This window comes from Granulicella mallensis (assembly GCF_014203225.1).
In the GTDB taxonomy this organism is placed as follows: Bacteria; Acidobacteriota; Terriglobia; order Terriglobales; family Acidobacteriaceae; genus Granulicella; species Granulicella mallensis_A.
On sequence record NZ_JACHIO010000023.1, the window covers coordinates 1 to 101,602 of the forward strand.

Annotated in this window: 67 protein-coding genes and 1 tRNA gene; 31 read left to right on the plus strand and 37 right to left on the minus strand. The window is 57.2% G+C overall.

The features are described from left to right. Positions 1 to 157: 157 nt before the first annotated feature. From HDF15_RS21285 to HDF15_RS21295, 3 genes are all read right to left on the minus strand, one after another. Complete coding sequence (locus HDF15_RS21285) at positions 158 to 1,858, minus strand: 30S ribosomal protein S1 (RefSeq protein ID WP_184259260.1); 1,701 nt, start codon at positions 1,856 to 1,858, stop codon at positions 158 to 160. A 381-nt stretch (positions 1,859 to 2,239) separates the two neighbouring features. Then, positions 2,240 to 6,025 (minus strand): Ig-like domain repeat protein, encoded by a 3,786-nt coding sequence (locus tag HDF15_RS21290; RefSeq protein WP_184259262.1) that lies wholly within the window; start codon positions 6,023 to 6,025, stop codon positions 2,240 to 2,242. A 216-nt stretch (positions 6,026 to 6,241) separates the two neighbouring features. Next, on the minus strand, positions 6,242 to 6,595 hold the full coding sequence (locus tag HDF15_RS21295; protein ID WP_184259264.1) for a hypothetical protein: 354 nt from the start codon (positions 6,593 to 6,595) through the stop codon (positions 6,242 to 6,244). Between the two features lie 129 nt (positions 6,596 to 6,724). On the opposite strand from HDF15_RS21295, the gene HDF15_RS21300 reads away from it, so the two are divergent. Both HDF15_RS21300 and HDF15_RS21305 read left to right on the plus strand, forming a co-directional pair. After that, complete coding sequence (locus HDF15_RS21300; protein WP_184259265.1) at positions 6,725 to 9,841, plus strand: sensor histidine kinase; 3,117 nt, start codon at positions 6,725 to 6,727, stop codon at positions 9,839 to 9,841. Continuing rightward, entirely contained in the window at positions 9,838 to 10,458 is a 621-nt protein-coding gene (locus HDF15_RS21305; RefSeq protein WP_184259267.1) for a response regulator transcription factor, read from the plus strand. The genes HDF15_RS21300 and HDF15_RS21305 overlap by 4 nt, the downstream gene beginning before the upstream one ends. A gap of 114 nt (positions 10,459 to 10,572) precedes the next feature. On the opposite strand, the gene HDF15_RS21310 is transcribed toward HDF15_RS21305, so the two are convergent. Beyond that, a complete protein-coding gene (locus tag HDF15_RS21310) occupies positions 10,573 to 12,960 on the minus strand; it encodes a tetratricopeptide repeat protein (protein WP_184259269.1) in 2,388 nt (795 codons plus the stop codon). A 344-nt stretch (positions 12,961 to 13,304) separates the two neighbouring features. On the opposite strand from HDF15_RS21310, the gene HDF15_RS21315 reads away from it, so the two are divergent. From HDF15_RS21315 to HDF15_RS21330, 4 genes are all read left to right on the plus strand, one after another. Then, positions 13,305 to 16,934, plus strand: coding sequence for a TonB-dependent receptor domain-containing protein (locus HDF15_RS21315; protein WP_184259271.1), 3,630 nt, complete (start codon positions 13,305 to 13,307; stop codon positions 16,932 to 16,934). Between the two features lie 219 nt (positions 16,935 to 17,153). Further along, positions 17,154 to 20,375 (plus strand): glycoside hydrolase family 38 C-terminal domain-containing protein, encoded by a 3,222-nt coding sequence (locus HDF15_RS21320; protein WP_184259273.1) that lies wholly within the window; start codon positions 17,154 to 17,156, stop codon positions 20,373 to 20,375. Positions 20,376 to 20,435: 60 nt separating this feature from the next. Next, a complete protein-coding gene (locus tag HDF15_RS21325; RefSeq protein WP_184259275.1) occupies positions 20,436 to 23,894 on the plus strand; it encodes a S53 family peptidase in 3,459 nt (1,152 codons plus the stop codon). Between the two features lie 136 nt (positions 23,895 to 24,030). After that, positions 24,031 to 26,442, plus strand: coding sequence for a GH92 family glycosyl hydrolase (locus tag HDF15_RS21330; protein ID WP_184259277.1), 2,412 nt, complete (start codon positions 24,031 to 24,033; stop codon positions 26,440 to 26,442). A gap of 104 nt (positions 26,443 to 26,546) precedes the next feature. Here HDF15_RS21330 and HDF15_RS26490 read toward each other — a convergent pair whose 3' ends face one another. From HDF15_RS26490 to HDF15_RS21360, 6 genes are all read right to left on the minus strand, one after another. Next, the gene (locus HDF15_RS26490) at positions 26,547 to 27,032 is read right to left on the minus strand and encodes a superinfection immunity protein (RefSeq protein WP_184259279.1); all 486 of its coding nucleotides are present in this window, start codon (positions 27,030 to 27,032) and stop codon (positions 26,547 to 26,549) included. A 130-nt stretch (positions 27,033 to 27,162) separates the two neighbouring features. Next, positions 27,163 to 27,972, minus strand: a complete 810-nt coding sequence (locus HDF15_RS21340; protein WP_184259281.1) for a prolyl oligopeptidase family serine peptidase — start codon at positions 27,970 to 27,972, stop codon at positions 27,163 to 27,165. Beyond that, a complete protein-coding gene (locus HDF15_RS21345) occupies positions 27,972 to 30,161 on the minus strand; it encodes an SUMF1/EgtB/PvdO family nonheme iron enzyme (RefSeq protein WP_184259288.1) in 2,190 nt (729 codons plus the stop codon). The genes HDF15_RS21340 and HDF15_RS21345 overlap by 1 nt, the downstream gene beginning before the upstream one ends. Then, entirely contained in the window at positions 30,136 to 31,125 is a 990-nt protein-coding gene (rbsK, locus tag HDF15_RS21350) for a ribokinase (protein WP_184259291.1), read from the minus strand. Before rbsK ends, HDF15_RS21345 begins: the two co-directional genes overlap by 26 nt. 16 nt (positions 31,126 to 31,141) lie before the next feature. Continuing rightward, positions 31,142 to 32,140 (minus strand): GRP family sugar transporter, encoded by a 999-nt coding sequence (locus tag HDF15_RS21355; RefSeq protein ID WP_184259293.1) that lies wholly within the window; start codon positions 32,138 to 32,140, stop codon positions 31,142 to 31,144. Between the two features lie 59 nt (positions 32,141 to 32,199). Next, entirely contained in the window at positions 32,200 to 35,652 is a 3,453-nt protein-coding gene (locus tag HDF15_RS21360; RefSeq protein ID WP_184259295.1) for a carboxypeptidase regulatory-like domain-containing protein, read from the minus strand. A gap of 246 nt (positions 35,653 to 35,898) precedes the next feature. On the opposite strand from HDF15_RS21360, the gene HDF15_RS21365 reads away from it, so the two are divergent. Further along, entirely contained in the window at positions 35,899 to 36,960 is a 1,062-nt protein-coding gene (locus tag HDF15_RS21365) for a LacI family DNA-binding transcriptional regulator (RefSeq protein WP_014266298.1), read from the plus strand. 8 nt (positions 36,961 to 36,968) lie between these two features. On the opposite strand, the gene HDF15_RS21370 is transcribed toward HDF15_RS21365, so the two are convergent. After that, complete coding sequence (locus HDF15_RS21370; protein WP_184259297.1) at positions 36,969 to 37,691, minus strand: IclR family transcriptional regulator; 723 nt, start codon at positions 37,689 to 37,691, stop codon at positions 36,969 to 36,971. A 91-nt stretch (positions 37,692 to 37,782) separates the two neighbouring features. Here HDF15_RS21370 and HDF15_RS21375 point away from each other — a divergent pair, with 91 nt between their 5' ends. The 3 genes from HDF15_RS21375 to HDF15_RS21385 are packed head-to-tail and all read left to right on the plus strand — an operon-like array spanning position 37,783 to position 41,209. Further along, on the plus strand, positions 37,783 to 39,114 hold the full coding sequence (locus tag HDF15_RS21375) for a 2-hydroxycarboxylate transporter family protein (RefSeq protein WP_184259299.1): 1,332 nt from the start codon (positions 37,783 to 37,785) through the stop codon (positions 39,112 to 39,114). A gap of 2 nt (positions 39,115 to 39,116) precedes the next feature. Continuing rightward, positions 39,117 to 40,349 (plus strand): CaiB/BaiF CoA-transferase family protein, encoded by a 1,233-nt coding sequence (locus HDF15_RS21380; RefSeq protein ID WP_184259301.1) that lies wholly within the window; start codon positions 39,117 to 39,119, stop codon positions 40,347 to 40,349. 8 nt (positions 40,350 to 40,357) lie between these two features. Continuing rightward, on the plus strand, positions 40,358 to 41,209 hold the full coding sequence (locus HDF15_RS21385) for a CoA ester lyase (protein ID WP_184259303.1): 852 nt from the start codon (positions 40,358 to 40,360) through the stop codon (positions 41,207 to 41,209). A 56-nt stretch (positions 41,210 to 41,265) separates the two neighbouring features. On the opposite strand, the gene HDF15_RS21390 is transcribed toward HDF15_RS21385, so the two are convergent. Then, complete coding sequence (locus tag HDF15_RS21390) at positions 41,266 to 41,649, minus strand: DUF1801 domain-containing protein (RefSeq protein ID WP_184259305.1); 384 nt, start codon at positions 41,647 to 41,649, stop codon at positions 41,266 to 41,268. Between the two features lie 290 nt (positions 41,650 to 41,939). Here HDF15_RS21390 and HDF15_RS21395 point away from each other — a divergent pair, with 290 nt between their 5' ends. The 4 genes from HDF15_RS21395 (at position 41,940) to HDF15_RS21405 (ending at position 45,146) form a co-directional block, all read left to right on the plus strand. Then, complete coding sequence (locus HDF15_RS21395) at positions 41,940 to 42,974, plus strand: zinc-binding dehydrogenase (RefSeq protein WP_184259307.1); 1,035 nt, start codon at positions 41,940 to 41,942, stop codon at positions 42,972 to 42,974. A 9-nt stretch (positions 42,975 to 42,983) separates the two neighbouring features. Then, positions 42,984 to 43,508, plus strand: coding sequence for an alpha/beta fold hydrolase (locus tag HDF15_RS25580; RefSeq protein WP_221314554.1), 525 nt, complete (start codon positions 42,984 to 42,986; stop codon positions 43,506 to 43,508). Between the two features lie 96 nt (positions 43,509 to 43,604). Beyond that, positions 43,605 to 43,868: an alpha/beta fold hydrolase gene (locus HDF15_RS25585; protein ID WP_221314555.1), complete on the plus strand. Its 264-nt coding sequence runs from the start codon at positions 43,605 to 43,607 to the stop codon at positions 43,866 to 43,868. A 117-nt stretch (positions 43,869 to 43,985) separates the two neighbouring features. Beyond that, positions 43,986 to 45,146 carry a hypothetical protein gene (locus HDF15_RS21405; protein ID WP_184259309.1) on the plus strand — a complete coding sequence of 387 codons (1,161 nt, stop codon included), beginning with the start codon at positions 43,986 to 43,988 and terminating at the stop codon, positions 45,144 to 45,146. Positions 45,147 to 45,171: 25 nt separating this feature from the next. Here the strand turns inward: HDF15_RS21405 and HDF15_RS21410 are convergent, their stop codons facing one another. The 9 genes from HDF15_RS21410 to HDF15_RS21450 all read right to left on the minus strand — a co-directional run bounded on the left by HDF15_RS21410 (position 45,172) and on the right by HDF15_RS21450 (position 64,859). After that, positions 45,172 to 45,900, minus strand: coding sequence for a hypothetical protein (locus HDF15_RS21410; protein WP_184259311.1), 729 nt, complete (start codon positions 45,898 to 45,900; stop codon positions 45,172 to 45,174). A 173-nt stretch (positions 45,901 to 46,073) separates the two neighbouring features. Next, entirely contained in the window at positions 46,074 to 47,597 is a 1,524-nt protein-coding gene (locus HDF15_RS21415) for a hypothetical protein (RefSeq protein ID WP_184259313.1), read from the minus strand. A 16-nt stretch (positions 47,598 to 47,613) separates the two neighbouring features. After that, the gene (locus HDF15_RS21420) at positions 47,614 to 51,813 is read right to left on the minus strand and encodes a carboxypeptidase-like regulatory domain-containing protein (protein WP_260331242.1); all 4,200 of its coding nucleotides are present in this window, start codon (positions 51,811 to 51,813) and stop codon (positions 47,614 to 47,616) included. A 57-nt stretch (positions 51,814 to 51,870) separates the two neighbouring features. Further along, positions 51,871 to 53,763: a hypothetical protein gene (locus HDF15_RS21425; RefSeq protein ID WP_184259317.1), complete on the minus strand. Its 1,893-nt coding sequence runs from the start codon at positions 53,761 to 53,763 to the stop codon at positions 51,871 to 51,873. A 46-nt stretch (positions 53,764 to 53,809) separates the two neighbouring features. Next, positions 53,810 to 54,553, minus strand: coding sequence for a hypothetical protein (locus HDF15_RS21430; RefSeq protein ID WP_221314556.1), 744 nt, complete (start codon positions 54,551 to 54,553; stop codon positions 53,810 to 53,812). Between the two features lie 128 nt (positions 54,554 to 54,681). Then, a complete protein-coding gene (locus HDF15_RS21435; protein WP_260331244.1) occupies positions 54,682 to 58,596 on the minus strand; it encodes a hypothetical protein in 3,915 nt (1,304 codons plus the stop codon). Between the two features lie 93 nt (positions 58,597 to 58,689). After that, the gene (locus HDF15_RS21440) at positions 58,690 to 60,480 is read right to left on the minus strand and encodes a hypothetical protein (protein ID WP_184259324.1); all 1,791 of its coding nucleotides are present in this window, start codon (positions 60,478 to 60,480) and stop codon (positions 58,690 to 58,692) included. Further along, entirely contained in the window at positions 60,470 to 61,168 is a 699-nt protein-coding gene (locus HDF15_RS21445) for an RNA polymerase sigma factor (protein ID WP_184259326.1), read from the minus strand. Before HDF15_RS21445 ends, HDF15_RS21440 begins: the two co-directional genes overlap by 11 nt. Positions 61,169 to 61,382: 214 nt before the next feature. Further along, complete coding sequence (locus HDF15_RS21450; RefSeq protein ID WP_184259328.1) at positions 61,383 to 64,859, minus strand: chitobiase/beta-hexosaminidase C-terminal domain-containing protein; 3,477 nt, start codon at positions 64,857 to 64,859, stop codon at positions 61,383 to 61,385. Between the two features lie 1,200 nt (positions 64,860 to 66,059). Between HDF15_RS21450 and HDF15_RS21455 the strand changes: the two genes are divergently transcribed. Continuing rightward, a complete protein-coding gene (locus tag HDF15_RS21455) occupies positions 66,060 to 67,796 on the plus strand; it encodes a hypothetical protein (RefSeq protein WP_184259330.1) in 1,737 nt (578 codons plus the stop codon). 207 nt (positions 67,797 to 68,003) lie between these two features. Continuing rightward, positions 68,004 to 69,047 (plus strand): S9 family peptidase, encoded by a 1,044-nt coding sequence (locus HDF15_RS21460; RefSeq protein WP_184259332.1) that lies wholly within the window; start codon positions 68,004 to 68,006, stop codon positions 69,045 to 69,047. A gap of 250 nt (positions 69,048 to 69,297) precedes the next feature. On the opposite strand, the gene HDF15_RS21465 is transcribed toward HDF15_RS21460, so the two are convergent. From HDF15_RS21465 to HDF15_RS21485, 6 genes are all read right to left on the minus strand, one after another. Further along, positions 69,298 to 70,290: a YncE family protein gene (locus tag HDF15_RS21465; protein WP_184259334.1), complete on the minus strand. Its 993-nt coding sequence runs from the start codon at positions 70,288 to 70,290 to the stop codon at positions 69,298 to 69,300. A 447-nt stretch (positions 70,291 to 70,737) separates the two neighbouring features. Then, positions 70,738 to 71,208 carry a cupin domain-containing protein gene (locus HDF15_RS21470; protein WP_184259336.1) on the minus strand — a complete coding sequence of 157 codons (471 nt, stop codon included), beginning with the start codon at positions 71,206 to 71,208 and terminating at the stop codon, positions 70,738 to 70,740. Positions 71,209 to 72,018: 810 nt separating this feature from the next. Beyond that, positions 72,019 to 72,831 carry a hypothetical protein gene (locus HDF15_RS26030; RefSeq protein ID WP_260331245.1) on the minus strand — a complete coding sequence of 271 codons (813 nt, stop codon included), beginning with the start codon at positions 72,829 to 72,831 and terminating at the stop codon, positions 72,019 to 72,021. A gap of 17 nt (positions 72,832 to 72,848) precedes the next feature. After that, the gene (locus HDF15_RS26035) at positions 72,849 to 74,231 is read right to left on the minus strand and encodes a hypothetical protein (RefSeq protein ID WP_260331246.1); all 1,383 of its coding nucleotides are present in this window, start codon (positions 74,229 to 74,231) and stop codon (positions 72,849 to 72,851) included. A gap of 28 nt (positions 74,232 to 74,259) precedes the next feature. After that, the gene (locus HDF15_RS21480) at positions 74,260 to 76,587 is read right to left on the minus strand and encodes a GH92 family glycosyl hydrolase (protein WP_184259338.1); all 2,328 of its coding nucleotides are present in this window, start codon (positions 76,585 to 76,587) and stop codon (positions 74,260 to 74,262) included. 55 nt (positions 76,588 to 76,642) lie between these two features. After that, positions 76,643 to 80,296: a TonB-dependent receptor gene (locus tag HDF15_RS21485; RefSeq protein WP_184259340.1), complete on the minus strand. Its 3,654-nt coding sequence runs from the start codon at positions 80,294 to 80,296 to the stop codon at positions 76,643 to 76,645. Between the two features lie 714 nt (positions 80,297 to 81,010). Between HDF15_RS21485 and HDF15_RS21490 the strand changes: the two genes are divergently transcribed. From HDF15_RS21490 to HDF15_RS21510, 5 genes are all read left to right on the plus strand, one after another. Further along, complete coding sequence (locus HDF15_RS21490) at positions 81,011 to 82,177, plus strand: alpha/beta fold hydrolase (RefSeq protein ID WP_184259342.1); 1,167 nt, start codon at positions 81,011 to 81,013, stop codon at positions 82,175 to 82,177. 117 nt (positions 82,178 to 82,294) lie between these two features. Continuing rightward, a complete protein-coding gene (locus HDF15_RS21495; protein WP_184259344.1) occupies positions 82,295 to 83,380 on the plus strand; it encodes a glycoside hydrolase family 76 protein in 1,086 nt (361 codons plus the stop codon). Positions 83,381 to 83,425: 45 nt separating this feature from the next. Then, on the plus strand, positions 83,426 to 83,809 hold the full coding sequence (locus tag HDF15_RS21500; protein WP_221314558.1) for a type II toxin-antitoxin system RelE/ParE family toxin: 384 nt from the start codon (positions 83,426 to 83,428) through the stop codon (positions 83,807 to 83,809). Next, positions 83,793 to 84,116: a DNA-binding transcriptional regulator gene (locus HDF15_RS21505; RefSeq protein WP_184259346.1), complete on the plus strand. Its 324-nt coding sequence runs from the start codon at positions 83,793 to 83,795 to the stop codon at positions 84,114 to 84,116. The genes HDF15_RS21500 and HDF15_RS21505 overlap by 17 nt, the downstream gene beginning before the upstream one ends. A 233-nt stretch (positions 84,117 to 84,349) precedes the next feature. Continuing rightward, positions 84,350 to 84,952: a hypothetical protein gene (locus HDF15_RS21510; RefSeq protein ID WP_184259348.1), complete on the plus strand. Its 603-nt coding sequence runs from the start codon at positions 84,350 to 84,352 to the stop codon at positions 84,950 to 84,952. 843 nt (positions 84,953 to 85,795) lie between these two features. Here the strand turns inward: HDF15_RS21510 and HDF15_RS21515 are convergent. Both HDF15_RS21515 and HDF15_RS21520 read right to left on the minus strand, forming a co-directional pair. Continuing rightward, on the minus strand, positions 85,796 to 86,086 hold the full coding sequence (locus HDF15_RS21515) for a hypothetical protein (protein ID WP_184259350.1): 291 nt from the start codon (positions 86,084 to 86,086) through the stop codon (positions 85,796 to 85,798). A gap of 36 nt (positions 86,087 to 86,122) precedes the next feature. Further along, positions 86,123 to 86,338: a helix-turn-helix domain-containing protein gene (locus HDF15_RS21520; protein WP_184259352.1), complete on the minus strand. Its 216-nt coding sequence runs from the start codon at positions 86,336 to 86,338 to the stop codon at positions 86,123 to 86,125. Positions 86,339 to 86,614: 276 nt separating this feature from the next. Between HDF15_RS21520 and HDF15_RS21525 the strand changes: the two genes are divergently transcribed. The 6 genes from HDF15_RS21525 (at position 86,615) to HDF15_RS21550 (ending at position 91,586) form a co-directional block, all read left to right on the plus strand. Then, a complete protein-coding gene (locus tag HDF15_RS21525) occupies positions 86,615 to 87,256 on the plus strand; it encodes a hypothetical protein (protein ID WP_184259354.1) in 642 nt (213 codons plus the stop codon). A gap of 142 nt (positions 87,257 to 87,398) precedes the next feature. After that, a complete protein-coding gene (locus tag HDF15_RS21530) occupies positions 87,399 to 88,469 on the plus strand; it encodes a hypothetical protein (RefSeq protein WP_184259356.1) in 1,071 nt (356 codons plus the stop codon). A gap of 142 nt (positions 88,470 to 88,611) precedes the next feature. Beyond that, on the plus strand, positions 88,612 to 88,833 hold the full coding sequence (locus HDF15_RS21535) for a hypothetical protein (RefSeq protein ID WP_184259358.1): 222 nt from the start codon (positions 88,612 to 88,614) through the stop codon (positions 88,831 to 88,833). Further along, positions 88,830 to 89,138 carry a helix-turn-helix domain-containing protein gene (locus HDF15_RS21540; protein ID WP_184259360.1) on the plus strand — a complete coding sequence of 103 codons (309 nt, stop codon included), beginning with the start codon at positions 88,830 to 88,832 and terminating at the stop codon, positions 89,136 to 89,138. The genes HDF15_RS21535 and HDF15_RS21540 overlap by 4 nt, the downstream gene beginning before the upstream one ends. 83 nt (positions 89,139 to 89,221) lie before the next feature. Next, a complete protein-coding gene (locus HDF15_RS21545) occupies positions 89,222 to 89,590 on the plus strand; it encodes a hypothetical protein (protein WP_184259362.1) in 369 nt (122 codons plus the stop codon). A 793-nt stretch (positions 89,591 to 90,383) separates the two neighbouring features. Then, the gene (locus tag HDF15_RS21550; protein ID WP_184259364.1) at positions 90,384 to 91,586 is read left to right on the plus strand and encodes a tyrosine-type recombinase/integrase; all 1,203 of its coding nucleotides are present in this window, start codon (positions 90,384 to 90,386) and stop codon (positions 91,584 to 91,586) included. A 20-nt stretch (positions 91,587 to 91,606) separates the two neighbouring features. Here HDF15_RS21550 and HDF15_RS21555 read toward each other — a convergent pair. Further along, positions 91,607 to 91,695 (minus strand) — tRNA-Leu (locus HDF15_RS21555). 45 nt (positions 91,696 to 91,740) lie between these two features. Continuing rightward, positions 91,741 to 93,855, minus strand: a complete 2,115-nt coding sequence (locus tag HDF15_RS21560; RefSeq protein ID WP_311733171.1) for a transglycosylase SLT domain-containing protein — start codon at positions 93,853 to 93,855, stop codon at positions 91,741 to 91,743. 399 nt (positions 93,856 to 94,254) lie between these two features. Between HDF15_RS21560 and HDF15_RS21565 the strand changes: the two genes are divergently transcribed. Then, a complete protein-coding gene (locus tag HDF15_RS21565; protein ID WP_260331247.1) occupies positions 94,255 to 94,926 on the plus strand; it encodes a sigma-70 family RNA polymerase sigma factor in 672 nt (223 codons plus the stop codon). After that, complete coding sequence (locus HDF15_RS21570) at positions 94,923 to 95,168, plus strand: anti-sigma factor (protein WP_014266357.1); 246 nt, start codon at positions 94,923 to 94,925, stop codon at positions 95,166 to 95,168. Before HDF15_RS21565 ends, HDF15_RS21570 begins: the two co-directional genes overlap by 4 nt. A gap of 227 nt (positions 95,169 to 95,395) precedes the next feature. Here the strand turns inward: HDF15_RS21570 and HDF15_RS21575 are convergent, their stop codons facing one another. From HDF15_RS21575 to HDF15_RS21590, 4 genes are all read right to left on the minus strand, one after another. Then, on the minus strand, positions 95,396 to 96,316 hold the full coding sequence (locus HDF15_RS21575; protein WP_260331250.1) for a hypothetical protein: 921 nt from the start codon (positions 96,314 to 96,316) through the stop codon (positions 95,396 to 95,398). A gap of 142 nt (positions 96,317 to 96,458) precedes the next feature. After that, on the minus strand, positions 96,459 to 97,433 hold the full coding sequence (gene ftcD / locus HDF15_RS21580) for a glutamate formimidoyltransferase (protein ID WP_260331248.1): 975 nt from the start codon (positions 97,431 to 97,433) through the stop codon (positions 96,459 to 96,461). A 35-nt stretch (positions 97,434 to 97,468) separates the two neighbouring features. Then, positions 97,469 to 98,200 (minus strand): acyloxyacyl hydrolase, encoded by a 732-nt coding sequence (locus HDF15_RS21585; RefSeq protein ID WP_184259371.1) that lies wholly within the window; start codon positions 98,198 to 98,200, stop codon positions 97,469 to 97,471. 70 nt (positions 98,201 to 98,270) lie between these two features. Further along, positions 98,271 to 99,011: a YebC/PmpR family DNA-binding transcriptional regulator gene (locus HDF15_RS21590; protein ID WP_184259383.1), complete on the minus strand. Its 741-nt coding sequence runs from the start codon at positions 99,009 to 99,011 to the stop codon at positions 98,271 to 98,273. Positions 99,012 to 99,226: 215 nt separating this feature from the next. Here HDF15_RS21590 and HDF15_RS21595 point away from each other — a divergent pair, with 215 nt between their 5' ends. After that, entirely contained in the window at positions 99,227 to 99,511 is a 285-nt protein-coding gene (locus HDF15_RS21595) for a CopG family ribbon-helix-helix protein (protein WP_014266362.1), read from the plus strand. Continuing rightward, the gene (locus HDF15_RS21600; RefSeq protein WP_184259373.1) at positions 99,499 to 99,792 is read left to right on the plus strand and encodes a type II toxin-antitoxin system RelE/ParE family toxin; all 294 of its coding nucleotides are present in this window, start codon (positions 99,499 to 99,501) and stop codon (positions 99,790 to 99,792) included. Before HDF15_RS21595 ends, HDF15_RS21600 begins: the two co-directional genes overlap by 13 nt. Positions 99,793 to 99,822: 30 nt before the next feature. On the opposite strand, the gene lysA is transcribed toward HDF15_RS21600, so the two are convergent. Continuing rightward, a complete protein-coding gene (gene lysA / locus HDF15_RS21605; RefSeq protein WP_184259375.1) occupies positions 99,823 to 101,094 on the minus strand; it encodes a diaminopimelate decarboxylase in 1,272 nt (423 codons plus the stop codon). Then, positions 101,091 to 101,411: a PspC domain-containing protein gene (locus HDF15_RS21610; RefSeq protein ID WP_014266365.1), complete on the minus strand. Its 321-nt coding sequence runs from the start codon at positions 101,409 to 101,411 to the stop codon at positions 101,091 to 101,093. Before HDF15_RS21610 ends, lysA begins: the two co-directional genes overlap by 4 nt. Between the last annotated feature and the right edge of the window lie 191 nt (positions 101,412 to 101,602).

Genomic DNA, 101,602 nt, shown 5'->3' on the forward strand with positions numbered 1-101,602 from the left:
ACAATGGAGACAAACTCTTCCCCAATCTCCTTACCTCTTAGAAAATCTTCACCCTAACTAGGAAAAGTCCTTGCTTCTCAAGAGAGAATCTTCCGGTTCGCGACTCAGCAGAACTACGCAGACGGAGCTACCTCGAATGAGAGATTCGAGGTAGCGCTTAAGCCAGCTCTACTTCGATCTGCTGCGCCTCTGGATCGAGCTTTACCAGCCGGAAGCTGCGAACCTGGCCGACACCAAGCGGCTCCGGTTGACTGCCTGCGGCAGGCGCACCCGTCTTCCAGCGAGCATTCAGCATGGAGGTCAGCGATGAGAGGTCCAGGGCAGCGCCGCTGTCGCTCTTGGCCTCAACTGCCGCCTTGGCAGACTTCAGGCAGGTGACGCGAATTCCGTCGCCAAGCTCGACAATAGCCGAATCCGCCGACTGCTCAACGACGCGGCCGGAGACCACATCGCCCACCTTGTGCTCTTCCATATACTCTGCAAAGCCCGTGGGGATCAACTGCTTCATGCTGAGCCGGAGCTGCCGCTTCTCGGGGTCGAGGCCAATCACCTGGGCCTTGACGACCTCTCCGACCCGCAGCACATCCTGCGGATGGTTAATACGTTTGTCCGCGGTGATCTCACTGATATGAACCAGACCCTCGACGCCTTCCGACAACGCCACGAAGGCGCCGAACTTCATCAGGCGCGTGACAGGACCTTCGATGGCTGCGCCCACAGGAAACTTCTTCGGAACCTCTGCCCAGGGATCTCCGAGTGCCTGCTTCAGGCCAAGAGAGATGCGACGCTCGCCCTGGCTCACCGACAACACCATCGCATCGACCGAGTCCCCGGCCTTGAGCAGATCGCTGGGCTTCCGCACCTTCTGGACCCACGACATCTCCGAGACATGGATGAGGCCTTCGATCCCCGGCTCCAGCTCAACGAATGCGCCGAAGTCCATCAACCGCGTGACCGTGCCGGTGATGCGCTGGCCTTCCTTGTACTTCTCTCCCGCAGCCTCCCAGGGCTCCGCCTCGAGCTGTTTGAGTCCGAGGGAAATCCGTTTGCTCTCCGGTTCGACTTTGAGGACCTTGAGCTGAAGCTGTTGGCCGACGGTCAGAACATCCTCCGGCGTGCCTACGCGGCTCCAGGAGATATCGCTGATATGCAGCAGGCCATCGATACCGCCGAGATCGACAAACGCGCCGTAGCTCGCGAGGCTGCGAACCTGACCGCTGATGATATCGCCTTCCTTGAGCTCGGCGTAGCGGCTCTGTTCGAGCACGCGAGCCTGTTCCTCCACGAGGACGCGCCGGTCGACGACGACATCTTCCTCCTCCGTATCCAGCTTGATGATGCGGCAGGTGATCTCCTGGCCGACGAGCTTCTCCATCTCGGCGGCATCGCGCACGCCGCTGCGAGAGGCCGGCATAAACGCACGCATGCCGACATCGACCGTAAGGCCGCCCTTCACGACTGCCGTCACAACCCCAGAGACCGCGGCCTTCTGCGCAAAGGCCTCCTCCAGAGAGGTCCAGTCCTTGGGCTGCGCCACGTGAATGCGGGAGAGCTCGTAGTAGCCCTCGGGATTGCGGCCCTTTACCGAGACCGGAAACTTGCTTCCTGCAGCCAGGCCTTCGGCGTTGTTCTCAAAGGCGGTTCGCGGCAGAACTCCCTCGGTCTTGAAGCCGATGTCCAGATACACGGACTCCGCATCGACCGTAACCACGATGCCTTCCAGCTGCTTTGCGCCGTCTTCTGTTTTATGGGAATGGCTGTGCTCGAACTGCGCGAGCAAATCGCCAAACGACTCAGTGGACGATTCGGTTGTGTTTTCGACGGGAGGCAAGGAGGTAGGGATCATTTCGTTAGGCATGATGGTCTGCCTATTATTTTGTCACGAACCACGAATGGGTCGTCGGACCCTTGCTGTTGAGACCTTTCCCCCACGAACATTCAGGCTCGAGCGCTTGGGGTAGAAAGGTCCGAAGGGCATAGGGAAGACTGTACCCCCCGGGGTCCTTCGACTGCGCGTCCCCTGAAGCCGGGACGCTTCGCTCAGGATGACGATTCTGTGGGGAGACCTAAAACAAAAGCTATGTGTGCAGCGGGACGCGTCAGACTCGATGCGTCCCGCCCACACGCTTAGAGCAGTATTGCTGATACTATCCCCCGGAAGACGGAGAGGAGTGTCGTTTTTGTTGAGAAAAACGACCCTGAGATTCATGCCCTCGGGTATACCTTCAGCAATACGGCTCTACCGCCGGGAGGAATCTCCCTGTACGACGATCGGTACTGAGACGTCATGCGTTGCCGCGCCTGTCGTTCCGGTAATGACCGCCGTATAGGTTCCAGCGGGAATGGCGGAAGAGCGCCGACCGAACACTTCCGTGTTGAGCAGCACAATCGAAGTGGAAGGGCGAAGGGTCTGGACGATCGCTGTAGGAGGAACCAGGCAGCTCGGCAACTCCTTGTTCCCACTTGGACCGCCGGTCACCTTGCAACTGAGATTGACTCCACCGCTGAAGTTATTGAGCCCCTGCAGTTCCAGGAACGCTACTCCAGACTCGCCGGAACGGATGTTGACGTTCTGCGTGGTTGCGATCAGCGTAAAGTCATTTCCGTTTTCAGTGTAGGTAGTCAAAGGGGAGAAGGCATCCTGATAGTTGGCATCTCCTATGTACAGCACCCACAGCTCATTGACACCGCCATAAAGAGAAGCCCCGCGGAAGCTGATCTGCCCCGTGGCCGTGGCACCGCTCGAGGAAGGCACGAGAACCCCCTCCCCGATCAGAGTTCCCTCATCTACAAGAGCGAACTCCCCCGTCGGTGCGATGGTAGCTCCCGAGCCGCCGGAGACAGTGATCGTCGCAGTCAAAGGCGTTGTGGGTTGAATCGGACCAGTGCCCGCAGACGAAACTGTAATCCTGGGGAAGGATGGCAGCAGCGGACTGACACCCGCGACCGTCAGATCTTCCCCTGCAGAGACAGAAGGTCCCCAGTTCTGGTCGCCAGGATAAGAGGCTTTGATCGTATAGCTGCCGGCGGGAATATTCGCGAAGTAGGCTGCGGCGTAAGAGACTCCGCTGCCCTGCTCGAAGCCGCCGCCGATCTGGGGCCTCAAAGTCACAACCTGCGGAGGCAGATTGCCCGCGGTGAAGGTCACCTGTCCGGTGGGCGGTACTCCCCCGCCGGTTCCGCTGACCAGAACCTCAAACACAATATTGCCGCCAACCATGATAGAGACTGGAGCCGTCAGGTTAGGTGTAATGAGGCTGGGAGCCCTGACGACGGTGAAGTTGAGCGGCCCCGCCGAACTCTGCGCGGTGGGCAGATAGCTCGAATCGCCGCTGTAGACGTATTGAAGGCTATGCTGGCCAATCGGGAGTGCGAGGTTCGAGTACGAGCTGGAACCGGTCACATCGATGGGGTTGGTCGAGATTGGAATCCCGCGATCGAGAAGCGTAGTTGAGCCGGTGGCCGGTGTACCGACCGTGCTGGCCGATTCTCTTGCCCCCGCGACCTGCAGGTCGACGAAGAAGACAGTGCCATAGGGGTAGGTCGCTCCATTCTTGATCGGGCCAAGATCGGTCACTGTTGCCACGCCATTCGGGTAAGTGAGAGTCTCGGCATCGGTCGTGGGACGCAGGACACTCCTTTCCGGACTGATGGAGAACGAGACGGGCTCCGACTGGCTGCCGCTGTATCTCGCATCCCCGCCATACTGTGCGGTGAGCGAATACGTGCCGCCAGGAAGCTGGTTCGTGGTGAGAGCTCCATGACCCTCTGTATTGAGAGCGATGGTGCCAAGCCCCGTGGAGGCATACTGAGGGAGGGTTGTGACCAGCGCGACGTTTCCGGTCGGGATGCCGTTACTGCCAAGCACACTCGCGTTCAGATTGACGGACTGGCCATGAACGAAGTTCCTGGACGAGGCGCTGAGGGTAGTGCGAGTGCCCTGGAAGCTGACCGTGCCCCAATTGGAGATCAGCTTGCTAACGTCGACCGAACCAAGACCGCTGGCCAGATCGTAGCCGGGTGTAGCACTCCAACCACCAATCGAGGAGGTCCCACCAGTGGCGTCAGGAACGCATTCAATGGACAGGGCCGTCGTGGAGCTGCAAGGCACGTTGTTGCTGCCCACCGTAATGTCGTGGAAGACAGCCGGCACGCGCTGAGCCAGGGGATAGAGCACCGTGTTGGCCTGCCCCTGCGGTCCATACTTCTGGTTCACCAGGGCCATAACACCGGCAAACACCGGAGTAGAGGCAGAGGTTCCGCCGATCTGGGTGACCTGAAGCTGAGTGGTGCCAGGGACATCCCCGGAGCAATCTCCAGGCTCTTCGCAGGTGACATAGGAACTCCCGTTATCGCCATTGGCAGCGAACAGCGAGATATCCGGCAGATCGCGAACGCCATCGGCAGGAACGCCGGGGCCGGTCTGCCAGGCTGGCTTGGGATAACCCGTATATTGAGCGCAATCCAGAGTCGTATCAACACCCGAGAGCACCACTACGATGCCGTTCAGTGGGTCCTTGCCGGCACCGGGGATCGCACAGGCGCTCTGGCCACCACCGCCGCCTCCAACCTCATCGAGGTTTCCAAGATTCTTGCCGTAGATGCTGTTGTCCCAGGGCTGCTCCGGAAGTGATTGCAACAGAGAACCATTCTTGTTGTCGTTGGTCTGGCTCCAGAAGTTGAAGACGGTATTCAAGCCACCGGGATAGTAGAAGTCGGTACCGCCAACCGAGATGTTCCAGGGCGTGGAGCCGAGTCCATTGACCTGTCTGCCGAACTCGGCAAACTCAGAGCCTGCAAGGTCGCAACCTGCGGAACCCGCGTCACCGCTGGATACCATCACGGTCTGGCCCTGGGCCGCAGCCTGTTCCCACTCATTGTTGTAGAAGACGTTGCCGAAGGGAACGTTGAAGGCCTCGCAACCACCGAAGCTGAGACTGAGCACGCTGGCAGCATCGTCCTCCACCGCGCGGGTAACGGCGAGGCTGAGTCCATCGCTGTAGTCGTTACCGGCTGCGGTGTAGAGGCGAACCGTAGCCTGGGGAGCGATAGCTCCTGAAAGCTCTACGTCGAGATAGGCCTCGATCGAGTCTCCGTTGACGCCGGGATCGTTGCCGTCGATGACGACCTGCGGCAGGTTCGGATTGGAGGGATTGGCATCGAGCTTGAAGAGCTTGCGATACGCGGCGACCAGACTGAGGTCGATGTTGGTGTCGTTGATGATTCCGATGGTCTGACCGGCACCCGTGATGCCCTGGGAGTAAGCAGGCTGAATATCGTATTGCGTGGCGAGGTCTTCCGGTGCGAGACCGAGGTCAAAGTCTGCCACGGAAAGGGTGAACTGGGGCTTGAGCTTATGGTTCTGTGGATTGAACTCGGCCGAGCCCAGCAGATGAGAGAGCGGCTTGGGATGGAAGTCGTTCAATGGGCCGACAGCCGCGATCACCGAACTCAGGGCCGTGGGGATCTGCAGCTCCGACGAGTTCGAATGATGGATCTCCCCGTTGAGAGAGTACTTATGGAGCGAGGTCTTCAGTGCCGCGCCTACCTGACCGGCCGTGCCGGAGAACTGGATGGCGCTCTTTCCCGCGCTCACCTTCTCCACCTTCAATCCCTGCGACTCCAGCCAGGAGGTGACGGCGGTCATATCGGAGTCGGCCAGGCCGAACTGCTGGCCGAACTGAGCCGGGGTCAGCCACTTGTGATAGCTGGGCGAGCCCTGGCTGTGCACGTCGCTCAGGAACTGCTGCAGGGCCTGCTCCTGCGCCTGGGGACGCTTGAGCAGCAGCGTGATGCGACCGGTCGGGGTGCTGTCGGGAACAGCGCCAAGGTCAGCGGCAGCGCCTTTGCGCACCAGGGGATGCACGGAGCCCTTCAGGGGAGTGACAGCTCCAACATCCACCTGGCGCGTGACCTGGGGAGCGGCTTGGCCCTGCGCGGAATGCGCAGCGACCGTTACGAGGAGAGCGAGCGAGAGGAGGCGTAACAACGATTGAGAGAATCGACGTGCATCAAACAGGGGCATGGTTTCTTTCTCCGGCCTTGCAGGCATGGAATACGAAAGCTGGACGAACCTGATGAAAAACTGGACGAATTGAATGGAAGTGAACTGCGAATTGCTGATAAGTCTCCATCAACTTTTGCAGAGACGAAAGCCCCATTGGGATTGAATTCCTATGGCCCTTTGGTATATCCACACCCCACCGGGACAAACATCCGGAAGGTATGCGCTTCGCCAAATTTACTTGCGGGATGGAATGCTCAGGAGCTGACGTCCGAACAGCCGCGCATCTACTGAGTAAGCACCCGGCCCCAGCAAAGCGACCGCGCCGCTGTTCAGGATAGACATGGCAAGATGGAAGCTGTTATTGCCCCCGGTCTTGAGAAGAACCACAAATTGGATGAGGCAGCAGAGCATCGAGCCGTAAGGCGTGAACAGCCCGACAACCAGGGAAAACGCGGGCAAGAGAAAGACAATCAGAATCCAGAGCGAAGTCACCGATGCCCAGTTCGCCGTTCCATCTACGATCAGGGTCGTAGCGGCCGCAACCCGCAGAAGGAGGAGCGCAACGCCTGCCCTTCCAGCCGGAAACATGGAGAACAGTCTCTGCACGACTCCGAGACTAGCTGCCCCTCCACGACTCAACAACCCCCAACAGGAGGGTCCGGCATCTATCCTTCTGGAAACCGGCTCTTCCTGCTCTGGAATAAGATACGGATTATCATGCCTGTACCAGCTGACACCCTGAGCGATGCACGGAAGGCATTCGTGCATCGCCTCGCGCTGTTGGCTTATCGGCTTACAGTCATCCTCCTGCCCGCGCTCCTGTGCCTGCCCGGCTTTGCGCTGAATCCTAATCGAAGCATCTCGCAGTATTCGCACGCCACCTGGCGCATGCAGGAAGGGTTCTTCAACGGCCGGGCAACCGTGGTTGCACAGACAACCGATGGCTACCTGTGGATCGGAACCCATAATGGGTTGCTGCGCTTCGACGGCGTTCGATTCAGGCCCTGGACCCCGCCTCTCGGAACAAGGCTGCCGCAAGATGATATCCGGGCACTTCGGGGAGCGCACGACGGAAGTCTCTGGATTGGCACCAGGGACGGCTTGTTTCACTGGAAGGGCCAGAAGTTGGTACATATCTCCGGCATTTCCGGATCGGTGATCGCAATCGTCGAGGACCGGCAGGGAGATATCTGGGTAGCGCGCGGAGGACCGGGCGATCCCCAGGGAGTTCTCTGCCAGATCGTTGACGACAAGGCACAATGCTTCAACCAGAACAACGGTCTCCCTGCCGGCATCTCGGACGGCCAATCGCTGCTTGTGGATCCAGGCGGCGACCTCTGGATGGGAGCCAACCGTCTGCTGGTTCGGTGGAGAGGAGGTTCCCCTTCGCTCTACACGCCGCCCGGACTCTCATCGAACAGCAACGTTGGAATCGACGCACTGGCCGCGTCCCCCGACGGCTCCATGTGGGTGGGACTGGACGAACCGGGCCGTGGCCTGGGGCTGGAGCGTCTGGTCGAAGGAAACTGGGCCCCGTTTCCTTCACCGGAGCTGGATGGCAGCAAGCTACAGGTGACGGACCTCTTCTCCGACCGCGACGGAGCTCTTTGGATTGGAACCGCAGACCAGGGAATCTACCACTATTACAACGGCAGGGTCGATCAATTTCGCAGGACCGATGGCCTTTCCAGCGATTTTATCTCTACCTTCTTTCAGGATAAAGAAGGCACCGTGTGGGTAGTTACACCTCAAGGCGTCGACAGCTTCCACGATATCAATGTCACCACCTGGTCAGCACGCGAAGGACTTACAACCGACAACGTTGTTTCCGTGGCAGCCTCCCATGATGGGACGGTATGGGTCGGCAACGCCGGTGGCCTGGACTCCATCAAGAGCGGAAAAATATCGTCGATTCGCGAAGGCAAAGGTCTGCCGGGGAACCAGGTACGATCAGTCTTCGAAGACCAGGAGAATCGATTATGGGTTGGAGTCGACAACGATCTCACGCTCTACCAGGGCGGCCACTTCAAAAAAATATCCAGGCTGGATGGATCCTCCATAGGGCCGGTCTCCAGCATCACGGAAGATCCCCAGAAGAATCTCTGGGTCGAGTCTGTACACAACAAGAAGCTCCTGAGAATCCGTGACCTCAAGATTCAGGAAGAGTTCCCGCTCTCGGATATTGATCCAACTCGTGCTCTGGCAGCCGACGCTCAAGGCAACCTGTGGTTAGGCCTAAGAGAAGGTGGCCTTGCACGTTTTCAGAACGGACACGTGGAGAAGATCCATTTCCCGCACTCCATGAACTCTCGCGTGCGCCAGATGATTGTCAATCCAGATGGATCCATCTTTGCAGCAAGCAGCTCGGGGATTCTTGCCTGGAAAGAAGGACGGACGTTCGTTCTGGGAACCCGTAACGGTCTTCCCTGCGATGGGATCAACGGCATGATAGGCGATGAACACAGCAACCTATGGCTGCATGCCTCCTGCGGTGTGATTGAGATCGATCAATCAGAACTACAGCAATGGTGGAAACATCCGGCAAACACGGTACAGTTCAGATTCTTCGATATGCTCGATGGCACACAGCCTGGAAATGCCTTCTATGAGCCGGCGGCAAGATCGAAAGATGGACTTCTGTGGTTTGCAAATGGCAGCGTTCTACAGATGGTCGATCCATCCAATCTAATCAGGAATCCGGTCCCTCCTCCGGTACACGTGGAAGAGATCATAGCGGATCGAAAGCATTACTCCCCCCAGGGGATCATGCGTCTTCCTCGACTTACCAGGGACCTGGAGATTGACTACACAGCGTTGAGCTTTGTGGCTCCGCAGAAGATGCGTTTTCGTTATCGGCTGGATGGCCACGATAAAGATTGGCAGGAGGCAGGGACCAGGAGACAGGCCTTCTATACCGATCTCTCCCCTGGAAACTATCGCTTTCGGGTACTCGCCTGTAATAACGATGGAGTGTGGAACGAGAGTGGAGCGACCCTCTCCTTCTTCATTGTGCCCGCGTTCTATCAAACCTCGTGGTTTCATATTCTTTGCGTGATAGCCGCCGGCAGCATCTTCTGCATCTTTTACCTGGCTCATCTGAAACGAGTGACGCGCCGCCTTCAGGAACAGCTCGCGGCTCGCCTGGAGGAACGCGAACGGATCGCACGTGAACTTCACGACACCCTGCTGCAGGGGTTTCAGGGCCTGATGCTGCGCTTCCAATCGGTGCTGAAGAATATTCCCAGCGAAGGACCAGCGCAGCAGATGATGGAGAGCGCTCTGGACCGCGCGGACAAGGTGTTGTTAGAAGGACGGCAACGGGTTCATGACCTCCGCGAGGGGAGCATAAACGGCGATGGTCTGTGGAACGACCTGGCACTCTGGGGCGAAGAACTCGCAATGGACCGCAGCACTCGATTCAGCGCGACGATCATCGGCACACCCCAACCGCTTACCCCTGCCGCGTCGAATGAGGTCTACCAGATAGGCCGCGAGGCTTTGACCAATGCCTTCCGTCATGCCTTTGCTGACCGGATTGAAATAGAGATCACCTATGACCATTTAAAGGTAAGGTTGATTATTCGCGATGACGGAAAAGGCATGGACAATGAGATCCTTAAGCGTGGCCGCTTCGGCCATTGGGGATTGTCCGGCATGCGTGAGCGCGCTCAAAAAATCGGCGCGCAGTTGAACATCTGGAGCCACGGAGGAGCCGGCACCGAAATCGACCTCAGCATCCCCGCCAAGCTGGCCTACCAGCGGCCACGGAAAAAGTTTGGATGGCATGAATTCAAGCAAAGAATCATGGGACATCCGGGACAGGAATCATCATGAAAACAATAAAAGTGCTCACCGTGGACGATCATCCTCTTTTGCGCGAGGGCATCGCGGCTGTCATCCAGGGAGAACCTGACATGGCATTGGTAGGCGAAGCTACCAACGGACAGGAAGCCATCGAAAGCTTCCGGCGACACCACCCGGATGTCACACTCATGGATATTCAGATGCCCGGAATGAATGGTATCGATGCGATGATCGCTATACGCAGTGAATTTCCTAATGCTCGCTTTATTGTATTGACCACTTATCAGGGAGACGTCCAGGCCCTGCGCGCGATCAAGGCTGGAGCCGCCGGGTATCTGCTAAAAAATATGCTGCGAAAAGATCTGCTGGACACGATCCGCGCTGTCCATGCGGGAAAACGAATCATCCCACCTGTCATTGCAGCAGACCTTGTAGAACATCTGGCGGACGATGCACTCTCCGAGCGTGAGATTGAGGTGCTGCGCAGCGTAGCTTCGGGGAACTCCAACAAGCTCGTCGCGGAACAGCTTGCGGTCTCAGAAGCTACGGTAAAGGGCCATATGAAGAGCATTCTCTCTAAGCTTGGAGCACAGGACCGTACCCACGCAGTCACCATTGCACTGAAGCGAGGATTTATTCTGGATTGACCTGGCCGTTCCAATAGACCGGCCGCCCCTAACTCGGATCTGACACTCATCCCCCTCTTCGCTGGATCTCTCGTAGCTCTCTGCTGGCCCCAAACCCCGTAGACCGCAGCTGTTTTAATCCTGCAACGATGACGCCGAATCAAAGCGATCCGCCGTGGATTGGAAAGAGGGCATCGACGAGCTAAGCAGCTTGGAATCCCGTCCGCTGTCTGAAGTCCTGTTTTTTACACCGTGCTGTTTTTCCTCAACACGAGCTATATGCGTTTCAGCCTCTGCAAGATGCTCTCTCGTCTGTGGGTAATTCGGATTTAGCTTAAGGATTCTGTTGTACTCAACGGCAGCTTCTTCATATCGCCCAAGCTGCAACTCGGCATTCGCGAGACAATCCTCGTAGATATCCATACCTGAGCTGGGAGGTAGATGTTCCAGCGCCGTTTTAAAGTCGGCAAGGGCCTGCTGCGCGTTTCCCTTATGAAGATCGATATAGCCCAGGTAGTAAAACTTCGTCCGCTGATCGCCCGGCGTGCCCCGTTCCTGGGTTGGTATATTTTTAAAGAGAATCTGCTCGAGATGACTTTCAGTCTTATAGTCCGATTTCTTTAGTGCAATCACCAGAGAGGGCCAGACCGCGTTCGGATTACTTTTCAATCCAAGCGTTGCTGCCTGCTCGGCCTCAGGCATCTTTTTCATTGCGAGGTAGACCGTCGCCAGATCCTCATAACCCAGGGCCTGTGCATCTTCCGTACGAGTTACCTGAATATAGTGTTGATAGAGTTCGATGGCCTTATCGAACTGGCCGGTCTGGTAATACACATCACCCATATGGATAATAGCTGGCTCAAACTGCGGATTCAGTGAGAGGGCCTTGTTAAACTGCAAAATGGCGTTTGGGTAGTCGCCCGACTGCTGATAAGCCATTCCCAGACTGTCGTAAGGATTTGGCTCGTCTGGAGCTAGCGTCACATATTTTTTCTCCGCGGCAATCGCCTCGGAGTAACGATGCAGGCACAGCAATATAAATCCCAGGGTGTTATTCAGGTTTTTATCGTTTGGACTGTAGGCCAGACCGCGCTTGAGGATTTCAATTCCTTCAGCCGGGTGCTCGTCCGCTCGGCTTAGGCGCGCCAATCGCCAATAAGCCTCCGTCTCCTGGGGGTATAACTCGGTAATCCTGGTAAGAGTTTGCTCTGCCTCTTTGACATCGCCTTTGGAGATGGCATACCAGGAATTAACGTAGAGCCTGTCCTTTTCGGAGAGCCGAGCCGATAATTGCAGTGCTTTCTGCAAATAAGGCTGCCCCTTCTCTGGGGCAAAGTCAACCATCGCGTAGGTATAACCGATCCTTGCGTAGGCCATGGCGAAATTAGGATCCAGCTCAGTGGCTTGCTTCAGGAGATTGAGTGCCTGGGCATTTTCAAACTCCTGCGCCTTTTCCACCCCCAGGGAGTAATACTGATAGGCTTCTACATTTTTGGTAGTCTCAGCCGCAAGATCCGGTTTGACGACTGGATTCAGGGCCATCTTAGTTTCCAGATGAGCCGCAAGGACATCCACCTGGCTCAAAATATCGCTCGAATCCTGGAAGACGCTATGGTCGGCAAAGAGGATCTGGCCGGTACGGGAATCATGGAGTTGGATGTCAATGCGGAAATGCCCTGCAAGCGCGGTGAAGCTGCCGGTAAGGAAGTTCGTGGCATGCACCGTCTCCGCGATGTGCATGGGGTCCGCACGGCTTCCCCCAAAAGACTTATCCGTGGCCTCGAGAAGAGGAGCTAGCTGCTCCCGGCTCAGAACACGTAACGCCCCCGAGCGGGACATGTCCGTGATCATCATGTCTGCAAGTCCCTGACTCAGCCAGTCGAAGTCACGATTCTGAGATTCATTCTCGAAGTACATGACAGCAAGCTGCTGTCCCGCGGTGGCGGAGCTCACAGGAGATGCAGTATCCACTCTTCGATAGCCTTTTGTAATTCCCCAGACGAGCAGTGAGATTGAGATAAGAACCAGCAAGCCGAGAAGGATTCGCTTCGCCTTTTGTCTGTCGGGAAAAGGCCCAGTCTGTCCGGTCGCGGGAACGGCATCCGGTTTCAAGGCCGAGTCTTCCACCTTAGTTACCGGGAAACTTTCATCGGGTGTGATTTCCGGCTTGAAGGCGTCCGGCGCTTGACTGACTTCTATGGTTTCAATAGGAGCGACAAACTGATAGCCAACCTTTGAAATTGTCTTAATGTAGCTCGGGTGCCGTGAGTCATCCCCGAATGCCTTCCGGATCTCCGCAATACATTGCGTCAGGGCATTATCTGTAACCGCCGCGTCGGACCAGATCGCTGCTGTTAGTTCTTCCTTGGAGACAAGCTTCCCTCCCTGCTGCAAAAGATAGAGCAGGACGTGGAAGGTCTGATATCGCAGGACGTAGTCGACCCCCTCGCGGCGCACACAATTCCCGGAGACATCAACCTCTATTTGGTTAACCCGATAAATAAGTCCAACGGCGATACTCAAGCAAAGCCTCCACGGAAGCTCAGTTAAAGGTGGAGAGGTGCGCCCTGACTCTCAGGTGGCGCTTGTGGGTTTGCTGGTGGGAGCAATCTTACCAGACATCCCCCACAATCTCGAACGAGACCGGCTTCCTTACGGGCTACTCCTGGCGGGAATACAAATATCCGGTGAAAGCTCAAAACGCTACATAACTGAATAATTCGCCCTATTTATGGGTTTCAGATGGATTTCACAAAAATTTCAGAACATCTCAGGACTTTACCGCTTACGGAGCATAGGGTTTGGCAAACCAAACATCTGGGCCGAATCCTCGCTTAGGCGACCAGAAATTCATTTGGGGGCTGGCAATGCATAAACTCAAAAAGGCCGCACACATAAGTGGCATCCTCTTTCTTCTCATAGGGCTATTTACCGGAATAGGGAAGGCGCAGGAGTATCGCGGAACGATCTCCGGACAGGTTCTGGATCCATCCGGAGCTGTAATTCCTGGGGCGAAGGTGGTCGCAAAGGGTCCTCAGCAGACGTACAAGGCCGTCTCTGCGGCCAACGGTCAGTTCGTGGTCCCTTTCGTCGACCTGGGCACCTATACTGTTTCGGTCGAGGCGCCCGGCTTCGCCATTGAGTCCCAGATAAATGTCCATATCGACGTCTCCTCCAAGGTCGCCCTCACCTTCCGCCTAATGGCGGGGGGTGCGAATGAGACGGTCACCGTTACCGACACCAGCGCCGGCATCAACACCTCGGATGCCTCCCTGGGTACCGTCCTCGATCCTGAAAAGATCCAGAACCTCCCGCTCAATGGCCGCCAGCTTTACACCCTGCTCGGCCTCACCCCCGGCACTCGCTTCACCACGACCACCTTTGGTCCGGGCGGCAACTCCGGCACGCGCGCCTGGGATCAGACCAACGCGTACTCCATCAACGGACAATCCGGCACCCAGAATCAGTTCTCTCTGAACGGAGCTCCCGTCTCCGCACAAGGAGGAGGAGGCGCCGGCACCTGGAACGTCGCCCCCACCATTGACGCGGTGGAAGAGTTCAAAGTCATGACGAATACCTACGACGCGCAGTACGGCCGCGAAACCGGTGGAACCGTCAACACGGTGATGAAGAGCGGCAACGACACTTACCATGGCACGCTGTACGACTTCTGGCGCAACTCCATCCTCGACGCCAACACCTTCCAGCTCAACCAGCAGAATGCGGCCAAGCCCTTCCACAACCAGCACCAGTTCGGCGGCACTGTCGGTGGCTATGCCTGGCGCAAGCACACCTACTTCTTCTTCTCCTTCGAAGGATGGCGTGAAGTCCTTCCCGTCGGCGTCGTCACCGGCGTCGCTACTGCGGACATGCTTCCAGGAATCGATGGCAGTGTCAACCTCACCAACTACCTCGCCGCGACCAGCGGACACGACATCTACGACCCCGCCACCACACGCTGCAAGACAATCGGCCAAAACCCCTGCCAGAATTACACTCGCGACCAGTTTCCGAACAACACCATCCCCGCCAACCGCATCAGCGCTATCGGCCTCGGCTTCCTCAAGCTCCTACCCAAGCCCAACATAGTCAACGACACGTACAGCAATAATTACGTTGCTGCCGATCCCGGTCGCTACACCTACAACCAGCCAATGGTTCGTGTCGATCACGACTTCTCCGACAAGACCCGTGCTTACGGCATGTTCGTCTACTTCGGCGGACAGGAGTATCGCAACTCTTCCGGCCTCCCCGCTCCCATCTCCCAGGGCGACATCGATAATCACCGCACCACCTACACGTCCGTCTTCGACATCACCCACACCTTCTCCCCGACCCGCGTCCTTGACGTCCGCGCCGCCTGGAATCGCGCGATCAGCAAAGATCCCGACGGTGGAGCCGCAGCCGGCCTCGCCCCCGCCTCCTTCACCGCAGCCAGCATGGGTCTCAACATGCCCGTCATTCCCACTTCACCTGCTACCCTCCCACCCGAAATCAACATGTACAACTGCTGCACGGCCAACTTCATCGGCAATCACCTCTCCGCCGACTCCACCTTCGAGACCTACGACCTCGCCATCTCCCAGAACCAGACCGTCGGCCCTCACAGCCTGCACTACGGCTTCGAAGGCATGCTCTTCCACGACGTTCCCAGCGGCATCAGCGGCAACAACGGCCCGAACGGTCAGTTCACCTTTGCCCAGCAGTTCACCCAGCAGGACCCCTACCATAATGTCGGCGATGGCGATGGCATCGCTGCCATCCTCCTCGGCGATCCTGACAGCGGCGCCGTCGACTGGTACGACTCCCGCTACGAGAGCTATAACTACTACGCCGCCTACATCCAGGATGACTGGAAGGCCAGCAAGAATCTGACCTTTAACCTTGGCCTCCGCTGGGAGACCGAAACTTCCCCCATGGATCGCAACCAGGAGCTCACTGCGGGATTCTGCTCGACCTGCGTCAACCCTCTCACCTCCGTCCTCAACGGAGCAGGCGGCATTCCCAACCCGCTCCTCGGCGGCTACCAGTTTGCCTCTTCCAACTTCACCGCCTACCAGAACTTCGTTGGCGACTTCCTGCCCAAGATCGGCGTCTCCTTTGCCATTACCCCCACGTTCGTTCTTCGCGGCGGCTTTGGACTCGCCACCGGTCTCGGTATCGAACTTGGCGGCCAAAGCAGCTGGCAGCAGACGACCAACTACGCCGCCAGCCTTGACGGCGGCCGAACCCCAAGCGGCTACTTCAACACGGGCACACCCTACCCCACCGGTGCCATCGCGCCTCCGGGCAGCGCCCCTGGCCTTCTCAGCGAGGTCGGCAACTCCATCGGTTACGATCAGCGCAATCGTAAGATTCCCCTCGTCCGCCAATACTCCTTTGGCATCCAGGCGGCTGGTCCCTTCAAAACCATCTTTGACGTGTCGTATGTTGGTAACGTCACCACACGCCTCCGTGTTGGAACCCAGATGAACGGACTTACACCTACACAGTTCGCACAGGGCCACTCCGACAATGGTGCGTACCTCAACAATCAGGTCGCAAATCCCTTTTACGGCCATATCGATCCCGCATCCAATCTTGGCCAGAGCTCTACCACCAAACAGGCGCAGCTCCTCACACCGTTTCCCCAGTTCACCTCTGTCTACGACAACAACGTGCCTATCGGATACAGCGACTACAACGCACTGCAGGCTAAGCTGGAGCGCCGTGTCTCGGACCAACACTCCCTCCTTGGCGGCCTGAGTGTCCTCGTCTCTTTCACCTACTCCAAAACAATGGGTGCCACCAACCGCCTCAACAACACTAACGCCAGCCTCGTCGACCCTCTTCCCTACTATGCTGTCGACGGCGCAGACCGTCCCTACGACCTTTCCATCAGCGGCCTCTATACCCTTCCCTTCGGTCGCGGAGCCGCTTTCCTCAACCACACCAACGGCGTCGTCAGCCAACTCGTCAGCCGCTGGCAGCTCGACTGGATCTTCCAGAACTCCGGCGGTACTCCCATTGGTGGGACCCCCGGCAACAACAACCTTCAGACCAACTACACCTACGCCTGCGGTGGGCAATATGACATCCGTCCCACCGGACACCGCAGCTACAAGTCCTGGCTCAACAACTCCGACAACGTTCAGGCATTTGGCACAGGCAAGTCCGCCAACTGCCAGGTCGCCTTTGGACCCTACACCGCCACCACGATCCTTCCCATCACCAGCAAGGTTCGCGCTCCCTACGCACAGCAGACTCAGATCGGCGTCGAAAAGCGGGTCAGCCTCTACCGCGCCTCCGAACTCCAGTTCAAGGCCGAAGCCTTCAATCTGACCAACACCCCGATCTTCGGTGGTCCTACCCTCGGCAACGTCAACGATCCCCTGACTCGTAACAATCAGGTGACCAACCCCAATGATCCTGGCGCCTGGTCCGGCTACGGTACCGTCGGAGCCACCCAGCAGAACTTCCCGCGCCAGATACAGCTCTCACTCAAAGTCCTCTTCTAACCCATTGGCATATCGGAGGGAACTCTGCATGCAGTAACAACGCATGCAGAGTTCCCTCCGAACGCCTTCTCCTCAACCCAAATCAATTGTTTGAAGGGGTCCATCGTGACAGTGTCTTTGCTCTTGAAGCCCATTTCCAGATCGTTTGCATGTGTTTTGCTGAGTGCCGGAGTAGCAGGTCTTGCCCTCGCGCAATCATCCCCTAACTCCGAAAAAGCAATGAAGTCGCTCTCTGCGCACTCGCAGGAGGTTGTAACTCGTCTGGGAGGGCTGAGCCAACTTCCGCCGACTTCGTGGAAGTGTCACTCAGGAGATGTAGCTCACGGAGAAGATCAGGATCTAGACGACACCTCATGGAAGCCCCTCGAAGTGAAGACCAAGCCTTCTGAGTGGAGCGAATATCCAAAGGAGGCCCTCTGGTGCAGAAGCTGGATTGAAGTGCCAGAGACGCTGCATGGCTATAGCTTGTCCGGCACTCGCATCTGGTTTAACTTCCATGCCGCGGCAGATGATGCGATGCCAGAGATTATCTATTTCAATGGCCGCCGCGTGGCGCTGGGAGAAGACCTCGAACCCATTGTCCTCTTCGACAAGGCAAAGCCAGGAGAGAAGGCGCTGGTCGCAGTGAAACTGCTGCAGACTACCGGAACGAAATATCTGCAGCCCGCAAGCCTGAAGATTGATTTCGCCGCGAACCGCCCGAACCCGGAGGATTTTCGTTCGGAGATCCTATCTGCGGCCCTCTTGATACCAAGCCTTACATCTGATGATTCCAGCAAGGTTCCCGGCCTGGATAAGACCCTGGAACAAGTGGATCTGAAGGCCCTTGACTCCCACGATCAGCAACGTTTTGACACCTCATTGACCCAGGCACAGCAATCGATGAATAGCCTGAGCGCTTCGCTCAAACAATTCACCTTTCATCTCACCGGCAACTCTCACATCGACGCGGCCTGGCTGTGGCCCTGGACGGAGACCGTTGATGCGGTGAAGAGAACCTTCGGAACAGCATTGCAATTGATGAATGAATATCCGGAGTACACCTATACCCAATCCGCCGCGCAGTATAACGACTGGCTTGCAGAGAAGTATCCCGACATGAACGACCAGATCAAGCAGCGCATCAAGGATGGCCGCTGGGAGATTGTAGGTGGCATGTGGGTAGAACCAGACCTGAATATGCCTGACGGAGAATCGCAGGTCAGAACACTATTGATTGGAAAACGCTGGTATCAGCAGCACTACGGGGTTGACGTTCGCATCGGCTGGAACCCCGATTCGTTTGGATACAACTGGCAGCTCCCACAGATCTATAAGAAGTCGGGCATCGATTACTTTGTCACGCAGAAGATGTCATGGAACGACACCAACCATCTACCGCTCAAGCTCTTCTGGTGGGAGTCGCCGGACGGCAGCAAAGTTCTGACCTACTTTCCGCATGGATACGACGATAAAAACCTGGAGCCCGTACACCTCTCCTCCGATCTGGTGCAGGCCCGCAAAGACGCCCCCGGCATGACCGAGATGATGGACCTGTACGGCGTAGGCGATCACGGCGGAGGGCCCACTCGCGCCATGCTCGACGAAGGCACCCATTGGGCGCATGCCTCCAGCATCGTTCCGAACTTCAAGTTTGGAACCGCGACCGCGTTCTTTGGCAATGCAGAGAGCAAGCTGGCCTCCGAGTCCAAAACATGGAACTACGACTCGATCGCCAAAGGCTATACGTCCCCCGATCCCGTCGAAGGCAAGATCTCCATCCCCACCTGGAAGGACGAACTCTACCTCGAATACCACCGCGGAGTCTTCACCACCCAGGCCGACCACAAGCGCAACATGAGAGACAGCGAAGAGTGGGCATTGAATGCTGAAAAGTATGCCTCGCTCGCCTGGCTGGACGGCAAGACCTATCCCTCAACAGAGCTGACAGAGGCATGGAAGAAGATCACCTTCAATGACTTTCATGACCTGGCCGCCGGTTCAGGAGTCGGCGTTATCTACAAGGACGCTCAACGCGACTTCGATCAGGTGCACTGGGCCACCAATGAGATCTCTCAAGATGCGCTCAAGACGCTCGTCTCAAGAATCGATACCTCTGCCGCAGGAAAGGTGCCCGTCGTGGTCTTCAATCCCCTTGCCTGGGAGAGGTCGGGAGTCTTCACGGTAGACGTACAGATGCCGGAGGCCGTCAAAGGCGATATCTCGATCGTCGATAACAAAAACCATGTGATCCCTTCCGAGGTTCTTTCGCATGATGCTTCGACGGGCAGCTACAAGCTTCTGGTCAAAGCTGACCATGTTCCCTCGCTGGGATACACCGTGCTCAACGCAGTCCCCGGAAAGAGGGAGTTTGTCAGCGATCTTAAAGCCAGTGGCTTGACGCTTGAAAACACCAAGGTCCGCGTTGCAATCGATGCACACACAGGCTGCATCACCAGCCTGTACGACAAAGCCTCTAAAGCCGAGATTCTGGCACCGGGAAGTTGCGGCAATGAGTTAGAAGCCTTCAAAGACACACCGAAGAACTTCGACGCGTGGAATATCGATCCGGGAACCCTGGATCAACCGCCGACAAAGCTCAATACAGCCGACTCCGTCGAGGTAGTCGAAAAGAGCCCACTGCGCGCGGTGATTCGTGTAACTCGTACCTGGCAGAAATCAAAGTTCGTTCAAAACATCATCCTCTATACCGGAGCAGACCAGGTCGAGGTTGAGAACGACATCGATTGGCACGAGACACACGTTCTCCTGAAGAGCGCTTTTGCTCTGAAAGAGAGCAGCCCCAAGGCGACTTACGAGATTCCTTATGGAACGATCGAGCGCCCCACCACACGAGATAACAGCTGGGAGAAAGCAAGGTTTGAAGTACCGGCCTTGCGTTGGGCCGACCTCGGCTCAACAGCCGAGGGCTTGAGCCTCATCAATGAATCGAAGTACGGCTATGACGCTACCGGCAATATCCTGCGGTTGTCCCTGCTGCGTTCGCCGATCTCGCCTGATCCAGACGCAGATCGCGAACATCATCACTTCAGCTATGCTCTCTACCCTCACAGCGGCGACTGGAAGCAGGCGCTCACCGTACGCCATGGCTATGAGTTCAACTACAAACTAGCTGCCATGCAGGCGGGAATCCATGCAGGAGAGATGCCGCTTGAGCATAGCTATGTCTCTGTCAAACCAGAGAACGTCGTGCTCACAGCTCTCAAGAAAGCGGAGGATAGCGATGGACTTATCTTCCGTGTCTATGAGTGGAAGGGCAAGGAAGAAGATCTAAAGATCCAGGTGCCACCGGGTGCCACGGATGCAACCGTAGTCAATCTGCTGGAAAAGCCAGAGGGAGATCCTATCCCTGTGGCTAACGGCGAGATGCATGTTCCTATTCATCCCTACGAAATCCTCACGATTCGCGTCCACTATCCAAACCACGCCCAAGGGAAGTAAAGCTGTAACGATTTCATCTGCCTTTTGCCCGAAATAAATGAGTCAACTGGAGGCACGAAAATGTTTCTCGTCAGCCGTAAATCATTTTTCAAGTCAGTTCTCTTCTCTCTTATGGTTTGCACCACTGCCAACGCATGGTTATCTGTTCATGCTCAATCTCAGCGCCGCAATCTGCCCGCCAGTGTTGCTGCACCCTCCAACGCCAAGAGCCTGGGACAACTCCCAGGCTCGCAGCCTCTCAATCTTTCCATCACCCTGCCCCTGCGGAACGTGGCACAACTCCAGACGCTGCTCCAGCAGCTTCACGATCCGGCCAGCCCGCAGTATGGGAAGTACCTTACCGTCCAGCAGTTCACAGAACAGTTTGGCCCGACCGAGGCGGATTACAACAAAGTTGTTAGCTATGCCCAATCGAAGGGGATGACCGTAACCCGCACCCATACAAACCGGATGCTGGTGAACGTAAGCGCTCCGGTCTCTGTGGTAAATCAAACCTTCGGAGTGAAGATAGGAACATATCATCACCCCACAGAAAACCGGACCTTTTTCGCGCCGAACGTCGAACCTACCCTCGAGCCTGGATTGCCGATTCTGGATGTCCATGGTTTGAGCAACTACAACCAGCCTCGCTCGATGCTGAAGCTAGCCGATAGCCATGCGGCACAGAGCTTCACCACCGGCTCCGGGCCAAGCGGTCAGTTCCTCGGCAGCGATATGCGCGCCGCCTATGCTCCCGGAGTAACCCTGGATGGTTCCGGCCAGACGGTAGCACTTGTCGAACTGGGGCCCTATAACCTCAGCGACGTACAGGCCTACTACAGCACCATCGGCCAGCAGCTCAAGGTGCCGATCTATAACGTGTTGCTAGGGGTAGATGGCATCTGCTCTGGAACACCGGCGACAAATGGTTGTGACGATGGTGAAGAGGTGATCGACATTGAACAGGCTACCTCGATGGCGCCCAATCTTTCCGCGCTGATCATCTATGAGACCAATGGACCGAACACCGATGCCCAGACAGCTTTCACACAAGCCGCTGAAGACGACATCGCAAAACAGATCAGCCTCTCCTTCGGTTGGGGTGGAACGCCAGCTACAGAGCCGGGCTACGAACAGGTCTTCATGGAGCTTCAAGCGCAGGGACAGAACGTATTCGTGTCCTCCGGCGACGCCGGTGCCGCAGTCGGCACGGTAGGTTATCCCGGCAACAGCCCGAACATCGTAGCGGTAGGCGGTACAGATCTTGTTACTTCAGGGCCGGGCGGAGTCTGGGTCTCTGAATCAGGATGGATAGGCAGTGGCGGCGGATGGAACACGCAGTCACCCATCCCGGCCTATCAGACTCCGGTTATCACCGGGCTGAACCAGGGATCGGCGAGCTTCCGCAATATTCCCGATGTTGCGATGGAAGCGAACCAGGATAACTACTTCTGCGCGAACGGCACCTGCAGCAATGGAATCGGCGGCACAAGCCTCGCGGCACCGCGCTGGGCAGGATACCTTGCGCTGGCCAACGAACAGGCCAATGGTCATCCGATCGGCTTCCTGAATACGACGGTCTATACCCTGGGCCAGTCGTCCGCCTACACAAGGCTCTTCCATGACATCACGACAGGCAACAACTTCAACAGCAGCAGCCCCAGCCTGTTTTCCGCAACGACGGGATACGACCTGGTCACCGGATGGGGTTCTCCCAACGGGCAGACCATGCTGGATACACTCGCTCCGGTAAATGCCTCCAGCCCGAACTTCAGCCTCTCTGCTACACCTTCCAAAATCGAGTTGAAGCCAGGAGAGACAAGCCAGGCAACGATCACCGTAGTCCCCACGAATAGCTTCAACGGAGCCGTCAATCTCGCGGTAACGATTCTTGGTGCGCCTGCGGGAGTGACAGCTACTCTTAGTCCCTCTTCCATCACTGGGACCGGTTCGTCGACGCTGAACATCACAACGACAAGCGCGGCTCCAGCGGGAAATATCCTGATCGAGATCTCTGGCAGCAGTGAAGGAATCTCACAGTCGGCTTATATCTCGCTGGGCCTGCCGGACTTCGGATTAAAGGTCTCACCCACTACTCTCTACATCAACCAGGATGACTTTACGACGGCGTCGGTGACTACGGCTTCAGAAAACGGCTTTGACGGCAACGTAAAACTCTCGCTCAACGCCGCTCTTCCAACAGGAGTACAGGGCAAGATCTTCAAAAGCGGAAAGCAAGGCAATAGCACGCTGATTCTGACTGCCGACAGCAAGGCGCTGACGGGGATCGGCAACATGGTCTCTGTCGGTGCACAGTCTGGCAGTATCTCGCAGAGCTTCTCTGCCGTATCCCTTGCTGTCAATGCCGGAACAGGTAGAAGAGGAACGGGTGTTCCAGTCGATCTATCGTCGGCTTACAACGTGGATAGCTTCTATAGCGATGGCACCAACTTCACAACGCAGGGCGGGCTGGCAGGGTTTGCCTTCTCGTCGAACCTGCTCACTCCATCGCGTGTTCTGAATGGCGTTCAATTCAACTTCGGCAAAGCCAATGTAGCGAATGCCGTTGCCGGTGCAGGACAGATCATCACTCTCCCCGAAGGCCGCTTTGCCACACTGCAGTTGTTGGCATCAGGCATCAATGGCAATCAAGCGTCGCAACCCATCGTTGTCACCTACACCGATGGGACAACTTCCAAGTTCACCCAGAGCTTCAGCGATTGGTTCTCCCCTTCGAACAACCTCGGAGAGGCAGAAGCCGTAGCCATGCCCTATCGCAACATAGCGAGCGGCACACAAGACGACCGGCCCTTCAATCTGTATGGATACACCTTCCTTTTGGACAACACGAAGCACGTGAAGAGCCTAACCCTGCCTTCCGATTCGAGTGTCATCGTGTTGGCGGCAACCCTGGCTAACCCCTATCTGGGGACCCAGGTCAATCTAGCCAGTGCATTCAACGCAACTGGGCTTTATACAGACGGAACCTCCTTTGACGGCAGCGGCGGCATTGACGCTGGCGGCACGGCCTATTCAGCAAACCTGCTGGGCGTTCAAAGTGGTCCGGCGAGCGTGGCCATCAACGGAATCAAGTACAACCTCGCAGCCGCCAACCAACCGAACATTGTGTTCGGCGCTGGCACCGCAATCACTCTGCCTGCCGGACACTTCAACCAGCTCCGTCTGCTGGGAACCGGAGTCCAGGGAGCCGAGACAGATCAATCGGTCATCGTCACCTACACCGACGGATCAAGAGAGAAGAAGACACTGCAGCAGACGCTCACGCAGAGTTTCAGCGACTGGTTCTCGCCAGGCTCGTTCCCCAACGAATACAGGGTGTTCGCCATGCCCTATCGCGATCTGTCGGATGGCACGCAGGATGACCGGACCTTCAACCTCTACCAGTACATCCTGCCGCTCGATGCCGGAAAAGCCATCCAGTCCATCGAGTTGCCGAACAATCGCGATGTAATCACGCTGGCCATCACCCTGCTCTCTGACGAGGAGGCGTCGTCCTGGCCATTTCGTAACAACTATTAGTCGATTGCGATTCGTCTCTGCTCCGGACCGTCAGGGCTTATTCGTGAACCCTGAAAGTCCGGAGCAGATGTCGCGATAAGCTATGGAAGAGACCTGAGAATCCATTCTCAGGAAAGGTAGTGGAGAGCAAGATCAGATGACTTTGTTGAATGTTCGTAGTGTTGTATTGGGTGTTATAGCTATAGCTGCTGTAGCCGGTATCAGCGAAGGGCAGACGCAGGGACCGGTCTCCCTGGTAAATCCACTGATTGGAACCACTGCCGGAGGAAATGTGTTTCCCGGCGCGACCCTGCCCTTCGGCATGGTGCAGTTCAGTCCTGAGGCCAGTCCAGTTAAGCCGACTGGGATGATTGCCGCTCCCGGCGGCTATGAATACAAGGCAACACAGATAAGAGGTTTCAGCCTTACCAACGTGGAAGGATGGGGCTGCGCCGGAGGATCGGGAGATATTCCCTTGATGCCCATTACAGAAGACGTTAAGGAATCACCCTCTTCGGACTTCAGACATGCCTACGCCTCTGGCTTCAGCCACTCCAAAGAGATCGCACATCCTGGCTATTACCACGTGGACTTAGACAACGGTGTGGGCGTCGACCTTACCGCCTCCGTGCACTCCGGCTCTGCTCTCTTCCACTTCCCTCAAGGTTCAGCCGCAACCGTTTTGATTCGCACCTCGGACTCCGAGGTAGGCTCTACAGATGCCCATACCTCTGTAGACGCAAAGGCCCGCACCGTCTCAGGCTCGGTTACAAGCGGTAACTTCTGCGGGTACATCGACAAGGTAGATCAACGCAGCTACTACACGGTCTACTTCGTGGCTCAGTTCGACCAACCCATTCTTCAATCAGGCACCTGGCAGAATGCAAAGCTGACACCCGATAGCCAGGAAGCTTCAGGCGGAACTGGATATGGACAGAAAGGCTTTCCTGAAAAGGGACAAGGGTCGGGAGCCTGGATCAGCTTCGATCCTGCACAGGCAAAGCAGGTGCATGTTCGGGTTGGCATCTCTTACGTCAGCGAAGCCGATGCGCGGGAGAATTTGAAAGCGGAGAATCCTGAAGGAATGACCTTCGAGGCTTTGCGCGAGAAGGCCGAGGCTGCCTGGAATCAGAAGCTGAACCAGATTGAGATTGAGGGTGGAACGAAGGATCAGCAGACGATCTTCACCACGGCGCTCTATCACTCCTTGATGACACCAACTATCGCCAGCGACGTGAACGGAAAGTATCGCGGCATGGATGGACAGGTCCACGAGGTAGCCAAAGGACAACGCGCGCAGTACGCAAACTTCTCGGGATGGGATGTCTACCGCTCGCAGCTCCAGTTGCTGACGTGGCTCGACCCGGCTCTAGGCAGCGACATCGCACAGAGCCTCCTGAATCAGGCACAAGCGAGCGACGGAACGTGGGATCGCTGGACACACAACTCCGGCGCCACGCATGTGATGAACGGAGATCCTGCAGCTCCCGCGCTGGCCGATATCTGGGCCTTTGGCGGTCACGGGTTCGATGCTCATACCTCACTTGATCTGCTGGTCCGCGCGGCAGAGCAACCGACCAAGGCCGATCTAAGCGATGCGGGCTGCCCTGTTGAATGTGCTGGAGAACGCCCCGGCCTCGACCAGTGGCTCAAGCTGCACTACATCCCCGTGGGCGCTCCAGCATGGGGGCCGACAGCAGACACGCTGGAGGATGTTACGGCTGAGTTCGGTATCTCCTCCCTCGCTCGCCGCCTGGGCGAGAAAGAGATTGCCGATCGCTTTGCCAAGCGTGCCGAATATTGGCGCAATCTATGGAACCCCCATGCCACTCCAGAAGGAGGCTACTTCCAGAATCGGAATGCCGATGGAACATGGGCTCTGGTAAAAGACGACAACGATAAAGCCGCACATCCTTTTGTTCCCTCCACCGAAGATGGCTTCGTAGAAGGCACCGCCGCTCAATACGTCTGGATGGTGCCCTTCAATGTGCGCGGCCTGTTTGATGTGATGGGTGGCAACCAAAAAGCTACCGCTCGGCTGGATGCATTCTTCTACGACGCGAAAGGTGCCCCTGCTGTAACAAACGCTGGGCCGCTACATGCCGAGTTGAATAATGAACCTTCGATCGAAACACCCTGGCTTTATGATTTTGCCGGCCAGCCCTGGAAGACGCAGCAGCTAGTCCAAACGGTACTGGCCCATGTATGGAAGAACGCTCCCGATGGCATTCCAGGAAACGACGATCTTGGAGAGATGTCCTCCTGGGCTGTATTTGCATCCCTGGGTCTATATCCGGAGATTCCCGGCCGGGCGGAGTTGCTATTGGGTAGCCCGATCTTTACAAAAGCCGTGGTGCACCGGGCCGCTGGAGACATCATCATTCATGCGCCTGCGGCGAATCCAGAGGCACTCTACGTAACAGCCCTGAAGGTCGACGGCAAAGCCCAGACAAAGCCCTGGCTGCCTGAGACCTTTGCTCTTCATGGCGGAACGTTGGATTTCGATCTATCGGCCACACCGAACAAGAGCTGGGGTGCGAATCCAAAGGATCAGCCACCCTCCTTCTGATTTACACATCTAGATTCAGATCTGCCGATCAAGCACATGGGCCGCGTACGCAAGAAGAGTTTGCGTACGCGGCCTGTGTACTTAAAAGAATAACGAGTATCTAGTTATGAATTTGACGAAGGCATAGCCGACAAGGCCTCAGCTCGACTGGCGATCTCACGTCCGGCAGGTGTATCCAATGGAATTGGATTCGGAGCGCGGCATCGAGGACACGAAAGCACTGGGGCAACAGCACTGTAGAGCTTCGCTGTATTCCGTGCTCCTGGCCCGAAAAACCACTGTCTACCGCGAATGTAGGGCATGGAGACGGTATAGCAATTACGACAGATATACGGCTCTTTCACCTGCCGTTCAGGGTTTCGGAAGGCAAAGATCAGCGCGAGTATCCAACCGATGACCGTCCATCCCAGGAATAGATTGGCGAGAAAGATTCTCCCTGCCCCTGAACGGTGCCGAAACAAGGCCACCCAGGTAGGAAGAAAAGTTAAAACGACCACCGAGATTAAATATGGAACAAAGAGGATCTGCTTCAGCGGAGAAAGCGGATGCGAGTACGGAGGAATGTGAGTCTGTCCCGTCAGCAAGAACATGCCAGCCCCTTCTTGATGCTCCCTTCTTAAAGTATCGGAGTTTTCTTGCTAGAGGGAAGGCTGCTGCTTCTTGTGGAGTCTCCCGAATCGGCCTGCGCAGGCGATGTCTACATTCCTATCTTTACTCCAGTCAACGGGTTGGCACAGCTAACACCTGCGATAGAAGCCAGTGAAATAATTCGGGCTCTGCGTAGGCCTTGTCCCAGATCTCGTGCCCTGCCCCTGGATATTCTGTATATCGAAAATCCGAGTGAGACTCTTTGAGAGCCACGGCCATCTGCCGAGACTCTTCTACCGATACAACCGGATCGGCGCTGCCGTGGAAGAACCACACAGGGGTCTTGCCGATACGGCGAGCGGTTTCGGCATAGGGATCTGCAATGGCAGGATCAGCCGCTACTGACACGCGTGCATCGGGCACTTTAGGCGGGCCATGAATCCCTCCGCAGATAGGAACGAAGGCCGCAAATCGCCCCGGATATTGGGCCGCCATCTCCCAGACACCAAATCCTCCCATCGAAATCCCCGTGAGATAGATGCGTGTTCTATCGCCATGAAACTCATGAACAGAAGCATCCAGCTCGGCCAGAACCATCTTCTGCATAGCCGGAACTACCCACTTCTTATCCTTGCCACACTGTGGCATCACAACGATAAAAGGAAAGCGGTCCCGGTCGATGCGGATGGCATGCGCTATACCGAAGTCGCCCGGCTGTAAGCCGTCGTCGCCACGCTGACTTACCGAGTGCAAAAACAGAATCACCGGCCATGATTTCTTTTTATCGAAGTCAGCCGGAAGATAGACCTGATATCGATAGGTTTGCCCATCTATATTGATGGACCTATCCAGAAAACCGGTGTCCCCTTTCGCAAATGCGAAAGGAGACACCGCAAACAAAACGGCAGCGACAACGGCAACTCGGAGTCCAGAGAGAGTCATTACTGAGCATCCATCACACAGCGGAAGCCCACTGTGCCTGCACGATCTTCGCTGGGAGCCATGAGCAGAAACTTCCCATGAGAATCGTTTTTGTAGGCCTGCGGGAAGTACCAGATAGATCCGCCCGGCTGATAGTAGCTGCCACCGCGAAGCACTGCGGCACGCGTGTGGTCGTCCTGGTATTCATCGGTCCACTGCCAGACGTTGCCCACCATGTCCTGAATTCCGAACGGACTTGCCCCATGGGGGTGAGCACCTACAACATCCGGAGAAGTAAGAGAACGTCCCGTGTCAGGAGTCGGCACTGCTTCGGCGTTCCAGGAGTTTCCCCACGGATATCTCCTATCGTCGGTTCCCTGTGCCGCGTACTGCCACTCCCACTCATGCGGAAGCCGTTTGCCCGCCCAGGTTGCATAGGCACGCGCATCTTCGAGCGAAACCCATGTGACGGGCTTGTCCGCCCAATCCCTGGGATAGGTTCCCTTCTCCCAGTCGCGCAGGAAGTTTTTAGCATCCGCCGGCTTGTAATGGGTGGCGTCCATAAACTTTTTGAACTGCGCGTTTGTCACGAGGTTCGTGTCCATCCAGAAAGACTTCACGTTCATCACGTGATCGTGATATCTGCGCGGCGAAGGCTCCCAGGGATACTGAAAGTCCACACCCACGTCATCGCGCCCTTCGATCTCAATGCCGTCGACCCGGAATCGATAGGACACCGCGGGAATCTTGGTCATGGCCGCTGGGGCGTCCGATGCGGGCTTTGTTGCCGCAATCTCTACCAGTGTTTGCGGCAGGAAGTTCCATTCAGCGCTGTAGCTCTCAAGCGGCTTCTGCGTCATCTCCTTCATCTTCGACAGCAGGCTCTGCTCACTCGCACTCAGCACGCCATTTACCTGCAGCACAGCTCCGAAGCCATGAGGTCCAACATCGAACGACAGTACAGCATCTTTGCCTTCCATCCTCGGCGTCAGCTCCACACCCTGATACACGTCATAAAATTTGGCTCCGGAGGGCGCGTCCTTTACACGCAGCAGCTCTCCCTGCATGGCATAGTCGCTGCGATTCACCAATGTCCAGGCAGCGCTTGTCTTCAGCGGCCAGTAGCTGGCAAAGAGTCCACGGCTTTCGGTGGGGTAATAAGGCTGCCAATCCTCACTTACCAGGAACGGTGCAAGCCCCCGCTCCATCGTAGCCATACGACGAATGGCCTCACCATCATGTGGAGTAATGCCGTTCCAGATGCCCCAGACATTTTCCCAGCTCTCAAACCCAACTCCATTGAAGAAAGCAGCCTGCAGATAATCGGTCTTGTTGTGGCTCCAGCGAGCACTTACATTCACCATGGAACGCGGCTCCAGCCACTTGCTGCGGCTCACATCCGGCGCATACGGGTACAACCAGTAGCCCCAGGACATCGTGTTCCAGGCAAGCATCTCGTCGTGTCCTGGAAAGGCTTCGGGCTCTAATGCCAGAGGGTGCCCGATCTTGATAGCCGCATCATTAAAGGCCTTCGGGAGGCCGTCCATCGTATCGCCATTCACTCCGTCCGCATCGATCTCTTTCATCATCTCCGCAGTGGCGGTCCAATTGGGTTTTCCTTCATCGCGCGTGCCCTGATCCCACACCATTACGGGAAAGAACACCTTAACGCCGCGACGATGAAAATCGGCGACCATCTGCTTTACAGCGGGGATGCCACCCGGCATATCGCGGATGAGATCGTACTGATTGCGATCGTCGATGCCGATGTTCGTATAGGTATGCCAGATGAGCACGGCATCAATGCCTCCATAGCGTTTCTCGGTGTCGTCAAGGTAGCGATCGACCGTGTACTTGCCAGCCGCGACATCGTAGAAGTATCGATCTTCCATCATCATCTGCGGTTGGATAAAGCTGGACTGCGTCCACTGGAGCGCAGGCAGATCGTACATATCGCTGCTGTAGCCCATGCGGATATGCCGGTTCGTGCGCCATCCACGCAGCTCCGACAACCATGTCTGATAGCCCTGTGGAGAGCAAGTCTGCGTCCCTCCAATCAGCAGCTTTCCCACATCGTTACAGTCCGGTGCGGTAATGCCTTCGGTGGTTAGTTTGAGGTGCGGATAGTCGATCTGCGCGTGCATTCCAAGGGAGCACGCACAGCAGATTGCGGCCGCAACTGCTTTAGTTCCGAACGATAACTTTTGCATTGTTTCCCCCAGTAGGTTCCTCGTTATGTCGGCTGCTCCGACGTTTCGTTAAATCGCTCCACGACGCCATGACTTCATCCCAGGTTGCCAGCGATGGTTGCGCCCCCGCTCGTGTCACAGAGATAGCTGCTGAGACGCTTGCAAATTCGGCACTTTTGACTGGTTCATATCCCTTCATCAGGCCGACAGCAAACGCAGCATTGAAGGCATCACCGGCAGCCGTGGTATCTATGGCGCGCACGGCATGGGCTGCGATGCGATGCGTAATCCGGTCTTCGCCAGCCAGTACGGAGCCAAGTGCGCCACGCTTCAAAATGACCCCGTGAGCCCCCGCTTTGAAGAGCATGTTCACCAACTCCTCTTCCGTAGTCGCACCCTTGGCGTAGAACTGCGCCTCGGTTTCATTCGGGGTCATCCAGGTGACGCCATGAAGCGTCTCTGCCGGAAGAGTCTGCGCTGGTGCCGGGTCGAGGATGAGCGGCACATTCATCTCAGCGCACATCTCCGAAAGACACAAAACAGTCTCAACTGGAATCTCCAACTGCGTGAGAACAGCCCCTGCGGTGCGAAGAATCTCGGACTTACTCCTCAGCAGATCCGGGGTAACATGCAGGTTTGCTCCAGCCGTAACAACAATACTGTTCTCTCCGGCATCGTCGACAAAGATGCTGGCGATTCCCGTAGCATCGTCGACATCACCCACGCTCGTCATGTCGACGCCTTCCTTCGAAAGATGCTCACGCATCTCTTTTCCGAAGGCATCTCGACCAACCATGCCGATCATCTTGACTACACCTCCGAGCCGCGCGATACCCACCGCCTGGTTTGCGCCCTTTCCTCCAGGATGTGTTTGAAAGCCGTACCCAAAGATTGTTTCCCCGGCACGTGGAATGCGAGGCACTCTCGAAACCAGGTCGATGTTGATACTGCCCACGACAACAATGGGGCGCGAGTCGCTTTGCATTGATTTCTCCAGAGCGTCAATTGTGAGCGAAGAGGGGCGCTGCTGCGATTGCCCCGAGGCCGAGAAGGAAGAAAAGAAACATGAAACCCAAAAGCATCTTGATGCGAGAAGAAGTCCCCGCAAACTCACGCCAGACAAAGACGCCCCACGCTGCGGAGACCATCGTTGCCCCCTGTCCGATGGAGTACGAAACCGCCGGTCCGACAAAGTGTGTACGAGAGGCCACGAAGTTAAAGATCGCTCCTGTGCACCAGATCACACCGCCCAGGATGCCCCAGAGATGCCAGCTCTTTGGCGCGCTAAGGAAGCCGGAGAAATCAACCGCCGCCTGCCCGTCGATGGGTTTCCTCATGAGCAGGTAGTTTGTTGGAATCGCACAAAGTGCAACGCCAACAACGAAGAAAAACGCTACCGCGTAGGGTCCGGATGCGCCAGGGGTAAACATCGCCTTCGAGACAAACGGATAGAAGCTCCCCATCAATACGCCGGAGAGAAGGCTGAGAAGAATCCCCTTGGTCCCAGCGCTCTTCCTGCTCTTCTCCCGCAGCCTGTAAGCCATCGCATCCATAACAATAGCTGCAACGACAAAAGCGATTCCGCCAAAGAGTAACAGAGGATTTCCCGCCGGATTGATGACATAGTTGCTGATCGCGCCAATCACCAGGGCCAACCCAATCCCCACCGGAAAAGCCACAGCCAGCCCCGCGATATCGATAGCCGCAACGAGCAGCAGGTTCGCCAGATTGAAGATGACTCCGCCCAGCAGCGCCATGCCAAGGTGGTAAGGATGCACCTGTTTTAAATCGGCTAGAAAGGCTACGCCCACCTGACCTGTGCTTCCAAGGGTGAGCCCCCAAAGGACAGCTCCGACAAGAAGCCCGACGACATAATCCCAATAAAACAGTTGAAAGCGATAGCCGGGACAAAGCTTCATGGTGTTGGCCCACGAACCCCAGCAACTCATGCTCACCAGCATGAAGAATAAGGTGCTTGCATAGATCTCTGGTTGATACACAAGGTCTCCATTCGGTACAGCGGCACGAGCCAGTCACCTGGCCCGTGCGGTGAATTGAATTAGAAAGCCAACTTCACGGCCAACTGAACGATACGCGCCTCTCGAGCACCGGTCGCCGCACCGAAAGGAACGCCGCTACGTGTACCGGTCTTGGTCTGATACGTCTGGGCCCCGTTCCATTGCGTGTGATTCAACGCATTGAAAGCATCCGCGCGGAACTCAGCATGGAAGCGGTTGAAGATAGGAAATGTCTTTGCCAAGGATAAGTCCAGATTATTCTGCCCTGGGCCGCGAATCGTACCGAGCCCAGAGTTGCCGCGTATTCCGACTACAGGAATGGAGAAGGCTGCGATATTGAACTGATTGAAGAAGTTCTTTTGTCCATGGCCTATGTTCGGGCTTCCGGAGACGAACAATTCATCCGTACCTGCATGGTCCTGAGCACTGGTAGCGTCGTTGATGATGGTAAGAGCATCGCCGGATTCAATGGTGCCAATGGCAGACAAACGCCAGTCGCTCAGCACTTCGCGAAGCGGCGGATACCAGGTCTTTCCGTAGACGGGAGACAGAATTCCGCTATAGACGAACCTGTGGCGATGCGAGAGCGTGCTCTCACCCCGGTTGTATACCTCCGGATATTGGAAGCCGTTGAACCCTCCCTCACCATTCGCCGCCAGGGTATTGACAGTGGGATAGTCCGAGACAGTCTTGCCCCACGTGTAGTTACTCAGGATCTGGAAGCCATGCGTGAACTGGTGTTGAAATTGCACGACCGCGGCGTTGTAGAACGAATTGAGATTTGGGCGTTGAACATAGATATCGCCGAACCTTCCGGCATTATTGGGTCGCGCGGCATCGAAGGCATTCTGCGTCGGCCAGTTCAGGCGATAGGCCGGCAGATTTTCGTTTACGTAGTTCGATCCCTTGCGGCCCTGCGCTCCAAGGTAGGAGAGCGTGATGGTATCGCGCGGGGTAAGCTGATGCTGCACGTCCAGCATGAAACGCTGGTAGTACGGCAATGGGGTCGACTTCTGGTCGTAGTAGTAGACCGTCGATAGCTCTCCGTCACCGAAATAGCCCTGACCAGCGCCAGTGCTCACGGGATAGCTGCCGGGTGTAAGCGGTGGCGAAGTCTGAAAGATATTCGAGAGGTTCAGCACAGGCGTATCGCTGAGCGCTCCTTGTGTCACGTTCGTAATTTCATTGCCGCTGAAGTACCCGGGTACGCCGTTCAGCGCGTTTCCTACTTCGGTGGAGATCTGCGTCGCGCCTACGTCATAAAAGATCGCATACCCGGCGCGAACGACCGTGTCCTTATCCAGGTTGTACGCGATGCTCAGGCGTGGGGCGAAGTCCTTCTTCGGGGTAGAAAGATAGTGCTGAGGCACCCCCTGTGCAATGCCGGGCAGCTTCAATACTCCGCCGTCGACAGTCGGCTGATAGATCGCGCAGCATAGGTTATTGTTCGCGTACAACGGCACGGAGAGATCATAGCGCAGGCCTACATTCATGGTGAGCCGGGGCGACAGCGTGATCTTGTCGTTGATATAAAAACCGATATAGGGGAGCGTCACGTCGAGTTCCGGCGAGGTGGCATCCCCTCCGGTGAAGTCATAGCGCTGATGAATCAGCTCCGGCAACCCCATAGCCAGGTCGGCCATCGCATCTCCCCCCGCATACTGCTCCAAGGCTCCGCCGGTGCTGAACTTCTGCTGAAACTCCACATAGCGGGCGAAGTCCCAGTCGAACTCACCTTTGCGGAAGTAGTTTCCACCAAAGGCAAGCGCGTGGCGTCCCTTCGTCCAGCTCACATTGTCGGAGAACTGCAGCACCTTGTTCTCAGCGCGGAACACCTGGTTGAAGCCTGGGCTTGCATAGTTATCGACCTCCATTTGGAGCACGCCTCGTGTAGTCCCTGAACCGGTATTCTGGAACACCTTGTTCAAGGGATTCGCATCACTGTTCAGATAGGCGATCTGACTCGGATCGACAGTCTGCAAGGCCGAGTCACCGATACCGAAGATGAATTCGTTCACCAGAGAGGGAGTAAACGTGTGGGCATAGTTCACCGTCGTGAGATAGGCGAAATCATCAACGTCCGAGATGTAAAGCTGTGACGGCGGCAGGTTCCCCGTATTGTCGTTGGTGCCGTGCGACTTGGAGTAGGTGACAAAGACATTGTCCTTGGCCGTGAGATTGAAGTCGAAGCGGGTGTCGAAGTGGTACACCGAAAAGCCGAGCTTCTGTGTCGTGACATAGTTCGGCTGGTAAGAAGGCACACCAGCAATATTCGGCAAAGGATACAGCGCCATCAAAGCCGCCGACCCAGGATCGAAGACAGGAGCTCCATCCGGCCTCGTGGCAAGGTCGAGGCGGTTGTTAGGAATAGCAGGACGACTGCTGACACCATCACCGTTGTAGGTCGTATAGAACGGGTTATAAAGCTGCAGTGGGCTGCTTCCACCGAGAAGTTCGCTGAAATCTCCGGTGCGCTCCCCGGCCGAAGGCACATTCTGGTAAACCTGCTGGTTCCCATCGCTTTCAATAAAGTTCTCGTAGTTTGCAAAGAAGAAGATCTTCTTCTGGAACCATGGCAGGATCTTCGGGATGTAGACAGGACCGCCTACGCCTCCCCCAAACTGATTGCGCCGCAGCGTGGGTGCAATGGGATTGGAGTTACCACTGTAAGCAGCAAAGGCCTTGGTGAAGGGATTGACCGCGTTGAAAGCATCGTTCTCGATAAAGTCATACGCTTCCCCATGAAAGGTCGACGTACCGCCCTTGGTCTGCATGCTGAGCGTTGAATAATCATGTCCATTCGCGGCTGAAAAATCGGCAACCTGCAAGGTTCCCGTGCTGAGCGCTTCGACGGAAGGCTCATAGCTCAGGCTGGTTTCGTAGTTGTCCGTGATGTTTACACCGTTGACGTAGAAGCCGTTGTCGCGCGAACCCTGGACAAGACCTCCCGAGGTAAACGCCACGCCGCCCGAGGCGAACTGTGCGCCGACAGAAAAAGTCCCCCCTGGATTCAGGTTTGCCTGAGGCTGTGTCGACACACCCGGCGAGAGCGCGGCAACCGAGGTGAAGTTACGGCCGTTGAGCGGAAGCTGTTCGAACTGCTTCTCCGAAAGGTTCGTGTCGAGGCTTACCTGCCCGGTCTCCATCACTGCGGTTGAGCTATCGACCGAGACTTCTTCTGTCTGTGCGCCGATCTGGAGCTTCAAATCGAACCGCGCATTGGTTCCCAGGTTCACCGCAATCACTGTCGATTTCGCAACAGCAAACCCAGCATGCGACGCCGCAACCTGGTAGGTGCCTGCGGTGATCTCCGAAAAACTGTAGTGCCCGGCACTGTCCGAAAGAGTCTCTTTGGTCGTCTTCTGTTCGAGTGCGAACAGCGTGACCTTCGCTCCGGGGAGGGCAGCTCCTGTCGAATCGGTTACGACGCCTTCGACGCCACCACGTTGCGCAAACTGTCCCAGACACATCGCAGGCAGCATGCAAATTGTCACCACAAACATCCAAACCAACCACCGTGTGAGTTTATGCACCGGAGACCTCCAAAGTTTCTTGAAACGTTTCAAATCGGAACGTGGATGCTTATAGTCAAAATGATTCAGAGATGTCAAGGTATTTTTTTGAGGCTGAATGGGCAGCGTATCTAAAGACGATTCCTCTCTTCTCCCCAAGACGGCCACAACGGGCACTGATCTAAAATCGATTCTGGAACAAAATGAAGCTTTTCAAACAGGTGCCGCATGCCCACCATGAATGAGATCGCGCGGCTCGCCGAAGTTTCACTCGGCACCGTTTCGAACGTCCTGAACAACTCCGCCAAAGTACGCGAACCCCTGCGCCGCAGGGTGATGGACGCCGTGGCAGCGCTGGGTTATGAGCCAAGCGAACTGGCTCGCGGATTGCGCCGCGACAAGACAAACATGATCGGCATGATCATCCCGGACATCACGAACCCCTTTTTTCCGGCGGTCGTACGGGGCGCGGAAGACGCTGCCTTCGGCAGCGGCTATCGATTGGTGCTGTGCAATGCGGACAACAACCAGTCCAAAGAAATTGCCTACATGACCCAGCTGCGAACGTATCTGCCGACCGGCATCCTCGTGATTCCTTCGAACTTCAGCGAGATGACCATGCAGTTAGGCAGCTCCAAACGCAGCGGTCCCGTTATCGTTTGTCTCGATCGAATGCCCCGACACTGGAAGGGCGATACCGTTACCGTAGCGAACGAAGAGGGCGCCGTGCAGGCGACCCAACACCTGATCGATCTGGGCCATAAGCACATCGCTACCATCACAGGACCGCTGCATCTGAGCGGGGCACACGCACGGCTTATGGGATTTCGCCGCGCGCTCAAGCAGGCAGCCATCCAGGTCCCGATGGAGTATGTGCAGGAAAGCTCATTCGACAGGGCTGGCGGGTACTCCGCTGCGCTAGGCTTGCTACAGATGCAACCTCGCCCGACAGCTATCTTCGCGCAGAATGACATGATCGCAATGGGTGTAGCGATGGCCATTCGCGAACTGGGGCTCCTTTGCCCACGTGACGTCTCACTCGTCGGCTTTGACGGTCTCGATGTAACGGAGTTGATGGATCCTCCGCTGGCTTCCGTAATGCAGCCTGGCTATCAGCTTGGCGCGATGGGGATTCAACTGTTGCTGGAACGCGTCAAGGAACCAGACCGGCTGTTTAGGCACCACGTACTTCCCACAACGCTGCGGCTCGGAGCCTCCATTGGACCGCCCCCTCCGGTGCGTCCCGCCAAGAAGACCAGAAGCTCCGCCGCAACAAAATCGAAGAAATAGCCTGCGCCTTATGGAAGCACCTTCTTGCGCTTCACTCCTGCCTTGGCGCCTCCGAGTGCCTGTGTCAGTTCGGAGGCCTTTGCCACTACGAGCGATTTCCAGGACAACCTCCAGCGATGGGTCGGCATGGTCAGGGTGAGCGCACCAACGAGCTCTCCCCGTGCATTGAAGACCGGCGCGGAGATGCCCGACAGCTCCGGCAACCTTCCACCCACAGAAGTCGCATACCCCTGCCCTCGTACCTGTTCCGCGTTCTTGCCGCCGGCGCCCGAGAAGGCACGCAGAACCAGGCCGCCAGCTCCACGATCGAGCGGCAGTTCTTCCCCCAGAGTCACATGCTCGCGCAATGGCTGCGGCGAGTCGATCCAGAACTGACGCACACGATGTCCCTCTCGGCGAACATGCAGTGCGGCCGTCTCACGCGTTAGAGCTACCAGATCGCGCAGGACTGGCATCACCGCTGCCTGCAATCCGTCCGCAGCCTCATGAATCCCCTGCAAGCGAGCCACCTCAGGGCCTATCCGATAGGTAGCCTGCACCGTTCGGATCAGGAATCCCTTCCCTTCCAACGAATGCAACAGGCGCAGTGCGGTGCTCTTGTAAAGGCCCGTACGAGTAGCGAGTTCTGCGAGACTGAGCTCCGCATCCTCGGCTTGAAAGGCTGAAAGCAACGCAAGCACTCGATCGGCGGTTGAAGAGCCTCCCGTAGCTGAAACCGGAATCCGTGGCAAAGTAGCCTCCTTGACAGAGTGGCCGGAGTAAGCCGACACTCTTCGTGCATAACAGAACACCGTTCTATTTTATCAACTTTGACAGGCAGCGATGGTTCAGACGGAACGCGAAGTGGCGAAGGACACCGGGAGTTGGCGCGATGGGCTTTCCTATCGTGTCGGAGCATTACCCCTGCCTGTCTTTGTCCTGCTCTTCGCCGCCGTCGGAGCCCTGACGGCAGCCCATGCACTGACCACCGATGTCTCCATCATGATCGCCACTCTGACCGTTGGCGGCAGTCTGTGTGCCTGGCTCGGAGGGGTGATCCCTCAGGTTCGCCGCCTGGGCGGCCCGGCGATCACTGCGGCATTTCTTCCGTCTTACCTGCTCTACCGGCATTGGCTTCCGGCAAATCTGGTTGAGACCGTAACGGCGTTCACCAAGGGCACGAGCTTCATCTACCTGTACATCACAGCGATTATCGTGGGCAGTATCCTCGGCATGAACCGAAAGGTATTGCTGCAAGGCCTCGTTAAAATCCTCGTGCCCCTGCTGGCCGGATCATTGCTTGCGCTCCTGCTCGGCTCCCTTGCAGGTGCGGCACTGGGACTCCACATGTCCACAGTCATTCCCATGGTCCTCGTGCCGGTAATGGCCGGAGGAGTGGGTGAGGGCGCCATTCCACTGTCACTCGGTTATGCCGAAATCCAGCATGGCAATGCGGGTGAACTTCTTGCTCACATCCTGCCGGTAGTGCTCTTTGCAAACCTCGTAGCGATTGTTCTCGCCGGATGCCTGAACTCGCTTGGAAGCCGCTATCCCGCACTGACCGGCAATGGCGTATTGCAACCGGTCTCGAACTCCACGGCATTTCTATCGGCACCTCTCGAAGAGAAGTTCCCTTTGACGATCGGGCGCCTGTTTGCCGCCTCAGCATTCGGGATAGCCCTTTACCTGCTCGGTGTTCTCCTTCATGCGCTCATCGCCTTTCCAGCACCGGTCATGATGCTGATCCTGGCGGTTCTTCTTAAAGTTTCCAACCTGCTTCCCTCCTGGCTGGATCAAGCGGCAGCCACCGTAGGACGATTCTTCGCTGTGACCGTAACCTACCCACTCCTCTTCGCCGTTGCGGTCGCTCTGACGCCATGGTCGGCAGTGAAAGAAGCACTCCACCCCACGAACCTTCTGCTGATTACACTCATCGTGGTCACACTCACGGCAACGGGTTTCTTTGTCGGACGATGGATGCAGATGTTTCCCATCGAAACGGCACTCATCAATGCCTGCCACACCGGCTCCGGAGGTACAGGCGATGTCGCCATTCTCACCGCGGCAGAACGCCTTGAGCTAATGCCCTTTGCACAGATTGCGACGCGCATCGGCGGAGCTATTACGGTGACTCTTACCCTTCTCATCCTGCGAACACTCGCACACGGACGCTGACCATGTTTGAACGAATTGAATTTAGCGCCACTCCCAGCGGCCCCTTGAAGGGTGTTCGAATCATTGACCTGTCGCGTCTTGTGGCCGGCAATACGCTCACCATGACCCTCGGCGATCTCGGCGCCGACGTAATCAAGGTGGAACCGCTTGCTGGCGATACCCTGCGCGAATGGCGCGTCGCAAATATTGAAACAGCCTGGAAGACCTACAGCCGCAACAAGCGGAGTCTGTGCCTGGATCTGAGGCATCCAGACTCGCGCGATATTATGTTGCGCCTCATCGCGGGAGCGCACGTGATGGTGGAGAGCTTTCGCCCGGGCACCCTGGAGAGCATGGATCTTTCTCCCGAACTGCTTCTTGCGGTGAACCCTGCGCTCGTTCTGGCACGTATCTCCGGATGGGGCCAGACAGGCCCGTACGCTGACCGGCCCGGATTCGGAACGCTGGTCGAAGGGATGTCGGGATTTGCTTCGATGAATGGGTTCGCGGACCGCGAGCCTGTGCTGCCTCCCATCTATCTTGGAGACATGACGGCCGGTCTCTATGGTGCGATCGGCATTCTTGCCGCGCTACGCCACGTAGAGGTTACCGGAGGCCAGGGACAGGTAATCGATATTCCTTTGCTCGATCCGTTGTTCTCCATCCTTGGGCCGCAGGCTGCGAACTACCGTCTTACAGGCAAAGTAAAGCCACGCACAGGCAGCAGGTCTACAAACAGCGCGCCACGCGATGTCTATCGAACGGCGGACGGACATTGGATCTGCCTCTCTGCTTCAACCCAGAGCATGACAGAAAAGCTGTTCGGCGCCATTGGGCGTCCGGAACTCACTGCAGATCCGCGCTTCGCGACCAATTCACTACGGCTGAAGAATGTTGAGGCGCTGGATGAGATCGTTGCAGGTTATATAGGCAGCCTTACACAAAAAGACTGTCTTGAATTCTTTCAGCAGAATGGCATAACCGTCGGACCTGTCTACGATATGGCCGATATCGAACAGGACACCCACTTCCACGCCCGCCAGATTATCGTCGAGTTGCCCGATGCGGAGATGGGGACCATCCCCGTACACGCGATTTCTCCGCGACTCGCAAAGACGCCCGGAGGCTTTCACAGAGCCGCACCACATCTCGGGGCAGACACTCGAGATGTTCTGCGCGAGGTTGGATACGACAGGTCTGAGATCGAAGCTCTTGAGCTAAACAGCATTGTTAAACCACCGGAGAAATCCGATTAGGAGCCGGTATGATGCGCAGCAAATTATTTGTTCCTGCCGACCGTCCGGAGCTCTTCGAGAAGGCCTTGCGCTCAGGCGCCAACGCTATCTGCTTCGACCTGGAAGATGCTGTCATCGCTGGCCGAAAAGTTGAAGCCCGCGAAAATCTACGCTCGTTCTTTTATAAACATGTAGCTGATGGATATCCGCTTCTGCTCGTCCGAACAAACCCCGTTGGATCGTCCCATTTCCATCAGGATATAGAGTGCGCGCTGTGGCCCTCACTCTATGCGATTGCGCTTCCCAAGGTGGAACGGCTCGAAGATATAAGCGCTGCGGTATGCGAGATGGAACGAGTGGAACGCTTGCGCAATTTGCTCCCCCCTGTCCGAATTCTTCCCACCATCGAGTCGCCCCGAGGCCTGCGGATTGCAGCGGAGATCTCCATGAGTTCTCCGCGTGTACTGGGTCTGCAGATGGGCTTTGCCGATCTGATGGAACCACTGGGAATCGCTCCGGAGAATACGCTTGCACGTAACCAGGTCCGTCTTATGCTGCGTCTTGCGGCGGCAGAAGGCGGATTAAATTGCTACGACTCAGCCTTCCCCGATTTTAGAGATCCAGTTGGATATGTGAGCTCCCTTCAATCAGCACGGGCACTCGGATTTGCCGGAGCCAGTTGCATTCACCCTAGCCAGATCGCCGCCGCGAACCTTGCGTTTTCACCGACCGAAAAAGAACTCCTCTATGCCCAGCGCGTTGTGGATGCCGCCAGACAGGCAGCAGAGTCCGGGAATGCTGTTACATCGGTGGATGGCAAAATGATCGACGAACCATTTATCCAACGAGCGCGAGCACTTCTCAAATCTGTCGGTCGCTAAGATTAGTCATACAAAATTATTCTGCTGATTTCAAACCCGTCACAATCGTTGATATGTCAGCGCTTCGGCTTGTTCTTGCCTTTGAGATTGAGTGCCACAGCAGCGCGGATGAGATCCTTCAAGGCCGCCTCATCGATCTTGTCGCCTTCGTGAATGTCGATAGCTCGCCTGACATTTCCTTCAAGGCTGGAGTTGAACAGCCCTGAAGGGTCTTCCAACGCAGCGCCCTTGGCAAAGGTCAGTTTGACGGCGCTCTTGTACGTCTCTCCCGTGCAGATGATGCCACCGTGGGAAAAGACAGGCGTCCCCCTCCACTTCACCTCTTCGACAATCTCAGGGTCTGCCTTGTGAATGACTTCGCGCACCTTCGAGAGCGTCTTTCCGCGCCAGTCTCCGAGTTCCTTGATCTTTTCGTCGATGAATGCAGAGGCGGATTCCATCAGGACAGGCTCCTTTATGTTCAGTTCCAACTCTCGCAGCTATCTCGCTGCGCACAGCTTACGCTGCAACCGGTGGAACGTACAATCCGAAAGTCTGAGAACGTCAGTAAAAGCAGTGCGCTTCGGGTTGCCTGCACCATCCATCCCCATGGCTCGTCTGCATAACGACGAAGTGGATAAGGCGGCGCGCCTGGCTGCCCCAAAAAGTTATCGCATTTGTAGCGTGACTGGCCGGAGCTTCCGCCTAAGTCGCATCCAATGGATTGGGTCGTCAGAACTTGCAGGGCGGCATGCTGCGCCTCAAAACCATGCAGAAGGGGAATCCCTTGAAGGCAATATTTTTTGAGAAGTTCGGTACACGCGATGTCTTGCAGTTCGGCGACAGGCCAGAACCTGCACCTCAACAAAAGGAACTACTCATCGAGGTGCAACGGTCGAGCGTCAACTTCGTCGACATCCGGGAACGGCAAGGCACCTATAACCGCCCAGAGACACACGTCGGCGGCATCGAATTACCACACATCTCGGGCCTCCAGGCGGTGGGCACCGTCATTGCAGCTGGCTCTAAGGAAGACACGGCCTGGATTGGAAAGAAGGTGGTGGCGTACACGCCCAAAGGTGGTGGCTACGCTCAAAAAGTCGTCGCTGAAACCGGCTTCTGCGTTGAGATTCCTGAGTCGGCAAATGCCGATCTCTTTGCGGCTCTACCCAACCAGGGTCTTACTGCGTACCTCCTTTTGACGGCATCGACGCAGATTCAGCCCGGAGAATCGGTACTGGTTCAGGGTGCTTCAGGAGGCGTGGGGAGTCTCGCGGTTCAGATTGCGAAGATCCTTGGCGCAGGAACGGTCCTCGGAACAGCGAGTACAAGCGAAAAACTGGACTTCATCCGCAGCCTGGGCGCGGACGATGCGATCGACTACACGCGTGAGGATTGGACCAAGCGCGTCCTTGAGAACACCAGCGGGCGCGGGGTAGATGTGATTCTCGAGTCGATCGGCGGCGACATCTTCGAGCAGAACTTTGAATGCCTCGCACCCTTTGGCCGCCACATTATCTTCGGATCGACGCGCGGCCCCGGACAGCCCTTCGCGCCGCGCCGGCTCATGCAAAAGTCTCAAACGATGACGGGGTTTTATCTGCCGGTCTTCCTGGCTAAGCTTGAGTTGATCCGGGCAGGAATGGAGTTCCTGGTCAAGGCCACGCTGGAAGAGAAGCTGCGCCCTTCCATCGCTCGCATACTTCCATTGAGTCAAACAGCAGAAGCACATCGTCTCCTGGAAGACAGGGAAGTTCAAGGGACGATTCTTCTAGACACAAAATAAGGAGACAGCATGTCCCAGGATGAATCGACAGAGCTTCACGTGATACACGGAATGGCACAACTGGAGCCGGGTCTTCGTCTCCATTACGTCACAGCAGGAGAGGGAGACCGCACCATAGTTCTTCTGCACGGTTTTCCGCAGACCTGGTGGGAGTGGCGTCGCGTGATTCCGATCCTTGTAAAGGCGGGCTATCGCGTCATTGCGCCAGACTATCGAGGTGCCGGACACTCTTCACGACCCGCAGCAGGATACGACAAACGCACAATGGCAGGAGACATTCATCGCCTGTTGAGAGAGCATCTCCAGATCCAACAACCGGTGGCGATGGTAGGTCACGATATTGGACTAATGGTCGCTTATGCGTATGCGGAGAGGTTCCGCGAGGATGTCTCTCATCTTGTTGTGATGGACGCTCCGCTGCCGGGGACCGAGGTTTTTGACAGGCTTCGTGTTGACCCTCGCGTCTGGCACTTTGCCTTCCACGGTACGCGAGACGTTCCCGAGATGCTCGTCGCCGGCCGGGAGCGTCAGTAGCTGCAGCTCTTCTATAACGCGCGCATCTTCGATCCCTCTGCCATCAGCGAAGAAGATCTGGACATCTACGAGTCAGCGTATAGCGCTGCGGGAGCGATGCGTGCAGGCTTTGAACTCTACCGTGCCTTCGACCAGGATGCGCAGGAGAATCGGTCAGCGCTTGAACGAAACGGAAAGCTTAAAATTCCGATTCTCTCTATCTTCGGGGCAATCAGTAATACCGGCTCGGGCGTCGTAGAGATGATGCATGAAGTCGGCGAGGACATCACAGGTCTTGAAATCCCACGCGCTGCCCATTGGATCGCGGAAGAAAACCCGGAAAAATTCGGAGCAGCCCTACAGCAATTTCTGGATCGATAACGACCACGTCACGCGCTCCTATAAATCTGCTCTCGATTCGAGATGAGCCTACCGCTCCAGAACAATATTGACGGGAGTAAAAGAACCCAGGTATAGGCGCGGGAACTTTTACCAGGTTTGGCACGTTATCTTTCCATGAAATCCCGACTGGCCCTTGCGATCTCTCTGAGCCTTTTCCTTATTTCAGGATCACTCCTTGCTGCTCCTGTCGTTACCGAAGATGCCATTCGAGCAACGCTAGCTGCACACGCAGTACCACTACACGGTGCTGGAGAAGCTCGCTTGCTTGTTGAAGCACGCAGCCACGATTTCTTTCTGTTAGGAGAACTTCATGGCGAACATGAGATACCGGAACTCATGAAAGATCTGTGGCCTCAGCTATGGACGGCTGGATACCGTCATGTTGCAGGGGAGTTGAGTCCCTGGGCGGCAGAGCACTTGGATCAAGCCAAAGGGCTGTGGACACAAGACCAGGCCGCGTTGGTCGATCAGTTCGCGGGGCCCAACCACCATGTTGTTTGGGGGTGCGATATAGACGAAGGCCAACCTGAACGCCTTATTGCGGATATTGCCAAGCTCAATCCCGAGGATGCCACACTAAAGCAAATGGTGGCCCTCACCGCTCAGGGCTATAACCGGAAGCAAGCCCCTCAACTACTAAGCCTGTCAGAGACAGATCATCCAGCCAGGGACATAACGACTGGCGGCATCTCTCTCTGGAACAATCTTCGTCAGACTTTGCGCGTTGAAGCACTTCGCTCAAATCCCGGCACCAGGCTTGGGGCCTCCGAAGCCAGGGAGTTAGTGATGAAGGAACTTTTCCTTAGCCATTATCGGCAGGCACCCGAGGGTAAAGTCTTCCTGCGATTCGGACGTAACCATCTTCATCGCGGCTATGATGCACGCGGTGTTTCCACGCTGGGCAACTTTGTAGCGGAGTTGGCGGTCGCCGAAAATAAATCCGTTTTCAATGTGGGTGCCTTTGCAGCAGGGGGCAAAGAACATCTTGCTGGCGAAACTTTCAATGCGGATGAGAGGCAAGATGAACTTTCATTCGCTCTTCTGGCTCAACTTGCCGGAACAGATGCGACTTTATTCGACCTCCGTATGCTTCGTCCCATGCTCCACTCCATAGCGCCGGAAAAACGCACACCTCTTGAGACCAACCTGACCTACTGGGCAGATAGCTATGATTTTCTTATCTGCTATCCCGTCGTTTCGCCACTTATGAATGATTTACCGCGGGGAGTTGCAGGAGGTGAAATGGAAAGGCGTTAGGTCCCTTGCGAAGTGCCCTCAAAACTTATGAATCCATGGCCTCGCAAACAAGAAAGCTCTGCCTGCCGGGGCGGTATTCATCTTCTTCCCCTTTCCTGTTCTGAATGGGAATGACCTGTGTCTTATGTGGCCACTGGAGCGCAGGGAGTACCTGTTCGGCTGATCCGTGCAGTTCAATCAACAGATCCCACCGCCTCGTCAATTCCAGGGTCGTCGGAGTGAAGAGAGTCTCTTCAAATCCCTCGCAGTCGCACACCACAAGCACCCTTTGCAAAGAAAACTCCTTCATGTCGCTGGGTGTGAACAGGTTTCCAGCCTTCACCAGGTGGGCAACGTTGTTAAGCTTGGCCATAGAGATCGTAAAGGCCTTCTCTTTAGGCTCCGGGTCGTAGGCATGCACCGGAATGTTAAGCATCCTGGCTAGCCCGCAAGCGTAGTAGCCCTCCGCACTCCCGATGTCGATCACGCAGTCATAACCCTTCATCCCGGCTTGAAAAAGAAAGGGGTGGAGTTCCTTCTCGTAGCTGCCGACAAGTTTGGGGACACACCATCGAATAAGGGCAGAATCTGGAGGATAGGTCATACCTGCAAATGGACCGTCCAGAACCTTGAGCCCCTTGCAGGCAATATGTTTCTTCACTTGAGTGAGTAGGCCTGAATGGCGGAGGAACGATACCTGCCATTGCCGTGATCGGATGGCTCTGATGCGTTCAAAAACCCACCTGGGGAGAACCTGCTCTGCGAGTGCCCTCATCGGTCTGCTCAATGATGTGCCTCTCTAGGTGTAGCAGCTTGAAGCAGAAACACCTTGCTCAATTACTGGCCCTTGGAAGCGATTGAACTTAAGTGCAGACGGCTATACACCATCTCGCTCAAGCATGCCCACTGCTAGGAAGTTTACGCCATTGAGATGTCACGAGTCCTGTTTCAATTCGACTGCAGCAGGTAGATGGCCCAGGGCTGGGTGGAATCCAGTCCGATAAGGAAGATGGCATATTGGCTACCCAGTTGTCCGGCGATGGCCACGGCCTGGAAGGGATACGCGGCGCCGGTTGAATTGCCCGGATACATTTTGCCGACACAGACCTTGGCCTGGCGATATAAGCCGTTATTCGAAGTGTCCTGCGGGCCGAGGTCGATGACGAAGTCGTTGTTCCCATACGGATAGTTGGGGTTTTGGTGATTGTCGGAGCCGGGGTCAGGGAGCCCCGTTGTCAGGTTCACGGGGAAGTCTCCGCCATAGATCAGGGTAGAGCTGGAGGCGTCAGCGTCCACGGACGGACAACCGGTGGACCCGGTGGGCACGCTGGGGAAGCCGAACGAGGCGAGATTCGAGGACCAGGTCACACCCTGGTCGTTGTTTCCGGCTTCATAGATGAAGCCAAGATACTGCTTGCCGACGACTGTACTGGTGTCCAGCGGGCTGGACGGCTTGGGCAGACCGACTGCGCCGGTGCCCGCGCCGAGAACATTGTTGTATTGAAGGGCAGGAGCTGTATGGGGAAGAAAGCCCTGCCCAGTGTGGCCGTTATCTTCGACCAGAAGGCCGGTCGAACCGATGCCCACCACTGCCTGCGGCGGATTCGATTCGTCTTGTCCTCCGGGATCGGTGATGACCAACTGCCCAGGGACGTTGGTGATATTGCCAAAGAACGTGGGCCCACAAGCTCCCGGTACCGGTACCGAAGAGGAGGGGGATTGTGCCGGCGACGTTCCCTTTCCATCGGCAGCGACTTCAGAAGGAAGTCTGTATTGCTGGATGTTCTGAAAAGTGACGGTACTGCCGCTGGAGACGACATCTACGCTGCCATAGGCGGTATCGGTTGCTGGGTTCCAGATGTTCAGCGGCTGATAAATGGGTGGTTGGCCGGGTAGGCCGGTCAAGAGTTGCTTGCTCTCCGTAGACGGGATGGTGACGAACTGGTAGGTCTGCGCGGAGGAGAAACTCGGGCATTGCGTGGCGGCGACGAGAGGCTGGACCGGCTGCCCGACCAACTGCACCAGCCCCCCGGCCTGACCGGCGAGTTCCACCGCGAAGCTGCCAGGCTTAGATGGGTTGTAAGCCGTACCTTCATACGAAGGGGTGCCGTTGTTGATGATTTCGTTGTACGTAGCTGTAATACCCAAGGTTCGCAGACCGCGCTGGCTGATCGTAAAACTACCGGCATTGAGAACCTGAGGGCCGGGCTGGGTCTGAGGCTGGTAGGTTGTCTGCGAGAACGCCAACCCCACATCGTCAAGGGTATAAGTCAGAGGAGACTGCCCAGCGCTCGATCCAAAAACATACGGTGCAAAGTAGGTTTGCACGCTTGGTGCGGGTGCTGGTGCGGCGGCCTGCGTGGCCGGAATCGGGCTTGAGCTGCATCCGGCAAGCCAGCCGAGAAACAGAACTGTCCCCAGGCAAGCTGCCACCCGCATGAATTGTCCGGATTGAGATTCGAAACACTGCATAACGATTTCCTCTTTGCTAGAAGCTGCCCTTCAGGCCGAACTGCAGGATGCGCGGATCGTGCGCGTCCACCGGATGCAGGAAGGAGTTCCCGGCGAGGCAGCCGGAGGCGCCCGCGGAGTAGAGTTCGGTCTGGCTGCCGTAACAGTTGATGACGTTGTTGCCGGTATTGCCCGGATGGCTGGGGTCGGTGATGCGGAACTGGGTGTGATTGAAGACGTTGAAGGCTTCGGCGCGAAACTCGATATCCAGGCGCTTCGTCGGCTTGAAGTGTTTGAACAGCGAGACGTTGAAGTTGATGCGCGAAGGATTGTTCAGGGAGTTGCGTCCGGCGTCGCCGAAGGTTAGACCGCGCGGCGCGGCGAAGGCGCCCGGGTTCAGCAGCAGCGGCCCCACATTATTGGAGTTCTGCGCAACAAACGGCTTGCCTACGCGCGCTTTGCCGATCACATCCGGATAGGACCCGATCCCCAGCCCGTCGCCTACGCCGGCATTGTCCGCCGCGCCGGTGCCGTCTCCGCCACCCCCGTTGATGACGCTGAAGGGCGTTCCGGTCGAGTAGGTGGTGATGCCGCTGATCTGCCAGTCTCCCAGCACCGTCTTCATAACGGGCGAGAAGTCCGGTGCGTTGGGAGCTGCGGCGACAGGAGTAGCCTCATCGTCCGAATCGTCGCCATTGCCTACCAGGTGCGTGAAGCCGTGGAGCAGGCGCAGCAGCGGAAGATCGTAGATATAGCTGACGTTCAGCAGTTGCCGCTGGTCGAAGTCCGAGGTGGCGTGGTTGGAGTGAATGTCGAGAGAGTTGGCGAAGTTGGCCGAGGCACGGTCGGAGGAGTCGTCCAGGGAGTGGCTGTAGGTATAGGCGATACCGACAGTCAGCGGCCCGGTCGTCTGGCGGAGCGTGGCCTGAAAGGCATCGTACTCGGAGTCGGCGCTGTTCTGCACCGCGATGATATTGCTGAAGCCGAGATACGGCCGCAGGGCATCGGCGCTTACGCCAAGCTTTGTAAAGCTGTTTGTAGCACCTTTTGCGAATCCCGGATTACCGGTACAGGCAATGAACGCATTCGCGTAGCCCGGATCGTTGGGGCCGATGGCAGCAGAACTCGGAATGGTGATGCCGCCACCATTGGAAGCAGTATTCACACCCGCTGCAGAAAAGGCGCCATTCTGGGCTCCGCTGGAGCAGACACCGGCAGTGACGGGCTGCCCCGGCCCAAAGGGATTCAACCCTTTGCTGAGCGGCTGCAACTGATTGAGATCGCTCACTGCCGTCAGGTGCGTGCCCTTAGTGCCGACGTAGGCGATCTGTCCGATCATCCCCTTGTGCACTTCGCGCTGAATGCTCAGGCTCCATTGCTGGGTATAGGAGTACACGGCCTTTGTGGGGATCGAAGTTACGTTCAAGGGGAAGGTAGAACCCGTCCCTGTACTGTTCCCGCACTGTGTCGTGCCTGGCTGGCAGTAGCCCCCAATAAGGTTGTAGGCATCGGAAGGACTGGTTTGGCTCTGAATATTCGACTGGGTTTCGCTCAGAACCAGGGGCGCGCTGCCGATCAGCGAGCCGACATTGGCTTCGTAGCCGGTCCCGTGCTCCCAGAAGAGGCCATAGCCGCCGTGGATAGCGGTCTTGCCGTCACCCCAGGGATCCCAGGAAAAGCCTACGCGCGGCGAGGGATGGAACAGTTTATTGGACATGCAGCTATCAGGCACAGGGCTGGCGCCGCACCGCACCAGTCCGTTCACGATCGCAGGATCGAGCGAGCCGAGAGTGTAGGGGCCGGTTTGGCTCAGGGAAATTGCTTTGCCGCTGGTCTTGGACACCAGGTTTCCCTGGTTCGGGTCGATATAGATGGACGAACCAAGGGATTGACTGAAGGCCTCGGGCCGCCAGTTGTAGGCCGTACCGTTGGGGTTATACCAGGCGCCGAAGAGGCTGGCCCGGAAGCCGGCGTTGATTGTCAGGTGAGGGAGTATCCGCCAGTCGTCCTGCAGATAGAGATCGGCTGTCTTGTAGCGGTTGTGATACTCCCCCTGCCCGCTGTCCTGCGTGTAGCTCTTGATGGCCCCTTGGGGATTGGTTACGGCTCCGTTCGCGTTAGGATTCGGCAAGAAGCCTGAGCCGGCCAGAAAGTCCACGAAGGCATTGCCCGAGGTGTGGGTCGATTGCTGATTGCTGAAGGTGAGTAGTCCCTGCAGGTCGCCGGAGTTGGCGCCGGTAACAGCGCTCAGCTCGTTCTGCTGCACATACGAGCCCCAGAATCCCCACTGCAAGGTATGCTTTCCGACGATCATGCTGGCGTCATCGCGAATGGTAAAGGTGGGATTGTCCTGGGCCCACGGTGCGTAACCCGTATCCACGGCAAAGCCATGTCCCCCGTACGCTCCGTTGGTTCCCTGAAAGACCAGTCCCGGTAGCTTGCCCCCGCCGTACCCATTGTTGAAGATGTACCCCATGGGGCACTCGGTCACGGACGCAGGATTAAAGGCTGCATTTGGCGCTGAAAAGACAGAGCACATCGTACCCTTGATTGGCATTCCTCCCTGCGAGGCTGGATCGGTCAAAGAATCCGGCCTGCTGAGAGACGAGACACCGACTCCCGGCTGCGGAGCGAGGGAGATGTGTTCGACCTCGTAACCTGCCGACACAAGGTTGATGATTCCATGCGGCAAGGTCTGTGCCAGAAGAACAACCATGTCCAGTCCGGGACCGTTGAACCGGTTTTCGACCGTAGGAAAGCTGTTCTGGACGATTCCCCACTGCGGAGCGAGCGTCACTGTATCCCAGCTATCGTGCACGTAGCGAAACGACAGACGTTCGCGCTCCGTCAGATTGTGGTCGATGCGAAACAACTCCTCCCGCCAGTGGGTCGGCGGCGAAACAGCGGCGACGAAGCAGTGAAACAGCGGCGAGGCATTGGTCGAATTGCAGCCACTGGCCGAGTTGGGCGCGGGAATCAGCCCGGAGTTGAGAATCGCCGCACTCGTGTAATCCACCGGCACCTGCAGGCCGGCGTTATAGGTTGCGCCCGCAGTACTGTTGAAGGAGGTGGAGTTGGATACTCCTGCCTGCGGGCAATCGGGAAATTGTGACGGGCTGAACGTTCCGGACCCTCCTGGAACCGGCGTCGGGCATAGGTCGAAGAAGTTCCCGGCCCGCTCGGCCATGGTGGGCACAGCCTGGTTGTAATCGACCGGGGTCTTTTCGCGGCGAATCTCTTCGGAGAAGAAGAAGAAGGTCCTCGTCTTGCCGGTGTTGTAAACGCCAGGGATATAGATAGGGCCGCCGATGGTGCCGCCGAAGTCAAGCCTCCGATAGAGTGGCGTGCGATAGACGGACTTGCCCTGGAAACCCTGAGGTTCTGCATTCGGTTGATCGAAGTAGTTTCTGGCATTGAACATCTCATTGCGCAGGAAACCGTAGGCGACGCCGTGAAAGTTCTCCGTGCCCGATTTCGTTGTCACCAGAACGCTTCCCGAGGCGCTCTTGCCGTAGAGCGCGCTGTAGTCGGCGGTAAGGATCTTCATGTCCTGAATGGAGTCAACGCTGGGATAGACAACCAGCGGCTCACCTTGTCCGCGGCTGGTATTGATGCTGGTGTTGAGCACATCGCTGCCGTCCACCTCGAAGGTGTTGTATTCCACGCGGCCGCCATTGACGCTGAACTTCGCGCTTCCGGATACGCCGACCTTGGCTTCGTCCTGGCCCGTCTGGTTACTGACGCCGGGAGAGAGTGCACTGAGAGACAGAAAGTTGCGGCCGTTCAATCCATAGCCGGTGACCTCGCTGCTGTTCAAGGTCGTAGACATGGACGCCGTGCCTGTATCGACCGTGGTGGGCGCCCCGGCACTGACATTTACATCCTGACTGACCTCATTGACTGCAATCTGAGCATTGAAGACGATCGCCTGTCCGGCAGCGAGAGAAAGAATCTGGCTCGATCTCCGGCTGAATCCCTGCGCCTCCACGATGAGCTGATAGCGTCCGGGAGGAAGCCCGGGAACGGTGTACGCACCCGTGCTGTCTGTTTTGGCCTCACGCTTCACCAGCGTTTCCTGATTGACGATCTGGATTGTTGCCGCGGGAATCGCGGCTCCATCGGGATCGGTAACCTGCCCCGAAAAACGCCCGGTAGCAGTCTGTCCGGCAAGGCGCAGGGCGCTGAATACTGGAACCAGCGCCACTGCGAGCAGTAGCCATCGAAATGATCGAAACATCTTCTGAAAGGCTCCTAGTCCTTGTTTTCGCTTTGCCGTTCCCATCTCCGTCTTCATTTATTTAGGAAGGTAGTAACGAATCGATGTGAACCACATGTTGTCAATGGCCTTTGGAGAGTTGGTCAAGCCGGCTGCGGGATTGCCGATTCCCTGCCACGTCCGGCGCTCGGCATAGGAGTACTGAATTCCCTGCTGCAGCGTTCCGCGCGAACCCCGATAGAAGCGGAACCAGTAGCCAAAGGTTCCTTCCTGGATGTTGCGGTTATCCGCGTTGCAGTTGGAGGGGCCGGAAGCCACATTGCCACCGCCGTTTGGCGAGGTAACGGGCAGCACCTCGACATAGCAGCCGGCGACATTGTTGGTGGGCGCGCCATAGCCGCCCAGGATCGGCTGACCCAGCGTGGGTCCGGCAGTCGTGACGGTATATCCGGTGTTGTACCAGGCACGCTTGGCATATTCGCCGCCGTAATACCCGTACAGATCGAGACGCGGCGTTGCATGCCATTCGACCGATCCCAGAGCCGAGCCACCCGAGAGCAGTTCGAGCGAGCCGTCGGGATGTGCTGTAGCGTCCGGCAACTGCGCGCTGCTGTAGCGGCCGATACCGTTCCCGGCGAGGATATGCCCATCAATCTCCAACTTCTTGGCAAACAGCCACACGCGCGCATTCGCGCCTACGCCGCCGCCATCGGCCTTCGTTGTGTAAGCGCCAAGCGCGGAGGTCGTAACCGGTTGTGCCGCACCGGCGGGAGCGGGGCCATTCGGATAGACACGATCACGGAAGAAGCGGCTGATGCCAAAGAGTTCGAAGTGTCCCCAGTTGGTTTCGTAGGCGGCCTTGGCAATCAGGTCCGGAGCTTCGTTGAAGCTATAGTTCGCCGTGGAGTTATAAAGCCCGCCACCGTTTCCTGTCTGCTGATAAGCAATCGTAGGAAGATTGTGGCCGCCGATGTTGAGCGTCTGCGACTCTTCGACGGCTCCGCCGATCCAGAACTTGTTCGACAGCCTCTTCACGACACGAAAGCCGTACTGGCGTTCCCAGGTGAATCCGACGTTGTACTGTGCGTCGACCGTCAATGGTATGGCTTCGGAGTTGTTCTCCAGACCGTGCCGGTATTCGGTGGCGAGCGACCACATCTGACCGCCCGTCAGAATCCAGCCGTTGTTCAGCTCGGCCTGTGCCCATGCCTGGCGCAAACGCAACGGGTAGCTGTTGCTCTGGTTGTCGTTCGAAGTCGTTCCAGCGGACAGAAAATCCGCCTCGAAGTACCCGCGCAGTGTCGCGGCCGGGATCTTGCCTTCCGCCAACAGCGAAATACGCGACTGCCTGCCGCTCGCGTTGAACTCGGACAGCTCGCCTGCCGTTGTACCGGCGAACGGAATTCCGGTGAACTGGGTGTTCACATCGCCGCCGATCGCACGTTGCCGGTCGACGGTCTCAGCCGCGAGGAAGCCGCCCGGCTTGAGGCCGATTCCCATGAAGCGAATCATGTCGGGATTTTCGAGCTTCTTCGTCTCTTCCTGGCTCGCCTGAACCTGCGTTGAAAGTGAACTCGATGTCGTCTTCAGGGTTGCCACATCGCCCTGCAGCGTCGTAACCGTGGAGCCATCCGTGCCGATAATAGCCTGAGTGGCCTCGAGCTTCTGCTTGGCGTCGGCGGCATCCTTGCGGGCCTGCTCCAACTCGGCATCACGCGCTGCCATGCGCTGCTGGAGAGCCTCGTACTTCTGCTCCAAGTCGTTCAACTTGCTGTTGACCTGATCGAGTTTTTGAAACTTCTCGTTCAACTGCTCCAGCAGAATCTCTTCCTGCGTCGGTGCTTTCGTCTTCGTTTTCGCGACCTTTGTCCTGACTGGTTTGACTGGCGGCTGATCCGTACCGCTCTGTGCCTGCGCCACGACGCATGTTGCTAGAACCACTCCGGCCACCATCTGTCTAAATCTGTTCATTTTCTTCTCCCTTGGTCCTGTCTTGTCCTGTGCGGAAATATCTTTGTCAATCGATCGTGATCGTGGCGACGACGGCCTTTGTCGGGTCGGCAATCGAGGTGGCAGTCACCTTGACAATGTCGCCTTCCGGCACCGTTGCGGGAGCGGTGTAGACCGTATCCACAGCGCTTGTGGTCTTGGCCGGATTGAACGAGCCGCAGTCGCTCGATCCGCAGATCACAGTCCAATTCACCCCGGCATCTGTCACGTCGTTATTCAGCACCACTCTGAGCTGAGTGGTAGTGCCTGCCCTCAATGTGGCTAGCGGCGCAGGCGCGAATCCCACCGAGATCGGAAGGCCGCCAATGGTCAGCGTGGTGCTAGAGAACTTGCTGTGGTCGCTGGTCGAGATCGCATAGAGGGTGACCGTCCCTAGCTTCGGTGTGGCGGGGGGCGCGGTATAGAACGCCACATAGCCGGCGCCACTGGTTACGTAACTGGGCAGAGGCCCGCTTATCGTGTGCGCTGGAGTGAAGGTGCCGCACGATTGGTCCTGTGTCTGTCCCGGCGGCAGCGGAGCGCCTGGAGGCAGCGCGCTTCCGCAGTACGCGCTCCAGTCCGCACCCAGCAACTGCGGATCGTTCGTCAATGTCACGTCGACATACGTACCGTGGCTGGTCGTGAGCGACACCGGAGGACTCTTCAGGGGAGTTCCGTTCTCGTCGGTGAAGGTAATCGGCTTGACTACAATGTCGGATACGGAGCTGCCGGAGGAGCAGCCCGATACCGCTGCCAGACTGGCTAACAGCAAGGCAAGCGCTGCTGGCCGAAAGCTTTGTGAAATACAAATTCTCTTGAGCATGAGCACAGGGATCTTCATCACTTCCTCTTGTTCAGATATTCGGTAGGAACGGGCCGGCAACGATCCAACGACGTTTCTCATGGCTTCGCCGCCAGTTTGTTGTTCTTCATGCCCAACGCGATGGGTGTCACCACCGGTGTGGCAGTGCCGATGTGTTCAATGACGATGTTGTTGGCGAGCAGCACCCACACATTGCCCGCCCCATCCACGGCAGCACGCAACGATCCGGCATTTACGACATTGGGGACAGGGATAGAAACGCCAGCGCCAGCGTAATTTCCCATCGCATCGCGGAGAAATACACCCCCGCCCGGCCCGGTGATCCATAGACCTCCCGCACCGTCGAATGCAAGGCCCTGCTGGCTGGTGCCAATCAGTGCGTAGCTACTACTTTGCTGACTGAACCCCTGGTAGCACGTAGGTGTCAGGGTTGTTCCTAGCCCGCCGTAGGGTGGAGCTTCGCAGACATAACTTTCCCCGTTACCGACGGCGGATACGCCCCAAATATCGCCTTTACCATCCGCAGCCAGTTGCGGAAGAATCGTTATTCCCTCCCCGGTCGGTGCGACGCCGCTATTGACAATTAACTCTCCACCCGGATTCGTAAGCTCGGAAAGAATGCCGGGAGCGGTGCTGATCGAATTTCCAATCCACACGTTGTTAGAACTGTCGATGTCCAAGGCGGTGATACTGGAGTTCCCGCTGTTGGTGAACCCGGATGCGGGTGACAGCTCCACGCCAAGATTGTTGAACTCGTTCACCCCTCCGCCGTTGGCAATCCACAGATTGTCCTGGGCGTCGAAGGCTATATCGCTGCCCCCGCCGGCCACACCACTAAAGGGACTTCCGAGTACGGTGGTTCCCAGGTTCGTCAGTTCGCTCAGGACGCTGTTGCCGGAGACCCATACATTTCCGCCGGCATCAATCGCAAGCAGACCGCCGCCCGCAGGAAAGCCGGTGGAGGGTGAGAGTGCCGCACCAACGGCGTTCCATTCAATGACGTTGCCGCCCGTGGTGTCTGTAATCCAAAGATTCCCGCTGGCATCGACCGCGAAGGAGCCGACCGTGCTCGCGGTAGTAAGGCCTCCACCGCTCGTGTAATTCAACGAGACTGACCAGTCACCCGGCAGCGCCGTGAGGATCGGCTGAAAAGGAGAGCTGAAAGTCGCCAGACCGAAGAGGTGAGTGGAGTCCACTGCGTAGCTGCTGCCAGCACTAACGGTCACCGGCACAGGGTGCTGCGCAATGTTGAACGCAGCCTGCAGTGTGTCGGATGGCGCAATGGTCCCGTTGAATTTTCCTGCTGGGAGCGTATCCGTCGCTGTGAACAATACACCGCAAGGACTCCCGTCACCTTCCACGCCGCCCGAGGTTGCCGTGCAGGCATTCAAGGCATCGGCGAGCGTGTCGATCTCCACATAGGGGACAGCTGCGTTCGCAGCGGGAACCACGAATCTTGCCTGCCCGGTTGTGATATCGACCAGGTTGTTCACAGCGGCGAACGCATTCGCCAGCCCGGTGGGATTCCCGCTGCTCGTGCCCAGATAGAGATAGCTGCTGTTGCCGGTGAGTTCGTCGTTGGCTGCAAAGGGAGATGTTGCCCATGCCGAAGCAACGGTCGTGACCTCGTTGACGACAACCGCGCTGGAACCAAGCGCGTTGCAGCTTCCCAGCGCCGTCATCATGGAGAGATTCGGATTCGCGGCGTTGGTTCCAACTTTGCCGCCGGTCGCCACCAGGTACATCTGGCTGATGGGAGAGGGGCAGGTATAACCGGCAGGCACCGTAAACTTGCCGTTTTTGTCTGTCGTAGCTGCCGCAATCTGCGAAGAGGCCGAAGCATATCCGCTCGTCCCGGCGGCATACAGGAAGACGGAGGCGCCCACAACCGGCAGCGTTCCCGCCTGAACTGTGCCGTTCAGCGCTGGCCCGGTCGGGCTTGTGATGATAGCGATGGTTCCCGAGTTCGCCGTTGTCCGGTCCGCATGAGACAGAGCCTCCACTACAACCACGCCTGATGTCGGCGGATCGGATGGTGCCGTATAAGGAATCGACAGGCCATTGGACCAGGCCGGGACGCTGGTTGCCGTCACCGCCGGGACTGCCGGCACGTAGGGTGTCGTAGCTGTAGCCGGAATCGCCGGGATCGCGGGCTTCACCGTGAAGAAACCGCAGCCACTCGCGCATACCTGCCAGTCCACTCCGGCATTCATTGCATCATTGGCCACTGCGGCGGTGAGGTTCACAGTCGCATTCGTTTGGATCTGCGCAGGCAGTGAAGGGACGAAGCCGACCGAAAGAACTGTCGACGGATTGATCGTGATGGAACTTGAACTAAGGCTCACGCTCGGATCTGCGACCGATGTTGCGACGATCGTCACCGAGGCGATAGGCGGCGGCGGCGTGATAGGCTGCGTGACCGGCGGCGCAGGAAGCGTGACCGGCGGCGCGGGTGGCGCGGTGTAGACGGCCGTCGCTCCGCTCGCCGTCTGGGCAGGAGAGATCCAGCCACAACCGCCAGGGACCGTGCTGCTGCACTGCACGGACCAGTTGACGCCTCCCGGTGAAACATCGTTCGTAACCGTGGCGCTGACGGGAGCCTGGGACGCAGCTATCATCGGCGTCGGCGGCGCCTGCGTGAAGGCGAGAGTTGGTGGTGCAGCAACCACCATGGTGATCGCGATAGCAGGATTCGACGGCGTGGATGCCGGCGAAGACGCGGTGATCGTCACCAGGCCGCCCGTGGGAACCGAGGCAGGGGCTGTGTAGATGATCTTCCCTGCGCTTGCCGTGTGCGCGGGAGACACATTGAAGCTGCCGCATCCGCTCGTACCGCCGCAACTCGCCGTCCAGTTCACACCCAGGCTCTTCGGATCGGAAGCTACCGTAGCCGCGAGCGTCGCTTGAGCTCCCGTAGTCAGCGCGGACGGTGGCGCGGAGGACATCGTGACGACAATCGGTGCAGTGGTAACGAATGTCGCGGTGATCGACGCCGATACCGCCGGATTCGTCGTGGATGCGGCCGTAATGGTGACAGTCCCGCTGGGCGGAATGGAGATAGGACTCGTATAACTTACGGAGGCCCCACTCGCTGTGTGCGCCTTAGCCGATCCACCAAATGATCCACAACTCGATGCACCGCAACTGAGAGACCAGTCGACACCGGCGGCAGCCGGATCGTTGGCAACGATCGACGTCAAGGGGGTCGAGCGAGCTGAACCGGTGGTTGTCAAATACACGTTCGACTGCAACACGCTCACCGTGACCGGAACGGGCGGAGGCGGCGCAGTGATCTGCACTTTGGCGCTTGCCGATTTGCTCGTGTCGGTCAGCGAGGTAGCCGTGATCGTCACGATGCCGCCCGTCGGCACGACGGAGGGGGCCGTATAGGTTGTGGATTCCAGCGATGATGTTGGATTGAACGAGCCGCAGGCACTCGATCCGCACGTGGCCGTCCAGGTGACGCCCGCACCCAACGGATCGTTGGTCACCACGGCGTTGAAGACGTGGGTTGCGTTGATCTCCAGAGAAGCCGGCACCGCACCAGTGAACGCAACACTGATCGGCGTCGCGACGATGGTGAGGCTCACGCTGCTGCTCTGCGATGGGTTGCTGGTCACTGTCGCAGTGACAGTAATGGCGCCTCCGATCGGCGCTACGGACGGAGCCGTGTAGACCGTAGCCGCACCATCCGCCGTATGGGCGGGAGCCAGTGTGCCGCATGCGCCATTACTGATGCTGCCCGTAACGGGATTGCCCTCGCAGGTCACGATCCAATCGACGCCTGCGCTGCTTTTGTCTCCAACCGGCATCATGCTGAAATTCACAGCGGAACCCACGGCAAGGATGCTGGTCTTCACTGCTGTTCCGCTGGCCGTGCTCATCGCAATAGGCGCAGCGGCAGCCGCCGAAGAAGAGACACCGCCACTGCTGCAGCCGGCAGTAGCTGCTGCCAGGGCCGTTATACACAGTGCGCTGAAAAGACGGCCCATCGCATGACCATCCTGCCGCCTTCGGCATGGCCGGGCAGGTGCAAAACGTGAAAGCGGACTGGAAATAATAATGGACTGCATGACCGGGTTCTCCTACCTGTCTGTATTCCGGCGGGAGTCTTTTGCAGACTCCCCATAGGCTTGATCCGCAGCGCCGGCGATGCGATCCAGCGTTGAGGACATGTCCGCGAAGATCGCTTCCGCGTTTCGCTCAGCCGGAGCATCGGTCTGCGTCAGCTCCTTCACAAACACCAGATTCCTGGACGCCTCCTCGCTAAGCGAGGCCGAGCCCCGCGCAAGGATGCGTCCATTGAAAGAGGAGCCCCCCTCCATCTGCGCCAACAGCCCGCGCTCCTGGCGCAGAGCGGTTTCCAGGCGTGCGTGATGGCTGTAGAGCAACTCCACGACCGTCGCCGAAGCTATGACCGGCATCTGCTCTGTGGCCACAAAGCGCGTCTTCAAATCGACCATTGCGCTGCTCTCATGGCTGATCGCGAGAGCAGCGGTGAAGGTCTGTTGCGCCATCGCATTGATGTCGTCAACCTTCCGCCCGCGCGACCGAAGATATGTTTCCAGCGCCGACGAGCGGTCGGGCAAAGATGTCGCCTGCACGCTAACGGATTCACTTCCGGTGAGCGGGGCTTCCCGCATCTGCGCCGCACTCTGGAGGACGAGCTTCAATCGCGGCACTGACCCAAGTTGAGATTCCAACTGCCGCTTGCGCTCTTCCGTCTCGACCAGACCATCCACCTCGATGGCCTGCGGAAGCCGATGGATCTCGATCTGCTCACCGGTATCTGCTGCAAGCTGATTCAGAATGAGCCTGACTGTAAGCTCGGTTTCGTCCAGTTGTTCAGGAGTCGGCGCCAGCGGACGACGGGGCAAGGGGAGCAGAAGGGGCTGTAGTTGTGACCCGATCATCTTCGGGTCGCCCACTCCTCCCACCGGCTCAAAGACGCTTGGACCGACGGAGCTCCACGGCAGGATCGTGAAATCGACTTCGGCAATCTCCACAATCTCGCTGTCGCGGAAATCGACTCGCCGCGCAATCGGATGAAAATCGGTATCCCGCACTGTCAGCGATTCTTCCGACACCTCGCCATCCGGCACGGTCGTGGTCAGCGTTAGCAGATGAACACCGCTACGATCGATACGATCGGCACGCACATGCTGATGATCGTGCCATGCCTGATACGCGGAGGCGGAGATGGGCTGGTTCCAGTCCACTCCCGCCGCGCCAAGTGTCGAACGGAGTTGTTCTTCAGCAACGGACAAGGTTGCAGGCTTAGGCCGATGCCTTCCCTGCACATCCCAATAGATCGATCGATTCACAGTCTGCTTCGCCGTCTTGATTTGAATCGTCTGGTGCGCCACTCCGGGGTTCGCCGCGGTGTTGGGCATGTCCCAGCTCTCTGCACGAACGAGCAGAGCATTTGCGCTGATACTGGGAATGCGTTCCTGCCCCAAGAACGAAAACACCAAAGCTCCCGTAATCAGCCCAATCGCCACCCCGATGGATGCTGACGGCAGAGCCGATAAGAGGCTGTGCTTCCAGGCAGCAGAAGCTGGGACAGTCCACCTTTGTTGCGACGTCTCTCGCCGCACCTGAAACTGCAGCCACGTGGCAAATGCCTCGCGGGGCTCTTCCTGAAGGATCGTGTCCACGCCCTCCAGGCTCTCGCGATAAAGCTGGATCATGTATTCGGCGCGCGGCCCTTCGAGACTCCGTTGACGCATCCGACATTCCCTGCACATGGCCAGGTGCCGCCGCGCCGTCCACCGCTCAAAGAGTGAAAGCTCGCCGCAAAACAAAGCCGCCAATCGCTCGTCGGAGAGATGGGTATCGGAGTTGGGAAGAAGATGCCGCAGCAGCTTATCGATCACCCTGCCCACCATTCCGCAAGCCATAGACTGCTGCCAGACGCACAGCCACCTGCTTCACCACGAAAGCAGCTCGTTGTTCGCTGAACCCAAGTGCGAGACCGATGTCTTTGTACGGGAAGCCTTGCGCCCGCATTTGAAAGCACTGCCGATGCTGCGGCTTCAGACTTGAAAGTACCGTCCTCATGAGCTTGACTTGCTCCTTATTCGAATAGCTCTCCTCCGGGCTCAACGCGGGATCGGCTAGATTCTCCATGACAAAACTGCGGGCCTCTTCATTCACGACTGTCCCGTGCTCCTTCTTCAACACGTTGATGGCGAGGTTGTGGGCCACCCGGACAATCCATCCCTGGACGTTTTCGATCTTGCTCTCCTTGAGAAGCTCTATGGTCAGGCGCATAAAGGTCTCCTGAATAATTTCGTCTGCATGATCGCGTCCCAACTGCATGCTGTGCATGTAACGGTAGAGCCTGGGCCGGTACTCGTCGTACAGGGCGAGGATGAACGCTTCCCTTGAATCGCCTTTGAGAGTCTGCACGGGGTCCTGCCGTTCCTTGTCTCCAGTGGGCGCTCGATCTTCAAGCAATGTCGGCGCAAGATAGGTTGCATCCTCCGTGGGTAGTTCCGGCTCCGTGAAGCTTGAGCCGCTGTTCCGTCGAATATGAATCTCCGTTCTCTGACAGATCTGCATTCTCGCTGCTCCTATACCCTGCCCGCAGGGCGCAACTCGTCCTTGACGCTTCGCATCTCCCAGCGAAGACGGATGTCGTCTTTCCTCTGTATCCAGAGCGTGAGCCTTGGATACAGAGGGCGGTGAAAGCAGAGTCGAGATTTGCATATCCATGCGAAACGGTTGCGATGCCCACATTATTTCTCCGAGTATTTTTCGCCCCTGCCTGCACTCGTCATGGACGCACTCCCAACAAACCGTTCGCCAGTGCAGTCGAAGCAGGCGTGATCACCGGAGCTCCAATGCCGATGTACTCGACCAGCGCATTGCCTCGGACGTTGGAGCCGAATGAGTCGGCATTCAGCACCCAGAGGTCACCGGAGCTATCGATGGCCGCGCTGATCCCAGGAACCGGATTACCTAAAACGTTGGTATCTGTAATCAGTGTCGGAGTCTCTGTACTGCTGGTGCCCGTGTAACCGTTCGCCAGAGGTGAGATCAGCTTGCCGCCGGTTGTGAACTCATCGATATTCGTGTTGAAGTTGCCCACCCCTGAGCTGGTGGAAGGGTTGTTCAGCACCGAAAAGAGATGGCCCTGTCCATCGAGCACCAATTGCGTGCCGCAAGCTCTTTGGGTCGCGATCGGGTAGGTGTTCAGCACAGAGCCCGACTGGATCTCGTTGAGTTTCGTCCCGGTACCATCGCATCCGTAAATATGGCCACCGCCGTCCGCGGCCAGAGTTGTTGAGTAACTAGCGGGCGAACTGCTCGACGGAAATGCGTCGTAGGAGATGCTTCCGTCCAACGTGCTGACCTGCAATACATCCCCACCGAAAGCAGGGTTTTTGCCGGCAGCCCACAGCCCGCCACCGACGTCGAAGGCCAGGTAACTCAGGTTGTAGCTGGAAAGGGTCGTTCCGGTAATGCCGATGGTCCCGTTGGCCTGGATGTCGCCGACATTGGTACCCGACACGATAAACCACGCGTTGCCACTGCCGTCGATGGCCATGCCTTGGGTAACCCCCACAGAAACAGGTTTCTGCGCAGAAAGACTGGGGCTGGTGTTGATTTCCACCACATTGCCTGTGCCATCGTTCACCCATAGGTTCCCTGACTGGTCGATGGCGAGCGAAGTGATATCAGGGATTAGGTTCAGATTCGGCTCCGGGTTGTACCCGCCATAGGTCGGGGTTCCCGAACTCAGGGTAGTCGCAGGCGTCTGAGACAGAGGCGCACCCAGGGCGTTGAACCCCGCGATCATCAGGGCTGATGTTTGATAGGTATTTGTGCTAAAAATGCCTGCCCCAACCCAGATGTTTCCGGCGGCATCGACACCCATGGCCCCATTGAGGCTCCCCCCGTTGCTGCCGTCCGCGAATGTGACGCCAGGCCCAACTCCCAGTCCCGCTCCGGTGAAGGTGAGCGCCAGGGTCAGGTCTGTGGGCACGTCAGGACCGGTCACGGCAAGGGGGCTGCTGCCGGGGTCCGGACTCGTAAGGCTGTAAGGCTGGGTCGTCATGGATGCGACCAGACCGAGCAGCGTTGCGACATTGTTGCCGGGGTTCTGCGCGATGTCGAGCGCCGCCTGCAGCGTGTCTCCCGGTTGCGTGCCGCCACTCGGCTTTGCCGATGCAAACAGGCCGCTGCCGCAGCTTGAGCCACTGCTCTCCACACAGGAGGCCAGCATATCCGCCAGCGCGTTGATGCGCGTGGTCGGCACCGTACTGTTGTTCAGGATATTCGGGTCGCCTGCCAGATCCACCTTATACGCCGGCGTGTTGGTAAGCGCCGTGCCTGTCCCCAGGTCCACAAGATTGGACACCGCTTTGAAGGCACTAGACAGCCCGGTGTAGTTGCAGGTTTCTATTCCTGTGCTTAGCCAACCGCTTGCGGCGTTGCAACTCAAGTCTGTTGTTGCTAATGCCGGCGCGCCCACCGTAATGCCGCCGCTCGTATTCACCGTGGCGAACGCTGACAACGCATAGGCCGAAGCGATTGTCGTCACTTCATTCAACGTGACGGACGAGGGAAGGGTGCCGCAGGTACCCAGCCCTGCCATCAGCGCGAGGCTGGAGTTAGCTCCACTTCCACTGTCCCCCCCGGTGGCAACCAGGTACATCTGGTCGCCGGGCGCGCCGCCTGCGGGGCAGGCGTATTGGAGCGTGAATGTCCCCTTGGAATCCGTGAGAATGGTGGCAGGTATCGTCGCAAGAGCGCTGGAGCCCTTGCCGTAGCCGGTGGTGCCTGCGGCATACAGCTGCACCGTCGCACCTGTAATCGGCGACGTGCCGCTGACGACTGTACCGTTGAGCGTGATGGCTCCAAAGATGAATTGATCGACAGTAGAAGTCACGCTGGTTCCTCCCGGCGTGACCACCGTGATATCCACGGTGCCCGAACCCGCAGGAGAAACCGCTGTAATGCTGGTCGCGGAATTCACCGTAAGGCTGGTGGCAGGCGTGGCGCCAAAGTTGACCGCAGTCGCACCCGTGAAGTTCGTTCCTGTAATGGTCACAGACGTACCGCCCGCCGACGGGCCGGAAGCCGGACTGATGCCCGTTACAGTCGGAGCATTAGCCGAATAAGTAAATTGATCGGCAGCCGCAGTCGCGCTGGTACCATTCGGCGCGACGACCTTTACATCCACGGTGCCCGAACCTGCAGGAGCAACCGCCGTAATGCTGGTAGCGGAGTTCACGTTAAAGCTGGTGGCTGGCGTAGCGCCAAAGTTGACCGCAGTCGCACCCGTGAAGTTGGTTCCTGTGATGGTCACAGAGGTGCCTGCAGCTCCTGAGGAAGGATTCAGGGCCGTGATCGTGGGCCCAACATTATTGATGGTGAAGGTTGTCGCTGCAGAGACGCCCGAGGCTTGGGCTACCGTCACATTGGCCGTACCCGCGCTGGCAATGAGAGAGGCTGGGACCGCAGCCGTAAGCTGCGTCGCACTGCCATAGGTCGTTGCCAGCGCCGTGCCGCTCCACTGCACCGTAGAGCCGGAGACAAAGTTCGTTCCATTCACCGTCAGCGTAAACGCAGCACCGCCCGCGCTCGCGAAGGTCGGTGAGATGCTGCTGATAACGGGCGTGGGCAGCTGAGCCTGAATCGTATAGGTGGCGCTATTGATGGCGCTAGCCGTATAACCTGCGGCAATGGCAACCGCGCTCAACGTGGTGTTCTGCGAGATCGTAAGCGGGCCGGTATAGAGTTTAGAGCTCGCGGTCGGCGTACTGCCGTCAAGCGTGTAATAGATATTTGCGCCGGACAAGGAATCGTTGATCTTAATCTGCTGAGGACCGGTATAAGTGCCGCCCGCCGGGCTGATGCTCGGCGTCGGAGCCGTATTGAGGTTGATCGTGTAGCCCGCCGATGCAACAGCACTCGGCGACATGCCCGGCGCAACAGCGATGGCCTGGAGGAACTCGCTCTTAAAGACTGTGGTGGGCTGACTGCACTGCGGCGAAGAGGCCGTGGGTGTCGTTCCGTCCGTTGTGCAATAGAGCACCGCTCCCTGAGTCGCATCCGAGAGGGTAACGGGCGTTGACGCTGTGTACGTGCCGCCGCCAGGACTAAAGGCGGGAGTCGCGGTTTGGGTACCTGACGTAGAAGATGAACTTCCGCCGCAGCCCGCCATCGCCAGCATCTCTACCAGAACCAAGCCGACGATCAGAAACTTCCCGGCAACCTTATGCGACTTACCCATTCCACCCTGCATGCGACACACCTTTTCCTTCAGTCTTCCGAAACGACAAAGAAGCCTGGTCATTCTGAATTTTTCAACGATGGCGAAGAAGGCCCGAGTAAAGCTCCGCTTAAGTGACAATCGAGGACGCTATTCTCAACAGCGGCTCGCGATTATTTTTGGATTTCTTGATTTTGCTATGCCAGGGAAGGCTGAAAGAAGGGGAAGAGTATGAGATGTCAGTCTCTTTCGTTCCAGAGGAACGCAGCAAAGCCAGACTCCCAGAGGACTCGCGAGGAGGCTCGCTTCGAATGACTAGACTTTTTAAACTCTTTCGAAGACATAGTTACATATGCCTCCACCCACACATGTTAACGATGTATAAAAAAGCGCATACATAGGGACGATCGGTAGCAACGAAGAGATCCCAAATCTCCATCCCACACTCAACCCGTATCTCTGCCTGCCTTTGAGGTCTCAAGCCAACGCGCGATGAGGCAGCCAGCCCATGAAGAGGAAGAGAGCAAAAACTGTCGATCGACGATGGCGGCAATCTGCATCTAGTGTGGTGCATCGTTGAAGTTAATTCGTTGAAGAATGAGGATGCTGTTCACCACAGCGCGAAGCGCGTTCCCTGACGCTTCAGCGTCAGGGAGACGGAGGGAGCCGTAGCCTTCAGGCTACGGAATTCAGGTTTGGCAAAGATGTGGCCTTTAGGCCCGGGCCTTCTTTCGGCTGCGAACAAAAGGCCCAGAGCTAAAGCCCGATTCGTGGTTGCCCTTGATTCCGTGGCCTGAAGGCCACGGCTCCCTCCGCCCCGCGACGCTAAAGCGTCACGGTTTGCGCTTCGCGCTATTTTGAGCATCCTCATTCTTTTTAACAACTCACCACACTAGAACATTTTCACTATAACTTCGTCTTATCGTTCCTCTTCCATTCGCTGGTTGCGCGAGCTCCTGTTGAATCTCCCGTAAACCTCCTGTTGCTCTGCGGTGAATTGTGATCACGTCCTGTTGAGAGCGTGTTCCCCCGTTGTCTACGTGAACAGGGGCGACTCCATCGAGGCGCTCTCCACGAATAGAACCTCGGCAATTCTCATGTCTTACGGAAGCACTCGGCAAGCCTCTCATCTTCGCGGGGCGAGTCGAGTAAACGGCTTTGGCTTGTTCTGATTGCAGTTATTCAAGCCAGGTCATTCTCCAAAACCAGAGTAGTAACCAAGGAGCAATTTCTATGAAAGGCATTCTGAAATTTGCATTCGTCGCATGCCTGGCCGTCGTCGCAGGTTCGGCGTCCGTCAAAGCACAAACCGTTGTACTCGACGGCCTGGGCTCTTCGGGTTTGTTCCTCGAACTCGGCTTGGGCGCAAACGCCACCACCACCGGAGGCATTAATGCTTCATGCGTGTGGAGCGAGAACACGAACACTGCCATCGCCACCGACACCAGCCTGAGCACCACAACTCCTGGCATCGATAAAGGCAGCGCCTTTGTTGCGTGGACGAAGGGATCGGATGGTACCTGCGCTACTGCCGGAAACATCTACGCCTACGTGTCGACGGACTCCGTAGTGGGTAACCGCTGCCTGTATAACTCGAATCTCGCAGGCGGTTCGAAGTGCTCCATCTCCTATGCCACTGCACCGACCGCTCCCGTAGGCCTGATTCTCACCGGCGGAGTCGCAAATTGCGGAACCACTGGAGAATGCGCGCTTCCCGCAAGTGTTGTGACAGCGCTCGATTCGTCCACCCAGTTGGTCAACTTCGCGGGCACCGACATTCGCCCGGAAGATGCCAAGTTCGCGACCACGCGCGCCCTCACCAACTGCGGTTCTGTCGTAGGAACTAGCACGCAGTATCTCGGACTCGGTTATGCCGCAGGCAGCACGATCGTCACCGGCGTCACGGGTTCGACCAGCTTCTTCAACGTACTCGACTTCACTCTTCCGACGTTCTTCGTCACCCCCGTCGGTGCCACCCCGATCGTCGTTGCCGTCAATGACGCCAGCGGTACCGGACTCCACTCCTTCTCGAACATCACCAGCCAGGCACTCGCCAGCTTCCTGGATGGGACCAATTCCTTCACCAATCAGGCCGCGGCTGCACCTACCGCGACGGGTTCGGCAGTAACGGTTTTCATCCGCGAACCGCTCTCCGGGACCTACAACACGATGGAGTTCAATGTTCCGAATCGGGTTGGAACCTCCGGTGGTAGCTTCGCAACTTCGCAGGATGTAGGCCTTAACCAACCTGCCAACCAGAGAAATTGCACCGTCACCTCGCCCTGGCCTGTTCCCGCATCGACCACCTCAACTGTCCTCCATGATCCCCTGAAGTTCACCACGACCAGCACCGGCCAGCGTATCCGCGCCATCGGCACCGGCCAGGAACTCAGCTCCGTGGTAGGAAACACCTCCAACTCGATCGGCTATGGCTTCTGGAGCGCCGCGAACTTTGCTGGCTTCTCCGCAGTCACCGCCAGCGCCAAGTACTATAACGTAGACGGTATCGATCCGTTGGCTGCAAGCGGCACGATTCCCACCACCTCAGCTCAACTGGCAAACGTCAGCCTCGCAACGACCGCCGATGGAAAGTATCCCATCTGGTCGATGCTTCGCCTCGTAAACGTCGGCGCGACGCAAGACGCCAACGTTGCGGCTCTGTCCAAAGCAGCGCAAAGCTTTGCTACCAGCACACATCCCGACTTCGTTGCCGCGAACAATCTGCTGGTCGTTCGTTCCCACTTCACCCCTCCGGTGCAGACCCTCACTCTCTCTGATGGCAGCGGCAGCACGGCGGCGTTCGGTACGAATGCAGCTACTGCTTGCTCCGCTACCGAAACCGGTGGCGATGTAGGCGGCGTGGTCATTGGTCTCAAGGTAAACACCTTGAGCCAGAGCCCGTTGACCGTAAGCGAGAGCAACACCTGCACTCCCTCCAACATGGCGGGACAGACAGGACATCGCCGGTAAATTTCGGCATGCCTGGCTTCCTACTGCACGATCAAACCCGGCAGACCCCGCTCAGCGGGGTCTGCCAATCTTTTTGTAGGCGACCTTTCCGCTTCTGCTGAAAGGAACACAATGAAAACTTCATAAAGCAACAGCCTCCGGTCTGCTCAAATGCAGTAAGGTCTTTCGATGACACTCTGCCGATCACTCGCCTCAAAGGAGCCAAGAATGTTTCGCACTCGCATAGCCTTGTTCGTAGGGGTTACGTTCGCAGCCACGATTCTGACCGCGCAAACGGCAGCTCCTCCCCAGCAGCCGGCCCTGGCCACCCCTTTCCTCGAGTCACCAACCCAGACGGCGCCTCAGTCGCTCTCCAAACAAACATCCACCTACGAGGACTGGACCACGATCGATCTCGCCAAGAGTGGCCTTCCGCTCGATTCAACCGGAAGCGTCCCCCTGAGCAAGGCAGATGTACAAGGGTGTACGCGAGAGCTGCATCGCCTGACGTGGCGCCTCAACGATCCTGTCGACCTCTACGTCATTCGGCCGCGAGGACAGCAAAAGATGCCGGTCGTCCTGTTTCTTTATGACTACACCGTCGAGGCGGCTGCTACTTTCCCGCAGGACCGCTGGTGCGATGTGGCTACGCGCAACGGATTTGCCGTAGCAGGCTTTGCGTCCGCTCTCTCCCTGGAACGGATCCGTCCTCCGCGGCCCCTGAGGGAGTGGTTCGTGAGCGAACTCCAGGAAGCGTTGGCAACCTCCACGCATGATGTACAGATGGTGCTGAACTACATGGAAACACGCGGTGACCTCGATGTGCAGCATGTGGGCCTGGTGGGGCAGGGTTCGGGAGGAGCCACGGCGATTCTCGCCGCTGCCGCCGATCCTCGCATCCGCGCGCTCGATCTGATGGACCCCTGGGGCGATTGGCCCGACTGGTTGAAGGGCTCAAAACAGATTCCAGAAAACGAGCGGGCGGACTATCTCAAACCAGAGTTTCTACAGCGGGTCTCCGGTCTCGATCCGGTTGTCTACCTGCCTCAACTTAAGGGGAAAGCGATCCGAATCCAACAGGTCCTTTCCGACCCTGTCACACCGGACGCCGCAAAAGACAAGATCGCCAAAGCCGCTCCTGCTCCTGACGAAGTGATGCACTATCCGGACATCGCCGCGGAAGCGAAAGCATTGGGCTCAAACGGTATCGTCAAGTGGATGGGAGCGCAATTGGGTTCTGGAAATACCGTCGAGGCAGAGAGCGCGCACTGAGAAAAATCTCTGTAACTTCGTGCATCTCGGCATGCCTTGCTCCTGGCACTACAGTTGTCGATCGGAGAGGATCGAACGATCATGCCTCCGATGGAACTCCACACGAACGATGCTGAATCTTGATTAAACACATAGCCTCTGGAAGCCGGAAGACGGCCCCAGAGGCTATGTACTGCAACATGCTTCCGGCTGGTTTTGGAAGAAGGTGTTCCACCTAGAGTGGTGTAACTGCTTCCACAATGAGTCCGGATTACTTCTCTGTCAGGACAGTCACGCCGTTTTCGCCTGACGTGTAGACCAACTGGGTAGTCGGATTTACAGCAACAAACTGCGCCTGAATGTTGGACACCGTGGCCTTGAGCGTATTGCTGGAACCGTCGATCACCGCAAGCTGGTTAGACGAGGGGCTCGCAACAAAAGCCAGGTTTGTGAACGAATCCACATCCACGCCCACTGGAAATGCCCCCACCGAAACATTTGCAACAGCGTGGCCAAGCGGACCGAATACACCGGTCAAAGACGGGCCGTCGAACTCCTGGTCCGTTACAAACACATTTCCAGTAAGCACGTTCACCGCCGCACCAACTGTCGTGCTTCCGAAGGTGATTGTCTTCGAAATCTGCTTATTCGAAGCGTTTACAACGGCGGTCTGGTTGGTGCCGTAGGGAACGTAGAGCAGATTCAGAATCGGATTCAGGGCGATCGCACTGGGCGAGTTGCTGCCGAGGCTGATCGTGTCGACAACCGTGGCTTTCCGGCCATTGATAATGTCGATCACATTATCGTTCGCATTGGCTACATACACCAGCCCGTCCAGCGGATTCACAACGATGCCAGTCAGGCCGTCACCACCGGTCGTGGTGACCGGAATGGTCGTCACAACACTGTCCTTATTGCCGTCGATCACCGTCACGGTGCAGGCAATCGGCGTAACCAGGTTGTTGCAACCAGCTACGTAGATCCGGTTGGACAGATAGTCGACTGCGGGGAACAACGATCCTGCGGGGAGCGGGATGTTTGCGGTAACCGTGTTGGAGGCTCCGTCGATAACTGCAAGATTGAAGATGGTGTCGGTTACGTCCGGAGCCACCACATAAACACTGTTCCGCACCGGATCAACGGCGATGCCGTTCGTCGCGGCCGGGAAAGGGATGACAGTCGAGATCGTTTGAGCGCCTGCTACCACCGAGGTAGTTGCGGCAACAGCAGCCAAGGCCATAAGTCTGCATACGTGATTCAGCATGGAATCTCCTTTGTTTTGTTGAGTTGAATGGATGACATCTGGTCCGATCGTTATAGCCTGCTGAGAATCTCGAAGAGATCCTTGGGAAACCTTCTCAAACGTGGCCTATATCTGTACGTACATCCCAGCAGCACAGCAACCCGCGACGCCATACGCCAATCATGCGTTGAGCGTTTAACGCTGTTGCGGATCTACTGGTATTGACCTCTGGACACACCTCCTCTCAACGCAGCGGCTATTAAGTGTCGGTAAATCCGTTGACGAGAAAGCAGCCGAACAGGGCACAGGAGAAGGCTCTTGCGTAGATCACAGTTTTGAGCATGAAAAAGCCTCTCGGTCGAGAGGCTTTGATTTTCCGCACGCGTTCGCTTGCAGCGCAGCCGATCTTTTTCCGATGAGTCCACCCATCCGGCTAAGGGGCAGCTTCTTAGGCGGACCAGGCACTCATCAAGTGTGCTTTGCCATCATCTTGATGAAGTAGAACGTCATACGCGTCTCGCCCGTATTCTTCACGCCGTGCAGCACATTAGCTTCGGCAAACACCATGTCACCCGTCTTTACTTGCGTGGCGACGCCGTCGAGGAAAAACTCTCCAGTCCCTTCGCCCACAATCATGATCTCTTCCTCAGGATGGCGATGCGGCGGATGGGGCTGCGCTCCCGGCTCCAGCGTCACCAACCCCGAGGCAAGCGCGGCGAGCTGCTCCGTCGGACCGTTGAAGTGTACGTAGGCTTTTGCTCCGGGCGCGGCTCCCTCCGGCTGAATGCCTTCAGCCTTCACTACACTGCTCCGCAGCAGAGCGCCACCGGTCCTGGTGTCCACATGAGTAATCTGCTGCCCGGACTGCGCCAGCACCTCCGGAAACATAGTGGCTCCCGGCAACGCGACTGCTGAGATCAGAAATCCTCGTCTGTTCATCGTCCCTCTCCGCAGCAAGTTTATACCTCTGCACGATCCATCTTCAGTGATGACGGCAACAAGGATTTTGCTTCAAGTCGTAGTACGGCTCCCGCACCCCAGGGGGATGAGCCCACGGAGTCGGCAAGATTTTTTGCAAATTCAGGGAACCATGGAAAAACTCCCTTCGTATGAGTCTATGTAAGCAGAGATGCAATCGCTAAGCGGCAAACAACGCCAGGCGAATAACCCACTACCGAAAAGTTGAATGCTTTTATACAAGCCGTCGCTGCCCCCGTGTGCCACAAAGGAGATCTACCTATGTACTTAGCTATCACGACAATCGTCCTCGCCCTCACCGTGTTCATTCCGTCCTTCATCGGACTTCGCGCAAGCAGCAATGCCAACTGGCGCTCGCTGTAATCGCAAACGGAACACAACAACAAAATCCAACCCTTCACCCCATAAGGAGATTCACCATGTACTTCGCTACTGAAGTTGCCGTTCTTGCTCTTACCGTTCTCATCCCTTCACTCATCGGCCTGCGCGACCGTACCAACTCGGACTGGCACAACAACAACTAAACAAACCAGATCAACATCCCGTAGTTTGCGCAGATGGGCCGCCCCAAGGGTGGCCCTTGATCTGTCCGGCCCCTCAAACGGGATTCTCACCGCCAACCGTTATAGACAAGAAACCGGCGCCCCTCGAAGAATCCGAATCGCGGAAGCGATCATCTCGTGATCGACGCAGATCAGTTACTCGCCTTGCGTCTTTTCAAAATACGCTCGCATGATTTCGCCAATCTCATCGTACTTCCGCAAACATCTACTAAAAAAGCACCTTTACCTGCTGCGGTGCGGCTGTGTTTTGGAAGTGGAGCAGCAACGTGCGCCCGCTGCGTTGATACTGACTGCTATCAAGTGGTCTTCCATTCAACGTAACCTGTCGCACAGCTTTCCCTAGAAGGATGCGAGCCACGGCTTGTGTCTGGTCGATGCCCTCTGCTTGAAAGGTGAGGCTATCGGCAGAGACCTGTTCGTGAGAGATCTTTGCGGAAGCTGCAACCAGACGGGGAGTAGAAGAGTTCAGAGAATTAACATCGAGCAAAAGCGCGCGTGTGCCCGGCTTGATGATGACGTGGTCGCTCTCCGCTAAATCCGGGTCGAAGAGGTTGATCAGGTCACCCTTGACCACGACCGGCGACTTCGCGGACGAGGCTACATCCGTGGGGTCCGCATCCAATCCCGCCGCGATCACATACGGCCCGCGCCGAAGTACGAGCGAGCGTGTTTCCTGAAGCGATAGATGAATGGCCCCTGCAGCCGTGTGGAGCAGTGTAAGCAGCTGTGCGGACCCCGTGGGGCTGTGAGTAAGAGCAGCCGGACTTTGCGATTCGAAGAGTACAAAGCCTCTGCCAACAGGGTGCAGTCCGGTCGCGTCCGGCGCAATGCCCAGTTCCTGGAATAGCTGCTGCCGGGGAGTCGCGAAATGTTGTCCCCCGGAGTTCCACCAATCACTGGCCTTGTTGTAGGGGTCTTTATCATCGTCCACAACCATGAGCGCGCCACCGGACCGGACCCATGCCGCAAGCGCGGTATGGAATGCCGGTGATGGCGGCTTCTGGCCATCGTAGGTCAGCAACAGAATCTTGTAGGGTTTCAGAAAGCCTGCGGCGCCGGCTTCTTATAGCTGCTTTCTATCTGGACGGGTTCTATCGGCATCCCATGCATCAGCAAAGGAAGCGCAAGTCCATAAAACTCTCCGAGATTGCTGTCAGAAGGCTGCGGCGCGGCGCGCTGGAACATAAGCGTATCGGAGACGAGCACACCAATGCCCTGTGTCCCTGCTGTCTCCCATCGCGTCGCTGTCGCAGGTTGCTCCATCTCGCCCAGAGCGTGGAAGACAGCCTGCAACTCCGTCTCGTATGCCTTCGGAATCACGGTCTTCACCGGGTCAGGATTGGAAGCTGTGGGTTCCACGGAGGGACGCGTGGAGTCCAACCCGAAGATTCTCTCTGGCCATGGAAGCACTTCGTATCGTGATACCGCAGGTTGGAGGAGGGACGCGACCAATGTGCTCTCCCAGTTGAGGCGGTAGTCGGTCCAGGAGTGGCGAGGGTTGTCCTCGATCGGGTCGTTGAGGTACCAGATCGGCTTTCCCGAAGAGCGCGCTATGTTCTGGAGCGCTCCATACTCAAGAAAAGCAGTCTCAAAGGTTCGTTCCTGAAGCACTCCGTCATACACGTTCGGAGCCCTGGAGGTCCCGGTCCATACCTGTGCAATGTAACCGTCGGCGCCGACGTCAAGCAGCGAAGACTCGGGGCTGACAATCTCCCACTGCGCATAGTTGATCAGCGAATGCGTCGCGACATAGCAGGGGATGGAACGGTGATGAAGCTCCCCGTAAGCTTTCACCGCATCGAAGACCTGAGAGAGTGCGCGACGGTAAAGAAAGTATTTCAGCTTTGACGCACGGTACTGAGCGTCGGGCGATGCGGAGGGATCTTGCCAGGGCTCGTGATAATAGCTCTGCCACTCTCGCTTAAAGCTCTCACTCCATCCGGCACGCGCCCAAAACTCCGGTTCTTCCAGATAGATCGCCTCGGCTCCCGCATCGATCGCCTCTTCCGCTCCCTTGGCCAGATAGCGGCCATACGAGATGCTGGGTGAGATATACGGAACTTCACGGCCTCCGTGCAGGATCAGTTTTCCGCTCTTCTCCTGCTGCGTCTCGTCCCAGTGTTCTTTGCCGTCGAAATCCCCGCGAAGATAGGGAGCATAACGCCCCCAGGCAACACCGGTCATGACGGTCACTCGGTAGCCATGTTCGCGCCAGGACCGGATACGTTCGCTCGTCGTGTCATCAAGCCCATAGACCATCACCGTGTCGGCATTGATGTTGGTGCGCGGAGACCATTCTTTCCCCGTTTGAAAGATGAGACGATCCTGTGTTTTTGATGGAACGGACTGAGCCGAAGCCAAAAACGGATAAGACGCGGCGAAGATCAGGAATGCACGACCTGCGAATGTGAGACATTTCATCGATGATTTCTTTCTCCCAAAGTACTCATCAGTTTGACGATGACATGGAGGGCGGAGCCGCACTGGGATCGCTTCCCCACTGCTTATTCGGTAGCGGCCCCATGTTGAGGACAAGCTTGCCCCCCGCCTCAATATCGGAGTGACTGAACCAGGGTTTATTCCAGGCCTTTCCATTGAGCGTCGCGGACTGGATGTAGATGTTCTTCTCCGAGTTATGGTTCGCTACCATCTCGAAGGTTTTGCCGTTACCCATGTGCATGACCGTATGGGTAAAGAGAGGGCTCCCAAGGATGTAGTTCGGGCTGGAGGGATCGACGGTATAGAAGCCCATCGCGCTCATGACGTACCAGGAGGAAGTGGAGCCCTGGTCGTCCATGCCTGGGAAGGCATAGCCTGTCTTATCGCTACCGTACATCTCGCGGAGAATCCTGCGCACCAGGGCCTGCGTCTTCCAGGGCTGCCCGGCCCAGTCATAATAGTAAGCGGCCTGCTGGTCGGGTTGATTCCCTTGCACATACTCGCCGACAAGTCCGGTGCAGTCTCGGCATACACCCTTGGCCGTGTAGGGAGTGCTGAAGAACTCATCGAGTTTGGCGGCAAACTTCTCCCGGCCACCGAGCAGGTTCGCGAGGCCCTGTACGTCATGCGGGACGAGCCAGAGGGTGGACCAGCCCGAAGCCTCCTTCATCATGAAGTTGTAGTAAGGCTCGCCGGGGTCGAAGGGGGCAATCCACTTACCGTCCTCTGTCTTTCCGCGCACAAAACCGATGGAGGGATCGAAGACATTGCGGTAATTCTGTGCACGCTTTAGAAACATCTCGTAATCGGCCTGCCTGCCGAGCCGCTTCGCGTAGATGGCCATGGCATAGTCATCCCAGCTGTACTCGAGTGTGGTCGCCGCGCCTGCCTTGCCTCCGGCATAAGGCGGGCTGGGATTGCCGGACGGGATGATATCGGAGATCCAGCCGTTCTTCATGTACTCGGCGAGGTAACCGCGAGGGCCAGCCGGATCGGTGGCGTTCTTGCGGAGATACTCGTAGGTTCCGGCCCAGTCGAAGTCCAGCCCACGCTCCCAATCGCCGAGGTACATAAACACAGCGTTGTCGCCGTGAAAGGACGTCCCCATGTAACCGGACTCGCGCGCCATATCTAACTGTGAGTGAAGGATGTCGGTCTTTACCTTCGGCTCAAGAAGAGTGAGCAGAACAATCTGGTCCCTGCCGGTGTCCCAGAAAGGCACCTCGTTGTAGCGATCGTACGTAGCCGTCGTGACCGTACCGTCGCGGGTCACGAACGGCTCGCCCTTTTGCGCGACCAACCGGGGACTCGCGAAGGAGTGCTGCAGGCACGAGTAAAACAGCATCTTCTCTTTCTCCGAGCCACCCTCCACCTCGATCTGGTTGAGCTTAGCGGCCCAGGCATCCTCGGCCTGACGATGCACGCGGTCAAAATCCCAGCCCGGGTCCTCGGATTGGAGGCGCTGCTCGGCTTGTTCGTAGCTCGTGCCGTGGGCGATCTTGACGAGGACCTGCTCCCCTGCGGTCGTCGTGAGGTTCAGATACGCTCCGGCAAAGGGCCCGGAGATCTTAGCCTGGCCCGCAACAACCTCTCTGCTGCCGAGGATCGACCCCTCCTCGCCCTTTTCTCCATTGCGAGGCGGGAACTGGCGGAAGGTGCCGAAAGCGCTAAAGGGTTTTGAGAACTGAGCGACGAAGTAGGTATTGGCGTGATTGCGGCCACGCGCAAAATAGCCCCGGATGGTGTGGTCACCAACGACCTCGATGCTGCCGCCTGCCCACCCCAGGTCGAGCAGGAGATGGGATTGGCTGCTGTCGGGATAGGTGATGCGGTAGAGACCGGTCCAGGTGGTGGCGGTGAGTTCTACGCCGGTCTTAAAGGTGTCAAGGTAGACGGAGTAATAGCCGGGGCTGGCGTGCTCGCGGGCTTTGTCATAAAACGATACGGTGCGCTGTGGAGGAACGGTCCAGTCGCCGACGACCGGCATGAGGATGGGTCCGCCGCGCTCGCCGCTCGAGAAGCCAACCATCGTGGGGTTGGGATAGTAGTAGGGAGCGGGAACGCCCGCCTGATAGCTCAGCGGAAGGTTCGCGTTGATAGGCCCGATATCGGTCGCGCTGTGAGGAAGCGCAGCGCCGGGCGAGGTGAAGCCAGAGTAGAGCTGTTCGCCGGCCGGAGGCGCATTGCCGATGAGCTTTGGATTGTCGAGCGGAGCCGTGCCGACAAGAGCGTTGGCGTAGTCGACAGGGCGCTTGCCTGCAGTCTGAGAGAACGCGGCCGGTGCAAGAAAGATGAGGAGCGCAGTAGCTGCCGCGTAACGGCCATAGAAAATAAACAAGGGCAAATCTCCTGATGAAAGAGGGCTTGCGGATGATGAAGCTATGAGGGCGCGGTTACCACTGAACGCGCGCCGCAAGCTGGCCATTACGGGGGGTTCCTGAAACACCGGTAACCTGACCAAAGGTTGTGTCGTTCGGGTTGGTGTCGGGTGAGTTGATGTAATGGCGGTTGAACACGTTGTAGAACTCGGCGCGGATGGTGGCTTTGAAGCGGCCTTCTGGGCCCATGGCAAAAGCCTTGCTCAGCGAAACACTCTCACTGGCATCGCTGGCGAGACCCGGGTTCCAGCGCCAGTGGTTGTAGTTGTAGGGCGTGTTGCCAAGAGTGCCCAGGGTCGGGGTTGTGAAGAGGCTGGGGCTGAAGTCCTGGTTGCGCGGGTCTGAGGTATTGGCCAGGTCGACGTAATGGCCATGGAAATGATTCTTGATGTTGTCGGCTGTGACTCCGGGAGCGAAGTTGTCACGTTGATTTTGGAAGAAGAAGGGATATTGCACAGGGGAGTTAACCGTGCCCATGGGGCCGCCGGAGCCATAGGTGAGAGAGGATCCTACAGTCCAGCCGCCGACCGCTGCGTCAAGCAAACGACCTTTCGACAGGAAGGCCTGACCATTCCCGAACGGAAGCTGATAGGTAATGTAGCCGGTGACCACCTGGAGTTGATCGGTGCCCTGAACAAAGCCGTGCGAAGCAGGAATGTCAGCTGCGCTTTGATAGCCGTACAGACCATTGCCGCCCGGTGCCGAGCGGTGAGCTAGATTGCTGCCCTCGAGATGCGAGAGTGTGTAACTTATATCCACGTTCAGATTGTGTGAACTGCGTGCCTTAACCTCCGCGACGAAAGCATTGTAAGAACTCGAGCCAATCTGCTGGTCGGTCTCGAGCACAATTTTATTGTTGAAGGAAGCGGCTTGAGGGATGGGAGCGATAGCCGCGTAAGCGGGACCGCTGAAACCCTGGTAAGGATAGGGAACGCCGTCATTAGCGGCATCGGCGGCACTACTGATCGTGTCGTTGATGTGGCCGGAGGTAAGCAGGTGGCTGTAGGTGTTGAAGTCGGGATAGTTGATGCCGACCGACTCGGAGTTATCGTGGAGGGCGCTTCCGAGGCTACCCATATATCGCGCATCGAGAATGATGTTCTTGGCAAGTTCGTACTGCACGCCAGCGTAAAAATTCTGCGCCCGGCCGAGGTGGAGCGTCTTAGGACTGATGTAAAAAGGGGAATCGTTGCCCATGCTCGTCTGGGTAATCGAGCGCTGCAGTAGGACAGTTGTTCCGGGATAGCCGTTCCCCCAGTTGAAGGCAGTAGAACCCGGAACATTGTTAGGCACGATGTTGGTGCCGGTCCAGAACTCACCCTGCTGCGAAGGGAAACCGTAGCCGTAGCCCGCGTTGAACTCACCGAGAGGCACATAGTAAAGACCGTAGCTTGCACGCACCAGCAGCTTGCTGGTGAGTTGGTAGGCACCGCCGAGGTGCGGCGCGAACTGCCGTAAGGTGTTATCGGTCTGGAAGGTAGAGCCGGAGTTTTGCGCGAAGGTCCAGGCTCCCTTGTAGCTGCCCCAAAGAGGATTCTGTTGGGTCAGGTCGAAGTTAGTCCAGTGACCGTCTTGCTGGTGACCGGCAAAGGTGAAGATCCAGGTAAGGCCAAGGTTGAGGGTAAGACGAGTATTGACCTTCCAGTCGTCCTGGGCGAAGGCGTTGATGTACTTCTGCCGCGGATACGTGGGCTCAGGAACGTTCTGCGACGCTGACTGCACATCTCCGAGCAGGAGATTGGCGAAGGCACTCCCGACATAAGGCGTCAGCGAGGTGTCGGTGGGGCCGCCGGTTACATTGCTGAAGTTGTAGTTCTGAATGTTGCCGCCAGAGTTGGAGTTCAGGCCTTGGAGAAACACCTGGCCGCCGAACTTGTACGAGTGATTGCCATGCTGCCAGGCCACCGTGTCCTGGAAATGGTAACCGTAATAGTTTTGGTAAGAGTCTACCGACGTGCCGAGATTCTGCTCCCCGACACCGTTACTGCTGCTGAATCCGATTGTTGGAAACGCTGTGCTGTCGGCGTTGAATCCATAGACTGAGGCACTGGCAACCTGGTTCACTGGCACCTGGGTGTACTGTGTCGAGGAGTAGCCGACACCGAAGGTGTTCAGCAGGTTGGGCGTGATCGTGTAATTATCCACCACGCGCGCAATGAAGTTTGGCGTGTTGTTACTCCACTCCTGGCTCAACGGGCCGGGATCGCTGAGGGTGCTCACCAGGCCGCCGCCGGTTACACTGACCCACTTCACATAGTCGAACGAAGCGCTCAGATGATGAGCGGTCGAAAAGTTGTGGTCTAGCTTGATATCAAAGGACCGCTTGGTTTCGCTCGGCGTGTTGCTCACAACGGTCGGGTAGTTGTTGTAGATGCGGCTGGTCAGAGTCGGCTTGTAATACTTTTGGTAAATTCCGATGATATTTTGCGTCTGAGTGCTAGTGAAGCGGCCCGACGGAATCACGTTGTTGGCGAACGGCGTAGCGCAGGTCTGCCCGTTAACAACCTTCTGCGTCCGCGGATCGAAGATCTGCCCGTACTGATACGGAAGGCCGGTACAGGGATTGATAAATGCGGCGCCTGTGGCTGCGTTGACAACGTTGCCCTGCTGGGTGCCTCCGGTCAGCAGCTCGCTGAAATCGCCGGTGAGCATGCGTGCCGTGGGCACGGTGGTGCTATTGGGGTTCAGTGTGTCGTTAGTCTGGCTGTAGTACTCGTAGTCTCCGAAGAGAAAGGTGCGGTTCTTCCACAGAGGACCGCCAAGGCTGCCCCCGTAATCGTTAAACCGGTCGCGCGGACGAGAGTTACTACGGATGCAGGTCGCATCGTTGGAGGCGCAACCGGCGAGAAAGTAATTGTTCTGCCACGAATTTGCATTGAGAGCTTCGTTCTGAAGGAACTCGAAGGCGCTGCCATGAATCTTGTTGCTTCCCGATTTGAGCTCGAAGAGCAGGACGCCGCCGCCGGTACTGCCGAGTTCGGCGCTGGCATTGCCCGTCATGACCTGCGTCTCAGCGATGGCTTCCAGGCCGGGGGTAGCGATGGCTCCCTGGGGCCCGGCGCCGGCGTCCACGCCATCGACGTAGGCCGTGTTGGTCCAGGAGTTGGCACCTCCGAGATACAAGGTGCTGTAGACCTGGTTCCCTGAGATACCAGACTTGGCGGCGCTCGGAGTACTCTGCACCAGGAGCTGCACGGCGTCGCGGCCGTTGGTGGCGTTCAGAGGCAGGTCGCGAAGCGCTTCCTCTTCAAGCGTGTTCGTGATGGTCGATGTGTCCGATTCGAGCAACTGCGGAGCGGCACTGACGGAGACAACTTCGTTGGAGGAGCCGATCTCCATGCTCACATCAAGGGCCTGGACCTGCGTGGCGACGAGATGAACGGAGGACTTCGAGTCTTTGAAGCCCTTGTGACTCATCTGGACGCTGTAATCGCCGATCGGAAGCCCCGTAATGCTGTATACCCCGGCGGCATTGGTGAGACTGGTAAACGTCGCCCCTGTATTGGCGTCTTTAACGATAACGTTAACACCCGAAATCAGCGCTCCGGTCGAATCGGACACATGTCCCGTCACCGTGGCTCGATCGGCCTGAGCGAACAGCACTCCTGTGCACAAGAATGCCTGTAAAAGAAACGTGCCAAAACCCCGAAGTTTTCCTGGTAAATGCATTTATGCAAATCTCCTCGCGAGCCAGCAGCATCGTGCTAGAAACACATCGGGAAAAATACCCGCATAGGATTGCAATTTACGCAAGAAGATCAGGCCCAACTGCCACTACTCAAATCCAATTTGTGAACGATAACATTTGGCAGAATTTATATGTCCCACAGCACAGGACTGTCAAGGGCTTTTAGAAATTGTTTGCCATTTGGGTTGTAAATCCTCTATCGGGGAGCACCGGGAACAAGATCGCACCAAAAGTGGCACCATCGCATTTTGAGCATGAAAAAGCCTCTCGGTCGAGAGGCTTTGATATTTCCATTCCATTCATCTCATGGAAATATAGGGTGCCCGGAGGGGGACTTGAATCCCACGACCGGTTAAGGTCTGCGGATTAGCAGTGATTCGAGTTCCTACGAGACAAGCTTGCTAAAATCTGGGTTGCAAAGAAGCCGTGACAACGAAGTTGTAGCTGAGACGCATGACTTTCAGTGACCGCTCGAAGACCCTCGAGCCTCTGCTGTGCCGAGATACAGCAGGCGTCGATAGAAGAAGAATGTCACGAAGTACAGATCGCCCGGCCGTTGGTACCGCACAAGGTCTTCGCCATGCCGAGCAGTGTAAACTGCGGTGTTGCTCCTGAACATCCTACAAACCCATATCTCAAAAACGAGATATGGGCCACCCACCCGCCCTCCCCTCAAGCCCTCGCAGGAGTCTCCGATGCACAAGCGCAATTTCGTTCTCGCTCTCATCCTCATCGCCGCGCCCATCCTTCGCGCGCAGACAGCCAGCCCGCTCCACCCCGAGCAGCACGAGTTCGTCCTGCACAACTTCAAGACCGAGTCCGGCGTCGTGCTTCCCGAAGCGCGCATCGTCTATGGCACCTACGGTCAGCTCGATGCTGCGGGCGACAACGCCATCCTGCTCCCATCGCACTACATGGCCAGGCTCACCGGCTATGAGTGGCTCATGAAGACTCCCGACTATCCTAACGGCGCTCTCGACACCACAAAGCTCTTCCTCATCACCTCCGAGCTCTTCGGGAACGGCCGCTCCTCTTCGCCCAGCAATACGCCCGAGCCTTTCCACGGCCCACGTTTCCCTGTGATGACCATCCGGGACAACGTCAACGCCGTGCACCAGATGCTCACCGAGCAACTGCACATCAAGCACCTGCGTGCCGTCATCGGCTTCTCCATGGGAGCGCAACAGGCATTTCAGTGGGCTGTCAGTTATCCCACCTACATGGATCGCATCGTCGCCACCTCCGGCACGGCGAAGACCTATGGCCATGGCATCGTCCGTCTCGAAGGCCAGATCGCGGCGATTACCGCTGACTCCACCTTCAATCACGGCGACTACACAGCTCCCCCGCAAAAAGGCCTCGAAGCCTTCGGTGTCGTCTGGCTCGGCTGGCTGCACTCGCAGGAATGGTGGCGTCAGGAGCTGTGGCGTAGCCCCGATCGCCCCAACCTCACGCTCCAGCAGGTCATCGACAACGCGCGTCACAACTTCATTCCCGGAGCCGACGCCAACAACCTCATCCTGCAGTGCCGCACCTGGGAGGCGAACAACGTTGGCGACACTCCCGCCTCCTCCGCTGGCGCCCCACCCTCTGAAGCCCACCCAGCCTTCAACGGCGACGAGAAGAAGGCGCTCGCCTCCATCAAAGTTCCCGTGCTTTACATGCCCTCGGCTACAGATCTCTACTTCCCTGTCACTGACGCTCGCTACGAAGCGCAGTACATTCCAGGTGTAACGCTGCTCCCCATTCCCTCCCTGTGGGGCCATCCGGCTGGGGCAGGCGCAAGTCCAGCCGATAAGGACTTTCTGAACAAGAACATCACAGCCTTCCTCGCGGGCGAGACCATCGCAACGGACAAATAATCATCACCAGACAAAGAGAGCCGCAGCCAAACCTCGGCTGCGGCGTCCATTACCGCGCTGCTGCAATCCCATCGGAGACAGAGCCATCGTGCACCTTAGCGGTTATAAGATCGAAAAATGCGATTTCACCTCACCGCCCTCTTTGTTTTGGTCTCTTTTGTTTTGCCATGTCTGGCACAAACGCAAGCGAAGCGATCGCAAACGGCAGACAGGTCGCAACAGGTCCAGGCAACAGCCCGCGTACTCGCAGAAACCTATGATGAGAACACCGGCCTCTTTCGCGGCACCGGTTGGTGGAACTCCGCCAACGGGATCTCAGCTCTCGTCGAGGCCGCCCGCGTGCTCCACACCACCGAATTCGACGCTATCTTCCAAACCACTTTTAGCGCAGCGCAACATCAAGCTTCCGGCTTCCGGAATGAATTCTACGACGACGAGGGTTGGTGGGCGCTCGCATGGCTGGACGTCTATGATCTCCGCGGTGACAGACGCAATTTAGAGATGTCGAAATCGATCTTCGACGACATGACGACCGGCTGGTCGGACACGTGTGGGGGCGGCATCTGGTGGAAGAAGAACGTGCGTTACAAGAACGCCATTGCCAACGAGCTCTTTCTATCCGTCGCCGTGCGCCTTGCCGCTACCACATCAGGCCAGGACCGTGCCCGGTATCTTGACTGGGCACAGAAAGAGGAACGCTGGTTCGTGAACTCCGGCATGATCAACGATCAGGGTCTTATCAACGATGGTCTTGACTCTGCCTGCCACAACAATCATGCGACCACGTGGACGTACAACCAGGGCGTTGTCTTATCCGGACTCTCAGGGCTGTCCAAACTCACGCATGATCCCGCGCCTTTGCAGCTCGCCGACCACATAGCAGCAGCCGTGGGACGGCAACTCGTCGATGCACAGGGCATCTTGCACGATCCGTGCGAGTCGGACTGCGGGGGTGACGGTGTGCAGTTCAAGGGCATTTTGGTGAGGAACCTCGTTACGCTTCAGCAAGCTCACCCATCTCCGGAGATCGTTACGTTGCTCGATCAAAACGCAGAGAGCGTCTGGAGGAATGCCAGAACAGAAAATGGGCATTTCTCAGTGAACTGGGCCGGTCCGCCGCAGGATAGCGGAACAGGCAGCCTGATCTCCGCCTTAGACGCCCTGACTGCTCAAGTCCTCGTTGAGCAGTCAAAGAGACGATAGCTCTGCAGAACCACCAGTTGCACCCAGTGCTACACTTGATTCATAATGACTGGATCACCAACAGGTATGGTGCGGGCGTTCAAAACATCGTGGTTTGCGAAGGCGGCACGAAAGGCGCATATCACGGACGAGGAGCTTTGCGTTGCGATCTCGCAGGTTGCGATGGGGCAGGCGGATGATCTGGGCGGTGGTGTCTACAAGAAACGCCTACGCAAGAACCAATACCGCTCGATCATTTTGGCGAGGATCGGAACGTTCTGGGTCTACGAGTATCTGTTCGCCAAGCAGGATCGGGCCAACATCGACGACGATGAACTGGTGGAGTTTCGCAAGCTGGTGAAAGCCTATGGAACAATCACCCCGAAGCAGATCAATCTGCTTCTACAAGATCAAGCCTGGATGGAGATTTGCAATGGCAACCAAGCGTAAATTCAAGAGCGATGCCTTTGAGGCGATTCACTCTTCCGCTGCGGCTCTGCATAAAGTCGGAGCAATCGACAAGACCACCATGAAGCACTTCGATGAATCCTGCCTCACTGCGCCACCAGCTCTGAAGCCAGACCAGATTAAGAAGCTTCGGTTGCGCCATCATGTGAGCCAACCCGTTTTTGCCCGTTATCTGAACACCAGTGAGTCCACCGTCGAAAAGTGGGAGACGGGAGCGAAGCAGCCGAGTGGGATGGCTTTGAAGCTTTTATTCGTAGTGGAGAAGCACGGTTTAGAAGCACTCTCATAGCGAGGTTGCCGCGCCTGTTCGCAAATACTTTGACCATTTTAAAAGGTGCCGCGAAAACTTCGTAAGCTATTGACTATATGGTGCCCGGAGGGGGACTTGAACCCCCACGACCGGTTAAGGTCTGCGGATTTTAAGACCCCTTCGGCGCTATTTGCTTTCCCTAGAATACCCCTGTTTTCGGGGGTATTCCTATTTATGCCCGTTTGGTTTGTGAGGTTCGGTGACGGTAGATTATGGTCGAATGGTCACGATACTGGTCACGCTTCTGCCACTTCCTGTATTCATGGAAGATGCACACACTTGAGGCTGTGAAAGTTGCTCTCCATAACGCTTCCGATCTGACCCTGCTTGGAATCATCCTTGTATTCGTGATGTCCGCGACGAATCTCGCTTTGACACTCTTCTATACTTGGCGAAATACGAGAAAAACCAATTTTATCAACACGGTCACCTCGTCCCGAATAGAGTGGATCGGCTCCCTCAGAGAGAAAATGTCGAATTTCATTGCGACAGCAATTGCTCTCAAATACATCCCTGCAAACGACCCCAGAGCTGAGAACAAGAGGGTTGAGCTGGACTCGCTGCGATATTCGATATTTCTGCACTTGAACCCGGACACAGAACCAGACAAAGAAATTCAGTCGCTTGTCTTAGATTTACACTCCGGCACAGAAGCAACGGCAATTGTGCGGCTGCGAAGCCTAACCCAGCGCTATTTCAAGAATGAGTGGGAACGTGTGAAGGATGAAGCCGAAGATGGACGGCTGAAAGCCAAACGGATAGATCACAAGGAGGCGGCATCTCTGGCGACCCAATCATCTCAAAAAGCGGTCTAGCCTAAAACTGGCTCGATCTCCCGGCAAGTTCTACAGACATCCGGCACCCTCCCGCACCCCAGGCAGCTACTAATCCCTCGGCTCTCATTTTCCGCCGATATCCTGATCCAGCGCCAGCACTTCATCAATGCTCATCCCCATCTTGACGCTAAACGCAAAATCCGACGCGCTACAGGCTTGCTCATAGTCCCGCGCGAGTCTCCGAAAGGTTCTATGGTGCATCCCTTTGCGTCGAAACAACGGATCGAACAGACACCCCCATCCCCCACACCGTTCCCTGATCTTCCATGCGCGAGATTCCGCACGGTCGCCGCGAGATTCATGCTGACAAGGATAGGCAAGCCGATAGCAGTGGCGACAGGCGAAGATTCTCCCACCGTAGAGAACCGCCACGCGTCGCCCGCAACCTCTCGCCGGACAGCGAAACCAGACCCGTTCTCCCCCGTATTGGCACGGCGTCCGTTCCAGCAAGATTGGATATTCTTGGTCAGTCCCGCCCTCACCCGCGCCACCATGACGATATTTCAGGGTCACGCGGTCAGCTTCAGGGCAGATGCTGATACTTCCAACGGATTCCCCGTTCCGTGACCACCGCCAAAGGAACGAATAGCGCCGCTCCAGCACCCCATCTCTCTGCAATCGCCTCACGTCGAGTTGTCGATAGTCGGCGGTCGTTTCTTGTGATGCGCAACGTCTGCCGCTGCCATATCCCCCCATACATTGTTCTCCCGGAAGATTCATCGAAATCAATAGGCAAATCGGGGTCGGTTTCGAATCATTAAACCCCCGAAAAATCATCTTCCCTATGACAGGATTGCAAACTTCCACTGTCGGCTGCCAGTTTCACATATTTACGGGCTTGTACTTCCGTGGGTTCAAGAGGTGCATCTTCCAACGGCGGACATCGATCTTCAGTCCAATCGCCTTGCGTTGCGCTCTCCGCCCAGGGCCATCCGGCACGGCCTCTCGTTCGAGCCTTAGCGCTCGCACTTCGTCCGCGATCTGCTCGGCTAACGCTTCGCGCTCTTTCGGATCGTTTGAGAATGACGAGGATTTCAGATTAGTCTCGGCCAAAGCGTTCCCTTTCTCTTTGGTGTCTATCACCGCCATGTCGAGATTGCGCTTACGACTCATATTGCTATTGTGGCACTTACGGAACCTAATGCGTTTTCAGAGACGTCCAAAAAGTTCGGGAAGAGGCGTCTTTAGTCCTTTCGCAACCCTCTCGATATTCAACAGCGAGACGTTTCGCACCCCGCGTTCAATCCCGCTGTAATACGTCCGATGCAACCCGCAGCGTTCGGCGGCCTCTTCCTGATTGATCTCCTGCTCCTCGCGAATGCGACGAATAGCGCGACCAAACCGAATGCGAATATCTACGGGCATTGGGTCTTATCATCGAATCGTGTAGCCTATGCGTACACATCCGATGAGTCACATTGATAAAGGCTTGTCGGCGAATCAAAGTCCAGAAGGGTTTAACTGATGAGACGGCCATTTGGAACATTAGCGCTCGGGCTTGCCACCGCCGCAATCATTGTCGTCTTTCGTCAGCTTGGAGGCTTTACCCTCTCAGCCTCAATCTTGCTCGGAGGCTGCTTCGCCATTCTTGGGGCATGGGTTCATGAACTCTACAAATTAGCTGCTTTCAGGTCTTACAGCGTGCAATTCTTCATCAACTTTGAGGCGCTCCGCGAAGACTTAGGACTGGTGAAGGACACAGACCCAACCGACCGCGAACAAATTCCCTATGAGTTGTACAACTTCACAGCCATCAGCGCGGCCTTGTTTGTCCACTATCGTGAATACGTCTACCAGACAGCGAACGAGTTGAGCCTCACTGGTAGAAATACCCGCACCGATGACGAGTATTGTTCTGCTATCAGGTTTGGAGGCAAGATTCCCGGTAGTCTCAAGTTCTCGACAAATTGGGGAGACCCTCGAAACATCGCGTCCCAGTTTCCACGCTTCATTCTTAGCGAGGGCCGGACAGGATTTGAATTGAAAGTTCAAGTTGTTCCTGAATGGTGGTCAGAATATAAGAAACATTTGAGCAGCGAACTACGCAATCTGCCTGTGAGCTATGACGGGTTCATCGTTCTGACTCAGCTACCGTATGGTTATATTCCCGAGCATGTTCGACGATTCGAGGAGCCGGTGAGCTTTCTCTACCCGTTCGACAGAATCCATCGTCGATGGAAATCTGATCTGTCAAAGCTCGGCTGGGCTGTCACCGAGGCTGACGAGCAAATCTCGTCTCGCTACCTGATTGCCAGATATCGGGGAATTTGGCCGGTGTCTTAGGCTCTTGTCGCACATTCTCAAGTGTTATTTTGGAATCACCGGATAGCTGCTGACTGATCCTCAGCGGCGACAAGGTGGGACGCCTTCCCGTCCCGCCTTCCTGTGTATCAAGCGCATCGGGAAGGTCACGGAAGGGTGACTTATGTACGAGAATTATGTGCCTTGGGAAAGCGGCGTCCCCGCCGATCTTCGTCCAGCCGTAAAGCATCTTCGTGAGTCATTCGATGATGCTCACCTCTATTTTGGTTCGGTGACAAAAAACTTCTGCTATGCACTCTTACATGCGGGCACAATATCGGAAGAGTCCAAAGAATATGCTGAAGCGCTCGTAAAGTTAAAAGCGCGGATCGGCCCAATACCCTCACAGAGATTCAACGAAACAGTCGCGCAAGGAACACCTTCAGCGATATTTAAGAGCCATTTCGACTTTTATCTGGAAGGGTTGAGCGTCCAAGTTCCCCTAATCTTCAAGGCTTTGGTCAAAATTGGCCGCGCGAATGAAAACCACCTATCCACCCCCCATCTTGAATGGGCCGAATCACAAACGAAACTCCTGATTGGCTCATACATTCACCTCATAGATATTTGGGTAAGGGCGGTGTGCGATACAGACCCCTATGACCCAGACGAAGACTTTGACGAACGAATACACCGCACTAAGTGGCAAGCTCCCCGATTCCTCATCATGAAGCCTTCACGATATGAACCCTATGACGCGGCAAAAGCGTGGGAACGGGTAGACGCAGAAACAAGTATGCGATGGCGCAAAATGTTCTATGAACATTACGTCCTTCATCTCGAATTGAAATTGAGAAATCTAGCTGGTGAGGCTGCAGTCGAACTGGCAATGCAGCGCCAGCCAGCTACTCAGCCGACAGTCGAGCGCACCTCTCAGCAAGGCAGTCAGCACGCATCTTTGGCAACTGCCTCCGACTCGACCTTGGAACAAGGGTTCGGTTTCTCTCCGGACTTTCGCAGCGTTCGGCACTCTGATTTGCAACACGCGCTGACGCTGGCACAGAGCCAAATGATGAGGGTACTTTGGGAAGCCCACTCAAGTGGTTATCCCGTTGTCGGCAAAGCTAGACTCTTGACTGCGATTGAAAGCGAAACCAGTGCAGTGCGGGACACTTGGAGAAAGTCCCCTCTCTGGAACACGCTCATCGTAAGTGAAAAAAAAGGGGCGTATCGTCTCAATCTTCCTAAAAAATAGCTCTATCGAATCTCACCGGGTTATTACCGCGCAAATACCGGGATAGGTCTGCTCTGTCACCGGGCATGTGCTCTAAAGTCGCTCCAAATAGAAACGACGCTCACCCCTTGCTTAGGGAAGGTGGGCGTCGTGTGGAGCTTCTATGTCAAAAGTTGACCATACTTTATACCTCGCTGCAAGTCGTCAAATTGCTCGCGCCGTCTCGCTTCTAACCCTTGCTGAGGCTCAACTCAGTTCGGCCAGCAAATCCGCTCCAAACCGCCACCATCGCAATAAGCTCGATTGGGCAATCGTCAATCTGGCGAAACTCAGCACCTCACTGGACCGCATCCTCTCAACGCTTGAAAGCGGGTGCGACCGATGAGCCGACTCTGGCGGAATCACCCAACATCCCCAAACCAGCATTGCCGCTCAAACTCTTCCCTGCCGGGACAGGTGTCGCAGCCCACCCAGGCTGACATCCTGCTAGCCATGCTCCGGGGGGCTCGCTCTCAGGGCAGCGCCGTGGAACTGCCCGCGATCATGCGGGCGGGCATCGCACAGCACGGCGCTCGCCTCTTCGAGTTAAGGGAACGCGGCTTCGTCATCGTCAACCAGATGGAGCGAGACGACGGAATCATCCGCTCTCGCTATCGCCTCACATTCGACCCCGAAAGCGAGGGACGATGAGCGACCCGAACCCCAAACGCAGACGGAAAAGCGAACAAGAGCCGGAAATCACTTGGACACACATCCCCCGGATCGAGCCGGGGGTGTACCCAGCATACTCGCGTTCCGCAAGGATCGTCCGTGACGGTTACTACAAACGCTGGTACTGCGCCGTGCAATTCGACGTGCTCTCAGACGACCTGGCCGAAGTGCTTGCCGAACTGACCCTGTTCCTCAACATGGGCGATGCCGAAAAACCCCACGCTGGCAGGCGCGGCAACTATTGGCAGGCATGGATAACGGCTAACGGCGGGCCTCCCCAGCGCAAGGACAGGCTCTCACCCCGCGTCTTCACACGGCGTCAAGCGCGCGTCAGTATCGGGGACACAACCAAGAATTTCAAACAGGCCCCCGTCGCTGCGTACAGCGTCGTGCGTCACGTCGTGCGATGGGAGACCGGGGGTGGAAGATGAGCGAAATCAAATTCTCCGATGTCCCCGAGAAATACCAAATAACCAACCAGCCAACCAACCAAGGAAGGCCCGGTATAAGCCTTTGTCTTTGCGGTGGATGCAGAAATTCGTTGTCAGCTTCGGCCCTAGCCGGGGTCGAGGGATACACCCAAATCAACCCTATCCCAAGGGGCGGGCGGTCGATTCGTCGATTCGCCCGCCAAAGGCCCGTCATGGGTTCATCACAGACGAAACACAGAGGATTCAATATCCGCAGCGTCATTCTATCTCACTCTAAATCAGCAACTTGGAAAGGGGTGTGACTCTAACGTGACCTATTCAAAATACCCCGACATCTCCGCGCATCTTGCCGTTCCACCCAAAAAACGCCTAGTCAGACTGAAGGATGCCGCCACCTACCTATGCGTTAGCCCTTGGAAGCTCCGCCGTCTTGTTTGGGAGCGTCGCCTGCCAGTGGTGCAGGACTGCGAAGGTTCTCCCTTTCTATTCGACCAGCGCGATCTTGATTCGTATGTCGAAAGCCACAAACGAACCTTTCCGATCTGATTCGTGTTGACATCTAACCTAAGGCTAGGCAAGATAGAGGCATGAAAAAGAATACAGCGGCACAGGCACTCGGGAAGTTGGGAGGAAAGGCAAGAGCAAACAGCTTGAGCGACTCCGAACTATCCGAGATTGGAAGAAAGGGCGCGGCGGCCCGGGCAAGCAAACTCAGTCCAGAAAAACGCTCAGAGATAGCGAGCAAAGCTGTACAGGCTCGCATAGCGAAACAGAAGGCAAAGGGAGGCAAAGCATGACGACCAGACGCACCAAAGGCTCAGGAAGCATCTACAAGCGCCCGGACTCCGCCGTCTATTGGCTGAAGTACTCACGGCACGGCAAGCCCTATCGGGAATCCTCTGGCGAAACCGATTTGCGGAAGGCAGAAAGGAAACTAAAAGTGAGACTATCCGAAATCACAACCGGGCAATTCATCGGCCCTCAAGCGGAGAGAATCAAGGTTGCCGAACTTGCGGATGATTTTCTACGCGAGTACCGCATCAATGAACGCAAGAGCATCGACGATGCAACGGCGCGTTGGAATCTCCACCTAAAGCCATTCTTCGGCCATTGGAAGGCCGTAGACGTGTCCAGCAACTCCATAAGCGAGTACATCGACCAGAGACAGCAGGAAGGCGCAAAGAACGCGACAATCAATCGTGAGGTTGCGGCCCTAAAGCGTATGTTTCGCCTTGGACAGCAATCGACCCCGGCGAAGGTTCTACGGATGCCGCACTTCCCTCATTTACGCGAAAACAACGTCCGCAAAGGATTCCTTGAGGACAGCCAATATAACAAGCTGGTCGCAGGGACAGAGCTTTGGTTCCGCGCATTAGTCGAGTGCGGTCGTACATACGGCTGGCGGATCTCTGAATTGCTCACAATGAAGGTCGGACAAATCGACCTCTTACAGCGGGTCATTCGCCTTGACCCAGGCACGACGAAGAACAGCGACGGGCGGGAAGTTTTCCTAACCGATGCACTTCACTCGCTCTTGACCGCTTGCGTGACAGGCAAGGCTAAGGACGATGCGGTATTCACCCGGCCCAACGGTATCGCCGTGCGGAGCTTCCGTGATGCGTGGGAAAAGGCTTGCGTCAACGCGGGAGTCGGGCAATTTGTTTGCTATTCCTGTTCAAAGTCGATGTCGTCTGAATCGCCTTGCGGGAAGTGCAACGGCAAACGCGCCAAATATAGCGGCCTGATCTTCCACGATTTGCGGCGGACGGCAGCGCGAAACCTACGCCGTGCGGGTATCTCCGAAACCGTGATTATGAAGATCGGCGGATGGCGTACTCGGAGCGTGTTTGAACGCTATGCAATCGTCAGCCGTGGGGACATTGTTGAGGCAATGCAAAAGCTGGAAACAAATCGTCGTGAGACCGAACAAGGTCACGATATTGGTCACGTTGGCGAATCTGCGCCAAATAGCTCAACCCCGATCATCATCAACTAATGCGGTAGAATCAAGGTTTTTGGTGCCCGGAGGGGGACTTGAACCCCCACGACCGTTTAAGGTCTGCGGATTTTAAGTCCGCTGTGTCTGCCGATTTCACCATCCGGGCGCGCTTTGAAGTTCGCATTCTTATCGTATCGCAGGCAGCGCCACCTTATGGCTTCCCTGAGTAAACGGCGCGATACAGCTCGCGATTACGCAGAATTCCCTGCACATACTCACGCGTCTCGGTATACGGAATGGACTCCACCCACTCCGGAATATCCTTGTAGTCGTTCGTCGCAATCCACTGCCGCACCGGCAGGTCGCCCGCGTTGTATGCGGCCAGCGCATATTCGATCTGCCCACTATAGCGGTCGATCGACTTCTTCAGATCGATCGTTCCAAGCCGAAGATTGATGGAAGGGTTCAACAGGTCGGACGTCGTAAGATGACGATCGCCTGTCTGCTTCGCCAGCGATTTCCCAACCGACGGCAGCAGCTGCATCAGACCATACGCATTCGCCTTGCTCACCGCACCGGGATTGAACTCCGACTCCTGGCGAATCAAGGACGCCACAAGATAAGGATCGAGTCCGTTGATCTGTGCGTTGCTCGAAAGCTCCTGCCAGTAGGGCCGCGGGAAGACCAGCTGCCAGTAGACCATCGGCACCTCTGCAACAGGCAGCGAGAAGAACGGCAGGCCGCTGCGCTTCATCGCCTGCAGCGCGCGCGTGTTCTCGCCAAAGCTCTCGTAGATCTCCGCCTCAGCCAGCGCACCCCATTGCGAAGAGGTCTCGCTCAACTGAATCTCCGGACGGATGTACTCATTCAGCGCGGCGTTTGCCAGCAGACGAGCCTTGATCAGGTGCGGATCGTTCTCCGGCAGCGAGTCCGTCAGCTCCGGATCGTTGACAAGCCGCACAGAGGCCAGCGCTACAGCAGGTTCCGGCGTCGTGCGGTTCCCCAGCACGGCGATCCTCTGCCGCGCCAACATCGCATAGTAGCTGTTCACATAAGACGCATCGAGTGTCTTGTAATAGTTGATCGCCTGCCCGAAGTTGCCCTCGACATCCTCATACATGCGGCCGCGCCAGTAGAGCGCGCCAGGGATCTCCGTGCCGGCGGGATAGTTCGTAATCTGCTCATCCATCAGTCGTGCGGCGTCGCCATAATGCCGCAGGCGATAGCTCAGCCAGGCGGCGCGCCAATGCGCGTTCGGCGCATACGTGCTACGCGGAAAGTGCTGGCCCAGCAGGGTGTACTCTTCAATCGCATGTGCCGAATCGCGCTTGAGCAGGTACATGTTGCCACCCGAGTACAGCGCCTCTTCCAGCCAGCGGCTCTGCGGATACTGTGACAGCATCTGCTGCACCAGCCGGTCGTGCTCGTCGGTCCTGCCCTCGTTGCGGGCCAGCTCCGACTGCAGATACATCTTCAGCGCGGCGCTGTCGTCGCCCGTCACCGGCAGATGATCTACATCTCCACGGCTCAGCTTCTTCAGCCGCAGGTCGCAGACGGCGGCATAGATCTCCAGCGCATCACGGTCAGCGCTCGAGAGTTCGCTGTCATTCTTCTGCAGCGCGCGATACTCCTGCTCTGCAATGTCGTAGTGCTTCGCGTTGAACATCGCATCGGCATGCTGCTTGCGTTCCGCCGCGGTCAGCGGCACATTCATCGCAGCAAGCTGGGTCTTCGCTCCGGCGGCCTCGTTGCTCAGCGGGTCGCGGATATAGAGCCCGCGATAGAGAGCCGCCGCCTGCTGAGTGTTGCCGCTGGCCTGGTAGGCCTTGGCCAGCGTGAAACGGAAGTCTACGTGGCTTCCAGCCGGCTCGGACTGAAGCGGCAGCAGCACCTGCAGCGCACTGGCCGGATCGTTGTTCCCGAGATAGGCGTTCGCCAGCAGAATCGGCGCAGTGGGCACAAACAGGCTCCCCGGATGCCGCTCCGCAAAGTGATCCAGCAACGCATAGGCATCGCTCGCCCGGTTGCCCTGCACCGCCGCCTGAGCCCCGAGGTAGTCGGCATAATCATCCAGTGACTGACCACGCTGTCCTGCCTGCCGGAACGCGCTCTCCGCCTCCGCATAGCGGTGGTCCAACATATAGGCGTGTCCAACCGAAAGGTCCGCTGCCGCACCGGCCTCCCCCGAGTGCGACGACGCATAGCCGAGCACACCGTTGTAGGCTGCCGCACTCCGAGTCGCGATGAGCTGCTGCGCCATGGGCCGAAGCTGCGCGGACGCCGTAAAAGCCAGCGTAAGCCGCCGGCTCTCCGCCGTGGGCGCCACTTCAACCCTCATGCGTGCGTGATGGCCCTTTGAAACCACAACTTCGCGATTTCTGCCACGCGCGTTCTTCCCCCTGGCTCCCTTTGCCGATGCCTTACGGCTCGTTCCCCGGCCTGCCTGAGAAGCGTGCGAAGTTGTTTTAGATCTGTGAGTTGCAACCAAACCCGAAGCCTTTTTCTTATGTTTGCTGGAGGTTTGCGCCGAGACAACACTCGTGTTTGCCAGCACAGCCAGCAATCCTATCGCGACAAATCTGACGCCCCACCACCTACCGCTCATGCTGTCCATCATCTCTTTAGACTTTAAGGCGCAAACGCTCCTTGTGCCTTTCTGACCTGAAGCTGCGCGAACCATGCGAGGTAACTGGCCCGCGTCCTGTACACTTACAAGCAACGCACTATGGCTGTTCAAACCCAATCCACTACGGAAGACCTGACCGACCTGCCGCCTGAAATCGCTGCGACGCTGCAGGCGGAGCCTCCCCATCCGGACCTTGAGCTCGTCGAACGCGCCAAGGCGGGGGATACGAGCGCCTTCGAGCAGCTCGTCCGGCAATATGACCGCCAGATCTTCCGCACCGCCCAGCACATCACGCAGAACCGCGAAGACGCTGAAGATATTACCCAGGACGTCTTCTTCAAGGCCTTCCAGAAGCTCGACCAGTTCCAGGGAAACTCCAAGTTTTCCACATGGCTGGTTAGAATCGCCGTCAATGAGAGCCTGATGCGGCTGCGGAAGCGGAAAACCTCCAAAACGGTCTCCATGGACCAGGATGTCCAGACCGACGAGGGCTCGATCCCCCGGGATTTCGCCGAGTGGAGGCCCAATCCGGAGCAAAATTACTCCCAATCGGAGCTCGCGGAGATCCTGCGCAAAACAATTGCAGGTTTGCCCCCAGGATTTCGCACCGTTTTCACGTTGCGCGACATCGAAAACTTGTCGACCGAAGAGACTGCGGAGGCGCTCGGACTGAGCGTCCCGGCAGTCAAGTCACGATTGCTGCGTGCTCGCCTGCAACTTCGCGAGCGTCTCAGCCGTTACTTTCGGAAGACGAAAGAAGGCTCCAAGTGAATTGCACGGATTTTCTAGCCAAACTAACCGACTACTTCGACGGACAGATCATCGACGCCGAGCTGCTTGCGGAAGTCAAAGAACACCTCGGCACGTGCCATCACTGCGAGGTCGTGGTCGACACGACGCGCAAGACCATCGACGTCTATCGAGGTCACCAGCCCTATGAGTTCCCTGAAGAGCTCTCCGAGCGGCTGCGCGCAGCCGTCATGACCCGATGCAAAGCATCGGTCAGCAAATAAACCTTCGCGACATCAGAGCGGCCCTGAAGAGAACGTGCGCCGGACTCTCCGCTCGCAAACTCGTTGCTCGTCGCTCTTAAACGCCCCGCACCGCCAGAGCTTTCGGTTGCCCACCCGACGCCATAGCTGACTCACACAAGGCTGGCGGCAACTCCTGGTCCTACCGCACCACTCAACAGAAGAGGCGGCCCGAAGGCCGCCTCTTCTGTTGTCCAAAGAACGCTTGACTACTTGACTACCGACTGGAACAGCGGCGAGCCCAGAAGGCTGGCAAACTGGCCATCTGAGGAAGAAAAGTCCACGGTCAGCGTACCGGCGGCGGAGTCGATCTTCGTCTCATCCATCGCCGACTTCTCGATAGGTGAACCCGAGGTCTGCTTCATGATGGCTACCCCCTTCATCAGGGTCGCCACGGTCGCGGCCGTAATCGTGTCCGACATCACAACCGACATATTGAAGCGAACACCGTTGGTGAATTCCATCGTGTAGCGAGAGCTCTTCATACGGTTCTTCACCGTATCGTAGTCCGCCAACTGAGCAGCCTCGCCCAGGGCGCTCTTCATCATGGTCTGAGTACCCTTCTGGTCCAGCAGGCTCCAGACGGCGCGATTGTCCACAATCGCCATCTCGTTCATCATGTCGCTGTTCTGCAGGAAGTTGGGGGTCAAACCGTCACGTGCATCCAGCGCAGCCTTCACAGCCTCGTGGTCGCCGAAGACCATCGTCGTCTGGTTGAGGAACACGACGCTCATGCCGCCCGCGCCCATGGGATAGACGCTGTTGTTGCGGATCATCATCGGCTTGGTCTTCTGCTTGGCAAAGTTGGCCAAAATCGTCTGGGTTTGGAACTGCCCCTGCGCCACGCCAACGATTCGTGTACCGGCTCCGCCGGGTGCATTGAAGGCCGCAAAGGCCAGTGTCTCGGCATCCTGGTCGACCTTGAGTCCTGAGGTCTTCAGCGCCGTCTCCAGCCGCTTCAACTCTGGCGGCAGCACGCGATCCTTCAACTGCATCGCCGCGGGAGAGTTCTGCATGGCCCTGTAGTCGACCACGATAATTTGCTGCACATCCTTCGGAATCGACGACCGCGCATCCCCACCCAGTTGGGCAGCCTGGACCGCCATCGGTGCCATTGCCATAGCCGCCATTGCGGCTACCGCCGTTCCGTACTTCCAATTCTTCCAGATCGTCACGTTTGTGCTCTCCAAAAGGCGCGCGATTCCGCGCACCCGTCTTATTCTTGCGTGAATCCACCCGAGCCGCAAGCGAAATCTCCGGTGCAATCTGGCTCTATGGCCAGTCCAACGGCTGTTTCAGCCGCCGCTCGAGCACCTTTCGCTCTGGATCGAAGTTAATGGTTTGACGTACCCACTCGGCGTTCGGCTCATAGGCTTCTTCAGGAATTAACCCAATCACCTCGCCTTCGCCGATCTCAGCACCATGCCGCTTTGCGACCTCTTCCACCGTCGCATGGACCTTGGTCATCGGTGTCCGCTGAAAATCGGTGATGTTCATGCTCACCTGGGCCCGGCCATTGGCCATGACGCCCATCGCCTTCACCCCGAACAAACCGCCGTTCGACGCTCGAATCTCCCGCGCAATCGCCCGCGCCAGGCTTACATCCGGCTGCTGCAGGTAGATATTGTAAGCAATCAGAAACTTACGAGCCCCCACGGCACTGGCCCCCGCAGTCGAGTGCAGCTCCGGACCGCCGATATCTGGCCGCCGAGTCGCATCCTTGACCGATTCGCGCAGCAACCCCTCGAACTGGCCCCGGCGCACATCTTCGAGATTCACTCGGTCAGGCCTCGCGGCGGCAGCCTCGTAGAAATACACCGGCACCCCAAACCGCCGCCAGATGGCCATCCCCGCCTGCCGGGCCAGCATGACGCACTGCACCAGGGAGAGCCCGCTCACCGGAACGAAAGGAACCACATCCGCCGCTCCGATACGAGGATGCACCCCCGTCTGCTGTGTCAGGTCGATCAACTGAGCCGCCTTGCCGACTCCTCGCACGGCAGCCTCGACGACGGCCTCCGGAGAACCGGCAATCGTCACCACGGAGCGGTTGTGGTCCGCATCCCGCGACCAGTCCAGCAGGTGTACCCCGTCGACGCGCATCGCGCGGATGATCGCCTCCAGCGTTCCCGCGTCGAGCCCCTCCGAAAAGTTCGGAACGCACTCGATAATCTGCGGTACTGTCGATGCCTCTCCGTTGCTGTGCTTTTCGTCTGTCAACTCGTCCTTAGCTTTTCTTGTTGTCATTCCCGAAGGGAATCTGCTTCCTTACCGTGCGACAGCTACTTCCACCAGCTATAGCCAATCGACATCTGCAGGCTCACATTGACGCCCGGGTTCTTATCTCCGAGGCTGGCGCTCGAGACGTGCACCGCATTGGCGCTGAAGTCGATCGAGCGGCGCGGTTTGACGAAGTAGTGAACGCCCGCGCCTCCCTGCGGCGTAAAGTTCCACACGCTGGTGTTCGCCTGCGGTCCTGTCTGAGTCGGGTCGCCCGCATTCAGGTTGCCCACAGCCGGATACTTATGGTTCGTCCAGACCACACCGCCTGCCGCCTGCACCCACGGCATGAGACGCCGGCCGTGCGTGAAGTTCCAACGCACCATGATCGGCGTGATGCTGGCTCCTGTATAGGTGCCGCCTACCGTATAGGGATTGCTGCACTGGGCCGCAACTGTCGCGCCCGTCGGGCAAGCGAGCCGCTGAAACTTCGGCGTATACGACTGCCAGAACGGAAAGACTTCGACGGCATATTCAACGTTTCCCTTGAACAGCCCCGTGCCGATCTCCGGGGTAAGGATCTTGCCGGCGTGTCCGCCGACGAGCAGGAAGCTGTAGTCGGTCCGGTCCTGCAGACCTACGCCGCCCTGCAGCAGCGCGCCATACTCCCACGAGGTATTCGAGGCGGCATCCGCCACCGGCGAGGTGGCCAGATGAGCCTGGGCTCCGGCTGGTACGCCGATTGCCAGCGCAAACACACATACGACACGACCCACGAACTGCTCAAACTTCATTCCACTCCTCACAATCGAAAGCCGCCATTGGATGGCGGCTTTCGCATCTTCCAGACATGAGATGCACTGGCTAAGCCGAAAGCGTCTCTTCATTCATGTCGAAGTTCGAATACACATTCTGCGTGTCGTCGAGGTCTTCGATGGCATCCAGCAACCGCGACATCGCCGCAGCCGTCGTGCCTTCGAGCTTGGTATAGGTCGAGGAGATCATCGTCACCTCGGCATGCTCCGGCGTCATCTTCGCGGCCTTGAGAGCTTCAACGACAGCCTCGTAGTCCTTGGGCGAAGTAAGGATCTCCCAGTTCTCGCCCTCGTCGCTCAGATCGTCAGCGCCGGCCTCAAGGACCACCTCGGTGATCTTTTCCTCGTCGGCTACCGCCTTGGCGACCACGATGACGCCCTTCTTCGAGAACATATAGCCCACCGAGCCGGTCTCGCCGAGGTTGCCGCCGTTCTTCGAGAACGCGTGGCGAATCTCGCTCGCGGCACGATTGCGGTTATCGGTCAGCACTTCGACGATGACCGCGACGCCACCAGGACCGTAGCCCTCATAGGTGATCTCTTCGTAGGCCGCGCCTTCCAGCTCGCCGGTACCCTTCTGGATCGCCCGCTTGATGTTGTCGGCCGGCATGTTCTCGGCCTTGGCCGCGGCAATAGCGCCGCGCAGGCGCGGATTGCCGTCCGGATCGCCGCCGCCGCCCTTGGCGGCGATGGTGATTTCCTTGATCAGACGCGTGAAGATCTTGCCGCGCTTGGCATCCAGCGCGCCCTTTTTATGCTTAATTGTCGCCCATTTTGAGTGGCCGGACATCGAGTGAACCTCTACTACCTGTGAAATCGTATCCGCTTGAAAAGGCACGCCAGCAGCGGCCATCCATGCGTCTTCGTCGTTCGCGATTGTAGCATGTGGAGGCTCAATTTTTCGCCTGGAGCCCCCTCAGCCCGGGGTCACGAGGCCGTTGCGATGCCTCCGCAAAATGCGTATTCTCGAAAAGTAACACCTTGTAACCCATAGGGGCACCCGACATGGCTACAGCTTCTACGACCAGTCTGAAGCTCGATCTCGAGCTAAAAAAACGCGTGCAGCATTTAGCTGAATCGAGACGCAGAAGCTCCCACTGGCTCATGATTGATGCCATTGAAACGTACGTCGATCGCGAAGAAAAGCGAGAAGAGTATCGCCAGGCCGGCCTTGCCGCCTGGAACAACTACCAGACCACCGGCCTGCACCTGACGGCAGAAGAGGCCGATAGCTGGCTTGCAAAATTGGAAAATGGCGAAAAGGCCAAAGCTCCTAAATGCCACGTCTGATCTGGTCGCCTGAAGCCGTTGAGGATTTAGTTCGTCTGCACGCTTTTCTCGTGACCAAGAGCCCCGATGCGGCCAGACGCGCTATCAAGGCAATTCGTCAGCAGGTAAAACCTCTGGCACGACACCCTGAAGCTGGCCGATTCATTGAGGACATGCCGCCTGAGTTCATGGAATGGTTCATTGAATTTGGCAATAGCGGCTATCTTGCCCTCTACCACTTCGACGGCAAAAAGGTCGTCATTCTGGCTGTCCGTCATGGACTCGAAGCAGGATATCAATAGGCAAAGCGACCACTGACCGCCTTTGCCTGGTTAAATCAGCTCCGCGGCCAACAAATCATCCAGCGTTTCCCGTCTCCGGATGAGCCTTGCCCTGCCCTGCTCGACCAGCACCTCCGCGGGCCGAACACGCGTGTTGTAGTGCGAAGCCAGCGACATTCCGTAGGCTCCCGCGTCCAGCAACACCACCAGGTCGCCCTGGCGAAGCTCCGGCGTCTCGCGGTCGCGGGCAAAGAAATCGCCGCTCTCGCAGACCGGCCCAACGATGTCCGCCACCTGCGCCGCCCGCTCGTCCTTCACCACCGGGACGATTTCGTGATGCGCCTGGTAGAGCGCCGGACGGATCAGGTCATTCATCGCGGCATCGGTAATCACAAAGTGCTTCTTGCCGTTCTGCTTCGTGTAGAGCACCCGCGTCAGCAGCGACCCCGCCTGGGCCACCAGAAACCGTCCCGGCTCCAGCAACAGATGCGCGTTCAATCCGTTGAGTACCTCGCGCAGGGCCTGCGCATACTCCGCCACCCGCGCCGCAGGATCGAACTCCGCCTTGCCATACTCAATGCCGAACCCGCCGCCCGCATCGACGTAACGAATATCCATGCCATCGCCGCGCAGGTCTTCGACCAACGACCGCACCCGTCGCACCGCCTCCGCAAACGGCTCGACGCTGCGAATCTGCGAGCCGATATGCACGCTCACACCCGCAGGCTCGATGCCCTGCATCCGCACCGCGCGCTGGTAGACCTCGCGCGCGCGTTCAATCGCAATCCCAAACTTGTGCTCGCGCAGACCGGTGGAGATATACGGATGCGTCTCCGCAAAGACATCGGGGTTCACCCGCAACGCGATGCGCGCAGTCTTGCCCAGCGCCTGCGCCCGCTCTGCCAGAACCTCAAGCTCGGCCTCGCTCTCGACGTTGAACAGCAGAATCCCCGCGTCCAGCGCGGCATCCATCTCCCACGCCTGCTTGCCGACACCCGAGAAGACAACGCGCCCCAGAGCCTCAGGAGCAGCCCGGCGAACCCGCTCCAGCTCTCCCCCCGAGACGATGTCAAAGCCGCAGCCCTGTTCACCCAGCATGCGCATAATGGCCAGCGAAGAGTTGGCCTTCACCGCATAGCAGATCGTATGCAGCACACCGGCAAACTCACCCTGCAACATCCGCGCGCGTTCTGCGATGGCGTCGCCTGAGTAGACATAGAGCGGCGTGCCGAACTGCGCTGCCAGCTCACTGAGGTCGGCGCCTGAACACTCCAGGCGCGACCCGGCATAGACAAAAGGACGAGGGGAAGAGATCGAACTCACGAAGCAGTTGCACCTGTGGCCTGTGACGGCTGCACGTACTGAAGATTCGGCATCAGTATCCATGCGATGAAGTAACCAAGAATAGGACTACCCGCGCCGCACAGCACCACCAGGCAAAGCACGATCCTCACCAGGGTGACGTCCCAGCCATAGTGCTGCGCAAAACCCGCGCAAACACCCGCAATCATGCGGCCCTCGCGCGGACGGACAAGGCGTCCCTGCGGAGCGGAAAAGGGTTCATAAGCGAAGGGATTGCCACAACTGCTGCAAAACTTCGCGCTGGAATTTGTTGAATTACTGCATGCCGTGCAAACCATCGTGGCCTCCCACTAAACTCATTGTTTCATACGGCTAATGAGTGCTCGCGGTTCCATGGGGCGATGGCGTTGTAAAGCTTTTGCCGTCGTTTGTTCTTCGTCGTCATCCTTCTATGAAGAGAGGCGTAGTTGTCCAGGGGTATTTTGCGAACAGATTGCGTACAGACTTCTATTCGTGCTCATGGCACACA

What these genes read in the sequence shown, in the direction of transcription:
- HDF15_RS21285 (WP_184259260.1), bottom strand. Translation starts at nt 1,858, where the DNA reads ATGCCTAACGAAATGATCCCTACCTCCTTGCCTCCCGTCGAAAACACA.
- HDF15_RS21290 (WP_184259262.1), bottom strand. Translation starts at nt 6,025, where the DNA reads ATGCCCCTGTTTGATGCACGTCGATTCTCTCAATCGTTGTTACGCCTC.
- HDF15_RS21295 (WP_184259264.1), bottom strand. Translation starts at nt 6,595, where the DNA reads ATGTTTCCGGCTGGAAGGGCAGGCGTTGCGCTCCTCCTTCTGCGGGTT.
- HDF15_RS21300 (WP_184259265.1), top strand. Translation starts at nt 6,725, where the DNA reads ATGCCTGTACCAGCTGACACCCTGAGCGATGCACGGAAGGCATTCGTG.
- HDF15_RS21305 (WP_184259267.1), top strand. Translation starts at nt 9,838, where the DNA reads ATGAAAACAATAAAAGTGCTCACCGTGGACGATCATCCTCTTTTGCGC.
- HDF15_RS21315 (WP_184259271.1), top strand. Translation starts at nt 13,305, where the DNA reads ATGCATAAACTCAAAAAGGCCGCACACATAAGTGGCATCCTCTTTCTT.
- HDF15_RS21320 (WP_184259273.1), top strand. Translation starts at nt 17,154, where the DNA reads ATGAAGTCGCTCTCTGCGCACTCGCAGGAGGTTGTAACTCGTCTGGGA.
- HDF15_RS21325 (WP_184259275.1), top strand. Translation starts at nt 20,436, where the DNA reads ATGTTTCTCGTCAGCCGTAAATCATTTTTCAAGTCAGTTCTCTTCTCT.
- HDF15_RS21330 (WP_184259277.1), top strand. Translation starts at nt 24,031, where the DNA reads ATGACTTTGTTGAATGTTCGTAGTGTTGTATTGGGTGTTATAGCTATA.
- HDF15_RS26490 (WP_184259279.1), bottom strand. Translation starts at nt 27,032, where the DNA reads ATGTTCTTGCTGACGGGACAGACTCACATTCCTCCGTACTCGCATCCG.
- HDF15_RS21340 (WP_184259281.1), bottom strand. Translation starts at nt 27,972, where the DNA reads ATGACTCTCTCTGGACTCCGAGTTGCCGTTGTCGCTGCCGTTTTGTTT.
- HDF15_RS21345 (WP_184259288.1), bottom strand. Translation starts at nt 30,161, where the DNA reads ATGCAAAAGTTATCGTTCGGAACTAAAGCAGTTGCGGCCGCAATCTGC.
- rbsK (WP_184259291.1), bottom strand. Translation starts at nt 31,125, where the DNA reads ATGCAAAGCGACTCGCGCCCCATTGTTGTCGTGGGCAGTATCAACATC.
- HDF15_RS21365 (WP_014266298.1), top strand. Translation starts at nt 35,899, where the DNA reads ATGCCCACCATGAATGAGATCGCGCGGCTCGCCGAAGTTTCACTCGGC.
- HDF15_RS21375 (WP_184259299.1), top strand. Translation starts at nt 37,783, where the DNA reads ATGGTTCAGACGGAACGCGAAGTGGCGAAGGACACCGGGAGTTGGCGC.
- HDF15_RS21380 (WP_184259301.1), top strand. Translation starts at nt 39,117, where the DNA reads ATGTTTGAACGAATTGAATTTAGCGCCACTCCCAGCGGCCCCTTGAAG.
- HDF15_RS21385 (WP_184259303.1), top strand. Translation starts at nt 40,358, where the DNA reads ATGATGCGCAGCAAATTATTTGTTCCTGCCGACCGTCCGGAGCTCTTC.
- HDF15_RS21390 (WP_184259305.1), bottom strand. Translation starts at nt 41,649, where the DNA reads ATGGAATCCGCCTCTGCATTCATCGACGAAAAGATCAAGGAACTCGGA.
- HDF15_RS21395 (WP_184259307.1), top strand. Translation starts at nt 41,940, where the DNA reads ATGCTGCGCCTCAAAACCATGCAGAAGGGGAATCCCTTGAAGGCAATA.
- HDF15_RS25580 (WP_221314554.1), top strand. Translation starts at nt 42,984, where the DNA reads ATGTCCCAGGATGAATCGACAGAGCTTCACGTGATACACGGAATGGCA.
- HDF15_RS25585 (WP_221314555.1), top strand. Translation starts at nt 43,605, where the DNA reads ATGCGTGCAGGCTTTGAACTCTACCGTGCCTTCGACCAGGATGCGCAG.
- HDF15_RS21410 (WP_184259311.1), bottom strand. Translation starts at nt 45,900, where the DNA reads ATGAGGGCACTCGCAGAGCAGGTTCTCCCCAGGTGGGTTTTTGAACGC.
- HDF15_RS21415 (WP_184259313.1), bottom strand. Translation starts at nt 47,597, where the DNA reads ATGCAGTGTTTCGAATCTCAATCCGGACAATTCATGCGGGTGGCAGCT.
- HDF15_RS21420 (WP_260331242.1), bottom strand. Translation starts at nt 51,813, where the DNA reads ATGTTTCGATCATTTCGATGGCTACTGCTCGCAGTGGCGCTGGTTCCA.
- HDF15_RS21425 (WP_184259317.1), bottom strand. Translation starts at nt 53,763, where the DNA reads ATGAACAGATTTAGACAGATGGTGGCCGGAGTGGTTCTAGCAACATGC.
- HDF15_RS21435 (WP_260331244.1), bottom strand. Translation starts at nt 58,596, where the DNA reads ATGGGCCGTCTTTTCAGCGCACTGTGTATAACGGCCCTGGCAGCAGCT.
- HDF15_RS21445 (WP_184259326.1), bottom strand. Translation starts at nt 61,168, where the DNA reads ATGCAGATCTGTCAGAGAACGGAGATTCATATTCGACGGAACAGCGGC.
- HDF15_RS21450 (WP_184259328.1), bottom strand. Translation starts at nt 64,859, where the DNA reads ATGCAGGGTGGAATGGGTAAGTCGCATAAGGTTGCCGGGAAGTTTCTG.
- HDF15_RS21455 (WP_184259330.1), top strand. Translation starts at nt 66,060, where the DNA reads ATGAAAGGCATTCTGAAATTTGCATTCGTCGCATGCCTGGCCGTCGTC.
- HDF15_RS21460 (WP_184259332.1), top strand. Translation starts at nt 68,004, where the DNA reads ATGTTTCGCACTCGCATAGCCTTGTTCGTAGGGGTTACGTTCGCAGCC.
- HDF15_RS21465 (WP_184259334.1), bottom strand. Translation starts at nt 70,290, where the DNA reads ATGCTGAATCACGTATGCAGACTTATGGCCTTGGCTGCTGTTGCCGCA.
- HDF15_RS21470 (WP_184259336.1), bottom strand. Translation starts at nt 71,208, where the DNA reads ATGAACAGACGAGGATTTCTGATCTCAGCAGTCGCGTTGCCGGGAGCC.
- HDF15_RS26035 (WP_260331246.1), bottom strand. Translation starts at nt 74,231, where the DNA reads ATGAAATGTCTCACATTCGCAGGTCGTGCATTCCTGATCTTCGCCGCG.
- HDF15_RS21485 (WP_184259340.1), bottom strand. Translation starts at nt 80,296, where the DNA reads ATGCATTTACCAGGAAAACTTCGGGGTTTTGGCACGTTTCTTTTACAG.
- HDF15_RS21490 (WP_184259342.1), top strand. Translation starts at nt 81,011, where the DNA reads ATGCACAAGCGCAATTTCGTTCTCGCTCTCATCCTCATCGCCGCGCCC.
- HDF15_RS21495 (WP_184259344.1), top strand. Translation starts at nt 82,295, where the DNA reads ATGCGATTTCACCTCACCGCCCTCTTTGTTTTGGTCTCTTTTGTTTTG.
- HDF15_RS21500 (WP_221314558.1), top strand. Translation starts at nt 83,426, where the DNA reads ATGACTGGATCACCAACAGGTATGGTGCGGGCGTTCAAAACATCGTGG.
- HDF15_RS21505 (WP_184259346.1), top strand. Translation starts at nt 83,793, where the DNA reads ATGGCAACCAAGCGTAAATTCAAGAGCGATGCCTTTGAGGCGATTCAC.
- HDF15_RS21510 (WP_184259348.1), top strand. Translation starts at nt 84,350, where the DNA reads ATGGTCGAATGGTCACGATACTGGTCACGCTTCTGCCACTTCCTGTAT.
- HDF15_RS21515 (WP_184259350.1), bottom strand. Translation starts at nt 86,086, where the DNA reads ATGAGTCGTAAGCGCAATCTCGACATGGCGGTGATAGACACCAAAGAG.
- HDF15_RS21520 (WP_184259352.1), bottom strand. Translation starts at nt 86,338, where the DNA reads ATGCCCGTAGATATTCGCATTCGGTTTGGTCGCGCTATTCGTCGCATT.
- HDF15_RS21530 (WP_184259356.1), top strand. Translation starts at nt 87,399, where the DNA reads ATGTACGAGAATTATGTGCCTTGGGAAAGCGGCGTCCCCGCCGATCTT.
- HDF15_RS21535 (WP_184259358.1), top strand. Translation starts at nt 88,612, where the DNA reads ATGTCAAAAGTTGACCATACTTTATACCTCGCTGCAAGTCGTCAAATT.
- HDF15_RS21540 (WP_184259360.1), top strand. Translation starts at nt 88,830, where the DNA reads ATGAGCCGACTCTGGCGGAATCACCCAACATCCCCAAACCAGCATTGC.
- HDF15_RS21550 (WP_184259364.1), top strand. Translation starts at nt 90,384, where the DNA reads ATGACGACCAGACGCACCAAAGGCTCAGGAAGCATCTACAAGCGCCCG.
- HDF15_RS21565 (WP_260331247.1), top strand. Translation starts at nt 94,255, where the DNA reads ATGGCTGTTCAAACCCAATCCACTACGGAAGACCTGACCGACCTGCCG.
- HDF15_RS21575 (WP_260331250.1), bottom strand. Translation starts at nt 96,316, where the DNA reads ATGGCGGCTATGGCAATGGCACCGATGGCGGTCCAGGCTGCCCAACTG.
- ftcD (WP_260331248.1), bottom strand. Translation starts at nt 97,433, where the DNA reads ATGACAACAAGAAAAGCTAAGGACGAGTTGACAGACGAAAAGCACAGC.
- HDF15_RS21585 (WP_184259371.1), bottom strand. Translation starts at nt 98,200, where the DNA reads ATGAAGTTTGAGCAGTTCGTGGGTCGTGTCGTATGTGTGTTTGCGCTG.
- HDF15_RS21590 (WP_184259383.1), bottom strand. Translation starts at nt 99,011, where the DNA reads ATGTCCGGCCACTCAAAATGGGCGACAATTAAGCATAAAAAGGGCGCG.
- HDF15_RS21595 (WP_014266362.1), top strand. Translation starts at nt 99,227, where the DNA reads ATGGCTACAGCTTCTACGACCAGTCTGAAGCTCGATCTCGAGCTAAAA.
- HDF15_RS21600 (WP_184259373.1), top strand. Translation starts at nt 99,499, where the DNA reads ATGCCACGTCTGATCTGGTCGCCTGAAGCCGTTGAGGATTTAGTTCGT.
- HDF15_RS21610 (WP_014266365.1), bottom strand. Translation starts at nt 101,411, where the DNA reads ATGGTTTGCACGGCATGCAGTAATTCAACAAATTCCAGCGCGAAGTTT.